Raw genomic sequence first — 103,408 nt, forward strand, 5'->3', positions numbered from 1 at the left:
GAAGCCAAGGAGACTGGTCTATTTCTGCAGATGGAAAAACAAGAACATTGGTTGCTAAAAACCCAGATGGAACTGTAGCATGGACCCGAGTTACAGAAATTCTTACGCTAAATGAAACAACATTTACTTATAGAGTGGTTCCTAATGCAGCTAATCCAAACGTATATTACGATATCGTTCATACTAAGGTCAACCATATGGAACCTTAATACACGATTGAGTTAGTTTTTTTATAATAAAGGGAAAGCCTGTTCTATTTGGAGCAGGTTTTTTGTATGATACTGTTCTCTTTTTTTAAATTCAGTAACCTCATCTGCTAATACATGAGTTGCTTTTTTTCATTGTTTCTCCATCCCGCCTGACTATCATATTTTACAAAAAATATTTTCAGGTCTGCCTGACTCGCATAATCAACAAAGTATATTTTCTTTTTGGCCTGACTCCCATATTCGGTAAAAAACCATTTGCCATCATTGGTTCCGGCTTGGCTGTCATATTGCACTTTATATACTTTAAGATCAGCCTGGCTTTCATATTCAACCACAAAAACTTTTACATCTGCCTGACTGGAATATTGAGTTGAAAAAACTTTCTGGGCCTGCATTTTTGCACCTAACAATATAAACGAAATGATCAGTATTAATTTCATAGTTATTGTTTTAAAATCAAGTAAAAAGTTACTCAATAATATTGATATGGCCATCATTATTTTTTTAATCAACTGATCATAAGACATTTTAGAAACCAACCACTTTGAGCTTTTCAGAAAGCACACATTGAGCTTTTCAGAAATAGTAGTTATCTTTATTATATTGAAATTTGCTGTAGACAAAACATCAGATATGGATATTATAAAAATAAGTACAGACTGGGCACGGGCAGAAATTTTCTCTGCAAAAATAGTATGGATATTCAGTTTCATAATCATCCTGAGTGCTATTGGGTTCTACTTTTTAGGAAAAACAACGATTGCAAAAGCCTTTGTTATTCCTTTAGCGATTACAGGTTTTCTGCTTACAACAATAGGAATAGGTTTGTATACTGCCAACAAACCACGGATCATCCAATTTGAAAAAGAATATCAAACCAACAGCTCAGCTTTTATACAAAAGGAAATTGAACGAACTTCTAAGTCTAACAGTGATTTCGCACTTGTTTTTAAAATACTTCCAATTCTTGTTATAATTGGAGCTGCCTTAATTTTAATAAGCAAATCTCCTAACTGGCAAGCGTCAGGCATTACTCTCGCTTTATTAGCCTCTTTCCTTATGGCGGTAGATGCTAATACTGCAGCAAGAAATGAAACGTATCGTCAACAGCTTTTAACCCATCAATCATCATGAAAGAGATTACGCCATCCATCGAAAATTCATTCGTTTATTCCTGTAGTTCAGAAGAAAAATGGGGTTATGATCAATTTGTTCCGGATCACATTCTAGCCTTCCAGATCTCAGGAGAAACCCATGTTTTTAACCAAAAAGGAACATTTGTATTGAAGAAAAACAGAATGCTGCTGGCTCATCGAAATCAATTTGCCAAAAGTTTGAAACTCCCTACTGATGATAGAGAGTATAAGGCCGTTTCTGTCATTTTTAAAACTGAAGACTTAAAAAAATATGCTGCATTGCATTCCATCAATATTCATAAAAAATATGAAGGAAAGCTAACGGCTGTTATTCAACCTGATGTCTTTCTACAAAGCTATTTTCAATCGCTGATCCCCTATTTGGAAAACCCTGAAAAAAGCACCAACAATATGTCTTTTGCCAAGATCTCAGAATGTATAGAACTCCTTTTAAATTATGATTGCGGATTGCGAGATTTCCTATTTGATTTCTCTGAACCTCATAAGATCAATTTAGCAGAATTTATGCAGAAAAATTTCCACTACAATGCACCTATAGAAAATTTCGCAAGATTGACAGGAAGAAGTTTAGCAGCTTTTAAAAGAGATTTTGTTCATATTTTTAATACTTCTCCCGCCAAGTGGCTGAAAAATAAAAGACTTGAAGAAGCCCATGAATTAATTCATAAAAAGAATAAAAAATCGGCAGATATCTATCTGGATCTTGGCTTTGAAAACCTCTCTCATTTTTATACAGCATTTAAACAAAAATACGGAGTTACTCCTACAGAAAGTTTAACCTTACAAAAATAAAATACAATGACTACAGAACAGAAAATTCAAGAAATTGAAGATCAGGCTGCTATTAGAAAATTAGTAGATAGCTATGCTTATTGTGCAGATACACGAAACGCCCAAGGGCAGATGTCTCTCTTTACCGAAGATACTCGTTTTGAAGTGTATTATGATCCAAAATCAGATATGCCATCCCAGGTTATTATCAACAGAGAAGATTTGTTTCCTGTATTTGATAATCTAAACACTTATGATACCACAATGCATTTTAACGGACAAAGCACCGTAACGATTACCAATGATCATGCTACAGGAATTACGTATTGTATGGCACATCATCTTACGAAAGAAGAAGGTGGTCAAAAGTTCATGGTGGCTGCCATTAGATATTATGACCAATTTGTAAAAAAAGATGGAAAATGGCTTTTTGCAGAAAGAAAACTGCTCGTTGACTGGATAGAAAACCGATAATTTTTCACCTTCCTCATCTAAGCCATTCTGTTTCCAAATACAGAATGGTTTTTCTTTTTACAGCAATTGATTATGAGCTTTTCAAAAACCTTTCTTTGAGCTTTCCAGCAATTAAAATAAGAAGAGACTTACCCAACTTTGTTGTAGTAAAAAATTAAGTATACAATGAAAAAAATTGAAACAATTTATGTAAACGGAGCATTCATTATTCCAAACGGAACGGACACTTTAGATCTTTTAAGTCCGGTTAATAATGAGAAAATAGCAACAGTAACTTTAGCCAATGAAATAGATACTCAGCACGCCATTGCTGCTGCCCAAGAAGCGTTTAAAACATTCTCTTCCACCACAAAAGAAGAGCGCATCACTTATCTTGAAAAAATACGAGCTGCGGTGATCCGAAGACAACAAGACCTCATCGATGTTATGGTTGAAGAATATGGAGGAACCTATCAGTTTTGTTCGATGGTGATTCAGTTTGCCATCAATGACTTTACCGCAATGATTGAAGTGCTAAAAGATTTTGATTTTGAAAAAATTACAGGAAACACCAATGTATACCTTACTCCTGTTGGCGTAGCAGGAATCATCATCCCATGGAATATGAGCAATGGTTTTATCTGTACAAAATTATCAACATTAATTGCCGCAGGTTGTACCGCAGTAGTAAAGCCCAGCGAACTGAGTGCTCAGCAGACCCAAATCATCGCCGAATGTTTTCACGAAGCAGGTTTACCAAAAGGAGTTGTAAATTTTGTCAACGGTTTAGGAGATGTTGTAGGAGCAGAGCTTACACGTAACCCCGGAATTAATAAGATATCATTTACCGGATCTACCGCGGTTGGAAAAATCATAGCCAAAGGCGCTGTAGATAACATGAAGCGTATCACTCTTGAATTAGGTGGAAAATCTCCTAATATTATTCTGGATGATGCAGACCTTGAAATAACAATTCCCGCTGCTATCACTGCTGCATTTCTAAACAGTGGTCAGGCCTGCGCTGCAGGTACCCGCCTTCTTGTTCCTCAATCAAAACTGGAAGAAGTGAATACATTGGTAAAATCTTTTGTAGAAACGATAAAAGTCGGACTTCCTTCAGATCCAGATACCATGGTTGGTCCTATGGTAAACCAGAAACAGTTTGAACGTGTTCAGGAATACATTAAAATTGGACAGGAAGAAGGAGCTGAACTGCTTATAGGAGGAGTTGGTCAACCCAAAGGACTCGAAGCCGGAAACTTTGTAAAAGCTACTGTCTTCACGAACGTAAAGAACTCCATGCGTATTGCACAGGAAGAAATCTTCGGACCTGTATTATCTATTATTCCATATACCGATGATAAAGATGCGATAAGTATTGCTAATGATACACCCTATGGTTTGGCTGCCTATATTTTCTCATCAGACAGAGAAAGAGCGTTAGCCGTTGCCTCAAAAATAGATGCCGGTAGAATAAGCATCAACGGACTTTCCCACGATTCAAAAGCACCGTTTGGAGGATTTAAACAATCTGGGATTGGAAGAGAATACGGTGTTTTTGGTCTTGAAGCCTATTTGGAGCCTAAAGCAATTTTGGAATAAGCATTAAAACCAATAGATTGACTTAATATCATAAGAGACTGATTGTGAAAAATCAGTCTCTTATTTTTAGGTAGAATATATAAAGGTCTTATTAAAACTCAAACTCACCGATCAATACCCCATCTCGATTTCTTGTATCAGATTCATTTTTATTTTGGAAAACTACAATTTTTCTCTCCTGTTTTCCTGAAGCATAATTGATGCAAATTTCAGCCATAATTGCTGTTGGGCCGGCTATACTTACTTGATTTTCATTAAAGAAATTAGTTTCAATTTTATATTTTCCTTTGATCGCTTTTTTCAATAAAAACTGCTCCGGACCGAAACCTCCCGTAAAATCATCACTTAGTCTTCCGCCAATTTCCGTTGATTTATGAGAATACATACAACGCTCACTATTGGGATCTGTTACCCAAAGATCAATATCTGTATTGTCCTTATTCCAGTTGATCACCACTCGGATATTCACAGGTAAATCTGCAATGATTTTAGGATTGATATTTTTAAGATCTAATTCACTTCTGTGATTGCTGATCAATTCATTGATCTCCATAATAATGGTTTCTTCAATTCCATTATCACGATTGGCCATTTCACGGGTATAAGATTGATTTAAAATTTTATATAAATTGTCTAAAGCTCCCTGATAGTCTTTATTATCTTCTAAAGCCAGCGCATAATCTCTGTAACTTTGAGGATCGAAAGGTCGCCACTCCAACACTTTTTTACTGATCCAAAGTTCTTTATCGTATACCTCAGCTTGCTTTAATTTATAGGCTAATAATTTATACAATTCCTCATTTTCAAGATCAAGATCAGCGATAGAACTCAATACTCTTAATCCTGTTTTTTTATCATCAATTTTGAAAAACAACTGAGCTACATCAAAATAATATTGCGGCGTTTCAACATACTCTTTTCTGTTGCTGAGATACACTTCATAAATTTCCTCTGATTTTTTAGCCGACTTAAAAAACTTCATGTAAGCAGCATCAGATTTTACATCTACCGTTGTGATTTTTCCTTTCTGAATGATTGTTTCAGCAATTTCTTTACTCTTCGAATCTCGTCGCACAGAACCTGCTCCTCTTATGGATATTCCTGCCACCCTTCCCGCAAGAGACTGCACAACATCAGCTTGTCTTGCTGGGGTTGCTACCGGAGAAGAAACAACAGTACTCGTAGCACTGGCCACTGATCTTCTTTCAGTTGATGCTGAATATCCTACCATCACAACTTCTTCAATCTGTGTATCTCTGCTGATCGTATCACGGCGAGAAGACTGATTGCGCGTAGGTTTTGGATATGTTTTTGGCTTTTCTTTAAAATCTGTATTCCACCATTTTTTTAGATTTTCGGTCATTACTTCGGCTCTTGCCATTAGATTACTGACACGAACATCTTTTTGAGCCTGATTATTTTTTACAATCTGATTATATTCTTCACGCAATTCAGATGGCGGATTAATTTCATATCGCACATAATCCTGAACATTTTCCAACACCATTAAGCTCATATTATTGCTTACCAACCCAAATTGTCTGCTGATATTTTTGATTTCATCTTTGTTTTGTTTTTCGAAAATTTCCAGCTCATTCAGTTTTTTCTGAGCCCAAAATTGAGAGATCTCCCAATCTTTTACAGATTGTTTATTTACATCTAAAGAAATCGTTTTTGTTTCTGTTACTTCATTTCCGTATCCAAATAAAACCTTTACAGTTGCTTGATTTCCTTTTAGAATACCTGTTAACACAAAATCCTGAGAAATCGTTTGTGACAGCGAAGGATAAACCTCCATCAATGAAGAATTATTTTCAATTCCTATAAATTTTAAAGACTGATACAACAGTTTGCGGACTTCTTTCTTAGGATCATTTTCACTGATGTTTAAAAATTCACCTCCAGTTTTATTACTGATAAATTTTAATTGATTAAAATTCGCATTATTAGATGATGAAATAGTATAAACCGGTTTATTAATGTTCATTTTCAGGTCTCCAAAAGAAGATAATCCATCTGTAAAAAATAAAACCTCATCTTCTTTTAATGGTTTTAATTGTCCAAAATCGGTTCCTCCATCGTACGTAACTTGAGATAAATATGATTTTAATTCATTCCAGTTTCCATTGTTTATTGTAAAACTTTTCCCTTCATCAAACGTATTATTAAGGAAATAAATTTTCACCGAAAGGTTTTTATTCACTTTAAAATATTCTTCCAGTAAAGTCCATTCTTTCGTATGATCTCTTTTTAATCCGCTTAATGAATTATCCCAAACAATCGCTAATTTATTAGGTAATTTCTTGGCTTTTTCTTTTGGATCAATTCCTAAATTAGCAAAAAAGTAAGATGAATGATCCGATGCTTTCTGTATCAATACACTTTGACTTCCTTCAGTTTGAGGGAAATTGATCTTCAGATTTTGGGTCGGTTTATAATTTACTTTATGCGTTTCTGCAAGCCAAACATTTCCGTTTTTAACAAAATTAAAACTTCCATCAGGCTTTTCTTCCAACTCTGGGGAAACCGTATTCTGGAAAACACTTGTTTTTATATTGAACTCAGGAATTTCAGTGGAATAATTAAGTGGTAAAAAATATTGGTAATTACTCCCTTGTTTTTTCAGTTCATAATTGTAAGAAATCTGAACGGTTCTTTCCCCTCCATTTGCATTGATCGGATAAATTCTTGTACGGAAATTATTTCCTTCCACTTTTTCTAAAATTCCAGTATCTATATTTCTTTTTTGAATAGTTTCAAAAACTTCCTTAGCCTTTTCTTTTTCTACAGGAACTGCATTTCGTAGCTTTCCATTAATATCCAACGCATAGCCACTTACATTTACTCCTTCTGGAAGCGGAAAAGTTAATCGGCCTTCCATTAATCGGTTAGAATTATTTTTAAAAATCATGGTGATAACGTTCGTGGAAATTCCACCCGTAATTTTGGTTTCGATATTCAGTTTCTGAAGAATAACCTTATTATTATTCTCAAATCCTCCTTTTGTATCTGGAGTCTCAATAATCGGTATTTGCGCCCAATATAACATCGGGAAAAACAGCAAAAGTTTCAGGCATATGTTCTTCATCTTATAATATGTTTGAGGTTAATAAATGTCTATATCTATAAAGATGCTGGTTACCCACAAAAGGTTGGAAAGGATTTTATTTAAATTTAAAAATCATTAATAATCAACACTATAAAAACAAAAAAACACTTACATTTCTGCAAGTGTCTATATTTTTAGTGAAGCTTATTTATAAAAACTGATTTGAGTTTCTTAGTTCAATATCTCATTCATTTGTGTTAAGATAATTGGTTTTCCATCAGTCACCACAATCGTATGTTCATGTTGTGCCATATATCCGCCTTTGTTCCCAACCATTGTCCAGCCATCATTCTGTTCTACTGCTAAATTTGAAGAAGTTGAAATAAACGTTTCAATTGCCACCACAGAATTTTTCTTGAAACGTCTGTTATCAAAACGGTTTCTGTAATTCAGTAATTCATCCGGCTCTTCGTGGAGACTTCTTCCAATACCGTGACCACCCAAATTTTTAATAACTTTAAAACCTCTTTTCTTGGCCTCTGTTTCCATTAAAAATCCGATATCCGCTATTTTTACACCACCTTTTATATTATTGATTGCTTTCTCTAAAATATCTTTAGAAGCATCGACCAATTTTTGATGTTGGTTAATATCTTTGCCGATGATAAAAGAGCCTCCGTTATCAGCCCAAAACCCGTTCAACTCTGCAGAAACATCGATGTTAATTAAATCTCCTTCTTTCAAAATTCGTTGATCTGTAGGAATACCGTGGCAAAATTCATTATCCACACTGATGCATGTCCAACCCGGAAATCCGTAGGTTAAATAGGGAGCAGATTTTGCACCGAAGTCGGAAAGTATCTTTGCACCGTATTCATCAAGATCCTTTGTTGTCATGCCCGGCTGAGCATAATGAATCATTTCTTTTAAGGTGTACGCAACAGCTTCACTCGCCTTTTGCATCCCTATTAATTCATGTTCATTTGTTATTGACATTGTTATATTTTTTTGTTGTTTTATGTTTTCCTGTTTCCAAATATGTATTGGAAAATACAAAGTTAGGGATTTTATTCACTTTAATTATTGGCTAGTGTGGATCCCAATAATTTGTAGAAGCTATTGTAAATAAAATTAAACAATATTGATTGATTTCATTATCCTCTGGAAAATTAAAGATCATACTGTTATTAATAGAATCCGGTATCTCTTTAACATGGCCTACTATCGTATTATTAACTTTAAATTCAGAATTTAAAAGACCGATTACTTGTCCTTTGAATTTAAGAGTAATTCGATTTATTAGTAAGAAATACGACAATCCTTTTTCCTTATATTCAAATATATGATTTAAATTATTAAGGAGAATTTTAGTTTTAAGAAAGATTAATAAAAAATCAGTTTTCTGAAAAACTAAAAGTAAATTATCCGCACTATCATACACAAAATATTTCCTCTTAAAAAAATAAGTCTTACAAACTGTTTTAAGGATTATAGAGCCTGAACTATCAACTATATCAGTTGAGTTCTTTGAAAAAACTATTTTATATTGCATGTAATAATGAATTGATATAAACCTTTCATATCACATAAACATTTGATAATGTGTAAATATTTTAAAATACATATTCCAAAAAATGAGACTATTTATAATTATTTAAATGAAAGGTATTACAAGAACTTTAAATATTCACTAGTGTGAATCCCAATAATTTACTGTAGCTATTATAAATAAAATTAAACAATATTGATTTAATCTGTCTTCATTAATAAAGGTAATATTCATCTTATTGTTGGGAAACTCATATTCCTCATTAATATATCCTATAATTTTATTGTCTGCTATAAATTGGGTTCTTAAATATCCCACCAACATTCCTCTAAACGTAATAGTAATATCATTCATTATTAAAAAATATGACAATCCACTTTTCTTATATTCAAATGAATGATCTAAGTTATTAAGGAGAATTTTAGTTTTAAGAAAGATTAATAAAAAATCAGTTTTCTGAAAAACTAAAAGTAGATTATCAGTACTATCATACACAAAATATTTTCTTTTAAAAAAATAAGTCTTACAAACTGTTTTAAAAATTATAGAACCTGAACTATCAACTATATCAGTTGAGTTCTTTGAAAAAACTATTTTATATTCCATATAATAATGAATTGATATAAAACAAAAACCACCTACATTACTGTAAGTGGTTGATATTGAATTATATTTTAATAATTTTATGTGTAGAATTTTTAGACCCGGTTATAATATTTACAAAATAAACGCCAGATGGTAAATCTTTTATACTAAATACTGTTGAACTATTATTAATTTTTTTTGAAAGAATCAACTTTCCTTCAGAATTGTTTACCATTACAGTTAAAATTTTTGAATCGGAGCTAATATTAATGACATCACTTGTTGGGTTTGGGTAAATTTTTAAACTTCCATTAAAATCAGATTCATCGGCTTTTAAATTTGCATTTTTATTTAGTTTTAATAAAAAACCATCATAAACTCCACTAACTGGCGCAAAATTTATACCTGGATAAAAATTCACCTTATTAGAATACCTTCCACATAATAAAATATCATTGTTTGCATCAATATGAATAGAATAAGGATAATCATGAAGTTCTCCTCCATAGCTCTTAGCCCATAAAAAGTTTCCACTGGCGTTGAGAGCGATAAAGAAAATATCGTAATTTCCTCCATTAGCATATATCCAATTCTCAGCATTATCATCAGGATTACAATCCATACTCGTAAGAAAATATCCCGCAAGGTACGCCTTACCTCCTTTTACTGCTAAAGAATAGGGAAATTCACTGGATGCAAAACCCAAAGTTCCCATTGCTCCAAAGTTTTTTGCCCAAACAAACTGTCCTGCAGAATTCAGTTTCAAGAAATAAATGCTGGACGGCCCTATAGATGTCATATTAAAAGTACTGTTGGCATTAGGATCAAAGTCAACAGTACCTTGAAATGTTCCGGCACTGTATACGTTGCCAGTTTCATCCACGTCTATAACATAACCAGAAGCAAAGTCATTTGAGGCAAAAGACCTTACCCATTGAAAACCACCATTTGAAAGATTATATTTGCCAACGAAAGCGTCCCCAAGCGCATGAGACTGAAGCTGATGTACAGAACTGTCTGGATCAAAATCCACTTGCCCATTAAAATATCCTGTAATATAAATATTCTGGCCGTCAATAACCATCTTTTCAATCTTGTCATTATTTCCAAGAGAACCAATTTGCTTCGCCCATACAAAATTTCCATTAGTATCCAGTTTCATGAAAAACATATCAGATTGAGCATCTGTAGTAAGATTATAAATACCTGGCCCAGGATCTACATCTATGGTATATTTAAAGTCACCACCCATATATATATTTCCAGTAGTATCAACTTTCATACTATTAATCCTTGCTAGTGAGGTATCTTCTCCTCCTACTTTTTTCGCCCATATAAAGTTTCCATTAGAGCTATATTTCCCCACAAAACGAAAGACTGAATTTGTTCCCGATCCAGGAATAAAATATGTACCTGATGGACTTGGATCCAAATCTACATTTGTAAAACATAATCCTGTTATATATATATTGTCAGCACCATCAATAGCAATTTTAGGATGAAGCTTTTCATCATCAGTAATTTCCCCCATAATATTACCTCCCATCTGCTTTGCCCAGATTAAGTTTCCATTTGGACTTAGCTTTATGCAAAATATTCTACCTTTATCCTGTGTAAAGGTATTCAGATAATAAACACCAGGCCCAGGATCAAAATCAACATGCCCTTCGAACAGGCCTACAGCATAAATACTTCCATCTGACCCCGTTACAACATCAGAGATAGATTCTTTATCTATATCCCTGATTGGCACAACCCATTCAGGCACTTGTGCTATTAAAAATGATTGAAAAAATAATAGAATTAAAAAATAAAAATACTTCATAGCTATGTTCTTAATATTAATAAAAAACCACCTACATTACTGTAAGTGGCTGATATTATGTGGTCCCACCTGGGCTCGAACCAGGGACCACCTGATTATGAGTCAGGTGCTCTAACCAACTGAGCTATAGGACCTCAAAACTTGGTTAAATTTTGTGATTGCAAAAATAGTAAAATTTCCGTTACTACAAAACTTTTTAATGCTTTTCTTGACAAAGTTCTACCAACACGCCATTGGTAGATTTAGGGTGTAAGAACACAACCAATTTATTATCAGCACCTTCTTTAGGTTCTTCTGAGATGAAAATAAATCCTTCTTTTTTTAATCTTTTTATCTCTTCAATGATATTTTCAACGCCAAAAGCCAAATGATGAACACCTTCTCCCTTCTTATCAATAAATTTAGAGATCGGACTTTCAGGATTACTGGCCTCTAAAAGTTCAATTTTACTTTCTCCGGTTTCATAAAAAGAAGTCACTACTCCTTCCCTTTCTACGGATTCTTTTTTGTAAGATTCTTTACCTAATAGTTTCGTAAACAGTTCATCAGAAACGCCCAAAGATTTCACTGCGATACCAATATGTTCTAGCTTCATAAATAAAATTAAATATAATTAAGTCCTAAATTTGATAATGGTATCAAATTTCAAATAGCAATTCAAACAAAAGTACTAAATTTGCACAACTTATGGAAAGTAACAGACAAAGAAAAGTAGCACAGATTATACAGGAAGATTTCGCAGAACTTTTCCGAAAACAAGCTGCAGAAAGCAAGCAAAGTTTTTTAGTATCCGTTTCGGATGTTAAAATAACTCCGGATTTGAGTATTGCCAAAATTTATTTAAGCATATTCCCTCAGGAATTCAGAACTTCTATTATGAAGGAAATTGAAGAAAATAAAACGCAGTACAGAAATTTTATTGGTCAGAAAATGGGTAAGCAGGTGCGTATCATTCCGCAGCTTAATTTCTATCTAGACACAGCCCTTGATGATGTTGAGAAACTTGAAAAAGAATTAAGAGGCGAAGGAGATAATCCCGTTTTATAAATTTTGAAAAACATTGCATTTTACATAGCTTCACGCTACCTTTTATCTAAAAAAGGGAGTACTGCCGTTACGTTTATTACGTGGCTGGCGGTAGGAGCAATGACAGTTGCTGTAACTGCAATGTTTGTAATTATCTCTGTATTCTCAGGACTTGAAGATCTTAATAAAGATCTTATTTCTAATCTTCATGCAGATTTAACGATCAAAAGCAGTAGCGGAAAAACGATTAAGAACCTTAGTAAAATTGACGAAATTTTAAAAAAAGACAAGGAGATTAGTAGTTTTTCAAAAGTTATTGAGGAAAAAATTTATATCAGCTATAACGGAAAAGGAGACATTGCCTATTTAAGAGGTGTTGATTCTGCCTATACCAAGGTAAACCCGATTGATAAAGATGTTTTTTATGGATCTTATCCGAGTTTTGAATACTCGAATGAAGTATTAATGGAAAACTCTTTAAACAACCGATTATCTATTCCGGTAGCTTCTTCAAGTAATTATGCAACTTTGTTCATGCCAAAACCGGGAACAGGTATCATTAACAAGGAAGAAGATATTTACAACAAAAAAGACATCTTGGTAACCGGAATATTTCCGGGAAAGGATCAATTAGACAATTACATTATTTCTCCCATAGAACTCACAGAGGAATTACTTAGTTTACCTAAAAACTCTGCATATCAGATTGTCATTAAATTAAAAAACCCTGATAATACAGATGCAGTAAAGCAAAAGCTCCTTTCTTCTCTTGGTAAAAATATTGAAATCAAAACCAAAGAAGAAGAAAATGCAGCCTTCTGGAAAATGATCAATACTGAAAAGTTATTCATCTATCTGATTTTTGCATTGGTGATCTTTATTACAACCTTCAATTTAGCCGGAGCCATCATTATTTTACAGCTCGACAAAAAGGAACAGGCCAAATCTTTAATTTCATTAGGATTCCCTTTAAGCCACTTAAGAAGAATTTATTTCTATACAGGAGGTCTTATTGTCGTTTTAGGTATTATCTCCGGATTAATTTTGGGTACAGCACTTTGCTATTTCCAACTTTATACAGAGTTTTTCAAAGCCAATGAAACCCTTCCCTTCCCTGTAAGAATAGTTGGGAAAAATTATTTTACAGTAGCTATTACCGCTTCCCTATTCGGTTTCATTATTTCTTGGGTATTTTCAAAAATAAGCAAAGAGTATATTACTAAAAATTAATAAATACTTTTTTTAATTTTTAGGTACCTTTACGTCCCAATTTTTTATAAATGAAACGTACTTTATTTTCTTTTTTCTTGAGCTTTGCATTTATGAGTGCATTTGCTCAAATCCCTACGGGATATTACAACGGAACTACCGGACTCTCCGGACCCGCTCTGAAGACTAAACTAAGTCAAATTATCACAAATGGCCACCAAGACAATGGTTATAATGGTTTATGGGCTGGTTATCAAACAACCGACATTGATAGAACTTACGAAAATGACGGAACAATCCTAGATATGTATTCTGAAAACCCAACAGGTCCAGATCCATATAATTTTAATTATGGAACAAGCCAATGTGGAACTTACAGCAGCGAAGGAAACTGCTACAATAGAGAACACGTTGTTCCTCAGAGTTTATTTAATCAAGGTTTACCCATGAGATCTGACATTCATTTTATTCGTGCAACTGACGGAAAAGTAAATGGAATGAGATCTAACTATCCTTATGGTAAAGTAGGATCTGCATCTTTCACATCATTGAACGGATCTAAATTAGGAACTTCTATATCCCCAAATTATTCAGGGATTGTATTTGAACCTATTGATGCATTCAAAGGGGATATCGCAAGGATGATTCTTTATTTTGTAACGAGATATGAATCTCAACTTGCAGGTTTTAGCTCAGGAAATATGCTTGGAGGCTCTGCATTTCCAGGACTTCAGCAATGGGAACTTAATCAATTACTAGCTTGGAATGCTTTAGATCCCGTATCTTCTGCAGAGGAAATAAGAAACAATGCTTCTTATGTATACCAAGGAAACAGAAATCCATATATTGATCACCCGGAATATGTTGATCAAATTTGGGGAACTGTAGTAGTAGATAACCAACCTCCAACTGCTGCAACAAATTTAGTAGCGAACAATCCAACTTCAAATTCAATTGCTTTAAACTGGACAGCGGCAACAGACAATATTGCAGTAACATCGTATGAAATCTATGCAAATGGAGTTTTAAAAGCTACAGTAGCAGGAACATCAACATCTACTACAGTAATAGGATTATCTCCTCTTACACAATATACATTCTACATAATTGCTAAAGATGCTGCAGGAAACTCTTCTCCTCAAAGTAACAATGCTATTGAGACTACACTTAATGGACCCGCTGGAGGAAGCTGTGGCACAGAAGATTTTGAAATGATCACAGGTGCAGCAAACACCTATCTTACAGCTACATGGACCAATAATGGAATTACATGGACGGCAACAGACTCAAGAGTAGATCAAACCATTAATAATAAAGCAATTACGATTAGAGATGGAAGTCTTACTAGTTCTACAATTTCTGGAGGTATTCAAAGTCTATCTGTAAAAGCTCAATTAAAATTTGCAGGTAATCCAGGTAATCTTAACGTTCAAATAAACGGTACAACTGTGGGAACAATACCTTATTCTTCCACATCTCCAACAACACCAATTACAATTAATAATATTAATATAAGCGGAGATATTATTATTAAAATTGTAAATCCTATATCATCAAATAGAGTTGCAATCGACGACCTTTCTTGGACTTGTAATACTACATTAGGAACAGCTGAAACTACAAAACAAAAAGCATTCAGCATCTATCCTAACCCAGTTAAGAACAACGAACTATTTGTAAAAGGTGAAAACTTAACTAAAATTTCTAAAGCTGAGATCTATGATCTTTCAGGAAAATTAATTCAAGTGATTGCTAATCCTTTTAAAAATTCAAATAAGATTAATCTTCAAGGACTTGTAAAAGGAAATTACGTTCTTAAAACAGATCTTATTGCTACAAAATTTGTTGTAGAATAACAGAAAAAAATATTTTTAAACTAAGACCGATTTATTCGGTCTTTTTTTTATTTTTGATAGATGGATTCCAATAAAAAATTAGGATTAATAGGAAGAAATATTTCTTATTCTTTTTCCAAAAAATTTTTCGAAGATAAATTTCAAAAGCTCATGCTAAAAGATTATTCTTATAGCATTTTCGATTTAAACGAAATTGATGAAGTTGAAGGCTTGTTTTCAACACCTGATCTTCTAGGTTTTAATGTAACGATTCCTTACAAAGAAAAAATCATTGATTATTTGGATGAGTTAAGTGATGAAGCTGAAAAAATTGGTGCTGTAAACTGTGTTTTAATTCGAGATGGTAAAAAAATTGGCTATAATACAGACGCAGTTGGTTTTGAAAAGACTTTGCTTCTTCATAAAAAATCACATCAGGATTCTGCTCTAATTTTAGGAAATGGTGGTGCTGCAAAAGCGGTAAAGTATGCTTTAGACAAGCACGGAATTTCGTCAAAAATAATTTCTAGAAACTCAGAAATCAACTTTGAAAACTTAGATAAAGAAACCGTTCAAAACCACAAAATCATTATTCAATGTACTCCTGTGGGCACTTTCCCCAATGTGGAAGACTGTTTAGACTTCCCTTTTGAAGGACTCTCGAAAGATCATTTAATTATAGATCTTATCTACAATCCAAACTACACTCAATTCATCATTAAAGCTTCAGAAAAAGGAGCAAAAACCGTGAACGGATATTACATGCTTGAACAGCAAGCAGAAAAAGCTTGGGAAATTTGGAATTTTCAAAAAAAATAACATAAATTAGTACTCTAATTGGCTTTTACGCTATTTTTAGAGGATATTAACTCCATTCACATAATAAGATTTGCTATGACAACAGAAAATAATCTTTCTGAAAACGAAGAAAATAAAATTTCTACCGAAGTATCTCAAGAAGAAACATCAGAAAACACTGTACCTGCAGAAGAAAATGCGCATGAAGATGAAGCAGAACATCATGAAGAGCATGCAGATACTGATATTACACTAAGTGATGCTTTGAAAGAAATGGAAAAAATCATCAACACACCTAACGCAGGTGAAGATTTTAGAAAATTCAATCTATTAAAAGAAAAAGCAAGTCATTTTATCCACGATGAAGTGGAAGACAAAAAACACGAATATACTGATGGCGGAAATGCTCTTGAAAACTTTAGTTACGAGCACCCTTCACAAGCAAAATTTTCGGCCCTGATTAATATTTTCAGAGAAAAGCACGATGATTTTCAAAAAGGACAGGAGGAAGAACAGAAAAAAAATCTGGACCACCGTCAGAACATCATTGAAAGACTTAAAAACCTTTATACTAATTCTGAAGCAGGAACTAACCTTTTCAAATCTATTCGTGAGATAAAAGAAGAATGGTCACATGCAGGACAAGTTGCAAAATCTGAATTCAAAATCCTTAACAATAACTATTTCCACCATTTGAATCAGTTTTATCAAATGTTGGATTTGAATAAAGAATTTTTAGAGCAGGAATACAGCCACAATCTTGAAAAAAGACAACACATTATTGCTCGTGCAAAAGAATTACAAAACGAACCTGTAATTCAAAAAGCATTAAATGAATTACAATATCTTCATAAACTTTGGAAAGAGGAAGCTGAGCCTGTAGCAGAAGAATTCCGTGAAAAAACTTGGGAAGAGTTTAAAGAAATTTCCAATAAAATTCATGAAAGAAAGTCTGAACTTTCTGCAGCCATAGAATCTGAGCAAACTGAAAATTTTGAAAAGAAAAATCAGATTATTACAGAAATTAAAAAACTTTCTGAGCCTTCTGATAATCCTAATCATAGCTATTGGCAAAACTCAATTAAAAGAGTTGAAGACCTACGTTCAGAGTTTTTAAAAACCGGAAGTGTTCCAAGAAAATTATCCAATCAAAACTGGAATGATTTTAAAACAACATTAAGAGCTTTTAATACTACTAAAAACAATTATTACAAGTCTTTAAAAGGATCTCAGCAGACTAATTTGGATGAAAAGTTAAAATTGATCCAAACTGCAAAAGACAATATGAATAACGAAGAATGGGATATCACAGTTCCATTGTTCAAAAAATTACAGGAAGACTGGAAAAAAATTGGTCACGTTCCAAAGAGCATGACAAATAAGATTTGGGACGAATTCCGTGATGCATGTAATACTTTCTTCAACAACTACAGAGAAAAAAGTAACGCTTCTACTGATAACTGGAAAGAAAATTACAAGCATAAAAAAGAGATTCTTGAAGACTTAAAAACAGTTTCAGATGAAGAAGGAAGTGTTGAAAGAATTGAAGCTATAAAATCTGCTTGGAACAACATTGGAAAAGTTCCTAGAGATAAAATTGCCATCAATTCTGAATTCAACAAAACATTGAGAGAGAAATTGAAATTGAATAAAATCAATGAACTTGAACTTAAAGAAGAGGGACTTTCTGAAAACCAATTGACCGACAAAGCAAGAAAAATAAAGAGCCAAATCTCGGATCTTGAAGCTGAAATCGTAAAATTAGAAAACAACTTAGCATTCTTCAACAAACCTTCAAGAGAAAACCCTATGTTAAGAGACACTTTCATTATGATTGATGAAAAGAAAGCTCATTTGGAATCTTTAAAACAAAATCTTCACAACATTATCGCTGGAGAATAAAATAATTAAAAAATCTAAAAAAAGGCGGAGCAAAGAAATTTGTCTTCGCCTTTTTCATTACTATGCAGGACGAATTATATATAAAAAGATGTATTGAATTAGCTCAAAAAGCTTTAGGCAAAACATATCCAAACCCTTTGGTCGGAAGCGTTATTGTTCATAATGGAGAAATTATCGGGGAAGGTTATCACCATAAAGCAGGTGAAGCTCATGCAGAGATCAACGCAATTAATTCAGTGAAAAACAAAGAGCTCATTTCTGAATCCACAATTTATGTTTCCCTTGAACCTTGTGCCCATTATGGAAAAACTCCGCCTTGTGCTTTAAAAATAAAAGAACTTGGTTTTAAAAAAGTAGTGATTGGAGCAATGGATTCTCATGACAAAGTAAATGGGAAAGGTAAAAAAATCATTCAGGATGCCGGAATAGAAGTTATCTCTGGTGTTTTAGAAAATGAATGCATTGAACTTAATAAAAGATTTTTCACCTATCATGAAAAGCAAAGGCCTTTTATCATTTTAAAATGGGCAGAATCCGGAGATCGGTTTATGGATAAAGATTTCAAACCCTACTCTATTTCAAATTCTTTGGCGAATCAATTCGTTCATCAATTAAGAGCCGACGAACATGCTATATTAGTTGGAACCCAAACTGCTTTGAATGATAATCCAAGTCTGACCGTGAGAAATGTTGAAGGCGAAAATCCTGTGAGAATTTTAATTGATTTTGATTTAAAAGTTCCTATAGATTTTAAAATATTTAATAATGAAGCAAAAACTTTAGTTTTCAATTCAATAAAAGAAGGAACAGAAAATAATATTCATTTTATTAAAATTAAAAAAGAGAATTTCTTATCAGATCTAATGAATGCTTTATATAAAGAACAAATTCAATCTGTAATTATTGAAGGCGGAAGTTTTACTTTACAGCAGTTCATTGATGCCAATCTTTGGGATGAAGCCATTGTTATTAAAAATGAAAATTTGAAGCTGGAGAATGGAACAAAGGCTCCGGAATTTGATTTAAAACCTAATAGGATTGAACGTTTTAGAGACAATTCAATCCAGTTTTACAAGAAATAAGGATATAATGCAGTTCGAATACAAAACCATTGAAAAACCCATAGAAAATACTTTATTAAAAGAAAAGGGAAGCAAGTTCATCGGATTTGCTTTTCCGATAAATAATGAAGTAGAACTCAAAGCTGCTTTAGAAAAAATAAGAACAGAGCATCCAAAAGCTACGCATCATTGTTATGCTTTCAGAATGGGTCTTAATGGAGAAAATTACAGAGCGAATGATGACGGTGAACCCTCAGGAAGTGCCGGGTTACCAATTTACAATCAATTATTAGCTCATGAGATCACTAATGTTTTGGTGATTTCAGTTCGTTATTATGGGGGAACAAAATTAGGGGTTTCAGGCTTGGTAAAAGCGTACAAAGAATGTGCAAAGATTACATTAGAAGAAGCCAATATTATCACTAAAGAATTAGAAACACAAATAGAGATTCAATTTAGTTTTAATCAACAAAATATCATCTTCACTTTGCTATCTAAATTTGATGCGAAGGTTTTAAATTTTGACGCCAATGAAAACTGCATTCTCACCGCTTCATTAAAAATAGCACAAAAAGAAAGCATCTCTGACAAATTGACAGAGATGCAGAATATTTCTTTTGAGTTTACTGATTAATTTCGTCTTCCTCCCAGCAATAAAGATCCCCAGTAAAGAAGCTGTACTAATGAACCGATAGCAGCGACAACATATGTTCTTGCAGCCCATTTTAAGCTATCCTGAACACCAACATATTCATCAGAAGTTACAGTTCCCGTATCTTTAAGCCATTTCATTGCTCTATTGCTTGCATCATACTCCACAGGAAGTGTTACAAAAGCGAAAAGAGTGGTAAAAGCAAACATTAAAACTCCGATTGCCAAAACAGCAGTATTACCATTAGGATTATCTATAGATCTGGTTGCAGCCATAATACCAATACCGGCAATAAGAACAAACTGCATTAAATTAGAACTGATATTAACGATAGGAACCAATTTAGAACGCAGTTCAAGCATTGAATACCCTACCGTATGTTGCACCGCATGACCACATTCGTGAGCAGCAACAGCAGCAGCAGCAGCATTTCTCTGCATATAAACACCTTCTGAAAGATTAACTGTTTTATCTGCAGGATTATAGTGATCCGTCAATTGTCCAGGAACCGAAATCACCTGAACATCATTAATTCCATTATCTCTCAACATTTTTTCAGCAACTTCTTTTCCTGAAAGTCCATTTCTAAGGTGTACATTAGAATAATAAGCAAACTTGGATTTCAATTTTGATGAAACATACCAGCTTACCAACATTGAAATACCAATAATAATATAATAACCAATCATTTTTATTAAATTTTTATGTGTATTTTTAAGCTTTAAGATGTAAAAACTGTGCCAAAGTATTACATTTTATTTATTTATATTTGTTCTACAATTAGCCCTATTAAACTATGTCTACAGTTGCAATTATTGAAGTAAAAACCCAAAGTGAATTAAAACAATTTGTAAGGTTTCCAATGGATTTGTATAAAAACAATCCTTACTATGTTCCTTCTTTTATTAAGGATGAATTTAAAATTTGGGACTCTAAAGAAAATCCGGCTTTAAACTATTCAGAATCAAAACAATTTCTAGCAATAAAAAACAACAAAGTAGTAGGAAGAATTGCAGTTATTATTAACCATAAGGAAGAGAAAGAATTAGGTATCAAAAAAGTTCGTTTCGGATGGATAGATTTTATTGATGACAAAGAAGTTTCAGCAGCTTTAATTCAAAAAGCAATAGACTACGCTAAAGAAAACAACATCGACAAAATTGAAGGCCCTATGGGTTTCACCAATCTTGACAAGGCAGGAATGCTAACGATGGGCTTTGATAAACTGGCAACAATGATTGGAATTTATAATCACGAATACTACCCTAAACATCTTGAAGAACTTGGACTGACAAAAGAGAAAGAATGGGTAGAATTTGAAATGAATTTCCCTAAAATTTTACCTGCAAAAGTAGAAAAATTCAGTGGCTTAATTGCTCAGAAATATAAGCTTAAAGTATTACATTTCAAGTCAAAAGAAGAAATTTTACCTTATGTAGAACCTATGTTTAAATTGTTGGATGAAACTTATAAACATCTTTCAACATATACTCCGATTTCTGATGAACAAATCCAGACCTACAGAGAAAAATACTTCCCTTTTATCGATAAAAACTATGTGATTTGTGTTGTTGATGAAAATCAGGAATTGGTTTCTTTTGCCATCACAATGCCTTCATATTCAAGAGCTTTACAAAAATCAAAAGGTAAATTGTTTCCATTCGGATGGTGGCACTTTTTACAGGCCAGTAAGAAAAATGACAGAGCAAACTTTTACCTTATAGGAATTCACCCTGAATACCAGAGACGTGGCGTAACTGCTATTATTTTCAAAGAAATATTTGTTCGATTTACAAGTATGGGAATTGATTTTGCAGAAACCAACCCAGAATTAGAAGAAAATAAAAGTGTACAGGTTCTTTGGCAGGATTACAACCCTGTAAATCACAAAAGAAGAAGAACATATTCTTTGAATATAAGTAATGAATAATTGGTAATGAGTACTCTTAGCCTATTCTCAACACACTCAATAACTTCATCCCTAAAACTCTCAAACCCTACCACCCAATAATGAAGCCGCAACTCCTTATTTTCGCAAGTTTAATCTTAGGATTTATTGTTTATAACTTCTTTTTTGCCATCAAAGACGATAGAACAAATACCGTTGTCAACATTCTATATGCAAGTATTCTTTTTGCTTATATCTCTTTTATGGCCTATACTCTCCTTAAAAAAATGAGGAAATAGCAGCTATTTTTATTGATTCTAAATTACCACTTTTCCTAATTTTAATCCCACTTTTAAGGTTATTAATTTCATGCTTTATTCTTTATTCGCTAAATTTGCAAATTGAGATAATAATGTAAAAATGAATTTACCTGAAAGTTATATTCCAATCCTTATCCAAGCCGGTGTTGCGGTTGCTTTCGTAGCAGTTTCATTACTTGGAGCGCATTTTCTAGGTCCACAACAGAAAAAAGGAAATTCTGTTAAAAACCAGAGCTGGGAATGTGGAGTTCCTGTAGAAGGAAATGCCAGAACGCCGTTTTCTATCAAGTATTTCTTGACTGCGGTATTATTCGTATTATTCGATATTGAAATCGTATTTTTTTACCCGTATGCTGTTAACTTCAGAGAATTCGGATTTGAAGGATTCTTTGCTGTACTTACATTCGTAGCAATTTTCTTCGTAGCATTTTTCTACGTTTGGAAGCGTGGCGCATTAGATTGGGATAAATAAATAAAACTTAAGAAGAAGAAATTATGTCAGATCAAAAACCAGTAATAAGAACAGATGCACCTGCTCCCGAAGGATTTGAAGGAGAAGGCTTTTTCGCAACGAAACTGAGCAGCGTAATCGGGATGGCTAGAAAGTTCTCTCTTTGGCCTTTACCATTTGCAACCTCTTGTTGTGGTATCGAGTTTATGGCTACATTGAACCCTACTTATGATGCTTCAAGATTTGGGATGGAAAGAAACTCTTTCTCACCAAGACAGGCAGATATGTTGATGGTTTGTGGAACGATATCTAAAAAATTAGGCCCCGTCCTAAAAGAAGTATACACTCAAATGGCTGAGCCAAAATGGGTAGTTGCTGTTGGAGCTTGTGCTTCAAGTGGTGGTATTTTTGATACGTACTCTGTTTTACAGGGAATTGATAAAATCATCCCAGTTGACGTTTACGTTCCAGGATGCCCGCCAAGACCGGAGCAGATTATTGAAGGTGTAATGCAGGTTCAGGCTTTAGCAGAAAGCGAAAGCATCAGAAGAAGAGATATGCCTGAGTATCAGAAATTATTAGATTCTTACAACATAAGCAACTAACGGAAATGACGAACGAATTTGTATTAGAAGCAATCACAAGAGAATTTCCGGAATCTGTAATCTCAAGTTCAGAACCTTACGGAATGCTAACGGTTGAAGTGAAGAAAGAGGATATCAAAAAGATCATTCACTATCTTAAAGATTCATCGTTGGAGTTTAATTTCCTTACAGATATTTGTGGAATCCATTACCCAGAATTTCCGGAGAAAGAAATAGGTGTTGTATATCATTTACATAATATGATGGCCAATTTCAGAATCCGTTTGAAGATTTTTATGTCCAGAGAAAATATCGAAGTTGATTCTCTTGTAGAATTATACGCCGGAGCTAACTGGATGGAAAGAGAAACTTTTGATTTCTACGGAATTAAATTTAAAGGACACCCTGATCTTAGAGCTATTTTAAATATGGAAGATCTTGGATACCACCCAATGTTGAAAGAGTATCGTCTTGAAGATGGCACAAGAACAGACAAGAACGATAGCATGTTCGGAAGATAAAAATAATGCAATAAGCAATAAGCAATAAGCAGCAAGCTTAAAGCCTAACGCCTAGCGCCTAAAGCATTTATATTATGAAAGATAACTCATTATCTAATATACTAAACCAGTACGACAGTAAGGAGCAAATTGATGGTCAATTATACACCCTTAATTTAGGACCTACTCACCCTGCTACTCACGGGATTTTCCAGAATATCTTAACGATGGACGGAGAAAGAATCCTTCACGCAGAGCAGACCGTGGGATATATCCACAGAGCATTTGAAAAGATTTCTGAAAAAAGAAATTATTCTCAGATCACTACCCTTACCGACCGTATGAATTACTGCTCTGCACCAATCAACAATTTAGGTTGGCATATGACAGTTGAGAAGCTAATTGGAGTTGAAGTTCCTAAGCGTGTAGATTACATGCGTGTAATTTTGATGGAATTAGCAAGAATCGGTGATCACCTTATTTGTAATGGGGTAACCGGAATGGATGCAGGAGCAATTACAGGTCTTACCTATATGTTTATCGAAAGAGAACGTATTTATGATATGTATGAGCAGATTTGTGGAGCAAGAATGACAACCAATATGGGAAGAATCGGAGGTTTTGAAAGAGATTTCACTCCAAAATTCCATGAGTTACTGAAAGATTTCTTAAAAACTTTCCCTGCAAGATTTGCAGAATTCGGTCAATTATTAGAAAGAAACCGAATCTTTATGGACAGAACCATCGGAGCAGGAGCAATTTCTGCAGAAAGAGCATTAAGCTATGGTTTTACAGGCCCAAATTTACGTGCAGCAGGTGTAGATTATGATGTAAGAGTTGCACAACCTTATTCTTCTTACGAAGATTTCGACTTTATTATTCCAGTAGGAACTTCTGGTGACACATACGACCGTTTCATGGTTCGTCAACAGGAAATCTGGGAATCCCTTAAAATAATCAATCAAGCATACGATAACCTTCCTGAAGGACCATTCCACGCGGATGTTCCTGATTTCTATTTACCGGAAAAAGCTGATGTTTACAGCAAAATGGAAGCATTAATTTACCATTTCAAAATCGTAATGGGAGAAACTGATGTTCCTAAAGGTGAAGTTTATCACCCTGTAGAAGGTGGAAACGGAGAATTAGGTTTCTATCTAGTGAGTGATGGTGGAAGAAGTCCTTACAGACTACACTTCAGAAGACCATGTTTTATCTACTACCAAGCCTATCCTGAGATGATTACAGGATCTGTAATCTCTGATGCGATTGTGACAATGTGTAGTATGAATATTATTGCGGGAGAATTAGACGCATAATTGAAATTATAAATTTTAGATTATAAATTAATCTAAAATAAGTGTTCAAGATAAATTATAAAAAATGATAAGATTTTTAGACTATGATTTTTCATCTAAAATCTAGAATCTAAAATCTAAAATCTTTAAATATGAGCGAAACAATAGCTTTTAAACCGGAAAGTTTAGCACAGGTACATAAAATTATGACGAGATATCCTGAAGGTAGACAAAAATCTGCTCTTCTTCCTGTTCTACACATAGCACAGAAAGAATTCGGAGGATGGTTAGACGTTCCTGTGATGGATTATGTTGCTGAATTATTAAGTATCAAGCCAATTGAAGTATATGAAGTAGCTACTTTTTATACCATGTTCAATATGAAACCGGTTGGTAAATATGTCTTGGAAGTTTGCAGAACCGGACCTTGTATGGTTTGCGGAAGCGAAAAAATCCTAGACCATATCAGAACTAAACTGAACATTAAGGATGGAGAAACTACTGAAGACGGTATGTTTACCCTAAAACCGGCTGAATGTCTTGGGGCTTGTGGATATGCGCCAATGTTGCAGTTAGGAAAATTCTTTCATGAAAATTTAACAATAGAGAAAGTTGACGAAATCCTAGATCTTTGTAGAGAAGGACAAGTTGATTTGGGCTAAATAAATTTTAAATTAATTAAAAAAGGCGCAAAGCTATCACACCGAGCTTGTTGAAGTGTAAAAGCCATTCGCTAAAAGCATATAAAAATGAGTAAAAAACTTTTACTTAAGGACGCACACATAGAAGGTATTCGCTACTTTGAAACTTACCGTAAACAGGGAGGTTATACAGCAGCTGAAAAAGCCTTGAAAATGACACCTGAGGAAATCTTGGAAGAAGTAAAAACTTCCGGACTTCGTGGACGTGGTGGAGCAGGATTCCCAACAGGAATGAAGTGGAGCTTTTTGGCAAAACCGGAAGGCGTACCAAGACACTTGGTAGTAAATGCTGATGAATCTGAACCGGGAACGTTCAAAGACAGATATTTGATGGAATATCTTCCTCATTTATTGATCGAAGGAATGTTGATTTCATCTTTTGTTTTAGGTTCAAATGTTTCTTATATCTACATCCGTGGAGAATATTCTTGGATTCCTGATATTTTAGAAGAAGCCATTGAAGAAGCTAAAGCTGCAGGATTTTTAGGTAAAAACATCTTAGGAACTGGTTTCGATTGTGAAATTTATGTTCAAAGAGGTGGTGGAGCTTATATCTGTGGTGAAGAAACAGCATTGCTTGAATCTCTTGAAGGTAAAAGAGGAAACCCAAGACTAAAACCACCATTCCCTGCTGTAAAAGGACTTTGGGAAAGACCAACGGTTGTAAATAACGTTGAATCTATTGCGGCAATTGTTCCTATCATTGATATTACAGGAGCTGAATACGCTAAAATTGGAGTTGGAAGATCTACAGGTACAAAATTAATTTCTGCTTGTGGAAATATTAATAAGCCAGGAGTTTATGAAATCGATATGACCATTACGGTTGAAGAATTCATTTACTCTGATGAATATTGTGGTGGTATTGCCAACGGTAAAAAGCTAAAAGCTTGTATTCCGGGAGGTAGTTCAGTGCCAATTGTTCCGGCTAATCTATTATTAAGAACCGTAAACGGAGAACCAAGATACATGAACTACGAGTCATTAGCTGATGGTGGATTTGCTACCGGAACAATGATGGGTTCAGGAGGTTTCATTGTTTTAGATGAAGACCAGTGTATCGTAGAACATACCATGACGTTGGCGAGATTTTATCACCATGAAAGTTGTGGACAATGTACACCTTGCCGTGAAGGAACGGGGTGGATGCATAAAATTTTAAAGAAAATTGAGAAAGGAGAAGGAAAAATGGAGGATATTGATCTACTTTGGGATATCCAGAGAAAAATCGAAGGAAATACCATTTGTCCTCTAGGTGATGCAGCAGCTTGGCCTGTTGCAGCAGCAATTCGTCACTTTAGAGACGAGTTTGAATGGCACGTGAAAAATCCGGAATTGTCTCAGACACAAAATTACGGGCTGGCAAATTATGCAGATCCAATTCCTGCTGTTGAAAAAAATGCTTAGTTAAAATGAAGAAGTTATTAGTTGTTGGTTTAATGATGTCGAATTTTGTTTTTGGACAAAGAGCTAAAAATGACACTTTACCTAGAGAAATGTCTTTTGAAGAAGCTGTAAAAGATATTGCTACAGGTACACCTAAAAAGATTAAGGTAGAAGCTACTCCTTATAAAGCTGAAAAGAAAGAAAAACCTTTACCATTAAGCAAGAAAGGTCAAATGTTTGTTTTCTTTGGATGGAACAGATCTGCTTATAGTAATTCTGATATCCATTTTACAGGTAACGGTTATGATTTTCAGTTGAATAATGTATCTGCTCAGGACAGACCTACAAAATTTGGAATAGTATATGTAAATCCGGCGTGGTTTACAGTAGTACAGTATAATTTCAGAGCCGGTTACTTTATTAAAGATAACTTAGCTCTTGTTTTAGGGATAGATCATATGAAATATGTGATGGATCAGAAGCAGACTGTAGATTTCAAAGGTCACATTTCAGACCCTAAATATGCAGGAATGGTACAGAACGGACAGGTGAATTTAGCAGATGAACAGTTTCTTACCTTTGAACATACAGATGGATTAAATTATGAAAATTTAGGTCTTGAGAAATACCAAAACCTAATTCATAAGAAAAATATAGATTTAGTATGGTCTTACGGAGCAGGAATCGGAGTAATGTTTCCTAAAAGCAATGTAAAACTTTTTGGAAATGAAAGAAGTGACCGTTTTCACGTTGCAGGTATGGGAACCGATATCAGATCCAGTCTTAACTTAGTTTTCTGGAAAAACTGGATGCTAAGACTAGAAGGAAAAGCAGGATATATTAATATGTGGGATATTAAAACCACATTAAATAATAAACCTGACAAGGCTAGACAAGACTTTGTTTTCGGACAGATTCTTGCGGGAGTCGGATATACATTTAACACGAAGAAGTATAATTAAAATATAGCTTAACGCCTTAAAAGCATAAGCGAAAGCATAGAATATGAGCGAAGAGGTTAAAAAATTCACAATAACTATAGACGGACAGACTACTGAAGTCTTGCCTGGTACTTCTATTCTGGAAGCAGCAAGACAAATCGGTGGAAAATCTGTACCTCCTGCAATGTGCTATTACAGCAAATTGGAAACCAGTGGAGGAAGATGTAGAACTTGCTTAGTAGAAGTTTCGAAAGGATCAGAAGCAGATCCCCGTCCTATGCCAAAATTAGTTGCAAGTTGTAGAACTAACGTAATGGATGGTATGGAAGTTAAAAATCTTTCTTCTGAAAAAGCTCAGGAAGGAAGAAAGGCGGTTACCGAATTTTTATTAGTAAATCACCCACTAGACTGTCCTGTTTGTGATCAGGCTGGTGAATGTCATCTTCAGGATCTTGGGTATGAGCACGGAAATCTTCAGACAAGAACTGAGTTTGAAAGAAATACATACGAAGCAGATGATCTTGGTCCGAACATTAAGTTGAATATGAACCGTTGTATTCTTTGCGCAAGATGCGTATTGACAGCAAATCAACTAACAGATTCAAGAGAGCACGGAATTCTTTTCAGAGGAGATCACGCAGAAATTTCTACCTATTTAAATAAAGCTTTAGATAATGACTACATCGGAAATATTATCGATGTTTGTCCTGTTGGAGCATTAACAGACAGAACTTCCCGTTTTGCAAGCAGAGTTTGGTTCACAAAACCAATGAATGCTACTTGTAAATGTGGTAAATGTTCAGGAAAAGCTGTTGTTTGGATGAAAGGTGACGAAATTGTAAGAGTTACTGCCAGAAAAGATCAGTGGGGAGAAGTTGAAGAATTCATCTGTGATACATGTCGTTTCGAAAGAAAAGAACTTTCAGATTGGAATATTGAAGGTCCTAGACATATCGACAGACATTCTGTTATTTCATTGAATCACTATGAAAAGCCTAAGGATGAGCTAAGAGTTTTAGACAATCCAATGGCTAAGGAAATCAGTGAAAAAGACGAAAAATAATTTTAATCTTTAAGACATGAGATTTCAGACATTAGACAACAGATTTAAAATCTGACATCTGACATCTAGTATCTAAATAAATAAAAAATGGATTTACTTACATTTAAACTTATACTTGTACTTGCGCTTTTCTTGTTATCATTAACGATAGCAGCCTACTCTACTTGGGCAGAAAGAAAAGTTGCTTCTATTATGCAAGACAGAATTGGTCCCAACAGAGCCGGACCTTTCGGATTACTACAGCCTCTTGCAGATGGTGGAAAGTTTTTCTTTAAAGAAGATTTTACGCCTGCCAATGCAGAGAGATTCCTATTTGTATTAGGACCGGCTTTGGTAATGTTTATTTCATTAATCACAGGAGCGGTTATTCCTTGGGGTAAAAGTTTAAATATTGGAGGTACTTCTTTTGATCTACAGGTTGCTAACATTGATGTTGGTGTACTGTTTATCATCGGAATGGCTTCTATTGGCGTTTATGGAATCATGATCGGAGGTTGGGCTTCGAATAACAAATATTCATTATTAGGTGCCATCCGTGCTTCGTCTCAGATGATTTCTTATGAATTGGCAATGGGACTTGCTTTACTTTCTATCATTATGATGACAGGAAGTTTAGATCTAAAAGTAATTACTGAAAGCCAAACTACAGGAAAACTTTGGGGATTGTTTCACATTGATGGTATGAACTGGAATATTTTCTACCAACCAATTGCCTTCCTAGTATTCTTCGTAGCTGCTTTGGCAGAAACCAACAGACACCCTTTCGATTTACCGGAATGTGAATCTGAATTGGTAACAGGATATTCTACAGAATACTCATCAATGAAATTAGGATTATACATGTTCGGTGAATATGTGAATATGTTTATTTCAAATGCTTTCATGGTAGTTCTTTTCTTCGGAGGGTATAACTATCCTGGAATTGAATGGGTAACTCAACACTGGGGTGAGAACACTGCAGGAATCTTGAGTGTTGTAGCATTTTTATCTAAAACAGTGATCGGAATCTTGATCTTTATGTGGATCAGATGGACGCTTCCTAGATTTAGATATGACCAATTAATGCACCTAGGTTGGAAAACATTAATTCCAATGGCATTGGTGAACTTAATTATTACAGGTGCTGTAATTTTAGCATTTGCAAACTAAGAAATAGATAAGAATATATTTTTAACGCTGAATAAAAATTCGGCCTAAAAAAAATAAAATAAATGAAACTTACTAACAGATCAAAAGTTGTTTCTAACAAAGAAATGACCCTTGCTGAGAAAATCTACCTCCCGGCGATTTTCAAAGGTATGGGGATTACATTTAAGCATGCTGTAAGAACCGTTATGAAAGGTGCTCCTGCAGTTTATTCGTATCCTGAAGTACAGAAGCCGAGAACTACTATCTGGAGAGGTCAGCACGTTTTGAAAAGAGACGAGGAAGGCAGAGAAAGATGTACAGCTTGTGGACTTTGTGCGGTTGCATGCCCTGCAGAAGCAATTACAATGACTGCTGCTGAAAGAACTAAAGAAGAAAAAGGCCTTTACAGAGAAGAGAAATATGCCTCAGTATATGAAATCAATATGCTAAGATGTATTTTCTGCGGTATGTGTGAAGAAGCTTGTCCGAAATCTGCAATCTATCTTACAGACAGATTGGTAGACGTGGAAACCAACAGAGGTTCTTTCATCTACGGAAAGGAAAAGTTAGTCGAAAAAATAAATGAAAGGATTGATATCACTACAAGACAATCCGAGAAACAAAAAAATGCGGTAAAATAATGGATCAGTTTTTATTTTTCTTGGTGGCGTTTTTAGCAGTGGCTAGTGCAGTGTATTTTGTATTTGCAAGAAATCCTTTATATGCTATTTTGTCATTAATTGTCACGATGTTTTCCATTGCAGGAATGTACATTCTTTTGAATGCACAGTTCTTAGCAATTATTCAGATTATAGTATATGCCGGAGCAATCATGGTATTATTCCTTTATATACTGATGATGCTTAACCTTAATAAAGAAGACGAAAGTAAGAAGAGCAATACTTTAAAATTTATTGGTGTTTTTACAGCAGGTCTTTTATTAATTGGAGTTTTAGGCGTATTTAGAGGAGTACAAGACAAACACATTGTTGCAGATAATGTAGACAAAGGGGTTGGTCTTACTAAAAATCTGGGTAGACTTTTGTTTAACGAATATGTTTTGCCGTTTGAGCTTGCCTCGATTCTTATTTTAGCAGGTATTGTAGGTGCGGTATTAATCGGTAAAAAAGATTTATAAAATTATGGGAGAAGTAAATACATTTATACAAAGCGTCCCTCTAGATTATTTCATAATTCTTTCTTCAGTATTGTTCTGTTTGGGAGTATTGGGAGTTTTGTTGAGAAAAAACGCTATTGTTATTTTGGGTTGTGTTGAGCTTATGCTGAATTCTACAAACCTTTTATTAGCTGCATTTTCAGCCTACAAAGGGAATGGCGACGGACAACTTTTAGTTTTCTTCATTATGGTGGTGGCTGCTGCGGAAGTAGCAGTAGGTTTGGCAATTATTGCTATGCTATATAGAAATACCCGTTCTGTGGATGTAAGTATATTTAATAAATTAAGAGGATAAGAATGGAAAATTTAGTGTATGCAATAGTACTTTTACCACTTTTAGGTTTTCTTATTAACGGTTTATTCGGGAAAAATCTTCCAAAGATAGTTGTTGGAAGCTTGGCTACGATTGCTGTTTTCGGATCTTTCTGTATCGCAGTAAGCCTTTTCATGAATTTCGATTCTGAAAGTCAGCCTGTGATTGTAAAAGCTTTTGAATGGTTTAGAGTAAATGGAATTCAGATCAATTTTGGTTTCCAGATTGATCAATTATCATTAATGATGATTATGGTCATCACAGGAATCGGATCTTTGATTCACCTGTACTCTATCGGATATATGAGTCATGATAAAGGTTTCTATAAGTTTTTTACTTATTTAAATCTATTTATCTTCTCAATGTTATTATTAGTAATGGGAAGCAACTACCTGATCTTATTCATCGGATGGGAAGGTGTAGGATTGTGTTCTTATTTATTGATTGGGTTCTGGTATACCAACGAAGAATATGGTAAAGCAGCAAGAAAAGCTTTCATCATGAACAGAATTGGTGACTTAGCATTATTGATCGGTATCTTTATGATTGCTGCTCAAACCAATGCGGTAGATTACCTTACAGTAGCTCAAAACGCTGGGAAATTTGAATTAGACGGAACTGTAATTATCTTTATTACGGCGAGTTTATTTATCGGTGCAACTGGTAAATCGGCTCAGGTTCCTTTATATACTTGGTTACCGGATGCGATGGCAGGACCAACTCCTGTATCAGCATTGATTCACGCAGCCACGATGGTTACGGCAGGTATTTATTTAGTAGTAAGATCAAACTTCTTATTTACATTAGCGCCAACTGTTCAGGACGGAATCTTATTAATAGGATTCTTAACCGCTGCTTTAGCCGGTTTCTATGCTCTTCGTCAAAACGATATCAAAAAAGTATTGGCTTATTCTACAGTTTCACAACTTGGATTCATGTTCATCGCTTTAGGATTAGGAGCGTATACAACAGCAATGTTCCACGTAATGACGCACGCTTTCTTCAAAGCATTGTTATTCTTAGGAGCAGGTTCTGTAATTCACGCCATGAGCAACGAACAGGATATGCGTTTCATGGGAGGTCTTAAAAAGTACATTCCTATTACGCACGCTACATTCCTTATCGGAACATTGGCAATTTCAGGATTCCCTTTATTATCGGGGATGATTTCTAAAGACGAAATTTTAGTGGCTGCTTATGCTAAAAACCCTATTTACTGGGTAATGTTATTCATTTTAGCGGCAATCACTGCAACGTATATGTTCAGACTGTATTATTTGACTTTCCACGGAGAGTTCAGAGGTACAGAAGATCAGAAACACCATTTACACGAAAGCCCGACAAGTATGACATTACCATTGATCGTCTTGGCTATTCTTTCTGTATTGGGTGGATTAATTAACCTTCCTCACTTTATCGGACATGGTCATTATGCTAAACTAATGGAATGGCTGAAACCTGTTCTTACCGAGGAAAGTTTCAAACAAATGGAATCAACACTTTCAGGAGTTCCTTTTAATACTGAAATGATCCTTCTTGGAGCAACGGTATTAATGTTCTTCGCTGTTTGGTTTATTGTGAAAAATACTTATGTAAATAAGAAGAAAATGGCTCTTGCTGAAGAGAACTACACCGGATGGGAAAAGCTTTCTGCTAAAAAACTATATGTAGACGAACTTTACAATGCATTAATTGTAAAAACTGTTGAAGGATTAGGACGTGGAGGAAAGATGTTTGATAAGGGAATACTAGATCGTTTCGTTGACTTTGTGGGCGAAGGCGCTGAAGACAGCGGTAGATCTATGAAACGTATCCAAAACGGAAACGTTGAGACATATATACTTATCATGTCTTTAGCTGTGGGAATTATACTGATTGTTAACTTTATACTACAATAATAATGTCTTGTTTATTATTAACATTATTGCTTTTACCTCTAGTAGGATCGGGACTGGTTTTTGCCTGGAAAGATAAATCCAGCAAATATTTAGCACTAGGAATTGCATTGGTTCAAATGCTTATTACGTTTTACATCGCTGCGGATTTCGATTTTAATCCTACCGTAGACAGTGTATTACAGCACGAGATCAATTATCCTTGGTCACAATTTATTAAAAGCTCTCTTCATTTCGGGATTGACGGGATGAGCTTGCTGCTTTTATTATTGACCAACATCTTAACGCCGATCATCATTTTATCTTCGTTTAATGAAAATGTGAGTTACAAAAACTCTTTCTATGGTTTGATCTTGCTTATGCAATTCGGATTGGTAGGAGTTTTCACCTCTTTGGATGGTTTACTGTTCTACATTTTCTGGGAAGTAACTTTGATCCCAATTTGGTTTATTGCCGGACTTTGGGGACAGGAAAATAAAAGATTAGAATTCACTACGAAATTCTTTGTCTATACATTCGTTGGATCTTTATTCATGTTAGTAGGATTGATTTATGTTTACAATCATTCTGCATCATTTGCATTAACAGATCTATACAATGCTTCACTTAACGAAACTCAACAGACTGTGGTCTTCTGGTTTATTTTCTTTGCTTTTGCAGTGAAATTACCGGTATTCCCTTTCCATACTTGGCAGCCTGATACCTATACCTACTCTCCTACTCAAGGATCGATGTTGTTATCTGGTATTATGCTAAAGATGGCAGTATATGGAGTTCTTCGTTACTTATTACCAATTACTCCAATTCCAATTGCAGGAATTTCAGGACAAATTGTAATCATTCTTGCGATTGTAGGAATTGTTCACGGAGCATTAATTGCAATCATCCAGACGGATATGAAGAGAATCATTGCATACTCATCTTTCTCTCACGTTGGATTAATGGTAGCGGGTATCTTTGCTTCTGCAGTAGTTACTTTAAGAGGATCATTCAACATTGAAGGTGCTGAAGGAGCTTTAGTACAAACTTTTGCTCACGGTATTAACGTGGTAGGTTTATTCTACTGTTGTGATATTTTATATAAGAGATTTAAATCAAGAGACATCAGACAAATGGGAGGTTTAGCGAAAGTGGCGCCGAAGTTTGCTGTATTATTCTTGATCATTGTATTAGGTTCAATGGGAGTTCCATTAACCAACGGATTCATCGGAGAATTTATCTTGTTGAAATCTGTATATGATTTTAACGGATTAGCAGCAGTAATCGCTGGTCTTACGGTAATTCTTTGTGCTGTTTACTTATTGAGATTCTACGGAAAAGCAATGTTCGGAGAAGGAAATGATGCCGTATTAAGCACAGCAAAAGATTTATCTGCAGTAGAGTTTTCTGTATTGGCAAGTATCGCAGTTTTTGTGATCTTACTGGGTATTTTCCCTCAACCGGTAATTACAATGGTAAGTAGCTCAGTGAAGTTTATCTACACAGCTATGGCTAATTAAGAAATTAAAAGATTTAAAAATTAAAAAATTAAGAGAGAGTATGAAATTTAGAAGCTATTTTTATTCTAATGCTCAGTTCTCAAATCTCAAATCTATATTATGAGTGTTTTAATTATTGTTTTCCTAACGGCAATTGTTGCGTTATTTTCAGGAGTTTTCGAACAAGGAAAATTCGCAAGATACATTGGGATTTTTGGATTAATCATCGCATTGTATGTAAGCTTCATGCCAGAACTTGCTTTTTTCGAAAAGTACAGACACATGTATGACTATACTGCAAATACTGCCTTATTTACAAAAATATCAATTGTAACTACTTTATTATTATTCTTTTTGGGAGGTTTTGCATTCAGCAATCACAGAAGCCACCAGTCAGAATTATATGCATTAATGTTGTTTGCATTATGTGGAGGGATCGTACTTTTCGGTTTCCAAAACTTAGTAACATTATTCTTAGGAGTAGAAATTCTTTCCATTCCTTTATATGTAATGGCGGGTGCCAACAAAACTGATCTAAGATCAAACGAAGCTTCTATTAAATATTTCCTAATGGGTGCATTTGCAACAGGATTCCTCTTGTTTGGTATTGCGTTTATTTATGGAAGTACAGGAACTTTCGATTTATATAAAATTCATGATTTCGGAACACAGAATCCCAAAAATGTAATGTTCATTCTGGGCGTTCTGTTGATGCTTTGTGCCATGGCATTTAAAGTGGCATTAGCACCTTTCCACATGTGGAGTCCTGATGTTTATTCAGGTTCACCATCATTGATTACAGCTTTCATGGCAAGTGTTGTGAAAATCTCAGGATTCTATGCGTTATTCAGATTGATGACGATTGGCTTCGCAGGCGTTACTCATGACTGGATCAATGTATTTGGAGTATTCTTAATCATCACCTTATTCTTAGCCAACGCAATGGGTCTTGCACAGACTAATGCGAAGAGAATGTTGGCGTATTCATCAGTCTCTCACGCAGGATACATCGGTTTGGTTTTCTTCGGAATGACGAACCTTTCTACATATAACTTAGCATTCTATTTATTTGCTTATTCGTTATCTACAGTAGGAGTATTTATGTGCTTGATCTGGGTAGAAAAATTAAAGAGAGAAACTTCTTTCGGAGCATTCAAAGGATTGGCTAAATCTGAGCCTTTATTGGCAACGGTTGCAGCGATTTCATTACTATCAATGGCTGGAGTTCCTTTAACAGCAGGTTTCATGGGTAAATTTGCTTTATTCTCTCAAGCAATGAACGGTGCCGCTTTCTTAGTATTGGTAGCTGTTTTAGGTTCTGCAATTTCAATTGCTTTTTACCTAAGATTAATTATTGCGATGTTCTTCTATAAAGAAACAACTTTCAAGACATCAGAAAAAGTAACCCTTACGTATAATATTGTTGCCGTTGTTATTATTGCTTCAATCATTATGTTAGGAGTTGCTCCAGATTTATTTGCAAAACAGTTTGGGTTGTAAGAGTCAACCACATAAAAATATAAAAGCACAACCTTAAAGTTGTGCTTTTTTTATAACTTTACTTGAAATTTCGGTTTTTGGCAAATTTCTATAAAAAAGACGCTCCCTTTCAGGTTTACATGTCATTCAAAAAGTATTTGGATGTGCTGGAACATATCCGTTATAACGACCGTTTGGAGTATCGCGTCAATTATGCCGAATCATTAATTGATAAAACTAAAAATTTCAAAGAGCTTAAAGATGGCTTTCAGGATGTCTCATTACTAGACAAACATGAAGACCTCATCAAGCTTTTAATGGCCGACCTTTTTCCAACAGGTTTAACCAATAATGAAATAAAAGCAGCAAGTATTCCGCTTTCTAATATTACATTTAATTATACCGAAAGGTTTAAAGATATTCTAAAAGATGCTGGAAAAGACTTTGAGATAGAGCTTCGAAACATTGATGATGATGAGTTCTATGTATTCTGCTGCTGCCTTATTTTACAGAGTTATTTCAAAAGAGATATAAAAAGCACCCTACCCTTTTATTATGATATCCCGAATAAACAGGGAATCATGAAGCATTATAAAATCACAGTAAACTCAGATTTTATTGAAATTTATCCTGCGGAAAACACAATAATTCCGTCTGATGAAGTTCTACATATGCTGTTGGAAAACATAGATGACTTCAAGCTTTGGAAAAGATACTTTCCACCACAATCTTGGATTCTTAAAGGCTTTACCATTATTTCTCTTGTTGATTGCACTTCAGAGGTGGCGCTGTCTGATCTAAAATCAAGCATGATACAGATTGATCCCGAAAACCTGAATCCTGATGAAAACCTAACGGAAATTTTCAAATCTTATTTTGATGTTCCTGAGCTTAATTTTGGATTAATGCTTTTTAACAAAAAAGATCAAAAGCTTGAAAAACTTCCCATCTACGAAAACGTTTTCACCCATCATATTTTAGATTTCTGGATCAATGCTTTTGATGAAGAAACCAGAAAAAATACATTTGATAATTTAAATCACAATTCCAAAGCAATTGTTGTTTCCAATGTGGATAACTTGGATGAAGAAGTTAAAAACATTCCTTCTTTCAGTATTTTAAAAGATAACAACATCAATAGTTTCATGGTAATTCCTATCATGAGAGACAGCGAATTACTCGCTATTATGGAGTTTACTTCATCTCAGGCAAATAGTTTCAACGGATTAAAATTAAAAAAGCTGGAGTTCTTCACAGACATGATTCTTTTTTCAATCAACAGATTCAGTTTTGAAAAAAATTATCAGATTGAAGCCATAATCCAGCGAGAATATACTTCCATACACGACAGCGTAGTCTGGAAATTCAGAAATGAAGCTGAAAAATATTTCAATGCCTCAATGGCAAAAAAAATATATACTTTAAAGCAAATTTCATTTAAAACACTGACGCCGCTTTTTGGTTTCTCCGACATTCGTTCGTCTTCGGAAAAACGTTTTAATTTAATGCTGGAAGATTTGAATCAGCAGATGGATTGTCTTCACGACATCTTTGTATCCATTAATTCAGATTCAGAAAAATATTTGCTGGCCTTAGATGTTTTTGAGAATGAATTAAACAATGAAATAAAAGCAGATACCGAACAACGTCTTCAAAGACTATTGAGAGATGAAATTCATCCTTATCTACAAGGTAAATTAGAAATACAGTCTACCGAAGAACTTAAAACCAAGATCAAGGATTATTTTACCCAGGTTTTCATTCAAAATGATTTATTCTATGCCAACAGAAAGAGTTTAGATGATTCTATCACGTTGGTCAATAGAAAACTGGCAGATATATTAGATGAAAGTCAGGTACAGGCACAGCAAATTTTTCCTCATTATTATGAAAGATTTAAGTCAGATGGAATAGAGCATAATTTATTCACAGGACAAAATATTGCTCCAGATCTTACGTATTCATCAAAGATTGTTAATCAGCTAAGATATTGGCAATTAAAAACAGTCTGTAAAATGGAACAGGAGTTTCAGAGTTTCAAAAAAGGGTTACCAATCTCTTTAGATATTGCTTCTCTTATTTTTGTTTATAACGAAAAAATAGACATCCGTTTCCGAATGGATGAAAAACGTTTTGATGTAGATGGAGCCTATAATTCGTATTATGAGATCATTAAAAAACGTCTGGATAAAGCCCACATAAAAGATTCAACGGAAAGAATAACCTGTCCCGGAAAAATCACTATTGTTTATTTCGGAATGGAAAATCAAAAAGAATACCTTGATTATATTTCCAAGCTTCAGAAAAAAGGGATTCTTCAGCCTGACGTAGAATTTTTAAAAGTAGAAGATTTGCAGGGAATCACAGGATTATTAGCTTTAAGAGTTTCTTTTACGCAGGAAGATTAATCCACAAAATAAGAATCCGGTTTCTTCAATTCACCTTGCGGAATATTTGCCTGTTCGAAAATAGAGAACTCAATGGTTCTGCAAATACTGTTCAACGCAAGATCATTTTCTTCTTCCCCAAAAGGCTCTCCTATTTCCTGAATAATAGCATCTAAAGCAATGAAGGTATAACTGATTAATAAAACGATCAAAGGCATCATCCAACCCAGGCTGTCGACTAATCCAAACGGTAACCAAAAACAATACAGATAAACCGTTCTGTGTAGTAAAACACTGTATGCAAAAGGTAAAGGCGTGTTGTAAATTCTCTCGCAACCACCGGAAATATTAGAAAACTGATTCAGTTGATGATCTAAAGAAGTCAAGACAATTGTATCTATATTCCCTTTTTTATTCTGTTCGCTCAGCCAATCTGCAATAGATCCCAAAATAATACTTGGTATGAATTTTTTACCTTCCAGCTCTTTCACTTGTTCAGGAGAAAGCAACCGCGAAAGATGCTCAGTTCCGGACTTATCTCTCAGCTGGTAATTTAGTGACCAACAAAACGCAGAAATCATTTTAACAATTTTTCGCTTTTCTTCTTTTGCTTCTGAAGAAGAACCGTTGATTAATGAAAATATCTGTCTTGTCAGAGATCTGGTTTCAATCACCAATAATCCCCAAAGCTTTCTTCCTTCCCAATAACGGTCATAGCTTGCCGAATTGCAGAAACCCATAAAAATAGCTAATGCAAGGCCAATCAGTGTAAAAATTGTAGGATTAAGGTGAACTTTATAATCGTATATTTTTCCTTTAAAAAGATAGACCGCCAAAGAGAACAACGTAATAAGAACAAGCTGAACAATAATTTTCTTCAACACAGATCCTCTCCATATAAACAACATTTTCAGCCAATTTGTACGCTGTCTTACAATCATTTCTTTTAGATTAAATTAAAATTATAACGAAAGAAAAGCATAGGCAAAAGATAAAACAGAAAGAATAATCCCTACCATAAAAATCTGATATGTAATGGATAAAAGTTTATACTTTCTCTCCAAAACTTTCCCCAAATAATACAAATCTTTCACCATAGAATCGTAAATATAACCTCTATCTTTGATCAAATCTTTCATCGCATCGTGGTAATCATCAAACAGCATTTGTTGAAAATTTCCAAAAAACAAAAGATTTACTTTTCTATCTGCGATATCCTGCTTGGTAAATTGAGTCTTAGTAACATTAGGCTTTGTGGATAGGATGGCAAAAATAATTGTTAAAACACTAGATAACAACAACACAAAACTAGGAATAATAAGGTGTGCATTTTTTGGAGCATCCAGCTTCGGAACCAAAACAGAAAGACAAACCGAAATGATAATAGCATTTACTGAAAGTAAAATATTCGCTTTACTGTCTGCAATATCACTTAGTCTGGTATGGTTGTTCAATGTAATTCTGAACAGCGTATCTACACTTCTGTCTGATTTTGCTTCTTTAGGCTCTTTGGGCTCTTTGGACTCCTTCGGTTCTTTCTTACTTTCAGAACTCTCTTTCTTCTCCTCCTCTTTTTCTAGCTTTTTCTCTATCTTTTTGATATTTTTCTTTTTGAGCGGCTCCCAGTTTTCTTTGGCATAATCCGTATAAAACTGATGCTTATTTTTAAGCATCTCAAGGTTTCCGGCATTCCATTCGTCATTAGAGAAACATCTTACATTGGTAAGCTCCCACTCTTTTCTCAGAGCATCCGAAATATCATTATAATCATAGCTCGCAAAATGACTGCAATCTGCATCTTTTGCTATTTTCTCTAAAAGATTCTGGGGTTGGTACGTAATTTTAGTCGCTAAAATAAGTTTCGAAACATCTTCGATATAGCTTTCAGGATAATTTTCTTTTAATAGAAATTCCTTCAGAATCTCAACACCTTTCTCTTCATGATTCTGCGGACTTACAATGTAGCCCGTATCATGAAACCAAAGTGCCAACAACACTTTTTCCTGATCCTCGCTCGAGACAGGCGTGTTTTTCATAATTTCCTCTGCCTTATTTACCGTATAGGTGGTATGAATAAAATTATGGTAAGAATATACTGAAGATAACTTATCTTTGAATAAGATTTCAACATAATCTTTGGCTTTGTGTAAAATGCTCATTCCTGAATTTTTGTTAATGTAAATTTATGAATTTATCCTTTAAAACTCATCTAAAAAAAATTTCAATTCTCTTTAGAATATTATTGTTCGCCGGACTCGTATATTCCTGCGCAACCTATAACGTAAAAAAAGGTAAAAACTTATTTGAAGTTAAAAATTCTGATATCAAATCTCAAAACGACTTTAAAATATTCTTAGTTGGTGATGCCGGAAATGCAGATGAAATTCAGGCACAACAAACCTTACATCTTCTTAAGAGCAAGCTTGACTCTGCTGATGAGAATTCGATGCTACTCTTCCTCGGAGACAACATCTATCCATCAGGAATGCCAAAAGAATCAGACAAAGAATATCCTTTGGCAAAGCAAAAGCTGGAAAACCAACTTAATATTACAAAAAATTTCAAAGGAAAAACAGTCGTTATCCCCGGCAATCACGATTGGTATCATGGCTTGGACGGATTAAAAGCTCAGGAAGCTTTTATCAAGAAATACCTGAACGATAAAAAGTCTTTTTTACCAAAAAATGCGTGTCCTATTGATGATATAAGCCTTACAAAAGATATTAAGCTTATTATCATTGATTCGGAATGGGCCTTAATCAATTGGGACAAATATCCTGGAATCAATAAAAACTGCAGTATCAAAACCCGTGAAGATTTTTTTGATGAATTTAAAGATTTAATTAATAAAAATCAGGACAAAAGAATCATCGTTGCACTACACCACCCTATCATCAGCAGCGGAACACATGCAGGATATAATTCTGCAAAGTCTCATCTTTATCCTTTAAAAAGTAAAATTCCGGCTCCAGGTATAGCAAGCATTATTAACATTGTAAGAAGTTCTTCCGGAGCAAGTATGGAGGATATCAACAATAGTCATTATGCAGATTTAGCCAACAGATTAAAAAGTATTGTTCAGGATAAAAACAATATTATTTTTGTTTCGGGGCACGACCATAACTTGCAATATCACGAAGAAAGAAACATCAGACAAATCATCAGCGGTGCAGGATCTAAAACTGACCCTTCCACCATTGCTGAACAAACCGATTTTTCTTACGGAGGAAATGGTTTCGCTATTTTAAATATCAGAAAAGATCAAAGTTCAGATGTTGAATTCTTTTCAACTAAAGATAATAAACTTAAAAACCTGGCGCATGTTTCAGTAATTTCAACACCTGATACGTTTGTTAATAATTATCCTAATTCTTTTCCCAAAACAATATCCTCTACTGTTTATCCTAAAAAATTAACAGAGAAAAGAAGATTTTATACATGGCTTTGGGGCGAGCATTACAGGAAATACTACGGAATGTCTATTGAAGCTCCAACGGCTAATCTTTCCGAATTGGATGGTGGATATAAACCTTTCAGAGAAGGGGGTGGAAACCAATCGAACAGTTTGCGACTGAGAGCAAAAGACGGACAGGAGTTTGTAATGAGAGGAGTTAAAAAAAGTGCCGTTCGTTTTCTGAATAATATGGCCTTCAAAAAAAGTACTTTCGGAAATGAATTAAACAATACTTTTCCTGATAAATTCTTATTAGATTTTTACACAACCAATCATCCTTTCACTCCGTTTTCAGTAGGAAATATGGCTGACAAGCTTAACATTTTCCACAGCAATCCGAGATTGTTCTACATTCCTAAACAACAAGCGTTGAGAGAATATAATCTCCATTATGGTGATGAAATGTACATGATTGAAGAACGTTTTTCTTCAGATCCCAAAACATTACAATCACTGGATAATGCAAGGGATATTCTCTCAACAGATGATGTGTTAAAAAATTTCACCAAAAACTATAAATATTCTGTAGACCAAGAATCTTACATCAGAGCAAGAATTTTTGATATGTTAATTGGCGATTGGGACAGACATTCTGACCAATGGAAATGGGCGGAATATAAAGATGGAGACAAGGTAGTCTATAAACCCATCCCGAGAGACAGAGATCAGGCATTCAGTAAATATGATGGTGTTGCATTTAAATTTATTATGAATGTTCCTGCTATCCGTCACATGAAAACGTTTAAAGATGACATTAAGAATGTAAAATGGATCAATATGGAACCTTATCCATTAGACCTAATTTTCTTAAAGGGTTCTACCGAAACAGACTGGATTGCACAGGCTAAATACATTCAGGAACATTTAACAGATAAAGATATTGATGAAGCTTTTGATAATCTACCCAAAGAGGTAAAAGATGAAACGATTGCAGACATTCAACGAAAATTAAAATCTAGAAGAACAAAACTACAAGATTACGCAACGAGATATTACGACGTCTTACAGGAGAAAGTTCCATTAGCAGGAACCGTTAATCCTGATAAATTTGTGATTACAAAAAATGGACATTCTGTTAATGTAAAACAATATAAAATAGGCAAAAAAGACGAATCTTCCGAGTTGGTATTTGAGAAAAACTATGATGATGCTAAGACAAAAGAACTTTGGATCTATGGGTTGGAAGATGACGACATTTATGAAGTTTCAGGAACTGGAAGACCCAAAATAAATATTAGACTGATAGGAGGTTATAACCACGATGTCTATAATGTGGAAAATGGGAGCAAGGTGAAAATTTATGATTTTAAATCTCAAAAAAACACCTACAACGGCTCCGGAACGAAACATATTTCTGACGATTATGATATCAATACCTACAATTATAAACATCCGAAATATAATTTTGCAGCAGGTTATCCCAATGCCGATTTTAACCCTGATGATGGCGTAATCATTGGTTTCTTAGCCAATTATACCGTCAATAATTTCATCCGTGATCCTTACACCCAAAAACATAGTTTAAAAGCCAATTTCTATACTGCAACAGCAGGATTTAATCTTGCTTATAAAGGAATTTTCAAGAAAGCAATCTCCGGATGGGATTTAAATTTAGATGCTTCTTATTCTACTCCACGTTTTTCAGAAAACTTTTTTGGTTTGTCTAACGAGAGTGTGTATGATAAAGAAAATGTAGAAAGAGAATACAATAGAGCAAGAATCTCAAAATTCTTTTTTGCGCCCTCTATTTCACAGAAAAGTTGGATGAATCTGGAAAATAAATTCCAGCTTACTTTTGAAGATATTAAGGTACAAAGAAATGGTAACCGTTTTGTAGATCAGTCTCCAGACGTAAGACCAGAGGTTTTTAACAGTCAACAATTTACAGGATTAAACTATACTTTTAGTTTTAAGAATTTAGATAATAATGCATTCCCAACGTTAGGAATGGAATTCATTTTGAGCGCCGATTGGAAAAGTAATATTTCAAATTTTGATAAAAACTTTTTAACCTTCAAAGGAACCTTAACCATTGATCACAGACTTGATAAAAGAGGAAACTTTGTTTTAGCCAACTCTAGTAATGCAATGTTGATTAATAACAACAATTTCGAATTTTACCAAGCGGCAAGCATCGGTGGAAATAATGGAATGAGAGCATTTAGAAATGATAGATTCTCAGGAAGATCCTATTTTACCAATAACTCAGAAATCCGTTGGGACTTTGGTAGGGTGAGAAATAATATCGTTCCTGCTAACATCGGAGTATTAATTGGTTATGACATCGGAAGGGTTTGGAATGACAAAGAAAATTCTAACAAATGGCATCAATCTGCCGGCGTTGGTTTCTGGATGAGTATAGTAGAAATGTTCTCCGCAAGGCTAAACTATTTCTACGGATCTGATGGTGGTAGAATTTCAGGAGGTGTGGGAATGACGTTTTAAAAAATAATTTATCCTAAATACAACTAAAAAGCTTCATGAAAATGTTTTCGTGAAGCTTTTTCTATTTAAATAATCCTCAATAAAAACTTTTTACATTAAAAAAAAATAAATTTTTCCACTTTTATTTCATGAATTAGAGTGCATAAAATAAATATAACCAGCAAAGTAAACATATAATATCAACAATACATATAATACACAACCATAGCTTAATATGTTTAAAATTAATTAAAAATACAGATTATATAAAAAAAATTACATTTGCAGCCAGGAAGTTAAAATAAAAAACATATTTGATGAAAAAAAAGCTATTTTGTATGGCATTATTCGCTGTATCCATAATCTACCATGCGCAAGTGGGTGTACAAACACCAACTCCACAAAATACATTACATGTTAATGGGACGTTACAAGTTGTAAAAGATCTGAATGTAGGAGGTGATGCTAAAACGAAAGGAAACTCCGGAAACAAAGGAGAGTTTCTAATGTCCAACGGAGCAGGAAATACTCCCCTCTGGAGAAATATAGAATCTGAGAACTTTTTAAAGGTAATTTTCGTTGGTAACAAAACAGATATAAGTCCTAGCAGCGGAAGCTATACAGGTACTGGAACCAATCCTGTAAGCACTCATGAAAGTTATTCACAAACCTATATCTATAATGTGAGTAATAAAATTGATACAGGCTATCTCACCTACAATTCCAGTAACGGAATATTTACCGTTGTAAAGCCTGGGTTTTATAATATTGTACCATATATAACCTATGATCTAAGTTTAAATGGGAATGGATATACTGCAGGAACGGCCAACTCTTACATCCAAAAAGTTTCACCTTCTACCCTATCATTGGCGGCTATCTCAACAGGCCATGGAGAAAGAACACTCGGAATTAATCACAATTTATCTTCTATCTCTTTTTTTAATGCTGGAGAAACCTTTAGAATACGCTGTCGTTATACCCAAAGCTTCAGATTATCTAGCGGTAATATTCACATCTCTTATCTTACACCATAATTATTCAGCTTCATAAGAAGTATATATCCAATCCTCGCAAATTATCTTTGCGAGGATTTTATATTTAAAGCTTGTTTAAACTAAGTAAATAATTAAACCACAAAAGGGGCAAAAGCTATCTGTATATCTAACCATTGTTTATTTATTAGAAAGCAAAAGCCACTCAAAAGAATAATATTTCGACTCCGCTCAATATGCAAAGATTTTCAAAAACTTATGTGCTCTTATTAGCAGTTTAATAATTAACTTGAAATACTAAAGTGTTAATCTTTTGTTTCTCTTGTGGTTAAAATAAAAAATTCAAACAAGTTCTTAATTTAAAAGGAGAATCTATAGACGTTCCCTCCTGTTTTCTTATCTTTTTCATCAGCAATCAGCAATGTCTTATCATCAAGAAAAACAACCGATTCTTTTTGAGAATTATGATCTAAAGGTATTTTTTGAATTTTAGCTGAATTAAAATTATCTGCCGTAAATCCTGAAAGTACCCGAATATTTTTATGGTTTAACAATACAATTTTATCTTGTGTGCTGTTAATCGTTGCAGAAGTAATCGCCGCATCAGCATATTTGCCATCTAGCTTTAATCTGCCAATCAATTTTGCTTCAAAATCTCCTTCTTTATTAGGAACCTTAAAAACTAAGAAAGTCCCGTCAAAACCCTTACTCCTGTTTTTTGTAAAGAGATAAAAATTTCCTTTCATTTCTACGAAAGCTTCACAGTCATATAATAAATTTGATTTTTTCGGAGGAAATTCCGTCTGCCCTTCATAATGGAATTTTGTAGTCTGGATCGCTTTTGTTGTTTTCTGAGAAGCATCTTTTAAATCTAATTTCAAGATTGAAAGATTTTGCCTGTCATTATCATTATTTCCAAAATTTCCGATATAGATATTTCCTTGGGTATCTTTTATAATATCTTCCCAATCATCATTCTCTGCATTTTCAACAAGAACATCAGCTACCAAATCTCCTTGTGTATTTAGCCCATAAACGACATTCTTATTTCCTTTATCTTCTATCACCCAAATTGTTTTTTTATCTGGAGACAAGGTAATCCCTGAAACTTCTTTTAGTTTTTTATGCAAAGAAAATTCTACTTTCAACGTATCTTCTTTGGGTTGCTCAGTTTGATTTTTAGGATTACACCCTAAAAAAAGCAATGAAGTTATAGCACAAAATATATACATTTTCATCAGTTTTTATTTAATTTTTTAGCTTCCTCCCAAAGCACGTCCATTTCTTCCAAAGACAGATCTTCCAACTTTAGATTTTTTTCTAAAGCAATATTTTCCATTTTTTGAAATCTTGAAATAAACTTTAAATTGGTTCTTTCCAAAGCAGAATCCGGATTAATTCCTGAAATTCTCGCATAGTTAATTAATGAGAAAAATACATCTCCCAATTCCAGTTCTTTTTTATCAATATCCGTTTCTGCATGAAATTCGGCTAATTCTTCATCTACTTTTTTCCATGCGTCTTCAGCATCATGAAATTCAAAGCCAATACCTTTTACCTTATCCTGAATTCGATACGCTTTCACCATACTCGGAAGACTTTTCGGAACACCACCCAAAATAGATTTGTTGCCTTCTTTTAACTTTAATTTTTCCCAATTCTGTTTTACTTCTTCCTCATCTTTTACTTCTACATCTCCATAAATATGAGGATGGCGGAAGATCAATTTTTTATTTAAAGAATTGATGACATCAGCGATGTCAAAACTTTCTTTTTCAGAACCTATTTTTGAATAGAAAACAAGATGAAGCAACACATCACCCAATTCCTTTTTGATCTCCTGAAGATCACCCTGCAAAATGGCATCAGAAAGCTCGTATGTTTCTTCAAGGGTCAAATGACGAAGTGTTTCCAACGTTTGTTTCTGATCCCACGGACATTTTTCTCGCAGGTCATCCATGATATCTAATAATCTTCCGAAAGCTTCTAGTTTTTCTTGTTTGGTATTCATAGTTTGAAAATTCAAAGTATTACAAATTTAAGAGTAATTTTCATATTTCTCGACATAGGAAACTGTAACGTTAAGAAAATGAATTCTATGAACGTTAAGAAAATTCTACTGTTTGAAGCGCGAGACAAATTTATAATTGAATAACAAATATTGAATTCGCGCAAGTTTTAGAATTTTTAGAGAATAGACTTCATTTTTAGTGGAAGTTTCCAAGTCTTGAATTTTTCGTTCTTTTGTTTCAAGACAAAAGAACATTTTAAAATATAAAAAGCCTTGTCAAGGAAATCTCAACAAGGCTTTTATTTTTAACATTCAGAGGGATGAATTATCCCATCTTTCTGTGTGTACTTTTTGTAGCTGCTTTTGCACCAGATGAAGCTTTTGCTTTTGGAGCAGCAGGCTTATCAGCCTTTGGAGCTGCTTTTTTAGGAGCTTCTTTATCTGTTAAAGTTACTTCTCCTGTTGTAGGATCTAAAGTTTCAGGTTCAGCTTTTACAAAACTTTCAGGAGTAATGTATCCCGCTTTATGTAAAATATTGTACCATTGAGCCAATTTCTTGATATCAGAAGCATATACTCTTTCTGTATCGTAATTAGGAAGAGATGTACCCATGAATTCTTTCAACTCATCATCACTAGATTTATGAGAAATAGTTTCCTTATAATCTTGGTTTTTAGCAATATTTTCAAATACTTCAAACAAAGGAACTTCTTTATCAAACGTAAACATCGCGATATTGTCTAGCAAACTTACTTGGCTAGAGTTCCCAATGCTTACTTTCTTCTTTGAAGTAACATCTTCAATAATAAAACCGTTTCTTAATTGAGAAACTAATTTGTAAAGTCCTGGTTTTCCAGAGATTGAAATTATTTTTTCTAACAGCATAACTTTATTTTTTGTGAATGTAGCAATCGGCACGAGGCTTTTTGCTGTTTATTATTTTTTACTTATTCTTCAAACTATTTCGGAAATCTCATTTTATAGCTGATGCTTACATCACCTTGAGAAATCTTTGTTAATTTACCTTTTACCAGTTTCTTTTTCAAAGAACTTAAGTGGTCGGTAAACAGCGTTCCTTCAATATGGTCATATTCATGTTGAATTACGCGGGCTCTAATATCGGAAAAAGTTTCCGTATGCTTAACGAAATTTTCGTCATAATATTCGATAACGATTGTACTTTTTCTCTTAACATCCTCTCTTACATCAGGAATAGAAAGACAACCTTCATTAAATTTCCATTCTTCACCCGATTCTTCAAGAATTTTAGCGTTAATGAAAACTTTTTTGAAATCTTTCAATTCATCCTTAATATCCTCATAATCTTCATCTTCTGCTAATGGAGAAACGTCTATGATAAATACGCGGATATCCAGACCAATCTGCGGAGCAGCCAGACCAATTCCGTTAGCACTGTTCATGGTTTCGAACATGCTGTCTATCAATTCTTGTAAATCGGGATAATTCTTGTCTATATCTTTGCCTACTTTTCTCAAAACAGGATCCCCAAAGGCTCTTATCGGTAAAATCATCTTGTTCTTTGTTCTAAAAAATTTTGCAATATGATGGTTGCACTTACTTTATCTATTAATCCTTTTTCCTGTCTTTGTTTTTTGCTTTTCCCACTTTGAGAAATAAAAAACGAAGCCATCTTGGAAGTAAATCTTTCATCTAAACGATGAACGGGAACTTCTGAAAATTCTTTTTTAAATTCTTCTATGAATTTTAGAATATCAGTTTCCACCTCGGAAATATTTCCTTTCAAATCTGTGGGAAGCCCCACAACAATGTCATCTACTCTATTTTCATTGAAATATTTTTTCAAAAATTCCATTAAAGATTGAGTTGGTACCGTATCAAGACCACTCGCAATGATCTTCATATCATCTGTCGCTGCAATACCGCAGCGAGCCTTTCCATAGTCTATTGCAAGGATTTGTCCCATAGGTTTGCAAATTTAGTAAATTTTAATGATTTTATTCATGACGTAGTTTTTTTTATAAATCATGTTTTATTCCATTATTTTTTTTATAATTTTAATCTTCCAATAAACAAAACTATGAAGAAACTCATTCTTGTAAGACATGCAAAAAGCGACTGGCCTGAAGACACAGAGGATTTCGATAGACCTCTGGCTGACAAAGGATTAGAAGACGCTAAGAATATGTCACAATTTTTAAAGAACAATCAAATTCCGATAGATTATATGGTATCGAGCCCAGCCGTTCGTGCCCTGAATACCTGCGAAATTTTCAACCAAACGTATCAATCGGCAATGATAACGGATGAAAAATTATACAATCCTTTGGAAAGAAATTTTGAATCTGCAATCTACAATTTGGATGATAATCATGATTCTGTAGCTTTTTTCTCACATAATAATGGGATCTCTAATTTTGCCAACTCTATTTCTGAAGATATCTTTCACTTACCAACCTGCGGAGTTGCTGGTTTTGAAATTGACTGCAATTCTTGGGCAGAGTTTGATGGAGCACATAAGAAATTATTATTCTTTTATGATCCAGGGAAAATTTAGCTCAATTTTTAAAATCTTCTTTTTATCAACATTTATATTCCTCTTTTCCTGTGAAAAGAAGGAAAAAAACTATTTTGCTACCATTTCATTAAATGATGTAAAACTTTCTACGCCCAAGCCGGGCGAATGGAGATATAATCGGGATGAGAAATTCCAAACTTTTGAGGATTTCCAAAAAATGGAAAAAATTAAACCCGAAGCCGGAAAAAATAGTATTTATTTACAACCCATCGGAACATTCGGCGATTTACAAAAGAAAGAAATTCAACTTACCCAAGAATATCTAAAAATTTATTTCCAGCTTGAAACTAAAATTTTACCTGCTTTATCCAATGATATATTTCCAAAATCTGTAAGAAGAATCTTCAAAGACGGACAAGAGCAAATTTTAGCTGGATATGTGCTGGATAGTATTTTAATTAAAAGAAAACCAAAAGATGCCGTTGCGTTAATGGGAATCACAGAAAGAGATCTATTTCCCAAACCGGAATGGAACTATGTCTTTGGATTAGCTTCTTATCAGGATGGTGTTGCCGTAACCTCGATGTATCGATTTGCAAATGGAAATTTAACCTAATCAAATTTTAATAAAAGCCTCGAAAGATTGATAAAAATAAGTTCTCACGAGATCGGGCATATGTTTGGCATCAGCCATTGTGTAAATGCCAATTGTGTAATGAATGGGACCAATCATCTTCCCGAAACAGATTCTCATTTTGCAAGAGCATGTTCGCTTTGCCAGCAAAAACTGAGTTCAAGTATTAAATTTAACAATCAAAAAAGATTAGTTGAATTAAGAAATTTCTTTGAAAAACAACATCTAAATACTGAGCTTACCCGAGCAGAGCAGGATTTAAATTTATTGAAATAAATTTCGGATAAAGCCATTCACAAACCACAAAATAAAAAAACGGACTAAAGTCCGTTTCTATTGATAAGAGATATTTTAAAATTTCAATTTGTTATCCAATTATTTTCTTTTCAAATCAAGATCATCAAAATCAAAACTGAAATCTGTAACATCGGAAATAGGTTTTAGCTTTGCAGACACCGCTTTCCCATTTTCATCGTAATTGAAAATAATATAAGCATCAGCATCGTAACTTCTGTCATCCCATTTAATAATGAAAGAGTTATTAGAGTATGGAAGGAGTTCCCCTTTTAATCTTGGAGAGTTTTTACATGCAATGGTGTAAGTATTTCCCTTTTGAGAAATTTCTACATCGCCAAACCAAACATCATCGTATTTACCTACAAACTGTTCGGCTTTAGGTTGAAGGTTTTTATCTTTTTTAAATGACTCCGATGTTGCGAAAGCTTCTTTCTTTTGCTTTTCATAAACGGCTTCATTTTTTGTTATTCTCTCGCCATACGTTTTCAACCAATTTCTGTCTGCCACGCCTAAATAAGAATCTTTAACCGTATTGGTAATGGTGTTGAAAGCTGCCCCTGACTGTTGGTTGGTTAAAACTACAATTCCTAATTTCAGATCCGGAATTAAAGTAAACTGCGTTACTGTACCAATTAATCCGCCTGTATGCTGAACTTGTTTGTGCCCTTTAACATCACTTAAAAACCAACCCATTCCATACCCATAAAAACTGGTATCATAAGGGTTTTTCGCGGCTACTCTATCAGGAATCTGTAAGCTCCAAAGCTGTTGAACATTTTTATCTGAAACCAACTTTTTGCCTTCTTTCGTCGTGAAATTATTTAACAGAAATTCTGCCCAAGTGGTCATATCTACGATGTTACTCATAATTCCACCTGCCGCGTTGGCTGTTTCGTTCCAGTCGTGAGGAACTGCGATTGATTTCCCATCTACAGGTGCGTGAGCATCAATTTTATTGTTTATTGCCTTTGCTCTGTTATAACTTCCGAAACTTGAGGTCATCCCAACAGGTTTCATAATTCTTTGTTCGATAAAATCTGCCCAACTTAATCCCGAAACTCTGTGAATGACTTCTCCGGCAACAATAAACATTACATTGTTATAATCTAAAGTAGTTCTGAAAGGGTTTTCAGGTTGCAAATATCTTACGTTATGTATAATATCATTTACCGTTAAATTACCTCCTTCAGGGAAAAACATTAAATCGCCCTGTCCTAAGCCTAGCCCAGCTCTGTGCGTTACTAAATCTTTAATGGTAACATTTTGCGAAACATAAGGATCATACATTTGAAATTCGGGAATATATTTTGAAACCTTATCATTCCAGTCTAATTTTCCTTCATCTGCTAAAATCGCTAATGCCGTACAGGTAAAGCCTTTTGAGTTGGAAGCAATTCCCACCAACGTATTGGCATCCATAGGCTGCTTTGTTGTTAAAGAACGTACGCCTACTCCTTTTGAATAAATCAGTTTTCCATCTTTTACAATTCCGACGGACATTCCTGGAACATCAAAAGTTTTCAACGTATTCTGGATCAGTTCGTCCAGTTTTTTTTCTTCAACCTGCCCAAAAGAGATCAGAGAGAACAGAATAAAGAACAGAGAAAAGTTATGCTTCATTATTTTTAAATTTTCTCAAAGTTAATCAATTCAACATTTATTGAGTAAATTTGATTTTCTATAAACAAAATAAACATTAACGTGAAAATTATTTCTGTACGACAAAACCCAGAATATAAAGATATTGCTATACAATATTTACAAAAAAGCTGGCCAGATATTTATCCGAAGATGTATGAAGATTGTATCACTCACAGTATTGATGCAGAACAGTTTTTACCACAATGGTATCTTTTAGAAAAAGATCATGAAATTATAGGTTGTGCAGGTTTAATAACGAATGATTTCATCAGCCGAGGAGATTTGTATCCTTGGGTTTGTGCCATTTTTATTGAGGAAAATCATAGAGGAAACAATTACATGTCATTACTATTAGACAAAGCAAAACAAGATACCAAGGAAGGCGGTTTTAAATACCTAAACCTTTGTACAGATCATATTGGTTTATACGAAAAATACGGATTTCAATACATTGCTCAGGGGTATCATCCTTGGGAAGAGGAATCTAGAATCTATCAAATTACTTTATAAAATAATTTCAAAGTTTATCTTTGCAAAACTAACTCTATATAATGACAGCAAAAAAGCTATTTACATTGTTTTTATTGATACTCAGTTTTCACTTATACTTCTCACAGGAAGCCATCATTAAAGACGATAAAGTTTTACTTGATGGAAAACAGATTTTAAAAGTCGAAAAAATCAACGTTGCTCAATACTCTTTCTTTTCTATGAAAGATGACGAAGAGATTCTGCTTTACAAATACATGGATAATGAAACTCCGAAATATGTAAATGATGATTATTTTATTCTTAATTTCCTGACAGAGAAAGTTAAAATAGAATCAACTGATATTGGAAAGATTGCCAATTTCATGAACTCCAGAAAAGGAATGGAAAAATTGATAAGATGGCTGATCAAAGAAAGAGTGCTTACTCATGATGGGGAATTAAATCCTGAGCGTGTTGCCATTTTCAAAGAAAAATACGACGAAAACATTACCGAAAGAACTGTTAGATAATGACCAAAATCCTCCTCCTTTCCGACTCTCATTCTTATATCGATGACCGAATTTTAGACTATGCCCAACAGGCTGATGAAATTTGGCATTGTGGAGATTTTGGAAATCTTGAAGTTATTGAAGAACTCGAAAAAATTAAACCTTTAAAAGGTGTTTACGGAAATATAGACAACACAAAGATCCGATCTGAATTTCCTGAAGTAAACCGTTTTTTTTGTGAAGAACTAGAAGTATTAATGATTCACATCGGAGGATATCCCGGAAAATACACTCCTTTAGCAAAAGAAGAAATCGCTGAAAAAGCTCCTAAATTATTTATTTCAGGGCATTCTCATATTTTGAAAGCCATGTATGATGAAAAGAACAAACTGCTTCATCTTAATCCCGGGGCTTGTGGAAAACAAGGCTGGCACAAAATGAGAACAATGATGCGTTTTGTGATTGAAGGAGAAGAAATAAAAGATCTTGAGGTTATTGAATTGGGACCGAAATAACTTTAAATTTGCATCAAGAATCTAAATATAAGATTCAACTCGTGTCTGAGTGACAAAATTGAAAATAATAAAAATGAAGATTGGTGATAAAGTTTCTGTGGTAGATGAAGATTTAAGCGGAATGATAACTTCTGTGCACGGAAACATTGTGGTTTTTAAAGATGAATATGGCTTCACCTATCAATACCAAGCAGAAAAATTGGTTCCGAATAATGCTTCCATCTACGAAAATATGAAAGTAGAAAGAAAGCCGGAGCCGAAGAAAGTGACTTCAAAAAAACATCATAAAAATCAGTTAGTACTGGATCTACATTTTCATCATCTGGTTAAAAATCCGAATGATTATGATAGCTTTGAGAGACTTTTTCTTCAAAAAGAAAAGCTATTGGAAGTTATCAGCTTTTGCAGAAAAAATAATTTAAAAAGATTAGAAATCGTTCACGGAATAGGTGATGGCGTTTTACAGAGAATGGTCATGGATGTTTTGGAGAGCCAAAGCAAACTGGATTATTATCATAAAGAAATACTTCATCATCAATCGGGTGCGGTAATGGTAGAATTTCACTAAATTTGCAACAATTGTAATATGAACGTACTTAATTTACTTTTTACCAAAGACGGATTGATCTACCAAATAGCTAAGAATAAGAGCATTTTGGAGGAAAAATCTTATTTTGTTACAGAAGAAACTCCAGAAAATTTTATTACTGATCAACTGGATAATGTTCTGATAAAACAAAGATTTGACGAAATTCATGTAATCTCGTCGCTGAACCATTTTACTTTAATGCCTGAAGGATTTTCAGAGCATACTACAGGTTTTGAACTCATTGCTTACAACGCTCCCGTTGATAAGGAAAATGAAGAACTCATGCTTTCTGTGAACAAAAAATTTAAGGTTCAGTTTTATTATACTTTCCCGAAAAGTTTTTATAATAAGATAAAAGAATTGGCTATTCCGGTTCATTTTAACTTTTCAGGAGAGAAGTTTTTAAATTCGATCACGAACAAAAGTAATAAAGAAATTCACATTAATCTTTACCATAACCAATGTGAGTTTTTTGCCATTGACAATAAAAAAATTATCTTATATAATAATCTGGATGTAAATTCAGAGGTAGACTTTCTTTATTTTGTAATGTTTACGTTAAGCAAAATAGATTTTGGAATTAATGAAACCAACTTTTTCGCTTACGGAGAAACTACTGAAAATGAAACCTTTATTTCAGAACTACAAAAATTTGTAAAGAATCTGAAAATTGTATTTGATAATATTCCTAATAAGAATTTTATATTAGGATAGCATAATTTATTTTCAACTAAAAACTTTAACCATTATCATGAAAAAATCAGTTCTTTATTTTGTAATAACTGCATGCAGTTTTGTTATTACTTCTTGTGGCTCGGCCAATATAAGTGATCAAAAAGATGGTCTGTCTTATGAAACAGTAATAAAGGCGAAAAGTGTAGAAAATGAATACTCATTTATAAGACAAAACTGTAATGATTGCAAAGTAAAATCACAATCATTATCTGAAAATAACGGTAAACCCTTTGATGTAATAACTGTCGAAAAAACTGACGGAACAACATTAAAATATTATTTTGATATAAAATCTTTTTACGGAAAATTTTATTAAAAAATAAAAAACAACTTCAACTTAAAAAACATGTACAGAATAATATCCGGCAGATGGAAAGCCAAAAAAATAGCAGCTCCAAAGAATTTTGATGTAAGACCGACGACGGATTTTGCCAAAGAAGCTTTGTTCAGCATTTTAGAAAATACCTATGATATGCAGTCGATTTCTGTGCTGGATCTTTTCGCAGGAATAGGGTCTATTACTTTCGAATTTGCTTCAAGAGGTTGTAAGGATGTCGTTTCTGTAGAAATGAATCCTAAACATACGAGCTTCCTTAATTCTACAGCTTCAGAATTGGATATGTCTTCACAAGTAAGCGTTCAAAGAGGCGATGCTTTTGATTGGTTAAAAAAATTCAGAAACAAAAAATCTTTTGAGATCGTTTTTTCTGATGCCCCTTTCGAAATGGAAGAAAAAAAATACCACGAACTTATTTCTTTAGTTTTACACAACAAATACCTAAAAGAAAATGGTGTTTTGGTTGTTGAGCATCAAAGCAGAATGAAATTTGATCATCCCAACTTTTTAGAAACCCGAAAATACGGAAATGTAAGTTTCAGTTTTTTCAAACCTAATACAGTAGAAACAGATAACCAGGAAATTTAATTCTTGGTTATTTTTTTTGAAATATCTACCGCATCCTGCCCCCATTTTGTAATTTCAGTTAAGACAGGAAGCAATGTTTTTCCAAAATCAGTTAATGAATATTCTACCATTAAAGGAGGCTTTTTTGTGTAAACCTTCCTGTCTATGATATTATCTTCTTCCAATTGTTTTAATTGAAGACTAAGCGTTCTTTCTGTAATGGTAGGAATTAATTTCCTCAATTCGTTATATCTTTTAGCACCATCAATTAAATAAAATAAAATTACCGCTTTCCATTTTCCGCCTATAAATCTCATCGTTACGCTGGTGCAGCAAGGATAAGGCTTGTTATCTACTGTATACATTTATACTATCATTTTTTACCGTTATTGCAAAGCTAACAAACTTAAATTAATTTTGCAACTATAAAAATGATAGTATAAAATTATGAGCTTTTTAGAAAAAATGAAAACGAGGTATACCGTAAAAAAATACAATCCTCAAGGAACAATTAGTGAAGAACAAGTAACTCAATTGAAAGAAATATTGAACCTAAGCCCCTCTTCCATTAACAGCCAACCATGGAATTTTGTCTTTGTGAGTAATCCTGAAATCAAAGAAAAATTAGGCGAAGCTTCTTATTTTAATAAAAATAAAATTATAGAAAGCAACCAGATAATCGTTTTTCAGGTATTAAAAAATTCGGAAGATTTTGAAAAGCAAATCGAAGCAACCTTGCCGGAAGGTTCTATCAATTATTACAATAATTTTGTAAAATCAAAAGGAGAAGCTGCTATCCAATCATGGCTTAGACATCAAGTGTACTTATCCCTTGGAGTTCTCCTTTCCGCTTGTGCCAATATGGATATAGACTCTACCCCAATGGAAGGAATTGAGCCAGAAAAATATGATGACATCTTAAAAAATGACAAATATGAAACCTTATTTACTGTGGCGATTGGAGAAAGATCTGAAGATGACAGCAATCAACCCAAGGTAACCCCAAAGACAAGATTAAAAGCCGAAAAAGTAATTGTAGAGTTTTAATAAAGAACAACTTGCCTAAACTTTTTATCTTAACCGCAAAAGAAACAAAAGCTATTATTGGATATTAAAAGTTGAGCTATTTTTAAAACAAAAGCTATCAAAAGAAGAATATTTCGAATCCGTTCAATACAAGAACATTTAAAAAACTGATGTGTTCTTGTTTGTAGTTTATTGGTAAGCTTAAAAAGTTATATGCTCTTTCTTTTGCTTCTTTTGTGGTTAAATCTTTAATGATTTTAAATAGGCTTAAAAACAAAAGCTGTTTCGGTGTGAAGCAGCTTTTGTTTTTTTATAATACTTTCAGTTCAAGATCGATTGTTTTGCCGAAGAATTTCTTAGAAATCTTCTCAAAATTCTTAGTGATATCTGAGAGATAAAAATGATAATTCGGTTTTGAATTGCTATCATTTAAAAGATGATATTTATCTAAAATAATCTTCAAATGGTTGGTAACTATATTAGGAGAATCAATCACACGAACACGATTCCCGTAATATTGCTTGATTTCGTCAATCAATAAAGGATAATGCGTACATCCTAAAATCAACGTTTCAATATTCTTTAATTTACTATTGCTTAAATAATTATAGATAATAGCATGCGTGATTGGATGATTTTTAAAACCTTCCTCAATGGCAGGAACCAATAAAGGTGTTGCTAGTTCATCAACCTTGATCCATTTATTATGCTTTCTAATACTCTTTTTATATAAACCTGAATTCACCGTCGCTTTTGTAGCAATAACTCCAACATTCGTATGAATTTCGTAAGAAACTTTTTCGGCAACAGGATTTATTACATCAATCACGGGAACTTTTCCTGCAACAGATGCCATCACTTCATTCAATGCATTCGCCGTCGCCGTATTACAGGCAATTACAATTGCTTTACAGTTTTGTGCCAACAAAAAATTAGTGATCTTTGTAGAATATTCAATGATCGCTTCTTTTGATTTCTCACCGTACGGAAGGTGTTTTGTATCTCCAAAGTAAATCAGATCTTCATGAGGAAGAAGTCTTTTTATTTCTTTAGCTACCGTTAACCCTCCAACTCCACTATCAAAAACTCCGATAGGCTGCTTAGGTGAGAGATGCGAGTAATTTTCTTTTTTAGTTTTCAAGTGAGCTGAAATTTTATACAAAAATAAGGAATTTTGTGCGACAATATATCATCTTTGAAAGATGATGCTTCGACTCCGATCAGCATGACATCGCTACAAATTAACAGCTAAAAAACAGTTAGTATTAGAAGTGTCATACTGAGTCGAAGTCGAAGCATTTTTATATTTAATTAAATTTAAACAATAAACAAATCCGAAGCAATCCCATCTGCCATAAACCAATGTTTTTCAGGAATTTTAAGGTGATTGTTTTCAACGACTAAAATATCATTGGAAACCTTAGATTTAATATCATTTTGAAACGTATCTAAAATCTTATCTGAGAATTTATGATTCAAACTTTCAAGATCTACTCCCCAAATTGTTCTCAACCCGATCATGATCATTTCATTAAACTGATCTTCCAGAGAAAGAATTTCGGTCTCTTTAGCGACAATATTTGAATTTAATTTTTTAATGTATTGTTGATTATTGGCAACATTCCAGCTTCTTGTGTCATGTCCGTTGTAAGAATGTGCGGATGGACCAATTCCCAAATACTCTTTATACTTCCAATAAGAAGAATTATGCCTTGAATAAAAACCCGGTTTTGCAAAATTAGAAACCTCATAATGATCAAAACCATGATCTTTTAGGAAGTCTGAGAGATAATAAAACTCTTCATTCTGTTCTTCTTCTTTAGGATTGGCAACTTTTCCTTTTGAGATCCAGTTTTCCAATGCTGTTTTTGGCTCAACAGTCAGCGCATAAGAAGAAATATGAGGCACTTCTAAAGCAATGGTTTTCTTTAGGTTTTGTTTCCAAATCTCAAGATTAGAAGTGGGTGAACCATAAATAAGGTCAATACTTAAGTTCTCAAAGCCAAAATCCTGAGCTCTTTTAATAGAACCTTCTGCTTCGGAAGCATTATGTGCACGATTCATCAACTTTAAATCTTCCTCGAAGAAACTTTGGGTTCCTATCGACAAACGATTAATATAAGAACTTGACAATCCTTTTAAAAAACTTTTATCTAAATCATCAGGATTCGCTTCTAAGGTAATTTCAATGTCTTTATCAAAACTAAAATGCTTTAAAGTCTCATCAATCAAAGAATTGATCTCATCAACTGAGAGAATAGAAGGCGTACCACCTCCAAAGTAAAGGGACTGTAAATTTTTATTCTGCAGTTCGTCTTTTCGTAAAAAGATCTCTTTCTTCATTGCAGCAAGCATTTCATCCTTAAAATTTAAAGATGTTGAAAAATGAAAATTACAATAACTGCATTTTTGTTTACAGAACGGAATGTGAATATAAATCATAAAAAAAGCTCTGAAAAAATCAGAGCTCAAATTTATTTAAATTAAATTGATTAATATCTATAACCTCTATGATTAATGAAGTTATCAAAGTTATAACCTAGACCAATCATGAAGCTATTCCCTCCATACGTCTGAATATCAGACAATCCAAGGTTATAAGTAGCACCCACCATAAATTTGTTAAATCTTACTTTAACAACTGGAGAGATACTTAATTGCTGACTGTCGAATCTATTCTGAACAGATCTATAGTTTACTCCGAAAGAGAACGCATTGATATCATTAAAGAATGTTGCCATTAAGTTATAATCAATAGTTCTTGTAGAGTTGGTATTCAAGTTGATTAATGCAGAAGGCGTTACATACATATTATCTGCAAAATGCCAGTCATATCCTAAGTTTAAGAAGAATTTGATTGGAGAAGGCTCACGACCGTTAACGATAGACTCATCATTCGTTAAAGCAATGTCATTTACAGAAACACCCGCAAAGATGTTGTGATAAGTAGCTGCTACCCCAAAGTTAGCATAAGCCATAAAGATGTTGCTTTCGCTACCTTGTAATAAAGGATCAGAAGCATCTTCAGTATTAATTTTTGAATAATCAAAATTCATATTATACAAGCTTACACTTGTACCGAAAGAGAATTGATCTTTTCTGTCTCCTTCACTGCTAAGAGGAATGAAATATGAAGCACCAGCTGTAATACCCCCAGCCGAAATAGGTCCATTACTATCTCTAAAAACAGAAATACCAGCACCTACTCTATCAAAGATATTCGCGTTAATCCCCACAGATTGTACATTTGGAGATTCGCTAAACTTTGAAAATTGTTGTTGGTAGTTAAGATTAAGCTGAACATAGTCCGTTTTACCGTATTGTGCAGGGTTGAACAGGAACTCACCATCCAAAAGATATTGTTGATAGTATGGTAATGTTTCTTGTGCTTTATATGCATTTGACAAAAGAGCCAAACACACCATAGCATATAGTTTTCTCATAACAAATCTTGATTTCAATTCAACAAATATAAAAAAATTCTCAATATATTTTTAGTTTTCTAAATAATTTCTCCATTTTTTTACGGCATCCGTCATATCTTGGGGCATTGGGCTCTCAAAATACAATTCCTTTTTTGTCGTTGGATGTATAAATCCTAAAGTATGGGCATGAAGAGCATGTCTAGGTAAAATTTCGAATACGTTTTTTATAAATTGCTTATACTTAGGTAAGTTAACTCCTCTTAATGGTGTATGACCTTCATATCTCTCGTCATTAAACAGCGTATGGCCAATATGTTTGAAGTGCGCTCTTATCTGATGGGTTCTTCCTGTCTCTAATTTGCATTCCACCCAAGTCATATACTTAAATCTTTCAAGGACTTTATAATGGGTTACTGCATGCTTGCCGTGGCTTCCGTCTACATAGGTATGCATTTGCATTCTATTTTTAGGATGCCTACCGATGTGTCCGGTTATTGTTCCTTCATCATCCTTCACATTCCCCCACACAAAAGCCCAATATAATCTTTTGGTTTTCCTTTCAAAAAACTGTTTTGCAAGGAAGCTTAAGGCATATTCATTTTTAGCAATAACCAATAAGCCTGATGTATCTTTATCAATTCTATGTACGAGTCCTACTCTATCTAAATCGGACTTTTCATTATTTTGTTCAAAATGATACGCAAGTGCATTCACTAAAGTTTTGTCCCAGTTTCCAAATCCAGGATGAACTACCATTCCAGGATCTTTGTCTACCACCACCAAATCATCATCCTCATAAACAATATTAATAGGAATATTTTGTGGAACAATAACATTTAACCTCGGAGGATGTGCCAGCAACACAGAAACATGATCGCCCGGCTTTACCCGATAGTTTTGTTTTACCGGTAATCCGTTTACCACAACATTTCCGGCTCTGCACGTTTGCGATATTTTGTTTCTTGAAGAATTCTGACGGTATATTAATAGAAATTTATCTATTCTTAAAGGTTCTTGTTTTTTATCAACAGTGATATTAAGATGCTCATACAATCCGCTATTCTCCTCTTCAATATCAATATTGTTGGGATCTAACAATTCTTCATCTAAAAAATCTTCGTTATCTTCTGACATTCTTTTTTATTTTTTACACAAAAGGCCTCAACATTATGAAAGTTGAAGCCTTAATTTTTATGATAAATATTTATTATTCTACGACTACTTTTTTAGCTTTCGGCTTTTGAGCGGGTTGCTGTGGTGTATTTGTAGTTGCTGATTTATTATTACTTCCTGTATTGGCATTACCTGTACTACTTGTAGAAGGTTTTGGTTTCTCTACCGTAGAAGCTGCAGGTTTCGTTGCCGCAGGCTTAGGCTCTGTCTTCACAGGTTCTGTTTTATGAACCGGAACAGGAACAACCGGAGCCACTTCTTGAGGAGCAGGATAGTTATGAACCTCTTCGTAACGTACCGGAGGTAGTGAAGTATCCACTTTCATTCTGTATATAGAGTTTAACTGTTCTATTTTCGCATTCAATTCAGCCGGTGTTTTCTTACTTGCCCAAAGATCCATCTGCATTCCCTGGTCCCTGACATCTCCCGAAGCAGGATCCTGATAATAAATAATATCAGACTCATCTTTACTTCCGTCTTCATGTTCTACAAGACCCACTTCAAACATACTTCTTGCAATAACTCCTCGTGCTTCTTTCACTGTTAATCCCACAACATTTGGGATTGAAATATTTCTCATTGGCCCTGAACCAACAACAACATCAATGGTTGAGAATCTAGGAATCAATGTTCCTGGCTTCACTGCATTTCCTTTGAATAATACTCTAAGAATAGCATCTTTCTGAATACTTGGTTCAAAAATAGTATCCCCAATCTTCAATCCTACCTGATTTATTCTCTGGAAAGCCAAACCTGAATATTTATTAATAACATCCGGAATGGCTACAGGAGCCCAAGTTCTCGGGTTAACTCTTAACTGAATAGCTCTACCATCTTTCACACGGGAACCCGCAGACGGAGACATTTTAAGAACCTGAAAAGGTCTGTATTTTGGATCATAAGTAGCACTATCTACTTCATAATCTAGTCCTGTGTCTTCCAATATCTTGACAGCATCATAGACCGATTTATTTACTACATTTGGAACTGGCGTTTCCTGACCATGTTTTGTATGGTATTCTAACCAACGAAATGTAAGCCATACAAGGCCTACAAAGACCACGATAGCTAACAATATGTTCAGTAAAACTCTCCAATTGAAAAGTGATTTAAGCATACTTAAAAATACTTTAATTATAACCGCAAATATAATTAATAATTTTAGAATGTCCTTTTTATTTAACACAATTCATTTTTGGATTCAAATTTTCGGATTTTCACTTATTGCATTACATAAAATCATTAAATTTGCCCTAATTGATACTATATGGTTATGAGCAAAAAAACTGTTGCCGTAGTTATGGGAGGCTATTCCGACGAATATGTTGTTTCCCTAAAAAGCGGTCAATTAATTTATGATTCTTTAGACAGAGACCTATATAATGTATATAAGGTAGTTATCCTTAAAGATGAGTGGTATTTCCTAGGTGAAAATGATAAGAAATATGCCATTAACAAAGGTGACTTCTCCGTAACATTAGATAATAATGAGCAGCTAACATTTGATGTTTGTTTTAATATTATCCATGGAACTCCGGGCGAAAACGGAATTTTACAAGCGTATTGGGATGCCATCGGACAAACCTATACAGGATGTGATTTTTATCAAAGCGCTTTAACATTTAATAAAAAAGATACATTAGCGGTATTGTCAAAATACGGAATTCCTTCAGCAAAGAGTGTTTATTTAAGAAAAGGAGAAGATATTAATGTAGATGAGATCATCGAAAATCTAGGACTTCCTGTTTTTGTTAAGCCTAATCAGTCTGGTTCTTCTCTGGGAATTTCTAAAGTAAAAGAAAAGTCTGAATTAATTGCTGCCACAGAAATTGCCTTTAAAGAAGATGATGAGATTTTAATTGAAAGCTTCTTAGACGGAATGGAGGTTTCTGTAGGTGTTATAGATTTTAAAGGAGAAACCATTGTGTTAGGAATTACAGAAATTGTTCCTCAAAATGAGTTCTTTGATTATGAAGCTAAATACGAAGGTGCTTCCGAAGAAATTACCCCTGCAAGAATTGATGCCGAAACAACAAAAAGAGTAGAAGAAATTTCAAAAAGAGCCTATGATTCTCTAGGAATGAGTGGCTTTTCACGCAGTGAATTTATTTTGATGGATGGCATTCCTTATATGTTGGAAATGAACACAAACCCTGGATTTTCTCCAGCAAGTATTCTTCCTCAACAGGCAAAAATCTATGGAATTTCTATTACGTATCTTTGCGGAAATGAAGTTGAAAAAGCTTTAGCTAAAAAATTAAAGTAAGTATGAAAATTGCTGTTTTCCCTGGATCATTTGATCCTATCACTTTAGGACATTACGACATTATAGAAAGAGCGGCTCCGCTTTTTGATAAATTAATTATTGCTATTGGGCAGAACTCTCAAAAAAAATATATGTTTCCGTTGGAAAAAAGGATGGAGTTTATTCAAAATTCTGTTGCCGAATTTCCCAACGTTGAAGTAGATTATTTTGAAGGCTTAACGGTTGACTTTTGCTTTGAAAAAAATGCACAGTACATTCTTCGAGGATTAAGAAATCCTGCAGATTTTGAATTCGAAAAAGCAATTGCTCACACCAACAGAACTTTAGCCCATAAAAAATTAGAAACCATTTTCTTATTAACCTCATCAGGAAAATCTTTCATCAGTAGCAGCATCGTAAGAGAAATTATCAACCACGGCGGCGAGTATGAATTATTGGTTCCTGAAGCAGTAAGAGTAAAATTATAAATAATAAGTAATTGGTAATAAGTAATATTTAATACGATGGATTTTAATCAATTATTTAGAGACAGAACTAAAAACTTCTCTATTTCCATTATTAAATCATTATCATCATTACCTTATTCTGATGCCCTTTCAATTATTAGAAAACAAATCATAAGGTCTGCTACTTCTGTAGCTGCAAATTACAGAGCAGTTGCAAGAGCCAGATCTGAAAAAGAAAGATTTGCTAAAATATGTATTGTTGTTGAGGAAATTGATGAAACTCAACTTTGGTTGGAAATAATTGAAGAACTTGAATATCTAAGTCCTGAAAATATTTTAAATTTAAAATCAGAATGTGAAGAACTCGTAAAAGTAATGACAACCTATAAATTTAAATTGTCACAAAATAAAACGGAATAATTTATATCACTCATTACCAATTACTCATTACTCATATTATATGCACGAACAGTTCAATTTTGCCATAGAAGTACTCGGAACCATTGCCTTTTCGATGTCGGGAAGTTTTGCGGCCATGCAAAAACGTCTCGATCCGTTTGGTGTACTTATTATTGCTTTCGTAACTTCTGTTGGAGGCGGAACTGTTAGAGATTTATTATTGGATATTCCAGTTTTCTGGATGCACGACCTTTTAACCTGCGGCGTGATTATTATCACCAGTATTTTCACAATGATATTTAAATCCTTGGAGAAAAACTTTAAAGTAACTTTATTTATTTTTGACAGCTTCGGATTGGGATTATTTACCATTATCGGCGTCCAAAAAGGCTTACATGTAGACATCCATCCTTTAATATGTATCGGATTGGGAACCATTACAGGCTGTTTCGGAGGGATTATCCGGGATATTTTATTAAATAGAATTCCCCTTATTTTCAGAAAAGAAATTTATGCAACCGCATGTATTGTCGGTGGTTCGGTGTTTTTATTACTCACAAAATACACTACACTCTCTTATACTTTCATCCAGATTTTCACCATTTTATTAATTGTCGGAATCAGAACATTAGCCGTAAAATACCATTGGCAAATGCCAAAATTCTATGGGTATGATCATAGTTCGGAAATGTAACTAAATCATTAATTAATGATTCAAAATAAAAAATGCACTTGATATTTTCAAGTGCATTTATATTATGTGAGAAAGTCTACATTAGAACTTCCCTCTCTGTCTCATATGAGGATTGTGTACGTGCTTTTGCATCGTTGGCATTTTCAACTGATCTTTCATCATTTTGATTTGATCTGTCATCATTCCTGCACTATCCAATCTTTTTGCTTCCTCCAGTAGTTTTTGACCTTCTTGCTTTCTTCCTTTAGAAATAGCTGCAGCTGCCAAATTTAAAGTTGCCATTGCTCTGTCATGCTTCATGTTCAAGCCATATTCCAACGCTTTTCTCATTAACGGTTCTACTTTTGTAGGGTGTTCCTGCGCTAAAGTCAAACCTTGTAAATAATGAAAATAACCGTACTGAGATTTATGTAGCTGATTTTGATAATCCTTAATATTACTTAAGTATACCACGGCTTTATCCATATTTTGTTTTCTCAATTGCCAGAATGCCAAAAGGATATATTCATTTTTAAAGAAAAGAAAAATAGGCAATGCGGCAAGAAGAAATACTACGACTCCCCAACCTAAGCTTCTTGTGAAGATCATTAAATAGAGACCTGCGATAATAAGAAGTGCTGCAATTACAATTTTTATGTACTTATTCATTATTAAAATTTAGAAGTGCAAAGATAAGAAATTCGATTGGTAGTTAATGGTTGTTTATTGATGGTTTCTAGTTAAAAATTTCATGTATTTCAAAACTATGAACTGCCAACTATTTAGCTTCAATTCTTTCAAACGTCTGAAAGTAAAAATCATATTGATTTTTTTCATCTTTTTCATGAAAGACTTCCTCCGTTTTCTTCCAGATTTTTGTGTTAATTTTCGGAAAGAAAGTATCTGCTTGTAAATCTGCTTTTACGAGAGTAACTACAAGTTTGTCAGCCAATTCTATCGTTTGATCATAGATGTTTCCGCCACCGATAATGAAAACTTCTTCATCAATCTTTTTTGCAAACTTCACCGCTTCTTTAATACTCCCAACAATCAGAATCCCTTCTTCAAACCAGTTTTTCTTTCTTGAAATAACAATGTTGGTACGATTAGGAAGTGGCTTCCCGATACTTTCATATGTCTTTCTTCCCATAATGATCGGATGCCCCGAAGTAAGATCTTTAAAATGTTTTAAATCTTTGGGAAGATGCCAAAGTAATTGATTTTCAAAACCAATCTCATTCTTCTCTCCCATTGCCACCACTATTGTTGTCATTAAAATAATTTTCTGCAAAATTAGCACATAATTTGTATATTTGGTTAGCACAAAAAATATTTAAAAAAATTAAACTATGAAAAATAAAGGTTGCCTGAGCGCCGGAACCATCGGTATTGCTCTTCTTATTATTGTTGGCGTTATATTCTTCTGGGGAAAGAACGGATATAATAATTTTGTAGACCAAGAACAAACAGTCAATGCAAAATGGTCTAATGTAGAGACAGTTTATCAAAAAAGAGCCAATCTTATCCCTAATCTGGAAAGAACCGTTAAAGCGTATTCTAAATTTGAACAGGAAACCCTAACCAAAGTTGTTGAAGCACGTTCTAAAGCGACTTCTATCAACATTGATCCTACGAATATGACAGAAGCTGATATGGCTAAATTTCAGGCTGCACAGGGAGAATTATCAGGTTCTTTAAGCAGATTAATGGCAGTTGTAGAATCTTATCCCAACTTAAAAGCAGATCAACAATACATTAATTTCCAAAGAGAATATACTGCTATTGAAAATAGCATCAGAACTGAAACGGTTTACTACAACGATGCCGCTAAGGTTTATAATACATCAATAAAAACTTTCCCAAATAATATTTTGGCGAATTTTACCAACTTTAAAGAAAAACCTTACTTCAAAGCTGAAGCAGGAGCTCAGAAAGCACCAGACGCTTTCTCTGAATAATGGGCACTTTCTTAACAAATCAACAGATAGCTTCCCTTGTGGAAGCTATTCAATCCGCAGAAAAACATTCTACAGGCGAGATTAGAGTGCATATAGACTCTACAACCGAAGATCAAAATGCAAAGACTGCATTTGAAGTTTTTAAAAAGCTTTGTCAGAATAAAACTGCAGAAAGAAATGCTGTGCTTTTTCATGTAAATTTTGGAAAAAAGTATCTTACTATTATCGGAGATATCGGAATCCACGATAAAGTATATCAATCTTTTTGGGATCATCTGCATGATGATATCACTTCAGAATTTGCTAAAGGAAATTATTATCAGGCTTTAAAAAGTGCCATTCTTGAAACGGGCACTGAACTAAAAAAACATTTTCCCGTAAGAGGAGAAAACCCCAACCAACTTTCTAATGAGATTACGTTCTCTTAAAATAGTATTATCATTTGTATTGATTTGCTTTTACACTTTCGTATCAGCACAATATACCATTCCTGCAAAACCAGCGGTTTTATACCCTGTTTTTGATGAAGCCAATATACTTAGTCAACAGGAAAAAGATGAGCTTAATAACAAGCTAATAAAGTTTGCAGATTCTACCTCAACAGAGATTGAGGTTATCATTATTCGTTCCACAAAAGGAGAAGATGTAAATTTTCTCGCGACGATGTTTGGGGAAAAATGGGGAATCGGAAAAAAAGGAATCGACAATGGCGTTGTTTTCTTAATTGCAACGGAAGATCACACCATGTCTATCCAACAAGGAAGAGCAGTTGAACAATATTTGACAGCATCGGTTGCAGGACAGATCTTAGACTATATCGTAACTCCCAATTTCAAACAGGGGAAATGGTATGAAGGTATCAATCGTGGTACCTCAGCCATTATGGAAGCTGTAGAAGGCAAATTTAAACCTATAGCCAACCAAGATAATGGAGGAAGCGGTAGTACATTAAAGATTCTTATCATCGCATTTATTATCTTAATCATTCTAAGCATTCTTTTTGGCAACAGAGGTGGCGGAAGAGGAGGAAACAATGACGATGATGATGATGTAATTCTCTCCAGAAGAGGTCGCAGAAATTATCCCGGCGGATTCTTTCCTTTCCCTGGTAGCTTTGGAGGAGGATTCGGAGGAGGAAGTTCTGGCGGAGGCGGCGGATTTGGAGGCTTCGGTGGAGGCGGAAGTTTTGGAGGCGGTGGCGCTTCCGGAGGATGGTAATTCAGAAAGAGATTAATAAAATATAATCGGGCAGCTATTGTCCGATTTTTTATTTAAAATTCTAAAAATTCATCATTTCTTTATCTTATCTTAATATTAAATTCACTTTTACATACTAAAAACTTAATAAAAGCACCTTAAAAACGTCTTTAATTCAATCTTTTTTTATTATATTTACTGAAAACAGGTTTTATGAAGAAGACGTTGGTAGTTTTTGCACATCCTTATCTAGAGCACTCAAACTCGAATGTAGAGCTCATCAATTTCTATGTTCGTCACCAACATTTTACGCTTAGAGATCTTTACGAAGAATATCCCGATTTTCATATTGCTGCATTCAGAGAAAGAAAGCGTCTTAAAAATTATGACCGTTTTATTTTTCAATTCCCAATCATCTGGTTTGGAGTACCTCCCTTATTGAAGTTATGGATTGATGAAGTTTTTGACCGAGACTGGCTAATAGAAGGTGAAAATAATCCGTTGGAGGGTAAGGAAGTTCACATTCTGGTTACCACAGGCGGGAAGGAAAGATCTTTCACCAAAACAGGAACCTATCAATACACTATTGATGAACTCATCAGCGGACTGATTGTTTCCTTAAACGTTTTCAAAGCCAATATCAAAAATATAAAAATTGTCTACGAGGCCAGTAAACTATCAAAAAAAGAGATCATTTTACATAAAAAAGAATTCACCGAACTCCTGAACCAATAAATATGGAATCTACTTTAGCAATGAACACATTAATTTTCTTAGGCGTTGCCATTATTATGGTTCCGCTCGCTAGAAAATTTGGGCTAAGTTCTGTCATTGGTTATATTTTTGGAGGAATTATTATAGGACCTTATGTTCTCAAACTTACCGGAAAAGATGTAGATGGAATTATGCATGCCAGCGAATTTGGAGTTATCATGCTGCTATTTCTGGTGGGTTTGGAGTTAGAGCCTAAAAAGTTCTGGGATATGCGGAAGAAAATAGTGGGACTTGGGCTCACCCAAATGCTCCTCACCATTTCACTTTTATTTTTAATTTTCATTAGCGTAGGATGGAGAATTGATATAGCAATTTCGGTTGCCATGTGTTTTGCCTTATCTTCCACCGCCATTGTTTTACAGACTTTACAGGAAAAAAACAACCTTAAGACATTAGCTGGAGAAGCATCCTTCTCTACCCTTTTATTTCAGGATATTGCAGTGATCCCGATTCTGGCCATATTACCAATTGTTGCCAATTATAAGGCAAGTCATAGTGATAATAAAGTACAGGTTCTAATCCAAAAACTTCCGGAATGGCTACAGGCCGGCACCGTAATTTTAGGCGTAGCTATTCTTATTTTATTAGGAAAATATGTTTTCGTTCCTTTTTTAAGATATGTTTCAAAATCCGGAATGACGGAGCTTTTGACAGCCTCTTCCCTATTTTTGGTTATTGGTGTTTCAGAATTAATGGTAGCCATTGGTTTATCTCCCGCTTTAGGAGCTTTCCTTGCAGGAGTAATGTTGGCTAACAGTGAATTTCGCCACGAATTGGAAGCACAGATCGATCCGTTTAAAGGGCTTTTGCTCGCCGTCTTTTTCGTGAGTGTAGGTTCTACTATGAATTTTAATATTATTCAACAAGATCCTACTTTCATATTCAGCACTGTATTTGCTGTTCTAACCGTGAAATTTTTCGTGTTGTATGCGATTGGAAAATTTTTCAAAATAGATACTCCTCAAAGTTTATTTTATGCTTTTGCGCTTTCTCAAGTGGGAGAATTTGCTTTTGTATTAATTAATTATGCTTCAAACCTATATCTTTTAAGTCCGGAACTCAATGCACAAATGATGGCTGTAACAGCAATTACCATGTGTATTACCCCTTTCCTTTTGATCATTAATGATAAATTTATTACGCCGAAATTCATTAAGAAAATTCCGGAAGAAGAAAATGATTTTAATATTCTGGATAGCGATGTGAGCCAAAAGAAGATTATTATTGTAGGTTTTGGGCACTTTGGAAGTACTGTTGGGCGTTTATTGAAAGCATCTAAAGTTTCAGCAACCATTTTGGATAGAGACTCAGACCGTGTGAAACTATTAAGAAGTTACGGCTTTAAAGTGTATTATGGTGATGCCAGAAGAATTCCTATTCTAAGAGCTGCAGGCATTGAAGATGCTGAACTTTTGGTACTATGTCTGGATGATGCGGAAGATAACAAATTCATTGCAGATCTTGTTCGGGAGCATTATCCAAAGGTGAAAATTTTTGTGAGAGCTAGAAACAGGCTTGACGCGTACACCTACCTCAACAATGGGATTGATCATATTTACCGTGAAACCTTGGGAACAGCAGTTGATATGGCTGTTGATGTTCTCCACGAAACAGGAATGAGAAAATATGCGGCAAGACGTCTCGGGCAAAGATTTATGTCCATTGATAAAGCATCTATCAGAAGGTTGGCCAAAGCCAAAGAAGATGATGAAATTCTTTTATTTACCACAAAAGAAATCCTCCAACGAGAGGAGGAATTATTAGCATTTGATAATCTTAATTTTGATAATAAAAACTGGGAAGGCTCCCCATCTACAGAGGACGAAGATGAAGAACCTTCTGTTTAATTTTATTTGATATTGACGCTTCCGCCGCTACTTTCATCTTTTTTGATATTGGTAACGTTTCCTTTTTTGTAAACATTTACACTTCCACCAGATGAAGCTTCTGCATCTATGCTTGATGATGCACTAATTTCTACACTAGCACCACTTGAAGCATCAGCCTTTAAATTATCCGCCAATAGATCTTTTGCAGAAATACTACTTCCTGAAGAAGAACTTACATCCACTTTTTTAGCCTTACCGGAAATATTGATACTTGCTGCTGAAGAAGCTTCAACATCTAAATCAACAGCCCAGATTTTTCCGTCAAAACTACTGCTGCTATCGGCTTTAATATCAAATTCATTAGCTTCAAGATTCCCTGTTATACTTGCAGCACTCGAAACTTCAACGTCTGTTTTTTCTTGAGTAAATTTATCTTTGATATTAATACTTGCCGCAGAGTTAGCGATCAATTTAGAGAAATCTTTAGCGTAAATTTTAGCTTTAACATTGTGACCGTCCATTACTCTGATCCCCGATTTGTAATGAATATGTACTTTACTTCCAATTTTATCAATTAATATTTCATCAATAATATTAGCAGGCGCATATACCACGACTTTCTCTGTTTCAGATTTGATAATTTCAGCGTCAATAGCTTGAGAAACTTCGATCTCATCAAAATCTCCATTGTATTCTTTTTCCTGACCCGGACCATGATCTTTATTGGTCACCTTATCTACCCAATTTCCTTTATCATTGCTTTTGTCATTACTGTTTCTTTCATGTTTATCATTACACGAGGACAATAAGACGAAGGCCGAAAAAATAAAAATAGTTGTTGATTTCATGTTTACCGTTTTATACATTAAGTTTTTAATATCTTTATACTTTAATAACAACTAATTTATGAAAAATATTACATCGGTATTATTAATTTCTGCATTAGCATTTAATTACTCTTGTACTACAATGAAAAAAACCGATAATCAACAGGAAATTCCTGTACCGGATGCTTCTCTTTCATCAAATCCTTTTATGAAAAAAAGCAAACTTCAATATGAAGCTCCCGAATTTGATAAAATTAAAAATGAACATTTTAAACCCGCTTTTGATTTTGGGCTAAAACAGCACGATGCTGAGATTCTAAAAATAGCTAACAATCCTGACGCTCCAACTTTTGAAAATACCATTGTTGCTTTAGAAAAAAGCGGTGAAGTTTTAAAAAGAACTGTGATTGTATTTTCAAACCTTACCAGTGCAAACACAAACCCAACTTTACAGGCTTTAGATGAAGAATATGCTCCTATTTTTGCAGCACATTCTGATAAAATGTATTTAAACGACAATCTTTACAAAAGAATAAAATCTATCAAAGAAGATGGTTTAGATCCTGAAAGTAAAAGATTAGTGCAATTTTACAAGCAGAACTTTGAAATTGCAGGCGCTAATCTTTCTTCTGCGGATAAAGAAAAATTAAAGCAGGTAAACCAAGAGTTAGCTTCACTTTCTACTCAATATTCAAATAAATTATTAGAGGCAAGAAAAGTTGGTGGGGTTTTCTTTTCTAATGCAAAAGAATTAGATGGACTTTCGGCTGACGAAATTGCTGCTGCGGCAACCGATGCAAAAACTGCAGGAAAGCCTGGTCAATATCTTTTAGCTTTACAAAATACAACTCAGCAACCTTTATTACAAAACCTTACCAACAGAGCTACCAGAGAAAAATTATTCAAAGCTTCTTGGTTAAGAGCCGAAAAAGGTGATGGAAATGATACCAGAGAAACGATTGAAAAGCTTGCAAAATTAAGACTTAAAAAAGCGCAAATCTTAGGGAAGAAAAGTTTCGCAGAATGGAAACTACAAGACCAAATGGCAAAAACGCCTGAAGCTGCCACCAACTTAATGAACCAAATTGCTACTCCAGCTGTAGAAACAGCAAAACGTGAAGCGAAAGATATCCAAGATCTTATTGATCAACAAAAAGGAGGTTTCAAAGTTGAACCTTGGGACTGGAATTTTTATGCTGAACAAGTAAGAAAAGCTAAATTTGATTTAGATGAAAACCAGATCAAACCTTATTTTGAAATCACAACTGTTTTGGAAAAAGGGGTTTTCTTCGCTGCTGAAAAATTTTATGGATTGACGTTCAAAAAGAGAACAGATCTCCCGGTTTATCATCCTGATGTGGTAACGTATGAAGTTTTTGATCATGATGGAAAATCTATTGCAATTTATTATTTAGATTTCTACACAAGAGATTCTAAAAACGGTGGTGCTTGGATGAGTAATTTCGTTGAACAGTCTTATTTATTAGGAACAAAACCAGTAATCGTCAACTGTTATAATTATCAGAAGCCGGCTCCGGGGAAACCTTCATTAATTAGTTTTGATGATGTTTCAACTATTTTCCATGAATTTGGTCACTCCATCCACGGAATGTTTGCGAGTCAGAAATATCCATCGCTTTCAGGAACAAATGTACCGAGAGACTTTGTAGAATTCCCTTCTCAAATTAATGAACATTGGGCTTTAGATCCTATTGTTTTAAAAAACTATGCGCTTCATTACGAAACAAAACAGCCTATTCCACAAGCTTTAGTTGATAAAATTAAAAAAGCAGGAACATTCAATCAAGGATATATGACAACAGAATTAGTTTCTGCTGCCGAACTTGATATGGATTGGCATACTGTGACGAATGAAAGTCAGTTGATTCCTGTTTTAGATTTTGAAAAACAATCATTAGCAAAACACGGATTTACATTAGCAACCGTTCCTCCAAGATATCACACGCCTTATTTTGCTCACATTTGGGGAGGTGGATATTCAGCAGGATATTACGCTTATTTATGGTCTGAAACATTGGATAACGATGCTTGGGAGTGGATTGAAAAGAATGGTGGTTTAACAAGAGAAAATGGAGACCGTTTCAGAAAATATATTCTTTCTGTAGGTAATTCTGTTGATCTTAATCAGGCATTTAGAGATTTCACAGGACACAATCCTGATATCAAACCTTTATTGAGAAACAGAGGATTTATTAAATAAAATATCATTTATGGTATTAAATATTGGCATTAAAGTATTATTCTCTTTATCCATATTAATTCTGACTTGTTTTACGATGAAAAATAAAAGATTCGAAAGCAAGTCAGAATCTTTTTATCAGGCAAAATCTGATACAATTTCCGATTCAACGATAATTGAAATGGAAAAATGGGTGAAAGAAGAACGAAAATACTGGGATTCTACCTGTCAGGCAGAAACCAAAAGGGCTAAAGCAGACATTAAAAATAAAAAATTAGTTTATTTCCATTATTTCGGAATGGTAAAGCAATATCGGAGTAATGAGGAAATGAATGAACTTTTAAGAAAATACAATATTCAAATTGATTCTACAGCTAATTTCTGCACTGTCCCGTCTGAACTTCAAAATTGCTATGCAGCTTTAATGGATAAAGAAATTGACAGAAAGTTTGGCAGCAAATTTATTGATTCTTTAAGAAATGTTGCAGAAATAAAATACGTAAGAAAAAATCCTGAGAAAATTTACGATTTTCAAGAGTGTGATAGAATACCTAGATATTCGGGAGATAAAACTTATGACGTTTTTTTTAAAAGCTATGAAACAGACTTTTGGAAAAATATAAAATACCCTGATGATTTCGAATATCGAAAGGATAAAGACTACTATTCTTACATTTCAGCAGAATTTACATTGCATAAAAACGGAACTGTTTCGAATATCAGCATCAATTTGACATTTCAAAATAAAAAGAACTACAAATATTCATCTTACTTTATAAACGAAGTAAAGAAATTTATTATAAACACAAAGTGGATACCTGCAAAAACTATGGGAATTACTGTAAATAGTATGGTTCCATTAACATTACATTTTAAATAAACAAATGAAAAAAATTATTTTAAGTACATTAGTATTAGCCTTTGGAATCGTTGACGCCCAGACAGCAAAGCCACAGGCAAATAAAATAGACAAAGATCTTGTTGGTTTATGGAAAGGAAGTGAAAAAGATCAGCAAATAAGAGGCATGGAAAAACTGTGGGTCATGGAAAGAAAAGATAACGGTACATTTATGCTCCTTTTCACGACAGTTCAGGATTGTAAGGTTAACCAACACGTGGAAAAAGGACAGTGGTGGATTGAAAATGGCGACTTTCATGAGCTACACTTCAATTCCGGTCAAACAGATGTTTATAATTACCAGATTACTGATTCCTCACATGTGAAGTTCAGATCCAAAGAACAATCTATGACAATGGCAAGTGATGAATACACTTTTGTAGATACAAGAATTGAAGACGAAGATCAATAAAAAACAATAGGGAAGCATTCATTCATTTGGATGCTTTTTTTTGTTTAATTTAAACATTATCTTTTTTACGAATGATACCGTTTAATCTCTCGCAGATTTTGCAGATAACGCGGATGTTTACGTTTAATTTTAAATCTGCTCGACAAATAAAAAATATTCAGGATTTTCGTATTTCAAAGATTAGAAAAATGAACCATTCTTAAGGCTCAGGAAGAGGATATTTAAAAGCTTTCATTTGGATGCTTTTTTATTTTAAATGGTAGATGTTTTTTTTAATTTCCCACAGATTTTCATAGATGTTTGTGTTATATTTTATCCTGAATAAAAAGATTATGTGTAAACATCTATGAAAATCTGTGCGATCTGTGGGGGAAATATTCCTGCACACGTTTTGGCTAAAGCCAATTGGAATTAATTTATTATTTAAAAGGGCTAAAGCCCGTTCCTATTGATATAATATTTGTGTTATTAGTGAAAAAATATTCGTGTAAATTTGTATTTTGAAAATTAAAATTAGAAAAAATGAATTGTCCTTGCTGCTCAGGAAAACCTTACGAAGAATGTTGTAAACCTTATCATACAGGAGAAAAGAATGCGCCTAGCGCTGAGGCTTTGATGCGTTCAAGGTTTTCGGCATTTGCGATTCCCAATGGAAAATATCTGATGGAAACAACATCTCCAAGTAAAAGACAATTTCATAATACGAAAGATTTGCAGGAATGGGGAGAGCTTAATGAATGGACAAAACTGGAAATTGTGGACAAACCTTCTGTCAACAAAGTTGAATTTAAAGCTTTTTATACTGACCAAGACGGTCAAAAGCAGGTTCATCACGAATTATCTAAATTCAAAATGATCCAAAACCGTTGGTTCTATGTGAGTGGAGAATTTTTAGAATAAAAAAATGTCCGATTTCTTATCGGACATTTATATTGTTTTTAGTGAGCATCAGTTCCGTCAACGCCATGAGCGTGACCGTGTGATAATTCTTCTTCTGTTGCAGGACGTGTATTTAAAATTTCTACTTGGAAATCTAAAACTTTCCCAGCCATTGGATGGTTAAGGTCTGCTACTACAGCTTCTGGTGTTACCTCTACTACAAATGCCTGGAAGTTATTTCCTTCATTATCTGTTAAAGGTAAAATAGCTCCTACTGGAGGAATTCCAGCTTCGTTAAACATATCTATTGGCAATTGAGCAATAGCATCCGGTTGTTTTTCACCATAAGCTTCTTCTGGCTGAATTACAAAAGCTGCTTTATCACCAGCTTTCAAACCAAGGATATTTTGTTCAAACTTAGGAATCATCATTCCCATACCGTATAAGAATGTAAGTGGATTTTCTTCTGTTGTTTCTTCTACAAGAATTTTATTTCCATCCTCTTCGATAGTGTGAAGTATATACTTTACAGCTACAACATGATTGTTTTCAATTGTCATATTTTTTCTTTTTTTTCGTGAGTTTTTTTCACGATTAACGGCACAAATATACTATTTTTGAAATTATTGACCGAAGAAATACCTTCAAAGAACAATCTCAAACCTCGTGTTTTTAGTTTCCACTTTTGGGCTCATTCTTTTTTTTCTGTCTTAATACATACAGATACAGGCTTTCTACTTTAGTTCTTGCCCAATCTGTTTTTCGCAGAAACTTCAGAGAAGAATTAATGCTCGGATTATCTGTAAAACATTTGATATTGATTTGCTGCCCCAACTTCTCAAATCCGCCGTAATATTCTACCAGCTCTTCAAGAATAGCATCGAGTCTTTTTCCGTGCAGGGGATCTTTCGCTTTTTCGTGCATATTTTCTATCCTTAATTTTTGTTACTATTATTTTTTTCAGACTTTTCAATCATTTCGGTCAATTTCTTAAAATCCTTTTCATTCATGATCACAAGATTATTTGTTTTATTTCGCCACATACTTACAAAGTCTTTAGATACTATAAAATATTCTTCCCAATTGGTAAATTTATAATACAGCATTAACGTACAAATATCGGTAGGTGTTATCGTCTGCCAATTTTCTAATACATGAGAATGAAGTCCTGAAATGGTATGCTCTACTTTTTCATCTTTCATATTCTGAATAATAATTCCTTTATGAAGCTTCTCAACATTCTTAACTTCATTTTTATCATTAAAACTGATGAGATAATCATTTCCAAAAACAACAATATTGTCTACCGAAGGGCCGGTAACAGCATATACCTTCTTTATTTTGTCTTTCGTAATAATAGGAATTAAATTCATACTCGTATTATTATAATGTTTGAAAATAGTATCCGTCTTCACTTTTTCATTAGCGCTTTGCCGAATGGTAAAGTAATCTAATTCTCTTGTTGTAAAATCTCTTTCTACTAAGTCAAGTTTTGCATCTCTCGGATTGTAATTGGCAGGGAATGCAACTGTAGCTAAAACCTTATTGTTTTTAGAAAAGAAAATACATTTTGGAACGCCTCCATCTATATATGAAAAATAGCCCACTACATTTTCCATTTTATCATAATTTGCTTTCAAAACATCGGTTCCGTACCAGCTTGCCATCTCGCTTCTATAAAGCTCAATTCCTTCTTCCTGTATTTCCTTTGCTCTGGCTTTCAAGTCCTGAGCATTTATAATTGTTCCTAGTAAAGTAAATAAAGCAAGCCATAAATTCCTCATATCATATTTTGTTTTAACCAAAAGTAGGGCTAATATTCTCAATAATCTTTAAACTTTTTATATTTTAGTTTCATGAAAAAACTAGGACCACATATTATTCTGATTCCATTGCTGTTAAGTATTACTTCTCTTTATGACTCCATATAATTGTTAAAAAAAACCTCCATTGAAAAATTCAACAGACGCTCGTTTTATTAATTTTGAACAATTGGTTTTACTTTTTCACCAAACAATTCAATAGATTTCATCATGATGTCATGAGCAGGATCACCAATATCCATGTGCCCAATAAATCTGGTGATTCCGAAAATTTCTTTCATGTACGCAATTTTATCAGCTACTTCTGCCGGACTTCCGATGAATAAAGCACCATCTTTATTTCTTCCGCCCTCATACTGCATTTTCGTATAAGGAGACCAACCTCTGGAAGCTCCAATCCTATCCATTTGAGATTTATAATTATTGAAATATCCGTCTACAACATTTTGATCATCACTTACAAAAGTGTGAGAATGAATCGCAATCTGCATTTTAGATACATCATGTCCTGCCTTTTGATATTCCTGCTTATAAAATTCAATTAAATTTTTAAACTGAATGGGCATTCCTCCAATAATCGCAACCACCAAAGGCATTCCCAATTGTGCAGCACTTAAGACTGATTGTGGTGTTCCTCCAACTGCTCTCCAGATTGATAATTTACCATCATTTTTAGCTCTTGGATATACCGTTTGATTTTGCATCTGCGCACGAAGCTTTCCAGACCATGAAACGTTTTCTTCTGAATTAATCTTTAATAACAATTCTAATTTCTCATCAAAAAGCTGTTCGTAATCGTTCAAAGAATATCCATACAACGGAAAAGACTCTATAAAACTTCCTCTTCCTACGAATATTTCGGCTCTACCATCTGATATTAAATCTAATGTTGAAAAGTCTTCATATACTTTTACAGGCTCAGATGAACTCAACACCGTTACCCCACTTGCTAATTTTATATTTTTCGTGATACTTGCTGCTGCTGCCAAAACCATTTCCGGTGATGAAACTGCATAATCAGGACGGTGATGTTCTCCCATCGCAAAAACATCAATTCCAACCTCATCCATAGCTTTTACCTGCTCAAGAATTTCACGAATCTTTACCCCTGCATCTCTATATTTTCCGGTTGTCTGGTCGAAAGATAAATCGCCAAACATTCCTATTCCTAATTCCATATTTTCTGATTTTTAGATAGGACAAAATTACGGTTATCAATCTTCAAAAACATTGATCGATGGTAAGAACGGATCTTGTTCTTTTTCTTTTGAAAGTCTATAAGTATTTTTGCTTTTAGAATAAAAATATAAGCGGAGTGAAGAATTTTTTAACGCAAGGACGCAAAGATTTTTCACCAATATTATGTTTTTAAGGCGCAAGGATTTTATCTTCGATAAAATTTTATACGCTATATTTTGAAAATTTCCGATTTTCTTGTTTCTTATAACATATAAACAATATCATCATCAAAATCCTGTGTCTTTGCGATTCTCTAACCTTACAAAATCTCTTTAAGGTTGTCATTCTAGAATAACCTAGATTTTATTTACGTTCAAAAAGCTTTTTTCAACACTCAAATTCCCTAGCTCATAAAATTATTGAAACAAAAAATCCAGCCTCATCGGCTGGATTTCAATATTTATTTCTTCAAATTCTGATCAAAATAATCTGTTACTTTCTGCATCAAATGTACTCTGTCTTTTCCAATCACATTGTGTGGATGTCCAGGATAAACGAAATAGTCTAATTGAACCCCATTATCAACTGCAGACTTAATGAACTTGATAGAATGTTGCCAAACCACCACATCATCCTGCGCACCATGAATCATTAATAATTTACCTTTTAAGTTCTGAACTTTGTCCAATAAATTAGCCGTTGCATATCCTTGTGGATTCTCCTGTGGTGTGTCCATATATCTTTCACCGTACATGATCTCATACATGCTCCAGTCGATTACCGGACCTCCTGCAACCCCTACTTTGAAAACATCAGGTTTACGAAGCATGAAACTTGTTGTCATAAATCCACCAAAGCTCCATCCGTGGATTCCCATTTTTTCTGCGTCTACATAAGGAAGAGATTTTAAATAATCAACTCCTTTCATTTGATCGCTCATTTCAACTGTTCCTAGGTTTCTGAAAACAGCCTGCTCGAATTTTAATCCACGGTTAGATGAACCTCTTCCATCCATTGTGAAAATAATATATCCGTTTTGCGCCATATATTCATACCAAAGATTTCCTGAAGCCGGGAAAGTATTAGCTACCAACTGTAAGTGCGGACCGTTATACAGATAAACAATTACCGGATATTTTTTGTTAGGATCAAAATTCGTTGGAAGAATAATTTTACCATATAAAGGTGTACCATCATCCGCTTTCAGGTTTACATTTTTAATTTCAGGTCTCTGATAATTTTTCAATGTATTTTCAGCCGTAAGAATATTAGCTACTTTCAATGTATTTGTGTTGATAATATTAGCTACTTTCGGTGTGTTGGCATTGCTGTAGATATCATATAAATGATTTCCATCACTGCTTAAAATTCCTGTGTGAACTCCTTCTTCACTGTCTAAACGTTCCATTTTGAAGCTCGTCCAGTTTATTTTATACAAATGCTTTTCTAAAGGAGTTTCTTTGGTAGAAGTAAAGAATATTTCTTTTTTCTTTTCATTAAAACCTAAAATATCAGTCACCAACCAATCTCCTTTTGTGATCTGAGCAACCAATCCTTTTTCTAAGCTATAATGGAATAAATGATTGTATCCCGTTCTCTGACTTTGCCAAATGAAATCTGTATTAGAATTCGGGAAGAACGTTAGCGGGTGTTGAGGTTCAACATATTTATCATTTGTTTCTTCAAACAATGTTTTTACTAAATTTCCTGTAGCAGCGTCATACTGATTCATTTTCATATGATTCTGACCTCTGTTCAACACTCCAACAAAGATGTATTTAGAATCCGGACTCCAGGTAATTGCTGTTAAATATTGATCTTTCTCCCCTTCCACTTTTAGGAAAGTTGTTGATTGGTTTTTAATATTATAAACGCCCAACGTAACTTCGTGAGACTTTTGTCCCGCCATTGGATACTTGATATTATGATTCACTGCAGGCGTTACCGACCAATCGATCACAGGATAATCTGCAACCATTGTTTGATCCATTCTATAGAATGCTACACTTTCTGAATTTGGAGACGGGAAAATTCCTGTGTCAATTCCGAATTCATTTCGGTGAACATTTGCCGCACCATTCAGGATGTTTTCGTTGGACTCATTTGTAACAGCAATGGCTTTTCCATTTTTATTAACAAATAAATTATTCTTTACTGTATACGCAAAAGTCTGATTATCGCTAAACATTTTCACGTTGGCAGCTTTTTCATCTAAAGAAGCTGAGCTTTTTACTTTCCAGTCGCTTCCAGATTTATCAACCCAGATCATTTGATCATTCGCGTTGAAGTATCCTTGAGATTTACTGATAAATTTGATCTGCGGAACTGCTTTTAATTTGTTGTCTGAAAAACTTCTGTTTAACTGCGTTAAAGAAACCAAAGTATCTTGCTTTGCCGTTTTTAAATCTGTAATCAAATATCCGCCCTTCACTGCCTGAATGTAAGACTTACCATCTCCAGACCATGAAAACTGAGAAATATTTTTCACCGCTAAGTTCGTTCTCAACCCATTTACAGCCTCTGCCATCGTGAATTTCTGAGTCTGAGCAAAAACCGATCCGCCCAAAACTACCATCAATAAAGAAAATCTATGTAATTTCATTGTATAAAATTGAATCCACCAAAAATAAGAAATAAAAGTCATCCGTTAAGAAATGTTAAATTAAAAGATTCGTAAAATAGGATTAATCGTTTCATAGAAATTAATTCTTAACTTCATTGTATAATTTTTATTTGATTTTCGTTGGTTTTTATAACTCTGTCAACAATAATTTTACGATGTCTTTGCCATTCAGAGCGGAATGTAGTGGAGCGTGGAATCTAAATTCATGCTGTAATTATAATGGTTGAGATTCTTGCGGAATGACAAACTGTATGATGATTGGTTATAAATATTTTGATGTTTTGAGAAATGAAATGTTGAAACGTAATTTTTCTAACTGTTAAAGCAAACCTAACAGGTTTTGAAAACCTGTTAGGTTTAGATGTATAGTTTGAAAAAAATTTGAGTATAGATTCCTCCTGAATGACAAAGTGGATGGTAATGGATATAATATTGTGATTAGATTGCTTCGTCGCTTCGCTTCTCGCAATGACAGATAGTAATAATGGCGACCACCACCCTAGCCCTGATTGCAATGAAAATCCTTTAAAAAAAAAAAGATTGCAATGGAAAGCAGGAAATAGCTCCTTAAAAATAAGCAATGAATAATTGGTAATGAGCAATAGATTTCCTCTTCGCCAAAATGAAAGTTAGCTTACATGATTATAACAAAAATTAGTAGAAAATCATTTCTTATCCTACGTCAATGATTTGTACCTAAGTCTTATCCTACATTTGTATCATAATTAACAATAACAAAATATATTACAATGGCAACAAAATGGAACCTAGACCCAACGCATAGTGAAATTACTTTCAAAGTAAAACACATGATGATCTCTAACATTAAAGGAAACTTCACCAACTTCACTGCAGAAATTGAATCTGAGGATGATACTTTCGATAATGCTAAAACCACTGCAACGATTCAAACTGATTCTGTTTCAACACATAATGCAGACAGAGATAATCACCTGAAATCTGCAGAGTTTTTCAATGCAGAAGCTAACCCTACAATTACTTTCGATTCTCAGGCTTTGAATGGTGATGTAACAGGAAATTTAACGATCAACGGAATTACAAAACCTATCACTCTTGATATCGATTTTGGAGGTATCAATGTTGATCCTTGGGGAAATACGAAAGCTGGTTTTTCTTTTGAAGGAAAAATTAACAGAAAAGATTTTGGATTAAACTGGAATGCAGCTCTTGAAGCAGGAGGCGTAATGGTAAGCGAAGATGTAAAGATTGCTGGTGAATTACAGTTTGTAAAACAAGCATAATAAAAACGGATTTTTGGGGAGCCCAACGGGACGAATTAACCTAAAACATCCAAAAAATTTAATCATAAAAGGTTCAGGGATTTTCTAAAAACCTTGAACCTTTTTCTTTTTTAATATTACAGTATGAATCTCAACGATCTACAAAACATCAGTGACAATTTTCAAAGTACACAAAGAATGCCTGTTTTATTTCTTGGGCATGGCTCGCCGATGAATGCTATTGAAGAAAATCAGTTTGTGCAAGGTTTCAGAAAAGCGGCAACAGAAATTCCGAAACCGAATGCCATCTTATGTATTTCTGCCCATTGGTATACACAAGGTACTTTTGTAACGGCAATGGATATGCCGCGAACGATTCATGATTTTGGCGGTTTTCCGAAGGCGTTGTTTGATGTAGAATATCCTGCTCCCGGAAGTCCGGAATTGGCCAAGGAAACGGTGGAACTTTTATCTCCTATTTTGGTTGAAGAAGATCATAATTGGGGATTAGATCATGGCGCTTGGTCGGTGATCAAACATATGTATCCTGATGCGGATATTCCAGTGATTCAATTAAGTATTGATTATACAAAACCTCCGCAATATCATTTCGAATTGGCTCAGAAATTAAATAAACTCCGCGAAAAAGGAATCCTTATTATCGGAAGCGGAAATATTGTTCATAATTTAAGATTGATCGACTGGAAAAATATCGATACCGTTGGAGCCGGCTGGGACTGGGCTATTGAAGCCAGAGAGAAAACCAACAATTGGCTTCTGGATGGTAATTTCCAACCTATTATTGACTATCAGAAACAAGGAACATTTTTACAATATGCCGTTCCCACTCCGGATCATTATTTACCGTTGATCTATACGTTAGGATTGAAAGATAAGTCAGAAAATTTAGCTTTGTTTAATGATGAATTAATTGGCGGTTCGTTGAGTATGACGAGCGTGAGAATTGGATAAAAATTCACAAAAAAAATAATCGGAAGACAAATCCTCCGATTATTATAATGTACGTGTATTCTTAAATTTTATGTATAGAGACTACATGTGGCTGCCCTTTAATGGGCTTATAAATTTCTATAATCGCTTCCCAAACTATATCTGAAGGAGGCATAGATGCGTTACATCTGTAACGATAATTGGTACCATTCACCAATTGTGTTGACACTTCTTTAGGGGTATATTTTACTCCTACGAATCCGTGCATTGCTTCATCAAATACTTTTTGATCTTCCGGGGTAAGAGCATGATACTTTGTCCATCCTCCTACTACTAATTCTTGTGTTGCCATGATTAATATTTTGTTTTGGTTCCTACTCTTTTGGCCTTTCGGATAACGCCCCGTTTATAGATGGTTTCTGGTCTCCATGCTGAGTTGTTTTCTAATACAGATTTGCTTTGATAGTATTGAGATTGGTGATCAATTTTATCATGAAGTAAAAATGTATTGATTTGATTACATAACAAAGCTACTATACATAAAAGAGATATGATAGCGTATATATACTCAATTTCTGGAATGCGTATAATTACTTGTTTTCTGATTGTTTTTTTTATCACTAAAAAAATAGTAATATTGTTTTACCATGAAAAAAATGATATTACTATTTCTACTTTTACTTCCTCTTTATAGTTCATTTGCTCAGATCATTAAAGGTACTGTCGTGAATGATGCCGAACAGAAAATTGCCAATGTTAATATTTATCTGGATGGAACAAAAATTGGTACTACCTCAAAAGAAGACGGCAGTTTCAGCCTTAATCTATCTTCCCAAACCATAGGAAGTTTGGTTTTCCAAAAGGAAAATTATGAAACTTTTACTACGAACCTTTCCGAAGTTCTTCATAAAACATTGAAGGTTGTTTTAATTAAAACCAACACCATTGAAGAGGTTAGAATTATCCCGTATACTGAAGAAGCCTATAAAAATTATATTAATTATTTCCTCGATACTTTCATAGGTTATGACAGAGAAAATGTAAGGATTAAAAATCAGTGGTCTTTAAAATTTGCCTACGATAAAACAAATAAGATCCTAAAAGTAAAAGCTCCACAAACTTTAATTATCGAAAATAAAAACTTAGGCTACGAGATACAATACAACCTCATTAGCTACGCTGCCAATTTTGATTCTAAAATGGTAAATTATACAGGAACAAGCTTTTTTAAAGAAACAAAAAACTCAGATAAAGTAAAGCTCAACAGAATGAATGCTTTTGACGGAAGTTTACTACATTTTTTCCGAAGTGTTTATAACAATAAGGTTTCCGAAGACGGATTCATTGTGAATAAAGTAGTGAAAGTTCCCAATCCGAAATACCCGACTGAAGAAGAACTAAAAACGTTGAAGAACTTTTCAGAGATGATTAAAAATTCAAGAAACATAAATATCCCTGAAGATATTAGTGATATTCTAAGACGAAAAAATAATGAAAAGCCTTACGCGCTGGCGATCACAAAAACAAAAATTCCAGATTCCGATTATGTAAAACGATCTGGTGATAAAGTCCTTTTTAGCTTTGCAGATATGCTTCAGGTAAATTATCCTAAATATTTTTTTGAACGCAAAGGAAAAGATTTTGTTAAAAGTACGATTCCTGTGACATTGTCTTCTTTTCTTCATCCCGAAGGTGAAACATTTGAAGTTTCAAAAGATGGAAACATCACAACGCCAGATTTACTAATAACTGAAGGAGATTTTTCAAAAAATAAAATTGAAAATATGCTTCCTTTGGATTATCAATTAGGGGATTAATGTAGACTTATTTAAATTAATAAAAAATTTAACCACAAAAGTTGCAAAAGATCTTACTCGTGTAAATTCAAGTTGATCAAAGTTCATAAAAGAATAATGATCAAAAGTTTTTAAAACTTATTTGCTTATAACTTACATCGAAGTAATAAACTTAAAATTATTTAAGCATTCAATCTTTTGTTCCTTTTGTGGTTAAAGCTAAATTTTCAGTTTACATCTTACTGAACTGCCTGTAAAACATTAATATTCCCATATCCGTAATCTGAATTAGGATTTGGATAATACGTTGCAGACTGTCTCATTTTATTCAATACCTGCTCTCTTGTCCATGATGGATTTTTAGACCAAACCAACGCAGCGATTCCAGCTGTAGAAGCAGTGGCCACAGAAGAACCTCCTACATAATCAGTTTGAGCATTATAATAACTTAGAACTGGAATATTACTTCCTGAGGCTCTTTCCATTTGGTAGGTAAAATCAATTTCAGCTCCTGAATGGCAAACATCACATTTCTGATTGGATGTGTTTTCTTTTACTCCGGTGATTGCCTGTGTTTCTGGCATCCAAGCTGGGAAAATAACTCCAACAAAATTGGTAAAACTTGTAGAAGTTCCACCTGCACAGAAAATTAATTTTCCTTTAGAATAGGCATATTTCACTCCATCTTCAATTTTACCCACTGAGAAAATATGCCCCATAGACATGGAAATAATTTTCACACTGTTGTTATTAGCCAGTTCTGTGAAAGCTATTTTCACTCCGTTTTGTTCATGGTATCCATCCAAAACAACATTGGTTGCGGCACGATAAGCAATTAGATTAGCATTATAAGCTACTCCCACAGGTTGCCCCTGATTATTTCTTGGAGCCGCCATTGTTGAAGCCATCTTTGTTCCGTGTCCACATTGATCATTGGGTCCGTCGTAGCCTGTAGCCCAAGGCCAAACAGAATCTACATGCACTCCAATTTTACTAATTGTTCTTCCTGATGATGACCCATTATTAAAGCTACTTCCCAACAGACTTTGCTCAGGAGAAACTCCAGTATCAATTAAACCAATCGTTACTCCGGCTCCTGTGCTATAGCTCCAAGCACTGGTAATATTATGTTTGTAAAAAGACCAAGGTGCCTTTGCATTGGGAGTTACGGTTGTATAGTCGGCAGCATTTAAAGCAATAGATTCAAATCCGCATCCTGAAGAACTTCCGCTAGATTTTGCGGTACCGTTGAATTTATTTTCATTTTCGAAATAATGATAATCTGCAGGCTCCAGATAACGAATATTCTTCATTTTACGAAGAGCAATAACTGTCTCCTGCTTTTCAATGGCAACATCCATCTGGTTGAGGTATTTGTCAGAAGTAAGTAAGACTCTGCCTTTTTCCTTTCCTTCATATTTCTCAATAAGCGCTAGAATTTCATTTTGAATTTGTTCATTATCTGAAGACAAACTTCTGTCAAAGTCATCTTTAGAAGAACCAAAGCCAATAGAAGCGACCTTGTTTCCCTGAAAAATAGAACTCCACACAAGATGGTCGGAGGATTTTGCCCATGAGAAAGATCCTGTGTTTTTGATAGACTCATTAATTTTTCCGTTAATTTGTTTTGCATCGAGAGGATCTTTTTGAGCAACCTCTATTTGGGCTACCTGATTCTGAAGTTCGTCTCTGTTACATGAAACCGCCACAAAGAGCAGAAACATCACATAAAATACGTTTTTTTTCATATAAATAATTTTGGTTTGGAGCTTCAAGATATCACTTTATATTGAATTACAGATATTTGAAAAATTAAATTAACATTACCTGCATATCAATTTTCATGAAGCTTAGTCCAAAATTTTTATATGAAATTAAAGACGTTTTTCGTAGCAGACACTATTATCAATACCCATGTATTGTCCGTAATTAGGAATTCTTTGATAGCCACTTTTTTCATACAAAGCAATGGCTTCAGGTTGCTTGATTCCTGTTTCCAAGACACACTTTTTATAACCCATTTCCTTAGCCCAGTTTTCTAATTCTTTTACGATCATTCCGGCTAATCCTTTTTTTCTAAAATCCGGATGCGTGTACATTCTTTTGATCTCCACCGTATCATCATCAAATTTTTTAAAAGCGCCGCAAGCTGCAGGATTATGATCTACATACATTACGATACAGTTTTTGATCATATCAATTTTGTTGAATTGATGATAAAATGCATGATACTCTCCGTCACGTATGGCTAAATCGGCATCAAGATGTTTTACTAAGTTTTGAAAGTCTATGTTTGAGGAATCTGTTTTCGTTATTGTCATCGTTTTATATTATTAGCACAAAAATAATTGATTTATTTTATGTTCTCACATATCAAGCAGAGTTTGCAGATGATCACATGTGTTTTTCAGGAATACTTGCTATAAAAATACAGCTATCAACATCATTTTTATTGTCAAAATCGTTATACGGTTCGTTATATAAAATTTCACTTTCTTTTGTTAAAATCATTCTCCACTTATAATTTCCAAAAAAAACAATTGGTGATATTAATTCATTTGTATTTTCTTTTACCTCAAATTTCCATTTGTAGCTAGTTTCATAATCATCAATAATCTCTATTGTATTTGGATATAATTCAGATTCAGTAATTGTTTCATTTATATCTTTTATTGCCTTAAACATTTCTACTTTATCAGAATTTATGTTTTCAGGAAAATATTTAAACCCTAATTTCAACCAATAGAACTTACTTTCTTTAGGGGAACAATGTAATGTGAAACAATAATATTTCTTGTTTTTATATTTCTTGAATATTTCTTGAAACATCTTTTTACCTATCCCTTTATTACGATATTCATTTTTAACTTCGGCAGTTTCAATCTCAATTATAATATCATTCCTAATTGCACTTAAACAATAAAATCCTATCGTATCATTATTATATTCTGCAACAACTAATTTTTTGTTTCGAAAAGAAGAATGGAGGTGTGTTTTTTCAAGTCCCCATTTTTTTATATCCTCAATGTTTTTATTCGTAGGGTTAAAAATAATTTTCAGATTTTCCATTTAAATATATTTTTATATTAGACCAAATTTAAAAGAAAAAAGCTCCCTTTTTCAAGGAAGCTTTCATATCATTTTTAGTTTTGAAAATTAATTCACAACAAATTTTCTATCATTAATTAATTCAGCAATAGCAAGCATATCTTTTCCAATTAATCTGTCTTCTTCCAGTTTGTCAACTTTAGAACGGATTAGGGCAAAGTTTTCTTCAATAATTTTTGAACATTTTGCAGGTCTTCTGAATTCCAGACCTTGTGCTGCAAACATTAATTCCACTGATAAAATATTAACCAAATTCCCAAGAACCTGATTGAATTTTCTACCCGAAATACTTCCCATCGAAACGTGATCTTCCTGCCCTAAACTTGTCGGAATTGAATCTGCAGAAGCGGGGAAACATAGTGTCTTATTCTCTGTTACCAATGCCGCAGAAGTATATTGAGGAATCATGAATCCTGAATTTAATCCAGAGCTTTCTGTTAATAATCTTGGTAAACCGTATTTTCCTTCCAATAATAAGTAACTTCTTCTATCAGAAATATTTCCTAATTCAGCCGCAGCCAATGTTGCATAATCTAAAGGCATTGCCATTAATTGTCCGTGGAAATTTCCTCCTGAGATAGATTCTTCAGCACTTAAAACAATCGGATTATCTGTAACAGAATTTAATTCTGTGTTTGCCATTAATTTAAGATGTTCAAAAGCATTTCTGCTCGCTCCGTGAACCTGAGGAACACATCTCATAGAATAAGGATCCTGTACACGCTCACACTCTTCGTGAGCCTTCATGTTTTCAGAACCTTTTAAAAATTTTACCATTCTGGCAGCCACTTTTTTACTTCCTTCAAATGGTCTGATGTCATGAAGTTCTTTTTTAAATGGACTTTCAGAACCTCTGTAAGCTTCTAAGCTCATTGCTGCTGTTAAATCAGCAAGATCCAAAAGATATTCGAATTTCTCTAATCCTTTAATGGCATGTGCTAAAATAAACTGAGTTCCGTTAATTAGTCCCAATCCTTCTTTTGGACCTAAAGTCAATGGTTCAAGATTGTGTTTCTCTAATATTTCAGCAGTTTCGAAAATATGATCTCCTTCCCAAACCTGTCCTAACCCTAAAAGTGGTAAAACCAAGTGCGATAAAGGCGCTAAATCTCCCGACGCTCCAACAGAACCTTGCTCAGGAACTACAGGAATGATATCTTTCTCCAACATGGTAATCAATCGCTCGATCACCTCCAAAGAAACTCCTGAAAAACCTTTTGACAATGCATGCACTTTAGCAATGATCATGATCTTTGAAAATTCTTTATCAATAGGTTTACCTACGCCTACTGCGTGAGAAATAATTAAGTTATATTGTAATTGTGCTGTTTCGTCAGCAGAAATTTTGGTATCGCAAAGAGGGCCAAAACCTGTATTGATTCCGTACACACATCTGTCGGACTCTACAATTTTCTGAACGTTTTGCTGTGATTTTAAAATTTGATCTTTTGAAGCTTTATTAAGTTTCGCTTTTTTTGGATTTTTGCAGATTTCTAATACATCATGAAAACTGAAAACATCTATTCCGTATATCATTGTCTTAATTTTGCTTAAAATTACACTTTTAACCACAACTGTAAAAGTAAAATTTCAGCCCTAATTTATTTTTCAAAACAAGTGATTTAATTTATTACATTTACGTCCGAAAATAAAAAAACAATAACCCATGAAATTTAAAGCTTTACTGCTTGCCTTTTGCTTTGTAAGCGTTGCATCTTTTGCCCAAGACAAAGTAAAATACTCTAAGGAAGAGAAACAAAAAATGGAAAAGTATCTTTTTAATGAAGGATTCAACACACCATCTCCTAAAAAAACATCTACCCTAATTTTAAAAGACGGAACTACTCACAAAGGATTCTGTAGTAAAATTGATACTAAAAAAGGACAAATCTTTGAAGTATCTATCAAAGACAGTATCTCAAAAAAGAATATGACTTTCAATGCTGAGCAAATTGACGAAATGTATGTATATCCCAGCAATGCCGAAAAGTTTGCAAAAGTAGCCAAGTACATGGGAAACATCAGAAATATTGGAACAAAAAGTTTAAATAAAAGTACAACAAATGGTCGTATTTATTTTGTAAACCAAACCGTTTCTCTAAAAAATAAGAAGGATGATAAAGAATTTTTAATGCAGGTAATCAACCCTGGATTTGACGATATCATTTCTGTTTACCACGATCCTAGAGCGAAAGAAACAGGAGGTGTTTCATTTGGTTATGGCCCTCAGTTGGGTGGTGGAGTTATTAAATCTTATTATGTTAAAAAAGGGGATAAAGTAATGTGGCTTCACAAAGATGATTTTGAAGACAACTATGATTTCCTTTTTGGAGACAACAAAGAGTTCATGAAAAAATATCCTAAAAAATCTGTTGAATGGGACTACTTAAGTTTCTTAATCAACGAGTACACTCAGATGACAAACGGATAATACATCCAATTATATAATGTACAAAGCTGTAGAAATTTTCTGCAGCTTTTTTTGTTTTTAATGAAAAATTAGAAATTGTATTTTAGCATTAAAATTATCATCATGAAACTTTACCTCAACACAATACTGATTTTCAGTTTTTTATTTTGGGGAGCCTTGGGACGGATTTTTAAAGGCTGCTCAAAAGCAGATGATGTAGCTCATGCAGGTAGTTATGTGAAAAATCTTGATCATATTCCCTATCAAACCAATTATAAAACGATGGGGAGATATCTTACGTCTGAGGCTGTTATTAAAGATCCAATTTTATTTAAAAGAAATCTGGAAGTCACCGAAATTATTGATAATAAAGTTATTAATGATTTGAAAATGAAAGATCCGTCCATAAAAAGTCAGATTGATTATATTGATGAAAAATTTCTTCCTTCCGAAAGAATAGCCGAGTATCAAAAAATCATTGAAAAACATGCAAAAAACATTAATTTTCAAGATTATAAAAAGCTGTTTAAAATGGTGAAATTGGCTTCTAAAATGAAGAAATTTTACACTTTGGATGGCAACGTGAAAGATGATAATAAAGAGTTACCAGAAAATTACACCTATTCGAAAAACGGTTTTTATGTTCATATCCCGAAAGGGTTTTATGAAATAACTTCACTCCAAAATCCTATTATTGATAAAATTTGGATGAGTGACAATGCTATGATTACGGTTTATTCTTTTGAAAAAAATGATAAAAAATCATTAGAAGAATGGAAAAATTTCAAAGGTGAAAACCGTAAAATATTACAGTTATTTGAAAGTGAAGAAAGACTTATTAATCATTCAGTATTTTTTGAGGGTGAAAAAATTTATGGTTTATTAAAGATTTTAAAAGAAGGAAATAAGATTTTATTCGTAGAAGTAAGCTTTGACGACCATTTATCTTATATCGACAATCGAAAAGATTTGTTATCTAAAATTTAAAATAGGTTAAAAAAATATTAGTATCAACAGATAAAAGCAAAATTCCGTAATTTTGTTCTATGAATCCTTCTTTAGAATTACAACTCAAAACTTTACCTTCCGAACCCGGTGTATATCGTTATTACGATAAAAATGAACACTTATTGTATGTAGGAAAAGCAAAAAATTTAAAGAAAAGGGTTCTCTCCTATTTCAACAAAAACCTACCGGGATACAGAACAAAAATAATGGTTGGCAAGATCCAGCGATTAGAAACTACCATTGTAAATAGCGAATATGACGCCCTCTTATTGGAAAACAATCTGATAAAAGAACATCAACCGTTTTATAATGTCATGCTGAAAGATGACAAAACGTATCCTTGGATCTGTATTAAAAATGAAAATTTTCCCAGAATCTTTTTAACAAGAACGAAAATTAAAGACGGTTCAGAATATTACGGACCGTATGCAAAAGTGCGTCCTGCAAAGATTTTATTGGAAACGATTAAACATATTTACAAGCTCAGAACTTGTAATTTAAATTTAGCGCCAGCCAAAATTTCAGAAGGAAAATATAAAGTTTGCCTTGAGTATCACATCAAAAATTGCGAAGGACCTTGTGAAGACTTGGAAAGCAAAGAAGATTATGATGAAAAAATAGATGCTATCCGTGGAATTGTAAAAGGAGATTTCCGAAAAGCAAAGGAGTATCTTGTTAATCAGATGATGAAACATGCTGAAAACTTACAATTCGAGCAAGCCCAAATCATTAAAGAAAAACTGGATATTCTGGAAGATTACCAGTCAAGAAATACCGTTATGAATCCTAATATTGACGATATAGATGTATTTGGAATGACGAGTGATGAGACGGCTGCATATGTGAATTTCTTTAAAATAAGAAACGGAAATATCATTCAGAGTTTCACCACAGAAATTAAGAAAATTCTTGAAGAAACCGACGAAGATATTCTGGAAGAAGCGATGATTGAAATTCGCCAAAAATTTGATTCAGATTCTAAAGAAGTTTTACTTCCTTTTCACTTATCTGTTGAAATTCCGAACGTGAAATTAATCGTTCCCAAAATGGGCGATAAAAAACGAATCGTTGAACTTTCCGAGAAAAACGCCAAGGAATATCGTTTAGAAAAATTAAAGCAGGTTCAGATCATAGATCCCGAAAGACATGCCAACCGAATCATGGCAGAGATGCAAAAACTACTGAGAATGCCCGTTGAACCAAGACATATTGAAGGTTTTGACAACTCGAATATTCAGGGAACCAATCCTGTTTCGGCATGCGTTGTTTTTAAAGATGGAAAGCCAAGCAAGGCAGATTACAGAATTTTTCACCCAAAAACGGTGGAAGGAGCCAATGATTATGCCACGATGGAAGAAGTGATTTACCGTCGCTATAAAAGATTATTGGATGAAGGAGATGCATTGCCACAATTAATTTTGATTGATGGTGGAAAAGGGCAACTGTCTTCTGCTGTAAAAAGTTTAAGGTTATTAGGTCTTTATGGAAAGATTACCATCGTCGGGATCGCCAAAAGATTAGAAGAAATTTTCTTCCCAGAAGATCCTATTCCTTTATATCTTGATAAAAAATCTGAAACCCTTAAAATTCTTCAAAGAGTACGAGATGAAGCCCACCGTTTTGGAGTAAAACATCACAGAACCAGAAGAACAAATTCTACCATAAAATCTGAACTGGAAGAAATTCCGGGAGTCGGAGAAAAAACAATTGAATTACTTTTATCTAAATTAAAGTCGGTAAAACGTATAAAAGAGTCTAATCTAGAGACGTTGGAAGAGATTCTTGGAAAGAGTAAGGCCAAGGTAATTTGGGAATTTTTCAATCCATAAAAAACAAAAAAAGCTCTTGAATTCAAGAGCTTTTTATATGTTAATGTTTAATACAAATATTAAACTTCACCCATTACATACATATTTTCCATGGTTGGCGTTTCGCTTCCTCCTTTTTTCTCAAGAGTTATGGCAAAAGCCTGAGCATTTTTTATGTTTGCTAGAGCTACTTTACTGTCTTTATCTTCTGAGTACATTCCTGCACTTACAGGTTTGCCGTCCGCAATTGCCCAAAGCTGATATTGCATTCCTTCAGGAGCTTTTGGTAGGCTGTCTGCATTTAAGTAGACTTCTTTAGATTTTTTATCCCAGAAAACCATTGCTTTAGAATCAGCATGTTTTTCTACGCCTTTCAACATTACCATCTGCATATTTGGTCCTGACAACATTTGCCATTTTTCCTGCATTTTTTGAAGGGCTAAATCCTGAGATTGTTTCTCTGTCTCTAGCTTTGTAATGACCTTTTTATTTTCAGACTGAGTATTCATCCAGAATAAATTCCCGGCAACACTTACTAAAAACAATACAGATGCTGCAATAGCATAGGTTTTCCAACTGCTACTTTTCTGAGTTGTAATCTCTTTTACATCATCCTGAACTTTCAGATCTGATTTTGATTCTGAAACTACGGGCCTTATTTCTTCAACAAGCTGCTCCTGCTGAATTTTATTCCAAATCTTAGATTTTAAATCATTTGGAGGAGTCACAGCCTGAGCCGTTGCTAAATCTTCCAAAGTTTTTTGAGCTTCTTCAAAAGCTGCTTTTACTTCAGCATTGTTCTTCATCACACACTCCAAAATACCTGCCTCCTCGGGAGAAGCAAAGCCTAGAATATAAGATTCTAAAATTCCGGATGATATGTATTCCTTAGTATTCAATTTATTGATAATCTTTTAATAAATCCTTTAATTTTATCAATGCATTCCGCATTTTCGTCTTCACCGTACCTAGCGGTATCTTCAGTTTTTCGGATATTTCGTTTTGAGTATACCCCTGATAATATGCCAGATCTATAAGCTCCTGCTTATCAATTTCCAAACCTTCAAGCACATTTTTAAACCCGATAAAATCGGATGTTTTATTAGTCGTTGAAAGTTCTGTACTGTTATATACGAAATCAGGGAGTGGTTGGTTTTTAAGCTCGTTTTGGAAACCTTTTGATTTTAAATAATCTATTGCCGTATTTCTGGCAATATTAATCATCCATGTATAAAATCTTCCTTTAGTAGAGTCATATTGAAGAATGGCATTCCAGATTTTCACAAAAACATCCTGAATAACTTCTTCTGTATATTCTTTTGATTGTACAATTCGGAATATCACACCATAAAGCGCGCCAGAGTAATGGTCATACAAATAATGAAAACCAGCTTCGTTTTTATCTTTCAATAAAACGATAAGTTCCTCTTCCGAATAGTTTGTTTTAATAACGAATATTTTTCAATCCAAATGTAATAAAATAAACCGGACAATAAGCAAAAACTAAAAAATCTTTTACATCGTAAATGATTATAGAATTTATTGAGGCTTTTATTAACCTTTTAAAATTTATTTACATAAAAAAATAATTTTTAAATCTAAAATAGAATCCACCTCGTAAATGGTAGGTAAGAATAAGAAATCAAATAATATTTAATTTAAAAAATCAAAAAAATGAATACAAGATCAAAAATCGCAGTTTTAGGAATGGTAGCTTTATCATTTGCTTTCAGTGGAAATGTAACTGCACAGGCAATGAAAGAAAAAACAGTAATGGTAGGTGGTGCAGCAATGTATCCTTCAAAAAACATCATTGAGAATGCTGTAAATTCTAAAGATCATAAAACGTTGGTAGCAGCAGTAAAAGCAGCTGGTTTAGTTGAAACGTTAGAAGGAAAAGGTCCTTTCACAGTATTAGCTCCTACAGATGCAGCATTTGCAAAACTTCCAAAAGGAACAGTAGAAAATTTGGTAAAGCCTGAAAACAAAGCGACGCTTACTAAAATCTTAACATATCACGTTCTTGCAGGAAAATATAGCGCTAAAGATATTTGGGCTGCAGTAAAAGCCGGAAACGGAAAAAGCATGATGAAAACAGTAGAAGGTGAAGATGTTACTTTCTGGACGAAAGGAAAAGATCTATATGTTACAGATGCTAAAGGAAATAGCGCAAAAATCACAATATCTGATGTTAATCAGTCTAATGGTGTAATTCATGTAATTGACACTGTTTTAATGCCTTAATTTTTTTATGGTTTAAATTATTATAAAACCCCTTATCAGATTTGATAAGGGGTTTGTTTTGTTTATTTTTTAAGGATGAATTTACTTGCCAGAAAAAGTTTCTTTAGCATATTCTCCATTGGTTTGAGGAATTTCAATAATAATATTTCCATTTTCAAAATAGCCAATTGTAAGATCTCCATTTTCCAATTTTACTCTAAAAACATCTCTTTTTGTTGTTGCTTTAAAAGTAGCAAAAGGTATAGAACTATTGGGTTTCACTAAAATAAAATGATTATTGTCTATTTGTACTTTCTGTACATCTAATTTTCCATTACTGTATTTAGCACCATTACTTTCTACAACTTGTGAAGAAACAGTAGAGCTAATATTATTTGTAGAAGTTGTCGTTTCATTTTTTGCTACAATAGCAACTGGATTAGAAATTGGAACTGTAACTAACGCTTGCATTAAAGCATCCTGAAAGCCTTCTTCAAATTCTTTAATAGTAGAACTCCCTTTGGATTCTAATATCACTTTATCATTACAATCTTTAAACTGTATGATTACTCTATTTCTCAACATCGTTTTATCATTAATGACATCTGCATTAATAATACTACAAGAATTTCCCATCAGCTCAGATGGCCACTGTAACTTATCACCTTGAAGAATTACATATTTCTTTCCTTTTAAGCCTTTTGCTAAAAATGTCTCCAGATTGAAACTGTTTTTAAAAGTCTGAAATTTTTCAGGAATTGAAACATATTTGTAATCAGAAACTTTTTGTCCAAAGCTAATGATTGAACAAATTGTAAGAATAAGTATTGATAATTTTTTCATTTTTAAAATTTTAATCATTTCTAAACGTTCCCATATCTAATTTAAGTGAGAAGAAATTAGAATAGAAATTAGACCCTCCAATTCCGGAATTTGTAAGGGCATAATCTAACGTAAGACCTCTATATTTAATACCGATACCTGCACTTGGCTGGAAAGAAACCTTTCTTTTAAGATCTTCAATATCTGTAATATTTTGAAATCTGTTGACCCCTAATCTTACAAAGATCATTTTTTGATACCCTAGCTCTGCTCCGGCATATGGTGTAATACTTGCAAAATCTGTTGATACAAGAGCTGCTGTTTTGGCAAAATCAACATTAATACCTGCTTCAGGCAAAACATAAATACTGCTATTAATATTAAAAACCTTACTCGCCCCTACGTTTAATTTAGGCATCGTAAGTTCCATTTTATCTTTTGGAGCGGGGTTAAATTCTACTCCGTCTACAATTGTAGAAAGTTCTTTTTGGTTAACACTCCAAAAGTTAACCGTAGTTGTAGCATCCCTAAGCATCCCTCCGAATTTCCAACCGTTATCTGCTTTATAAATAGCTCCTACATCAAACCCAAATCCATAGCCACTTGCAAATTTACCTACATTTCTATAAACAATTTTAGCATTTACACCAATATCCAATTTGGTATTTCCTGCAGGATTAAAAGCATAAGAAATAATTGCAGCATAATCGGACTGTGAAAACTTAGTAATTTTATCGTAGTCAATATTTCCCTCGGGATCAATCAATTGAGTAGTATTCAAAATATTATCAATTCCAAGCCTCACTACTGAAACTCCGAAAACACCTGTTTCTAGAACTTTTGCATAGGCCAGATAATCATATTTAGCAATCGACTCGAAATACTCAGCGTGCATTGCTGCCCCTTGCCAGTCTCTTTCAATTGACATTAGACCTGCCGGGTTCCACATGGGAGAATATACATCATCCTGATTAGAGATCACAGCCCCACCCATTGCAAGACCTCTAGCCCCTGCTCCAATATTTAAAAATTCGTTGGAATATTTTCTGATAATTTGGGCTTGAGAGATCCCAAATAATGTGAAAGAAGCAAGTAAAAAATATTTTTTCATCATATAAGTTTGATGCTTAGTTAAAGTTTTTTTGTTTTTCTGGCTTTTATTAATCCATTTGCAATGATTGCCAGTATCATAACACCTGATGCTATATAAAATATTGGGCTCATATGCTCCGATTCTCCAAAGATAAAAAAAGCTAGTATAATTCCGTAGACTGGTTCTAAATTAACTGTTAAAATTAATGTAAATGGCGAAATATACTTCATCAGATTAACCGATTCCAGCATCGGAAAAGCTGTAAAAACACTCGCTAATAAGCATATTAACGCAATATCTCTATAACTTATTTCATTCATCTGAAAAATTTGACCACTAAATGAATAAAATATCAATAATACGAGCCATCCACAGAATATTTCATAAAAAATAATGTTCCCAGAGGTAGTTTTACCAAACATTTTCCCATTAAAAACAGAAAATATAGTCCCAAAGATGGCACATAAAACACCATACATAATCCCTTCTTTATATTGAAACTCTGTTTTAAAAATCAATAAAATACAGGAAACAATTACCACTCCCATTAGAACTTCTGAGATATCTATCTTTCTTTTAAAAATAATAGGTTCTAAAATAGAAGCAAATAATGTTGATAATGATAAACAGCTTAGCGCTATAGAAACATTGGAAACTTTAATGGAATAAAAGAAACAATACCAATGCAGCGCCATAGCAACTCCAATTGCCGCCAGTTGGAAAAATATTTTCTTAGAAACTTTTATACTCTCTTTTTTATAAATTCTGATAAAAGCATATAAAAAAATAGCCGCAAATAGCATTCTATAAAATACAAGAATATCTGCATTAGCATGAATTAGCTTTCCTAGAATTGCAGTGAATCCCCACAAAAAAACTATTAAGTGTAATCTGAAAAGCGCTAATTTTTGCATAACCTATCTTCTTTTAATTTTTAACAGGCAAATTTACAAATAGGCTTTTACAAATCTTATAAAATATATGCTTTACTTCAATTAAATTTAATAATTTGTCTTAAATATTGATTTAGAATTCAATTTTATCTGGAAATAAGATCTACGTATAAAAAAAACCCTGAAAGTTTGCTCAACGTTCAGGGCCTTCAAATAATAAACTATTAAAAAAATAAACTAGGAATTTAGAGTATTCTATAGAGAATATTACCCCTAAAACTCTGTTGTAAAGTTAGAAAAAATATCAATCATTAAAAATATTTTTCTGTTAAATGTTTCACAAAATTCTGAAAACCAACCTATTAAACGCTTGTTTTATTTAAATTCATAATCCTTTTAAAAATAGTATCTTTAGCCGTAAAAAATTAAAATTTATGGATATTGAATTCAACAAGCGAGAAGATCAAAACAGATTAAAACTATCCGAAATAAATAGACGACTTGCTGAAATAAAAAAGGGAGGAGGCGAAAAACGACTTCAAAAACTTCGTGATGAAGGAAAAATGACGGCAAGAGAAAGAGTTGAATATCTTCTTGATAAAGATTCAGATTCCATAGAAATTGGTGCATTTGCTGGATATGAAATGTACGAAGAGCACGGTGGTTGTCCAGCTGGTGGTGTTGTAGTTGTTATGGGCTATGTTTCTGGGAGACAATGTTTAGTAGTTGCTAATGATGCCTCTGTAAAAGCTGGAGCTTGGTTTCCAATTACTGGAAAGAAAAACTTGAGAGCTCAGGAAATCGCTATGGAAAACAAACTTCCAATTATTTATTTGGTAGATTCTGCAGGAGTTTATCTTCCGATGCAGGACGAAATTTTCCCAGATAAAGAGCATTTCGGAAGAATCTTTAGAAATAATGCTAAAATGAGTTCTATGGGAATCATTCAGATTTCTGCAGTAATGGGAAGCTGTGTTGCTGGTGGGGCTTACCTACCAATCATGAGTGATGAAGCTATGATTGTTGATAAAACAGGTTCTATTTTCTTAGCAGGAAGCTATTTGGTAAAAGCAGCTATTGGAGAAACTATAGATAATGAAACCCTTGGAGGTGCAACGACACATTGTTCTATTTCAGGAGTTACAGATTATAAAGCTAAAGATGATAAAGACGCTCTAAATAGAATTAAAAATATAATGAAATCTATTGGAAGTACTGAAAAAGCAGGCTTTGATAGAATTGAAAGCTTTCCACCTAAAGAAAGTCCAGATAATATTTTCGGAATTGTACCCGTTTCCAGAGCAGATCAATATGATACTTTAGAAATTATAAAATGTATGGTTGATAATTCTGAATATGAAGAATATAAACCGGACTATGGTAAAACTATTATTTGTGCAACTGCAAGAGTTGATGGTTGGTCTGTAGGAATTGTAGCTAACCAGAGAAAATTGGTAAAAAGCGGAAAAGGAGAAATGCAATTTGGTGGAGTTATTTATTCTGATTCTGCTGATAAAGCAACAAGATTTATTGCCAATTGTAATCAAAGAAAAATTCCTTTAGTATTCTTACAGGATGTAACAGGTTTCATGGTAGGTTCAAAATCTGAGCATGGAGGAATCATTAAAGATGGAGCAAAAATGGTAAATGCTGTTTCTAACTCTGTAGTTCCTAAATTTACCATTATTACAGGAAATTCTTACGGAGCAGGAAATTATGCTATGTGTGGGAAGGCATACGATCCAAGATTAATCGTTGCCTGGCCTTGGGCTGATCTAGCTGTAATGGGTGGATCTCAGGCAGCAAAAGTACTAGCACAGATTCAAGAATCTACGTTGAAAAAACAAGGAAAGGAAATTACCAAAGAAGAGCGTGATGAAATTCTAGATAGTATTTCTAAAAAATATCAAAAGCAAACAGAATCTAGTTATGCTGCTGCAAGACTTTGGACAGATGCTATTATCAATCCTACAGATACCAGAAAATGGATCTCTATGGGGATTGAAGCTGCAAATAATGCTCCTATTACAGAGAAATTTAACTTGGGAGTTATACAGGTTTGATAAATTTATTTTATAAAATAGTAAACGGCTATCTCAGATTTTGAGATAGCCATTTTATTAATAGTCTTTGCACTCTTCTGGACTCATTCCAAGCATAATACAGCATTTGTATCTGGTAACGCAAAACCCATTTGGAAAACCAGGATTACTATAACATATCATAAGACCAGGATCATCCGGGCACATAGGACTTCCGCTTCCTTTAAGGGATTTTAAATTTTCTCTTGAAATCTTTACTAAATTTTTCATTATTAATATAGTTTTTGATGTTTCCTACTCTATTTTAAGCTTTTCGGATTACACTTTTCTAATATAGTTGTCTTTATTTTTGAGTAATTATTTTCTGCTATCCTTATAATGTCGAACACCAAAATATTCTGCTACTTACCCGCTTATACTTAATTTATTATTGTCAGATATAATTTTTAAAAATAATTAACATGTATCTTGGAATCTATTAATCAATAGTTAAAACTAATATTTACAAATTCATCAAGTTCTAACCAAAGTAGGTAATTTTATATTTTGTGGAATGGAGTTCTTTTATATCTACCTAAGATCCAAAACGTTTTTTGCACGTTTCTTCATGTCCACCAAGCTGAATACAACATTGATATCTACTCATACAAATTCCATTTGGAAAACCTGATACATAACATAAGCCAAACGCTGGATCATCAGGACATGTTGGTCCTCCACTTCCTTTAAAGGATTTTAAATTTTCTCTTGAAATCTTTACTAAATTTTTCATTATTAATATAGTTTTTGATGTTTCCTACTCTATTTTAAGCTTTTCGGATTACCTTTTCTAATATAGTATTTTTTCAACACTTGGTGAAATTTAAAAACGTTAATTTTGTTTATTATTCATAAAGTATAAGTTCTACTTTTCAAAACTTCTATCCCCTGGATTATACCAATTACTCAGCATTGTTGACTGAGCCACAACCAATCTTTCTAGGGTGAAACGATATCTTTGTGAACAGAAAAAAGCCTTCAACTAAATGAATAGGAGACTTTGTATAATAATGAAGCTTTATTTTTTTCTGATTGCATTTATTGTGGTAAAAAGGATTCTTCACTTAGACAAGAGACTAAAGTTGAGAATAATAATCTCTCGCTGATCAAGCGGATTAAGCAGATTTTTAAATGAATGAAAAAAGAATGGATTGGTGATTGGTTTTCGTAAAATGTAGATATAAAATTTGATTTAAAAACATTGTTTAGATCCTTCCAGGATGACAAAGAGAGCGGGAGAGTTATAGTGTTGGAGAGTTGGAGATTGCTTTACTTGAATATACTTTCGATTGGTATGTCAGCAGGCTACAAAAAGAGATTGCTTCGGAACTTCGTTCCTCGCAATGACGCAACAGTGCATCTAGCATCTAGCATCTAGCATCTAGCATCTAGCATCTAGCATCTAGCAAAAGTAAAGCTTTGAGTTTTGCGTAAAAAAAAAGTCTCATACAATACTGTATGAGACTTTTAAATAAAAACTGGCGGCGACCTACTCTCCCGCTTTCGCAGTACCATCGGCGCTGGTGGGCTTAACTTCTGTGTTCGGAATGGGAACAGGTGAGCCCCACCGCTAAAACCACCCTAAAGGTTGTATATAGCTATTGGCTGTTGGCATATT

103 protein-coding genes, 1 tRNA gene and 1 rRNA gene are annotated in these 103,408 nt (G+C 33.8%); 63 read left to right on the forward strand and 42 right to left on the reverse strand.

All coding sequences use genetic code 11. The features are described from left to right. Positions 1–209, forward strand: a 209-nt coding sequence (locus BUB80_RS12115; RefSeq protein WP_139262667.1) for a DUF4822 domain-containing protein, incomplete at its 5' end; no start/stop codon positions are given. 107 nt (positions 210–316) lie between these two features. On the opposite strand, the gene BUB80_RS12120 is transcribed toward BUB80_RS12115, so the two are convergent. Further along, positions 317–649 (reverse strand): 7(1) septoil knot domain-containing protein, encoded by a 333-nt coding sequence (locus tag BUB80_RS12120; protein WP_073293345.1) that lies wholly within the window; start codon positions 647–649, stop codon positions 317–319. Positions 650–776: 127 nt separating this feature from the next. Between BUB80_RS12120 and BUB80_RS12125 the strand changes: the two genes are divergently transcribed. The 4 genes from BUB80_RS12125 to BUB80_RS12140 all read left to right on the forward strand — a co-directional run bounded on the left by BUB80_RS12125 (position 777) and on the right by BUB80_RS12140 (position 4,192). Beyond that, entirely contained in the window at positions 777–1,343 is a 567-nt protein-coding gene (locus tag BUB80_RS12125; protein WP_139262669.1) for a hypothetical protein, read from the forward strand. Beyond that, a complete protein-coding gene (locus tag BUB80_RS12130; RefSeq protein ID WP_073293184.1) occupies positions 1,340–2,158 on the forward strand; it encodes a helix-turn-helix domain-containing protein in 819 nt (272 codons plus the stop codon). Before BUB80_RS12125 ends, BUB80_RS12130 begins: the two co-directional genes overlap by 4 nt. A 6-nt stretch (positions 2,159–2,164) precedes the next feature. Further along, positions 2,165–2,611 (forward strand): nuclear transport factor 2 family protein, encoded by a 447-nt coding sequence (locus BUB80_RS12135; RefSeq protein WP_073293185.1) that lies wholly within the window; start codon positions 2,165–2,167, stop codon positions 2,609–2,611. A 165-nt stretch (positions 2,612–2,776) separates the two neighbouring features. After that, positions 2,777–4,192, forward strand: coding sequence for an aldehyde dehydrogenase family protein (locus BUB80_RS12140; protein ID WP_073293186.1), 1,416 nt, complete (start codon positions 2,777–2,779; stop codon positions 4,190–4,192). A 91-nt stretch (positions 4,193–4,283) separates the two neighbouring features. On the opposite strand, the gene BUB80_RS12145 is transcribed toward BUB80_RS12140, so the two are convergent. The 6 genes from BUB80_RS12145 to mce all read right to left on the reverse strand — a co-directional run bounded on the left by BUB80_RS12145 (position 4,284) and on the right by mce (position 11,795). Then, entirely contained in the window at positions 4,284–7,280 is a 2,997-nt protein-coding gene (locus tag BUB80_RS12145) for a VIT domain-containing protein (protein WP_073293187.1), read from the reverse strand. Positions 7,281–7,472: 192 nt separating this feature from the next. After that, positions 7,473–8,237 carry a type I methionyl aminopeptidase gene (gene map / locus BUB80_RS12150; RefSeq protein WP_073293188.1) on the reverse strand — a complete coding sequence of 255 codons (765 nt, stop codon included), beginning with the start codon at positions 8,235–8,237 and terminating at the stop codon, positions 7,473–7,475. A gap of 694 nt (positions 8,238–8,931) precedes the next feature. After that, on the reverse strand, positions 8,932–9,144 hold the full coding sequence (locus tag BUB80_RS23400; RefSeq protein WP_139262671.1) for a hypothetical protein: 213 nt from the start codon (positions 9,142–9,144) through the stop codon (positions 8,932–8,934). A gap of 313 nt (positions 9,145–9,457) precedes the next feature. Then, complete coding sequence (locus BUB80_RS12165; protein ID WP_073293191.1) at positions 9,458–11,200, reverse strand: T9SS type A sorting domain-containing protein; 1,743 nt, start codon at positions 11,198–11,200, stop codon at positions 9,458–9,460. A 60-nt stretch (positions 11,201–11,260) separates the two neighbouring features. Further along, positions 11,261–11,334, reverse strand: a tRNA-Ile gene (locus BUB80_RS12170). Positions 11,335–11,396: 62 nt separating this feature from the next. Next, entirely contained in the window at positions 11,397–11,795 is a 399-nt protein-coding gene (mce, locus tag BUB80_RS12175) for a methylmalonyl-CoA epimerase (protein WP_073293192.1), read from the reverse strand. 92 nt (positions 11,796–11,887) lie between these two features. On the opposite strand from mce, the gene rbfA reads away from it, so the two are divergent. The 7 genes from rbfA to BUB80_RS12210 all read left to right on the forward strand — a co-directional run bounded on the left by rbfA (position 11,888) and on the right by BUB80_RS12210 (position 19,665). Continuing rightward, positions 11,888–12,247, forward strand: a complete 360-nt coding sequence (gene rbfA / locus BUB80_RS12180) for a 30S ribosome-binding factor RbfA (protein ID WP_066752154.1) — start codon at positions 11,888–11,890, stop codon at positions 12,245–12,247. Positions 12,248–12,250: 3 nt separating this feature from the next. Continuing rightward, positions 12,251–13,456 (forward strand): ABC transporter permease, encoded by a 1,206-nt coding sequence (locus BUB80_RS12185; protein ID WP_073293194.1) that lies wholly within the window; start codon positions 12,251–12,253, stop codon positions 13,454–13,456. A 50-nt stretch (positions 13,457–13,506) separates the two neighbouring features. Then, positions 13,507–15,291 carry an endonuclease gene (locus tag BUB80_RS12190; protein ID WP_073293196.1) on the forward strand — a complete coding sequence of 595 codons (1,785 nt, stop codon included), beginning with the start codon at positions 13,507–13,509 and terminating at the stop codon, positions 15,289–15,291. A gap of 60 nt (positions 15,292–15,351) precedes the next feature. Further along, positions 15,352–16,089, forward strand: coding sequence for a shikimate dehydrogenase family protein (locus tag BUB80_RS12195; protein WP_073293198.1), 738 nt, complete (start codon positions 15,352–15,354; stop codon positions 16,087–16,089). Positions 16,090–16,164: 75 nt separating this feature from the next. Continuing rightward, on the forward strand, positions 16,165–17,970 hold the full coding sequence (locus tag BUB80_RS12200) for a DUF349 domain-containing protein (RefSeq protein WP_073293200.1): 1,806 nt from the start codon (positions 16,165–16,167) through the stop codon (positions 17,968–17,970). Positions 17,971–18,032: 62 nt separating this feature from the next. Further along, positions 18,033–19,052, forward strand: a complete 1,020-nt coding sequence (ribD, locus tag BUB80_RS12205; RefSeq protein WP_073293202.1) for a bifunctional diaminohydroxyphosphoribosylaminopyrimidine deaminase/5-amino-6-(5-phosphoribosylamino)uracil reductase RibD — start codon at positions 18,033–18,035, stop codon at positions 19,050–19,052. Between the two features lie 7 nt (positions 19,053–19,059). Beyond that, complete coding sequence (locus tag BUB80_RS12210) at positions 19,060–19,665, forward strand: IMPACT family protein (RefSeq protein ID WP_073293204.1); 606 nt, start codon at positions 19,060–19,062, stop codon at positions 19,663–19,665. On the opposite strand, the gene BUB80_RS12215 is transcribed toward BUB80_RS12210, so the two are convergent. Further along, positions 19,662–20,372 carry a zinc metallopeptidase gene (locus tag BUB80_RS12215; RefSeq protein ID WP_175549603.1) on the reverse strand — a complete coding sequence of 237 codons (711 nt, stop codon included), beginning with the start codon at positions 20,370–20,372 and terminating at the stop codon, positions 19,662–19,664. The two genes, BUB80_RS12210 and BUB80_RS12215, sit on opposite strands and share 4 nt — an antisense overlap. A gap of 107 nt (positions 20,373–20,479) precedes the next feature. Between BUB80_RS12215 and BUB80_RS12220 the strand changes: the two genes are divergently transcribed. From BUB80_RS12220 to BUB80_RS12300, 17 genes are all read left to right on the forward strand, one after another. Continuing rightward, positions 20,480–21,613 (forward strand): GTP cyclohydrolase, encoded by a 1,134-nt coding sequence (locus tag BUB80_RS12220; RefSeq protein WP_073293206.1) that lies wholly within the window; start codon positions 20,480–20,482, stop codon positions 21,611–21,613. A gap of 378 nt (positions 21,614–21,991) precedes the next feature. Continuing rightward, on the forward strand, positions 21,992–22,363 hold the full coding sequence (locus tag BUB80_RS12225; protein ID WP_054512955.1) for an NADH-quinone oxidoreductase subunit A: 372 nt from the start codon (positions 21,992–21,994) through the stop codon (positions 22,361–22,363). Positions 22,364–22,386: 23 nt separating this feature from the next. After that, on the forward strand, positions 22,387–22,947 hold the full coding sequence (locus BUB80_RS12230) for an NADH-quinone oxidoreductase subunit B (protein WP_054512956.1): 561 nt from the start codon (positions 22,387–22,389) through the stop codon (positions 22,945–22,947). A gap of 5 nt (positions 22,948–22,952) precedes the next feature. Continuing rightward, complete coding sequence (locus BUB80_RS12235; RefSeq protein ID WP_073293208.1) at positions 22,953–23,447, forward strand: NADH-quinone oxidoreductase subunit C; 495 nt, start codon at positions 22,953–22,955, stop codon at positions 23,445–23,447. Between the two features lie 74 nt (positions 23,448–23,521). Then, a complete protein-coding gene (nuoD, locus tag BUB80_RS12240; RefSeq protein WP_073293210.1) occupies positions 23,522–24,745 on the forward strand; it encodes an NADH dehydrogenase (quinone) subunit D in 1,224 nt (407 codons plus the stop codon). Between the two features lie 131 nt (positions 24,746–24,876). Next, a complete protein-coding gene (locus BUB80_RS12245) occupies positions 24,877–25,386 on the forward strand; it encodes an NADH-quinone oxidoreductase subunit NuoE family protein (protein ID WP_073293212.1) in 510 nt (169 codons plus the stop codon). Positions 25,387–25,473: 87 nt separating this feature from the next. After that, the gene (gene nuoF / locus BUB80_RS12250; RefSeq protein ID WP_073293214.1) at positions 25,474–26,832 is read left to right on the forward strand and encodes an NADH-quinone oxidoreductase subunit NuoF; all 1,359 of its coding nucleotides are present in this window, start codon (positions 25,474–25,476) and stop codon (positions 26,830–26,832) included. 5 nt (positions 26,833–26,837) lie between these two features. Further along, positions 26,838–27,773: a hypothetical protein gene (locus BUB80_RS12255; protein ID WP_139262673.1), complete on the forward strand. Its 936-nt coding sequence runs from the start codon at positions 26,838–26,840 to the stop codon at positions 27,771–27,773. Between the two features lie 43 nt (positions 27,774–27,816). Next, positions 27,817–28,815 carry an NADH-quinone oxidoreductase subunit G gene (locus BUB80_RS12260; protein ID WP_073293216.1) on the forward strand — a complete coding sequence of 333 codons (999 nt, stop codon included), beginning with the start codon at positions 27,817–27,819 and terminating at the stop codon, positions 28,813–28,815. Positions 28,816–28,902: 87 nt separating this feature from the next. Further along, on the forward strand, positions 28,903–29,964 hold the full coding sequence (gene nuoH / locus BUB80_RS12265) for an NADH-quinone oxidoreductase subunit NuoH (RefSeq protein WP_073293218.1): 1,062 nt from the start codon (positions 28,903–28,905) through the stop codon (positions 29,962–29,964). Between the two features lie 62 nt (positions 29,965–30,026). After that, positions 30,027–30,584 (forward strand): NuoI/complex I 23 kDa subunit family protein, encoded by a 558-nt coding sequence (locus tag BUB80_RS12270; protein ID WP_054512963.1) that lies wholly within the window; start codon positions 30,027–30,029, stop codon positions 30,582–30,584. Beyond that, on the forward strand, positions 30,584–31,081 hold the full coding sequence (locus BUB80_RS12275; protein ID WP_054512964.1) for an NADH-quinone oxidoreductase subunit J family protein: 498 nt from the start codon (positions 30,584–30,586) through the stop codon (positions 31,079–31,081). The genes BUB80_RS12270 and BUB80_RS12275 overlap by 1 nt, the downstream gene beginning before the upstream one ends. A 4-nt stretch (positions 31,082–31,085) precedes the next feature. Beyond that, positions 31,086–31,415 carry an NADH-quinone oxidoreductase subunit NuoK gene (gene nuoK / locus BUB80_RS12280; RefSeq protein ID WP_054512965.1) on the forward strand — a complete coding sequence of 110 codons (330 nt, stop codon included), beginning with the start codon at positions 31,086–31,088 and terminating at the stop codon, positions 31,413–31,415. 2 nt (positions 31,416–31,417) lie between these two features. Continuing rightward, complete coding sequence (gene nuoL / locus BUB80_RS12285; RefSeq protein WP_073293220.1) at positions 31,418–33,331, forward strand: NADH-quinone oxidoreductase subunit L; 1,914 nt, start codon at positions 31,418–31,420, stop codon at positions 33,329–33,331. Positions 33,332–33,333: 2 nt separating this feature from the next. Then, positions 33,334–34,827 carry a complex I subunit 4 family protein gene (locus BUB80_RS12290; RefSeq protein ID WP_073293222.1) on the forward strand — a complete coding sequence of 498 codons (1,494 nt, stop codon included), beginning with the start codon at positions 33,334–33,336 and terminating at the stop codon, positions 34,825–34,827. Positions 34,828–34,926: 99 nt separating this feature from the next. Beyond that, positions 34,927–36,306 carry an NADH-quinone oxidoreductase subunit N gene (locus BUB80_RS12295; protein ID WP_073293224.1) on the forward strand — a complete coding sequence of 460 codons (1,380 nt, stop codon included), beginning with the start codon at positions 34,927–34,929 and terminating at the stop codon, positions 36,304–36,306. Between the two features lie 77 nt (positions 36,307–36,383). Further along, entirely contained in the window at positions 36,384–38,693 is a 2,310-nt protein-coding gene (locus tag BUB80_RS12300; protein WP_083547150.1) for a GAF domain-containing protein, read from the forward strand. Here BUB80_RS12300 and BUB80_RS12305 read toward each other — a convergent pair. After that, entirely contained in the window at positions 38,690–39,613 is a 924-nt protein-coding gene (locus BUB80_RS12305) for a bestrophin family protein (protein ID WP_073293226.1), read from the reverse strand. The genes BUB80_RS12300 and BUB80_RS12305 overlap by 4 nt on opposite strands. 21 nt (positions 39,614–39,634) lie before the next feature. Next, positions 39,635–40,831 carry a Pycsar system effector family protein gene (locus BUB80_RS12310; protein WP_073293228.1) on the reverse strand — a complete coding sequence of 399 codons (1,197 nt, stop codon included), beginning with the start codon at positions 40,829–40,831 and terminating at the stop codon, positions 39,635–39,637. A gap of 26 nt (positions 40,832–40,857) precedes the next feature. Here BUB80_RS12310 and BUB80_RS12315 point away from each other — a divergent pair, with 26 nt between their 5' ends. Continuing rightward, a complete protein-coding gene (locus BUB80_RS12315) occupies positions 40,858–44,571 on the forward strand; it encodes a metallophosphoesterase (protein WP_073293230.1) in 3,714 nt (1,237 codons plus the stop codon). 296 nt (positions 44,572–44,867) lie between these two features. Then, on the forward strand, positions 44,868–45,587 hold the full coding sequence (locus tag BUB80_RS12320; RefSeq protein WP_073293232.1) for a hypothetical protein: 720 nt from the start codon (positions 44,868–44,870) through the stop codon (positions 45,585–45,587). 317 nt (positions 45,588–45,904) lie between these two features. Here the strand turns inward: BUB80_RS12320 and BUB80_RS12325 are convergent, their stop codons facing one another. The 5 genes from BUB80_RS12325 to ruvX form a co-directional block, all read right to left on the reverse strand. Continuing rightward, complete coding sequence (locus BUB80_RS12325; protein WP_083547152.1) at positions 45,905–46,777, reverse strand: SdiA-regulated/phytase-like domain-containing protein; 873 nt, start codon at positions 46,775–46,777, stop codon at positions 45,905–45,907. A 5-nt stretch (positions 46,778–46,782) separates the two neighbouring features. Next, the gene (gene mazG, locus BUB80_RS12330) at positions 46,783–47,556 is read right to left on the reverse strand and encodes a nucleoside triphosphate pyrophosphohydrolase (RefSeq protein ID WP_073293236.1); all 774 of its coding nucleotides are present in this window, start codon (positions 47,554–47,556) and stop codon (positions 46,783–46,785) included. 325 nt (positions 47,557–47,881) lie between these two features. Continuing rightward, entirely contained in the window at positions 47,882–48,442 is a 561-nt protein-coding gene (locus BUB80_RS12335) for a DUF5606 family protein (protein WP_073293238.1), read from the reverse strand. Positions 48,443–48,516: 74 nt separating this feature from the next. Next, the gene (def, locus tag BUB80_RS12340) at positions 48,517–49,089 is read right to left on the reverse strand and encodes a peptide deformylase (protein WP_073293240.1); all 573 of its coding nucleotides are present in this window, start codon (positions 49,087–49,089) and stop codon (positions 48,517–48,519) included. Continuing rightward, the gene (gene ruvX / locus BUB80_RS12345; protein WP_073293242.1) at positions 49,086–49,502 is read right to left on the reverse strand and encodes a Holliday junction resolvase RuvX; all 417 of its coding nucleotides are present in this window, start codon (positions 49,500–49,502) and stop codon (positions 49,086–49,088) included. The genes def and ruvX overlap by 4 nt, the downstream gene beginning before the upstream one ends. Before the next feature lie 114 nt (positions 49,503–49,616). Between ruvX and BUB80_RS12350 the strand changes: the two genes are divergently transcribed. The 3 genes from BUB80_RS12350 (at position 49,617) to BUB80_RS23840 (ending at position 50,964) form a co-directional block, all read left to right on the forward strand. Beyond that, complete coding sequence (locus BUB80_RS12350; RefSeq protein WP_073293244.1) at positions 49,617–50,093, forward strand: SixA phosphatase family protein; 477 nt, start codon at positions 49,617–49,619, stop codon at positions 50,091–50,093. Positions 50,094–50,271: 178 nt separating this feature from the next. Next, entirely contained in the window at positions 50,272–50,670 is a 399-nt protein-coding gene (locus BUB80_RS23835; protein ID WP_228433794.1) for an archaemetzincin, read from the forward strand. A 27-nt stretch (positions 50,671–50,697) separates the two neighbouring features. Further along, a complete protein-coding gene (locus tag BUB80_RS23840; protein WP_228433796.1) occupies positions 50,698–50,964 on the forward strand; it encodes a zinc metalloprotease in 267 nt (88 codons plus the stop codon). A gap of 99 nt (positions 50,965–51,063) precedes the next feature. Here BUB80_RS23840 and BUB80_RS12360 read toward each other — a convergent pair whose 3' ends face one another. Next, positions 51,064–52,605: a serine hydrolase gene (locus BUB80_RS12360; protein WP_073293246.1), complete on the reverse strand. Its 1,542-nt coding sequence runs from the start codon at positions 52,603–52,605 to the stop codon at positions 51,064–51,066. Positions 52,606–52,686: 81 nt separating this feature from the next. Between BUB80_RS12360 and BUB80_RS12365 the strand changes: the two genes are divergently transcribed. From BUB80_RS12365 to rsmD, 7 genes are all read left to right on the forward strand, one after another. Continuing rightward, on the forward strand, positions 52,687–53,136 hold the full coding sequence (locus tag BUB80_RS12365; protein WP_073293248.1) for a GNAT family N-acetyltransferase: 450 nt from the start codon (positions 52,687–52,689) through the stop codon (positions 53,134–53,136). Between the two features lie 41 nt (positions 53,137–53,177). Then, a complete protein-coding gene (locus BUB80_RS12370) occupies positions 53,178–53,627 on the forward strand; it encodes a hypothetical protein (protein ID WP_073293250.1) in 450 nt (149 codons plus the stop codon). Then, a complete protein-coding gene (locus tag BUB80_RS12375; RefSeq protein ID WP_073293252.1) occupies positions 53,627–54,121 on the forward strand; it encodes a metallophosphoesterase family protein in 495 nt (164 codons plus the stop codon). The genes BUB80_RS12370 and BUB80_RS12375 overlap by 1 nt, the downstream gene beginning before the upstream one ends. A 73-nt stretch (positions 54,122–54,194) precedes the next feature. Beyond that, positions 54,195–54,689: a Smr/MutS family protein gene (locus tag BUB80_RS12380; protein WP_073293254.1), complete on the forward strand. Its 495-nt coding sequence runs from the start codon at positions 54,195–54,197 to the stop codon at positions 54,687–54,689. An 18-nt stretch (positions 54,690–54,707) separates the two neighbouring features. Then, positions 54,708–55,424: a DUF3822 family protein gene (locus BUB80_RS12385; RefSeq protein WP_073293256.1), complete on the forward strand. Its 717-nt coding sequence runs from the start codon at positions 54,708–54,710 to the stop codon at positions 55,422–55,424. Between the two features lie 37 nt (positions 55,425–55,461). After that, a complete protein-coding gene (locus BUB80_RS12390) occupies positions 55,462–55,761 on the forward strand; it encodes a hypothetical protein (protein WP_073293258.1) in 300 nt (99 codons plus the stop codon). A 30-nt stretch (positions 55,762–55,791) separates the two neighbouring features. Next, a complete protein-coding gene (gene rsmD / locus BUB80_RS12395) occupies positions 55,792–56,370 on the forward strand; it encodes a 16S rRNA (guanine(966)-N(2))-methyltransferase RsmD (RefSeq protein ID WP_073293260.1) in 579 nt (192 codons plus the stop codon). Here the strand turns inward: rsmD and BUB80_RS12400 are convergent. After that, complete coding sequence (locus BUB80_RS12400; protein ID WP_073293262.1) at positions 56,367–56,714, reverse strand: winged helix-turn-helix transcriptional regulator; 348 nt, start codon at positions 56,712–56,714, stop codon at positions 56,367–56,369. The genes rsmD and BUB80_RS12400 overlap by 4 nt on opposite strands. 82 nt (positions 56,715–56,796) lie before the next feature. On the opposite strand from BUB80_RS12400, the gene BUB80_RS12405 reads away from it, so the two are divergent. Next, positions 56,797–57,396: a nitroreductase family protein gene (locus tag BUB80_RS12405; RefSeq protein WP_073293264.1), complete on the forward strand. Its 600-nt coding sequence runs from the start codon at positions 56,797–56,799 to the stop codon at positions 57,394–57,396. Positions 57,397–57,685: 289 nt separating this feature from the next. On the opposite strand, the gene murI is transcribed toward BUB80_RS12405, so the two are convergent. The 5 genes from murI to BUB80_RS12430 form a co-directional block, all read right to left on the reverse strand. After that, positions 57,686–58,516 carry a glutamate racemase gene (gene murI / locus BUB80_RS12410; protein ID WP_073293266.1) on the reverse strand — a complete coding sequence of 277 codons (831 nt, stop codon included), beginning with the start codon at positions 58,514–58,516 and terminating at the stop codon, positions 57,686–57,688. 176 nt (positions 58,517–58,692) lie between these two features. Further along, positions 58,693–59,817 carry a radical SAM family heme chaperone HemW gene (gene hemW / locus BUB80_RS12415; protein WP_073293268.1) on the reverse strand — a complete coding sequence of 375 codons (1,125 nt, stop codon included), beginning with the start codon at positions 59,815–59,817 and terminating at the stop codon, positions 58,693–58,695. A gap of 50 nt (positions 59,818–59,867) precedes the next feature. Further along, a complete protein-coding gene (locus tag BUB80_RS12420) occupies positions 59,868–60,818 on the reverse strand; it encodes a PorP/SprF family type IX secretion system membrane protein (protein WP_073293270.1) in 951 nt (316 codons plus the stop codon). A 51-nt stretch (positions 60,819–60,869) separates the two neighbouring features. Then, positions 60,870–61,934 carry an RluA family pseudouridine synthase gene (locus BUB80_RS12425; protein WP_073293272.1) on the reverse strand — a complete coding sequence of 355 codons (1,065 nt, stop codon included), beginning with the start codon at positions 61,932–61,934 and terminating at the stop codon, positions 60,870–60,872. Positions 61,935–62,007: 73 nt separating this feature from the next. Next, entirely contained in the window at positions 62,008–63,090 is a 1,083-nt protein-coding gene (locus BUB80_RS12430; protein ID WP_073293274.1) for a PASTA domain-containing protein, read from the reverse strand. Positions 63,091–63,246: 156 nt separating this feature from the next. Between BUB80_RS12430 and BUB80_RS12435 the strand changes: the two genes are divergently transcribed. From BUB80_RS12435 to BUB80_RS12450, 4 genes are read left to right on the forward strand one after another with little or no spacing between them, the layout of a single operon-like run. Then, the gene (locus BUB80_RS12435; RefSeq protein WP_073293355.1) at positions 63,247–64,239 is read left to right on the forward strand and encodes a D-alanine--D-alanine ligase; all 993 of its coding nucleotides are present in this window, start codon (positions 63,247–63,249) and stop codon (positions 64,237–64,239) included. 2 nt (positions 64,240–64,241) lie between these two features. Continuing rightward, a complete protein-coding gene (coaD, locus tag BUB80_RS12440) occupies positions 64,242–64,706 on the forward strand; it encodes a pantetheine-phosphate adenylyltransferase (RefSeq protein ID WP_073293276.1) in 465 nt (154 codons plus the stop codon). Positions 64,707–64,742: 36 nt separating this feature from the next. After that, a complete protein-coding gene (locus tag BUB80_RS12445) occupies positions 64,743–65,105 on the forward strand; it encodes a four helix bundle protein (protein WP_073293278.1) in 363 nt (120 codons plus the stop codon). A gap of 40 nt (positions 65,106–65,145) precedes the next feature. Beyond that, positions 65,146–65,778, forward strand: coding sequence for a trimeric intracellular cation channel family protein (locus BUB80_RS12450; protein ID WP_054513000.1), 633 nt, complete (start codon positions 65,146–65,148; stop codon positions 65,776–65,778). Positions 65,779–65,859: 81 nt separating this feature from the next. On the opposite strand, the gene BUB80_RS12455 is transcribed toward BUB80_RS12450, so the two are convergent. Both BUB80_RS12455 and BUB80_RS12460 read right to left on the reverse strand, forming a co-directional pair. Then, positions 65,860–66,426 (reverse strand): tetratricopeptide repeat protein, encoded by a 567-nt coding sequence (locus tag BUB80_RS12455; RefSeq protein WP_073293280.1) that lies wholly within the window; start codon positions 66,424–66,426, stop codon positions 65,860–65,862. A gap of 109 nt (positions 66,427–66,535) precedes the next feature. Next, positions 66,536–67,030, reverse strand: coding sequence for a dihydrofolate reductase (locus tag BUB80_RS12460; protein ID WP_073293282.1), 495 nt, complete (start codon positions 67,028–67,030; stop codon positions 66,536–66,538). Positions 67,031–67,106: 76 nt separating this feature from the next. Here BUB80_RS12460 and BUB80_RS12465 point away from each other — a divergent pair, with 76 nt between their 5' ends. From BUB80_RS12465 to BUB80_RS12485, 5 genes are all read left to right on the forward strand, one after another. Beyond that, positions 67,107–67,715, forward strand: a complete 609-nt coding sequence (locus BUB80_RS12465) for a LemA family protein (protein WP_073293284.1) — start codon at positions 67,107–67,109, stop codon at positions 67,713–67,715. Continuing rightward, on the forward strand, positions 67,715–68,143 hold the full coding sequence (locus BUB80_RS12470) for a TPM domain-containing protein (protein ID WP_175549604.1): 429 nt from the start codon (positions 67,715–67,717) through the stop codon (positions 68,141–68,143). Before BUB80_RS12465 ends, BUB80_RS12470 begins: the two co-directional genes overlap by 1 nt. Then, positions 68,124–68,933: a TPM domain-containing protein gene (locus tag BUB80_RS12475; RefSeq protein WP_073293289.1), complete on the forward strand. Its 810-nt coding sequence runs from the start codon at positions 68,124–68,126 to the stop codon at positions 68,931–68,933. The genes BUB80_RS12470 and BUB80_RS12475 overlap by 20 nt, the downstream gene beginning before the upstream one ends. 192 nt (positions 68,934–69,125) lie before the next feature. Beyond that, the gene (locus BUB80_RS12480; protein ID WP_073293291.1) at positions 69,126–69,647 is read left to right on the forward strand and encodes an NAD(P)H-dependent oxidoreductase; all 522 of its coding nucleotides are present in this window, start codon (positions 69,126–69,128) and stop codon (positions 69,645–69,647) included. Positions 69,648–69,649: 2 nt separating this feature from the next. Continuing rightward, on the forward strand, positions 69,650–71,533 hold the full coding sequence (locus BUB80_RS12485) for a monovalent cation:proton antiporter-2 (CPA2) family protein (protein ID WP_073293293.1): 1,884 nt from the start codon (positions 69,650–69,652) through the stop codon (positions 71,531–71,533). Between the two features lie 2 nt (positions 71,534–71,535). Here the strand turns inward: BUB80_RS12485 and BUB80_RS12490 are convergent, their stop codons facing one another. Beyond that, entirely contained in the window at positions 71,536–72,363 is an 828-nt protein-coding gene (locus BUB80_RS12490) for a head GIN domain-containing protein (protein ID WP_083547153.1), read from the reverse strand. A 58-nt stretch (positions 72,364–72,421) separates the two neighbouring features. Between BUB80_RS12490 and BUB80_RS12495 the strand changes: the two genes are divergently transcribed. The 4 genes from BUB80_RS12495 (at position 72,422) to BUB80_RS12510 (ending at position 76,752) form a co-directional block, all read left to right on the forward strand. Continuing rightward, a complete protein-coding gene (locus BUB80_RS12495; RefSeq protein WP_073293295.1) occupies positions 72,422–74,563 on the forward strand; it encodes a M3 family metallopeptidase in 2,142 nt (713 codons plus the stop codon). A 10-nt stretch (positions 74,564–74,573) separates the two neighbouring features. Further along, complete coding sequence (locus tag BUB80_RS12500) at positions 74,574–75,422, forward strand: hypothetical protein (protein ID WP_139262675.1); 849 nt, start codon at positions 74,574–74,576, stop codon at positions 75,420–75,422. Between the two features lie 4 nt (positions 75,423–75,426). Beyond that, complete coding sequence (locus BUB80_RS12505) at positions 75,427–75,852, forward strand: hypothetical protein (protein WP_073293299.1); 426 nt, start codon at positions 75,427–75,429, stop codon at positions 75,850–75,852. 522 nt (positions 75,853–76,374) lie between these two features. Then, positions 76,375–76,752 carry a YchJ family protein gene (locus BUB80_RS12510; RefSeq protein WP_073293301.1) on the forward strand — a complete coding sequence of 126 codons (378 nt, stop codon included), beginning with the start codon at positions 76,375–76,377 and terminating at the stop codon, positions 76,750–76,752. Between the two features lie 38 nt (positions 76,753–76,790). On the opposite strand, the gene BUB80_RS12515 is transcribed toward BUB80_RS12510, so the two are convergent. The 5 genes from BUB80_RS12515 to BUB80_RS12535 all read right to left on the reverse strand — a co-directional run bounded on the left by BUB80_RS12515 (position 76,791) and on the right by BUB80_RS12535 (position 82,335). Further along, positions 76,791–77,291: an FKBP-type peptidyl-prolyl cis-trans isomerase gene (locus BUB80_RS12515; RefSeq protein ID WP_054513009.1), complete on the reverse strand. Its 501-nt coding sequence runs from the start codon at positions 77,289–77,291 to the stop codon at positions 76,791–76,793. 112 nt (positions 77,292–77,403) lie between these two features. Further along, positions 77,404–77,655: a VF530 family protein gene (locus BUB80_RS12520; RefSeq protein ID WP_073293303.1), complete on the reverse strand. Its 252-nt coding sequence runs from the start codon at positions 77,653–77,655 to the stop codon at positions 77,404–77,406. Between the two features lie 11 nt (positions 77,656–77,666). Next, entirely contained in the window at positions 77,667–78,515 is an 849-nt protein-coding gene (locus tag BUB80_RS12525) for a hypothetical protein (protein ID WP_073293305.1), read from the reverse strand. Between the two features lie 194 nt (positions 78,516–78,709). Beyond that, positions 78,710–79,732 carry an LLM class flavin-dependent oxidoreductase gene (locus tag BUB80_RS12530; protein ID WP_073293307.1) on the reverse strand — a complete coding sequence of 341 codons (1,023 nt, stop codon included), beginning with the start codon at positions 79,730–79,732 and terminating at the stop codon, positions 78,710–78,712. Between the two features lie 461 nt (positions 79,733–80,193). Then, entirely contained in the window at positions 80,194–82,335 is a 2,142-nt protein-coding gene (locus BUB80_RS12535; protein WP_073293359.1) for a S9 family peptidase, read from the reverse strand. A 770-nt stretch (positions 82,336–83,105) separates the two neighbouring features. Between BUB80_RS12535 and BUB80_RS12540 the strand changes: the two genes are divergently transcribed. Both BUB80_RS12540 and ygiD read left to right on the forward strand, forming a co-directional pair. Next, positions 83,106–83,618 carry a YceI family protein gene (locus BUB80_RS12540; protein ID WP_073293309.1) on the forward strand — a complete coding sequence of 171 codons (513 nt, stop codon included), beginning with the start codon at positions 83,106–83,108 and terminating at the stop codon, positions 83,616–83,618. Between the two features lie 123 nt (positions 83,619–83,741). After that, positions 83,742–84,569, forward strand: a complete 828-nt coding sequence (gene ygiD / locus BUB80_RS12545) for a 4,5-DOPA-extradiol-dioxygenase (RefSeq protein ID WP_073293311.1) — start codon at positions 83,742–83,744, stop codon at positions 84,567–84,569. A gap of 61 nt (positions 84,570–84,630) precedes the next feature. Here ygiD and BUB80_RS12550 read toward each other — a convergent pair whose 3' ends face one another. Beyond that, a complete protein-coding gene (locus BUB80_RS12550; protein WP_073293313.1) occupies positions 84,631–84,900 on the reverse strand; it encodes a hypothetical protein in 270 nt (89 codons plus the stop codon). Positions 84,901–85,204: 304 nt separating this feature from the next. Between BUB80_RS12550 and BUB80_RS12560 the strand changes: the two genes are divergently transcribed. Next, positions 85,205–86,365: a carboxypeptidase-like regulatory domain-containing protein gene (locus tag BUB80_RS12560; RefSeq protein ID WP_175549605.1), complete on the forward strand. Its 1,161-nt coding sequence runs from the start codon at positions 85,205–85,207 to the stop codon at positions 86,363–86,365. Positions 86,366–86,583: 218 nt separating this feature from the next. On the opposite strand, the gene BUB80_RS12565 is transcribed toward BUB80_RS12560, so the two are convergent. The 4 genes from BUB80_RS12565 to hutH form a co-directional block, all read right to left on the reverse strand. Further along, the gene (locus BUB80_RS12565) at positions 86,584–88,092 is read right to left on the reverse strand and encodes a S8 family peptidase (RefSeq protein WP_073293360.1); all 1,509 of its coding nucleotides are present in this window, start codon (positions 88,090–88,092) and stop codon (positions 86,584–86,586) included. Between the two features lie 126 nt (positions 88,093–88,218). Next, positions 88,219–88,665, reverse strand: a complete 447-nt coding sequence (locus BUB80_RS12570; RefSeq protein WP_073293319.1) for a GNAT family N-acetyltransferase — start codon at positions 88,663–88,665, stop codon at positions 88,219–88,221. Between the two features lie 73 nt (positions 88,666–88,738). Further along, complete coding sequence (locus tag BUB80_RS12575; protein WP_073293321.1) at positions 88,739–89,413, reverse strand: GNAT family N-acetyltransferase; 675 nt, start codon at positions 89,411–89,413, stop codon at positions 88,739–88,741. Positions 89,414–89,500: 87 nt separating this feature from the next. Continuing rightward, positions 89,501–90,988 carry a histidine ammonia-lyase gene (hutH, locus tag BUB80_RS12580; RefSeq protein ID WP_073293323.1) on the reverse strand — a complete coding sequence of 496 codons (1,488 nt, stop codon included), beginning with the start codon at positions 90,986–90,988 and terminating at the stop codon, positions 89,501–89,503. Positions 90,989–91,118: 130 nt separating this feature from the next. Between hutH and BUB80_RS12585 the strand changes: the two genes are divergently transcribed. The 3 genes from BUB80_RS12585 (at position 91,119) to uvrC (ending at position 94,699) form a co-directional block, all read left to right on the forward strand. After that, the gene (locus BUB80_RS12585; protein WP_073293325.1) at positions 91,119–91,883 is read left to right on the forward strand and encodes a hypothetical protein; all 765 of its coding nucleotides are present in this window, start codon (positions 91,119–91,121) and stop codon (positions 91,881–91,883) included. 102 nt (positions 91,884–91,985) lie between these two features. After that, positions 91,986–92,849 (forward strand): hypothetical protein, encoded by an 864-nt coding sequence (locus tag BUB80_RS12590; protein ID WP_073293327.1) that lies wholly within the window; start codon positions 91,986–91,988, stop codon positions 92,847–92,849. Positions 92,850–92,908: 59 nt separating this feature from the next. Beyond that, positions 92,909–94,699 (forward strand): excinuclease ABC subunit UvrC, encoded by a 1,791-nt coding sequence (gene uvrC / locus BUB80_RS12595; protein ID WP_073293329.1) that lies wholly within the window; start codon positions 92,909–92,911, stop codon positions 94,697–94,699. Positions 94,700–94,758: 59 nt separating this feature from the next. Here the strand turns inward: uvrC and BUB80_RS12600 are convergent, their stop codons facing one another. Together BUB80_RS12600 and BUB80_RS12605 are read right to left on the reverse strand one after the other, a co-directional pair. After that, entirely contained in the window at positions 94,759–95,577 is an 819-nt protein-coding gene (locus BUB80_RS12600; protein ID WP_073293331.1) for an anti-sigma factor, read from the reverse strand. A 1-nt stretch (position 95,578) separates the two neighbouring features. After that, entirely contained in the window at positions 95,579–96,088 is a 510-nt protein-coding gene (locus tag BUB80_RS12605) for an RNA polymerase sigma factor (RefSeq protein ID WP_228433798.1), read from the reverse strand. A gap of 264 nt (positions 96,089–96,352) precedes the next feature. On the opposite strand from BUB80_RS12605, the gene BUB80_RS12610 reads away from it, so the two are divergent. After that, positions 96,353–96,922, forward strand: a complete 570-nt coding sequence (locus BUB80_RS12610) for a fasciclin domain-containing protein (RefSeq protein ID WP_073293335.1) — start codon at positions 96,353–96,355, stop codon at positions 96,920–96,922. 81 nt (positions 96,923–97,003) lie between these two features. Here the strand turns inward: BUB80_RS12610 and BUB80_RS12615 are convergent, their stop codons facing one another. From BUB80_RS12615 to BUB80_RS12625, 3 genes are read right to left on the reverse strand one after another with little or no spacing between them, the layout of a single operon-like run. Next, complete coding sequence (locus tag BUB80_RS12615; RefSeq protein ID WP_073293362.1) at positions 97,004–97,744, reverse strand: hypothetical protein; 741 nt, start codon at positions 97,742–97,744, stop codon at positions 97,004–97,006. A 10-nt stretch (positions 97,745–97,754) separates the two neighbouring features. Beyond that, positions 97,755–98,837 (reverse strand): putative type IX sorting system protein PorV2, encoded by a 1,083-nt coding sequence (locus BUB80_RS12620; RefSeq protein ID WP_073293337.1) that lies wholly within the window; start codon positions 98,835–98,837, stop codon positions 97,755–97,757. Between the two features lie 17 nt (positions 98,838–98,854). After that, positions 98,855–99,730 (reverse strand): DMT family transporter, encoded by an 876-nt coding sequence (locus BUB80_RS12625; protein ID WP_073293339.1) that lies wholly within the window; start codon positions 99,728–99,730, stop codon positions 98,855–98,857. A gap of 413 nt (positions 99,731–100,143) precedes the next feature. Between BUB80_RS12625 and BUB80_RS12630 the strand changes: the two genes are divergently transcribed. Beyond that, positions 100,144–101,772 (forward strand): acyl-CoA carboxylase subunit beta, encoded by a 1,629-nt coding sequence (locus BUB80_RS12630; protein ID WP_073293341.1) that lies wholly within the window; start codon positions 100,144–100,146, stop codon positions 101,770–101,772. A 553-nt stretch (positions 101,773–102,325) separates the two neighbouring features. Here the strand turns inward: BUB80_RS12630 and BUB80_RS12635 are convergent. Together BUB80_RS12635 and rrf are read right to left on the reverse strand one after the other, a co-directional pair. Beyond that, the gene (locus tag BUB80_RS12635) at positions 102,326–102,523 is read right to left on the reverse strand and encodes a hypothetical protein (protein WP_073293343.1); all 198 of its coding nucleotides are present in this window, start codon (positions 102,521–102,523) and stop codon (positions 102,326–102,328) included. A 743-nt stretch (positions 102,524–103,266) separates the two neighbouring features. Next, positions 103,267–103,374, reverse strand: a 5S ribosomal RNA gene (gene rrf, locus BUB80_RS12640). Positions 103,375–103,408 lie beyond the last annotated feature (34 nt).

The sequence above is a fragment of the Chryseobacterium polytrichastri genome (genome assembly GCF_900142445.1).
Taxonomy (GTDB): Bacteria; Bacteroidota; Bacteroidia; order Flavobacteriales; family Weeksellaceae; genus Chryseobacterium; species Chryseobacterium polytrichastri.

Coding starts and splice junctions, on each gene's coding strand:
- BUB80_RS12475 (WP_073293289.1), top strand. CDS start 68,124: ATGAGATTACGTTCTCTTAAAATAGTATTATCATTTGTATTGATTTGC.
- uvrC (WP_073293329.1), top strand. CDS start 92,909: ATGAATCCTTCTTTAGAATTACAACTCAAAACTTTACCTTCCGAACCC.
- BUB80_RS12210 (WP_073293204.1), top strand. CDS start 19,060: ATGCAGTTCGAATACAAAACCATTGAAAAACCCATAGAAAATACTTTA.
- nuoF (WP_073293214.1), top strand. CDS start 25,474: ATGAGTAAAAAACTTTTACTTAAGGACGCACACATAGAAGGTATTCGC.
- BUB80_RS12430 (WP_073293274.1), bottom strand. CDS start 63,090: ATGCTTAAATCACTTTTCAATTGGAGAGTTTTACTGAACATATTGTTA.
- hutH (WP_073293323.1), bottom strand. CDS start 90,988: ATGATATACGGAATAGATGTTTTCAGTTTTCATGATGTATTAGAAATC.
- BUB80_RS12325 (WP_083547152.1), bottom strand. CDS start 46,777: ATGTATATATTTTGTGCTATAACTTCATTGCTTTTTTTAGGGTGTAAT.
- mazG (WP_073293236.1), bottom strand. CDS start 47,556: ATGAATACCAAACAAGAAAAACTAGAAGCTTTCGGAAGATTATTAGAT.
- BUB80_RS12275 (WP_054512964.1), top strand. CDS start 30,584: ATGGATCAGTTTTTATTTTTCTTGGTGGCGTTTTTAGCAGTGGCTAGT.
- ribD (WP_073293202.1), top strand. CDS start 18,033: ATGCAGGACGAATTATATATAAAAAGATGTATTGAATTAGCTCAAAAA.
- BUB80_RS12470 (WP_175549604.1), top strand. CDS start 67,715: ATGGGCACTTTCTTAACAAATCAACAGATAGCTTCCCTTGTGGAAGCT.
- map (WP_073293188.1), bottom strand. CDS start 8,237: ATGTCAATAACAAATGAACATGAATTAATAGGGATGCAAAAGGCGAGT.
- BUB80_RS12530 (WP_073293307.1), bottom strand. CDS start 79,732: ATGGAATTAGGAATAGGAATGTTTGGCGATTTATCTTTCGACCAGACA.
- BUB80_RS12465 (WP_073293284.1), top strand. CDS start 67,107: ATGAAAAATAAAGGTTGCCTGAGCGCCGGAACCATCGGTATTGCTCTT.
- BUB80_RS12270 (WP_054512963.1), top strand. CDS start 30,027: ATGAAACTTACTAACAGATCAAAAGTTGTTTCTAACAAAGAAATGACC.
- BUB80_RS12540 (WP_073293309.1), top strand. CDS start 83,106: ATGGCAACAAAATGGAACCTAGACCCAACGCATAGTGAAATTACTTTC.
- BUB80_RS12220 (WP_073293206.1), top strand. CDS start 20,480: ATGTCTACAGTTGCAATTATTGAAGTAAAAACCCAAAGTGAATTAAAA.
- BUB80_RS12230 (WP_054512956.1), top strand. CDS start 22,387: ATGTCAGATCAAAAACCAGTAATAAGAACAGATGCACCTGCTCCCGAA.
- BUB80_RS12235 (WP_073293208.1), top strand. CDS start 22,953: ATGACGAACGAATTTGTATTAGAAGCAATCACAAGAGAATTTCCGGAA.
- BUB80_RS12560 (WP_175549605.1), top strand. CDS start 85,205: ATGATATTACTATTTCTACTTTTACTTCCTCTTTATAGTTCATTTGCT.
- BUB80_RS12320 (WP_073293232.1), top strand. CDS start 44,868: ATGAAAAAAAAGCTATTTTGTATGGCATTATTCGCTGTATCCATAATC.
- BUB80_RS12630 (WP_073293341.1), top strand. CDS start 100,144: ATGGATATTGAATTCAACAAGCGAGAAGATCAAAACAGATTAAAACTA.
- BUB80_RS12260 (WP_073293216.1), top strand. CDS start 27,817: ATGAGCGAAGAGGTTAAAAAATTCACAATAACTATAGACGGACAGACT.
- BUB80_RS12375 (WP_073293252.1), top strand. CDS start 53,627: ATGACCAAAATCCTCCTCCTTTCCGACTCTCATTCTTATATCGATGAC.
- nuoH (WP_073293218.1), top strand. CDS start 28,903: ATGGATTTACTTACATTTAAACTTATACTTGTACTTGCGCTTTTCTTG.
- BUB80_RS12625 (WP_073293339.1), bottom strand. CDS start 99,730: ATGCAAAAATTAGCGCTTTTCAGATTACACTTAATAGTTTTTTTGTGG.
- BUB80_RS12505 (WP_073293299.1), top strand. CDS start 75,427: ATGAAAAAAATTATTTTAAGTACATTAGTATTAGCCTTTGGAATCGTT.
- BUB80_RS12480 (WP_073293291.1), top strand. CDS start 69,126: ATGAAGAAGACGTTGGTAGTTTTTGCACATCCTTATCTAGAGCACTCA.
- BUB80_RS12585 (WP_073293325.1), top strand. CDS start 91,119: ATGAAATTTAAAGCTTTACTGCTTGCCTTTTGCTTTGTAAGCGTTGCA.
- BUB80_RS12335 (WP_073293238.1), bottom strand. CDS start 48,442: ATGCTGTTAGAAAAAATAATTTCAATCTCTGGAAAACCAGGACTTTAC.
- BUB80_RS12145 (WP_073293187.1), bottom strand. CDS start 7,280: ATGAAGAACATATGCCTGAAACTTTTGCTGTTTTTCCCGATGTTATAT.
- BUB80_RS12615 (WP_073293362.1), bottom strand. CDS start 97,744: ATGAAAAAATTATCAATACTTATTCTTACAATTTGTTCAATCATTAGC.
- ruvX (WP_073293242.1), bottom strand. CDS start 49,502: ATGGGACAAATCCTTGCAATAGACTATGGAAAGGCTCGCTGCGGTATT.
- BUB80_RS12225 (WP_054512955.1), top strand. CDS start 21,992: ATGAATTTACCTGAAAGTTATATTCCAATCCTTATCCAAGCCGGTGTT.
- BUB80_RS12495 (WP_073293295.1), top strand. CDS start 72,422: ATGAAAAATATTACATCGGTATTATTAATTTCTGCATTAGCATTTAAT.
- BUB80_RS12520 (WP_073293303.1), bottom strand. CDS start 77,655: ATGCACGAAAAAGCGAAAGATCCCCTGCACGGAAAAAGACTCGATGCT.
- BUB80_RS12610 (WP_073293335.1), top strand. CDS start 96,353: ATGAATACAAGATCAAAAATCGCAGTTTTAGGAATGGTAGCTTTATCA.
- BUB80_RS12290 (WP_073293222.1), top strand. CDS start 33,334: ATGTCTTGTTTATTATTAACATTATTGCTTTTACCTCTAGTAGGATCG.
- BUB80_RS12455 (WP_073293280.1), bottom strand. CDS start 66,426: ATGAATAAGTACATAAAAATTGTAATTGCAGCACTTCTTATTATCGCA.
- ygiD (WP_073293311.1), top strand. CDS start 83,742: ATGAATCTCAACGATCTACAAAACATCAGTGACAATTTTCAAAGTACA.
- BUB80_RS12635 (WP_073293343.1), bottom strand. CDS start 102,523: ATGAAAAATTTAGTAAAGATTTCAAGAGAAAATTTAAAATCCTTTAAA.
- BUB80_RS12535 (WP_073293359.1), bottom strand. CDS start 82,335: ATGAAATTACATAGATTTTCTTTATTGATGGTAGTTTTGGGCGGATCG.
- BUB80_RS12120 (WP_073293345.1), bottom strand. CDS start 649: ATGAAATTAATACTGATCATTTCGTTTATATTGTTAGGTGCAAAAATG.
- BUB80_RS12140 (WP_073293186.1), top strand. CDS start 2,777: ATGAAAAAAATTGAAACAATTTATGTAAACGGAGCATTCATTATTCCA.
- rsmD (WP_073293260.1), top strand. CDS start 55,792: ATGTACAGAATAATATCCGGCAGATGGAAAGCCAAAAAAATAGCAGCT.
- BUB80_RS12590 (WP_073293327.1), top strand. CDS start 91,986: ATGAAACTTTACCTCAACACAATACTGATTTTCAGTTTTTTATTTTGG.
- BUB80_RS12385 (WP_073293256.1), top strand. CDS start 54,708: ATGAACGTACTTAATTTACTTTTTACCAAAGACGGATTGATCTACCAA.
- BUB80_RS12380 (WP_073293254.1), top strand. CDS start 54,195: ATGAAGATTGGTGATAAAGTTTCTGTGGTAGATGAAGATTTAAGCGGA.
- BUB80_RS12295 (WP_073293224.1), top strand. CDS start 34,927: ATGAGTGTTTTAATTATTGTTTTCCTAACGGCAATTGTTGCGTTATTT.
- BUB80_RS12575 (WP_073293321.1), bottom strand. CDS start 89,413: ATGGAAAATCTGAAAATTATTTTTAACCCTACGAATAAAAACATTGAG.
- BUB80_RS12565 (WP_073293360.1), bottom strand. CDS start 88,092: ATGAAAAAAAACGTATTTTATGTGATGTTTCTGCTCTTTGTGGCGGTT.
- BUB80_RS12405 (WP_073293264.1), top strand. CDS start 56,797: ATGAGCTTTTTAGAAAAAATGAAAACGAGGTATACCGTAAAAAAATAC.
- BUB80_RS12425 (WP_073293272.1), bottom strand. CDS start 61,934: ATGTCAGAAGATAACGAAGATTTTTTAGATGAAGAATTGTTAGATCCC.
- BUB80_RS12515 (WP_054513009.1), bottom strand. CDS start 77,291: ATGACAATTGAAAACAATCATGTTGTAGCTGTAAAGTATATACTTCAC.
- BUB80_RS12490 (WP_083547153.1), bottom strand. CDS start 72,363: ATGAAATCAACAACTATTTTTATTTTTTCGGCCTTCGTCTTATTGTCC.
- nuoL (WP_073293220.1), top strand. CDS start 31,418: ATGGAAAATTTAGTGTATGCAATAGTACTTTTACCACTTTTAGGTTTT.
- BUB80_RS12435 (WP_073293355.1), top strand. CDS start 63,247: ATGAGCAAAAAAACTGTTGCCGTAGTTATGGGAGGCTATTCCGACGAA.
- BUB80_RS12165 (WP_073293191.1), bottom strand. CDS start 11,200: ATGAAGTATTTTTATTTTTTAATTCTATTATTTTTTCAATCATTTTTA.
- BUB80_RS12445 (WP_073293278.1), top strand. CDS start 64,743: ATGGATTTTAATCAATTATTTAGAGACAGAACTAAAAACTTCTCTATT.
- BUB80_RS12420 (WP_073293270.1), bottom strand. CDS start 60,818: ATGAGAAAACTATATGCTATGGTGTGTTTGGCTCTTTTGTCAAATGCA.
- BUB80_RS12200 (WP_073293200.1), top strand. CDS start 16,165: ATGACAACAGAAAATAATCTTTCTGAAAACGAAGAAAATAAAATTTCT.
- BUB80_RS12525 (WP_073293305.1), bottom strand. CDS start 78,515: ATGAGGAATTTATGGCTTGCTTTATTTACTTTACTAGGAACAATTATA.
- BUB80_RS12500 (WP_139262675.1), top strand. CDS start 74,574: ATGGTATTAAATATTGGCATTAAAGTATTATTCTCTTTATCCATATTA.
- BUB80_RS12195 (WP_073293198.1), top strand. CDS start 15,352: ATGGATTCCAATAAAAAATTAGGATTAATAGGAAGAAATATTTCTTAT.
- BUB80_RS12310 (WP_073293228.1), bottom strand. CDS start 40,831: ATGAGCATTTTACACAAAGCCAAAGATTATGTTGAAATCTTATTCAAA.
- hemW (WP_073293268.1), bottom strand. CDS start 59,817: ATGATTTATATTCACATTCCGTTCTGTAAACAAAAATGCAGTTATTGT.
- def (WP_073293240.1), bottom strand. CDS start 49,089: ATGATTTTACCGATAAGAGCCTTTGGGGATCCTGTTTTGAGAAAAGTA.
- BUB80_RS12315 (WP_073293230.1), top strand. CDS start 40,858: ATGAATTTATCCTTTAAAACTCATCTAAAAAAAATTTCAATTCTCTTT.
- BUB80_RS23400 (WP_139262671.1), bottom strand. CDS start 9,144: ATGAATGATATTACTATTACGTTTAGAGGAATGTTGGTGGGATATTTA.
- BUB80_RS12190 (WP_073293196.1), top strand. CDS start 13,507: ATGAAACGTACTTTATTTTCTTTTTTCTTGAGCTTTGCATTTATGAGT.
- BUB80_RS12550 (WP_073293313.1), bottom strand. CDS start 84,900: ATGGCAACACAAGAATTAGTAGTAGGAGGATGGACAAAGTATCATGCT.
- mce (WP_073293192.1), bottom strand. CDS start 11,795: ATGAAGCTAGAACATATTGGTATCGCAGTGAAATCTTTGGGCGTTTCT.
- BUB80_RS12245 (WP_073293212.1), top strand. CDS start 24,877: ATGAGCGAAACAATAGCTTTTAAACCGGAAAGTTTAGCACAGGTACAT.
- BUB80_RS12370 (WP_073293250.1), top strand. CDS start 53,178: ATGACAGCAAAAAAGCTATTTACATTGTTTTTATTGATACTCAGTTTT.
- nuoD (WP_073293210.1), top strand. CDS start 23,522: ATGAAAGATAACTCATTATCTAATATACTAAACCAGTACGACAGTAAG.
- BUB80_RS12620 (WP_073293337.1), bottom strand. CDS start 98,837: ATGATGAAAAAATATTTTTTACTTGCTTCTTTCACATTATTTGGGATC.
- BUB80_RS12485 (WP_073293293.1), top strand. CDS start 69,650: ATGGAATCTACTTTAGCAATGAACACATTAATTTTCTTAGGCGTTGCC.
- BUB80_RS12400 (WP_073293262.1), bottom strand. CDS start 56,714: ATGTATACAGTAGATAACAAGCCTTATCCTTGCTGCACCAGCGTAACG.
- BUB80_RS12360 (WP_073293246.1), bottom strand. CDS start 52,605: ATGAAGCATAACTTTTCTCTGTTCTTTATTCTGTTCTCTCTGATCTCT.
- BUB80_RS12305 (WP_073293226.1), bottom strand. CDS start 39,613: ATGATTGTAAGACAGCGTACAAATTGGCTGAAAATGTTGTTTATATGG.
- nuoK (WP_054512965.1), top strand. CDS start 31,086: ATGGGAGAAGTAAATACATTTATACAAAGCGTCCCTCTAGATTATTTC.
- BUB80_RS12255 (WP_139262673.1), top strand. CDS start 26,838: ATGAAGAAGTTATTAGTTGTTGGTTTAATGATGTCGAATTTTGTTTTT.
- BUB80_RS12215 (WP_175549603.1), bottom strand. CDS start 20,372: ATGATTGGTTATTATATTATTATTGGTATTTCAATGTTGGTAAGCTGG.
- BUB80_RS12570 (WP_073293319.1), bottom strand. CDS start 88,665: ATGACAATAACGAAAACAGATTCCTCAAACATAGACTTTCAAAACTTA.
- BUB80_RS12130 (WP_073293184.1), top strand. CDS start 1,340: ATGAAAGAGATTACGCCATCCATCGAAAATTCATTCGTTTATTCCTGT.
- BUB80_RS12450 (WP_054513000.1), top strand. CDS start 65,146: ATGCACGAACAGTTCAATTTTGCCATAGAAGTACTCGGAACCATTGCC.
- BUB80_RS12390 (WP_073293258.1), top strand. CDS start 55,462: ATGAAAAAATCAGTTCTTTATTTTGTAATAACTGCATGCAGTTTTGTT.
- BUB80_RS12510 (WP_073293301.1), top strand. CDS start 76,375: ATGAATTGTCCTTGCTGCTCAGGAAAACCTTACGAAGAATGTTGTAAA.
- BUB80_RS23835 (WP_228433794.1), top strand. CDS start 50,272: ATGGAAAAAATTAAACCCGAAGCCGGAAAAAATAGTATTTATTTACAA.
- rbfA (WP_066752154.1), top strand. CDS start 11,888: ATGGAAAGTAACAGACAAAGAAAAGTAGCACAGATTATACAGGAAGAT.
- BUB80_RS12350 (WP_073293244.1), top strand. CDS start 49,617: ATGAAGAAACTCATTCTTGTAAGACATGCAAAAAGCGACTGGCCTGAA.
- BUB80_RS12135 (WP_073293185.1), top strand. CDS start 2,165: ATGACTACAGAACAGAAAATTCAAGAAATTGAAGATCAGGCTGCTATT.
- BUB80_RS12460 (WP_073293282.1), bottom strand. CDS start 67,030: ATGACAACAATAGTGGTGGCAATGGGAGAGAAGAATGAGATTGGTTTT.
- coaD (WP_073293276.1), top strand. CDS start 64,242: ATGAAAATTGCTGTTTTCCCTGGATCATTTGATCCTATCACTTTAGGA.